This window comes from Bradyrhizobium sp. WSM3983 (assembly GCF_000473045.1).
Taxonomy (GTDB): Bacteria; Pseudomonadota; Alphaproteobacteria; order Rhizobiales; family Xanthobacteraceae; genus Bradyrhizobium.
Map to the genome: position 1 here is coordinate 113,478 of NZ_AXAY01000015.1, position 100,245 is coordinate 213,722.

Below are 100,245 nucleotides of genomic sequence, written 5' to 3' on the forward strand. Positions count from 1 at the left end.
CTCAAAACTTCGTTGGCGATTTTCAAGCGGTGCTCAATCGAAGTGGTATTCCATGCGCCTAGATATTTCTCGTATATCTTCCAAGCTTCGTGATTAGTCATAACTAATGTGCCTCTTAAGCCGGATCCGGAGCTGCTGGTGCATAAGCCGAGATCGATGACGGGCACCTAGTACCCGGAATCATAGCCGGGTGATACGGCGGCCCTTGAAGGGGCGCTGGCGGACCTTTTTCTTGGTCCAGACGAATGGCTCGGCTTTGTCGTTGTAGGCATCGATGTGCTGCTCGAGCTGTTTGAGACTTGTGAATGAGGCGCCGGTCAACGACTGCCCCTGCAAGATCGAAAACCACACCTCGACCTGATTGAGCCAGGACGCGCTGGTGGGCGTGAAATGAAATTTCACGTTGGGATGTGCCTTGAGCCATTCCTCGTTCTTTTTATGGGTGCTGAGATTGTCGAGAACGACGTGAAGCTGGCGGTTCGGAAATGCTGCGGTGACGCGATCCATGAAGTCGAGAAACTCGACCCGGCGACGTCGTTTCGAATGCGTCGCAAGGATCTTCCCGGTGGCGACTTCCAGCGCTGCAAACAGCGTGGTCGTGCCGTGCCGCTTGTAGTCGTGACTTTGCCCGGTCAGGGATCTGCCGTTGGGCAGTTTCAGATAGCCCTGCGCTCGTTCCAGGGCCTGGATCGAGGGCTTTTCGTCCACGCATAGGACGATGGCCTTCTTGGGCGGGGCGACGTAGAGGCCAACCACGTCGGCGGCTTTGGCCGTAAACTGCGGGTCGTTGCTCTCGCACCAGGACTTGCGAGCCGCCAGATCGATCTTGTTGCTGCGCAAGAACCGCCAGACATATTGCACGTCGACATCGCCAAGTTCCTCAGCCAGCAGAGGCCCAGTCCAGCGCGCGTATCCCGCGGGAGGCGGCTTATCGAGCAATTTTAAAATCCGCTTGTCGGTGGCCTTCGTATAGATCGGCTGCTTGCCCGGCAGCGGCTTGCTTTGCAGACCTTCAAGACCATGATCCGCATAGCGATGCCGCCAAAGGCTGACAATCCGCGGCTGGACCCCAACCTCCTTGGCAATCGATCGGGTGCTGCGCCCATCCGCCGCCAAAAGAACGATCCGCGCCCGCTTCAAATCGCGCTGCAACGTCACCGGTGAGCGGCAACGTTCCTCAAGCACCTTGCGATCTTTCCTCGAAAGGTGGACTTCTCTTGCTTCGGGTATCATCCCGATGTTGAATCATGACTCACTTCCCAGGGAAAGTGGGTACTAGTGTGCCCAGAGAGCTGAAACACCATGGCGTCCCGAAAGGGAGGGACGGCGGGGTTTTCGAGGGCGGGGCGAGAGTTGGCAAATGTGCTGGTATATCTTCTCGCATTTACCAAATTGCGGTTGTGATCAAGTGGCGGACCCATCGATTAGATCGCCGAAGCGCACCCAATGCGTGCCGCTCCACCTTTGAAGCTGCATTTGCCGTATCGGGCGGAAATTTTTCGAATCGGTGTTGATGGTAATGCCAGGGAGCAAGCACGAAAGCGCCAGATCGCGGATGTTCGTCGCCTGCTTCATGATGTTCTCGCGCGAAAAATCGCCATTACACTGTTCGAGAACATGCAGCGCGGTCTCGGCGACGCTGTAAGCGAAAACATAGTTCGAGTCGCCCAGATCCGCATTCGGCATATATTGCTTCATGAACTTGCGAAACGCGTTCATGCCGGGATCGTTGTTCCAGGCCGGATCGCCATTATCTTTCAGATAGCCGGTGGAAACGACGCCCACCGCCTTCTCCGGTCCAACGGGATTGATCACCGCTGCAACGGAAATCCCCGTGTTGGTGATCAAGGTCAACGGTTTCCAGTTCAGCTCATAGATCTTCCTGATCGCCTGGGCCACATATTTGGGCGTTGCCGTAATCACCAGAACGTCGGCTCCGGAGTCGTGCAATGAGACGATCTGACTCTCGATGGTGGGGTCGCTCGTTTCGTACGTTGCCATGCGGGCGACCTTCTTGTCGAAGTTGCCACTCCATACCGATTTCAGTCCCGCAACGTAATCCTTGCCGGCATCTTCCGACGAGTACAGCATGGCGACCCGACCATTCGGCTTCTCGGCATCGATATACCGGGCGTAGATCGATGCCTCGGTTCGAAAAGTAGGCTGCCATCCGATCGACCACGGAAGAGCATCCGGTTGGCTCCATCTGTCGACGCCTGCCCCCACGAACAATTGCGGCACTTTCCGTAGGTTCATGTAGCGCTGAACGGCCAGCTGCGGCGCGCTGCCGATCCCGTTAAGAATGAACGTGACCTCATCGCTCTCGACGAGCCGCCGCGTTTGCTCGACCGTTTTGGCCGGGCTGTAGGCATCATCAAGCGAGATGAAGTTTATCTTGCGCCCTGAAATGCCGCCGTTGTCGTTGACTTGTTTGAAGTAGGCGCTCAGCGCCTGGCCGATCACGCCGAACGCAGATGCGGGACCGCTGTAGGGCGCGGTGTTGCCGATCTTGATTTCGGTCTGGCTAACGCCGGGCGTTTCCGAAGCCGACGCTCTGTTGACTCCGAGAGCAGCGGCCGCCCCAAGCAAGAGAAGAGTGCGTCGATCCATGGCGTTTCTCCCTTTCGATTCGTTATTTTTCAACTTGCGTCGAGGTGCGATTGTCCGTCTCACGCACTACCGTGATAACTCAACAGCCGACGTATCGGAAAGACTCGATCCGTCGGTCCGAACTGTCCCGTTGCGTCTGTGGGCGTCTCGGCCGACCTGAAGCCGCTCCGCGGCCGAGAGATATTCGTGCTCGGTTCGCTCGACCAACTCGGCAACCGTCGGAATGTCGTCGATCGAGCCGACGCCCTGTCCGGCGCTCAGAATATCTCGCCAACGCTTATGGTCGGTCAGCAGCTCCGCAAGACTGGCGCCCGGATTGTCGCTGCCAACCGGCCTATCCGGAAGTGTTTGCCTCAGCCAGTTGGCCCCGAGACCATCGATTTCGGAGGAATAGACGACGTCCCGGATGTCGGAATCGATCACCAGCTGCTTCATCCGCTCAGATGCGATGCTCTCCCTGGTGTTGATGAAGCGGGTGCCGATATATCCGAGGTCCGCGCCGGCAGCGATCGCTCCGGCAAGGGAATGACCGTTGCCGATGCAGCCGGACAGGATGAGCGCCTTGTCGCCCAGGAGGGGTTTCAACTCGCCGATGAATGCGAACGGATTATACGTACCCGAATGCCCGCCGGCGCCCGCGCACACGGCTATGATTCCATCCACATTTGCTTCGAGCGCCTTCTTTGCATGGCGTACGTTGATCGCATCGTGAAAGACAAGACCGCCGTAGGAGTGCACGGCGTCCGTCGCCTCCCGTGTTATTCCGATGGCGCTGATCAAGATAGGCACTTGGTACTTGACGGTTAGCGCGATGTCTTCCGTCATGCGCTTGTGCGTGTGATGAACCGCGAACTGTATCGCCCAGGGCGCATCGGCGTCGGTAAGGCGCGAGCGGATATCCTTCAGCCATGCCTCGCATCCCTCTGCGGTGCGCTGATTGAGACTGGGAAAGCTTCCTACCAATCCGGCCTGACTGGTCGCCACCACTAGGTCGACGCCCGAGACCAGGAACATCGGCGAAGCTATGGCCGGGAGTCGCAAACGACCTTTCAAGGCGGGGGGCAGCATCCAGAACCTTCTCTGCTCGTTGCAAGTCAAACAATAACTACGCAATACAATAAATTGACTATTGCGTCAATCGGGTCGTATCGTAGCCTGTGTCGCTGGCTTCTCGATCGTCCGATCACGACGGAAGTTGGAGAGCCGCGTCTGACAACTTGCATTCCCCGACAGCGAGGCCGGCGTGTTGAACTTGCTACCATCGAACGTCATCGCGCCCCGGCCGGGACGGCTGCAGGGGCGCCGCGTCCTCGTCGTCGAAGGGCGGCGCGACGCCGCTCTTGCGGCTGCTGCCACGGAAGCGACAATGAGTCTTCTGTTTGCTCGCGAAGGCGCGCGGATCGCGATTGCCGGTCCCGACGGGCAAGTCGCCATGGAGATCGTCGATCGGATCCAGAGCGATGGAGGAGATGCGTGCGCCATCGCAGCCGATCTCGCCTTTGAGGCCGACATAGGCTGGATAGTGCGCGAAGCGTGCCGGGCGTTCGGAGGCGGCCTTGATGGGCTGGTCTTGAATGCGGCGGGCGGAGGTAACCTCGAGCATCAATTCGATGCGCGGGAATGGTCCCGCGTTTTCGATCTGAATTTAGGTGGCTTGATGTTGTGTTGCCGCGAAGCGCTAGCCCATTTCAGCGAGGGCGGCTCGATCGTCTTCACCACCGCGCTAAATCCTGCTGGTACGGGCCGGATGGTGTGCGATCCTGTCGGAGCAGCCATAGCGGCACTGATGCAAAACATCGCCGACGAAGTGGCCTCACGCACCATTCGAGCAAATCTCGTCTTTTGCGACCCTCGATGCGCGCCGCCGAGCCTTGGTCGGGATGGGGACGCTCGCTTCGACCAGGTTCGCAGGGCGCTTGCAGGCCGAACCGCAGCCGCGGCCATGGCCAACGCGGCGCTGTTCTTTCTTTCCTATGAAAGCGCCGGCATCAGCGCGCAGACACTCTCGGTCATGTGCGGGCATGATGGCTGAGGTACGGATGGGCGAAACACATCACCGCCGTAAACTGCAGGAGTAGCAAAAAGATGCCGCAGCCAGGCCGTACCAACGCACATGTCGTGCTCGCCAAGCGTCCGACGGGATGGATTGATGAATCCTGCTTCCGGATCGAAGATCGTGAGGAACCGTCCTGCGGGGCCGAAGACGTGCTGGTCCAAGCGATCTGGCTGTCGCTGGATCCTTATCTGCGCGGTCGGATGAACGAGGAGGCCTCGTATGCGCCGAGTTTCGAAATCGGCAAGCCTCTCGTCTCGCGCGTTGTCGGTCGCGTCCTTCAGTCGAGAAACGCGCGTTTGAACGAGGGAGATTACGTGTGGGGCTTCCTGGACTGGGCCGAACGCAGCGTGCAGCCGCGCGGGGAGGGCCTCCATCTGATCGACCCGGCACTGGGCCGCCCAACCCTGGCGATTTCCGCTCTGGGCATGCCGGGCCTCACCGCCTGGGTAGGCGCGATTGAGTTGGGCCGACCTCAACCCGGTGACACCGTGTTCATCTCATCAGCGGCAGGCGCGGTCGGCCAGTTGGCAGGGCAGTTCGCCAGGCGCGCCGGCGCGCGCGTGGTCGGCTCGGCCGGCAGCGGCGAAAAGGTTTCTTTTGTCCAGACGAAATGCCGGTTCGATGCGGCGTTCAACTACAGGACGCAGGCAATAGATGAAGCGCTGCACGAACTGTGCCCGAACGGTATTGACGTCTACTTCGACAATGTAGGCGGTAGTACGCTCGAGGCCGCATTGCGTAACGCGAACGTGGGAGCGCGCTTTCCGATATGCGGAATGATATCCGAGTACAACGCGGTCAACGAAATCGGAATCAAGGGAATGCAGGCAATGTTCGCCAAGCGCATCGCTATGACGGGATTCATGGTTTCTGACCATGTACACAAGCTTGCCGCGTATCAAACTCGCGTAGCGCCGTGGTTGCGGGCCGGCGAGATATATTTTCATGAGGACATCGTTCACGGGCTGGAGCAGGCGCCTTCTGCGCTGATCGGAATGATGCGTGGGACTGCGATCGGCAAAAGGCTGGTCCAGATCGTTTCGCAATAGGGCTTCACAAGCGGGGCACTGGCTCGCGCGCCACCGGTTTGCGCGTTCTCCTGTCCGCGAGATCCGGGTCTAGATGGCCCCGGACGATCTCAGTTCCCTGATACCGTTTTCCTCATAGCCGGTCTCGCGGAGGATGGTTTCCGTATCCTCGCCGATACGCGGCACGCCTCGTCGCCAATCGGTTGGGGCGTCCTCGGAAAATCGCGGGGCCGGCGCGGCCTGCAACACGCCGTCAACTTCGGAAAATACCTGTCGCGCGGCCATATGCGGGTGGCGCGCCGCCTCCACGGGATCGTTGACCGGGGCGAAGCAGGCGTCGGTTCCTTCGAGGATCGTGCACCATTCGGCGCGCGTCCGACTGGCGAAGATCTCCGATAATACGGCCCGCTGTCGAGGCCAATCCCCGGCGACGGTCCGGCTCTCGAAGACGGGATCTCCGGCAAGTCCGATGCGATCGAGCAGTTCGTCGTAGAATTGGGTCTCGAGAGGCGACACGACGATCCAGCCGCCATCCGAGCAACGGTAGGTATTGACCGAGGGACCACAATCAAAATGATGGACACCTCGTTCATAGCCCCCATCGTTGGCGGCCAGTACGCTGAGCAGCAAGTTCAACATATGCGCAGAGCCGTCCACGATGGCTGCGTCGACGACCTGTCCACGACCGCTCTGCCTTGCCTTGAGAACGCCGGCCAACAAGCCAATCGCGAGGTAGAGCGCGCCGCCTCCGACATCTCCGATCAGGGTCGGAGGGGCTACGGGCGCCATACCCGGAGGACTTGCGTACCAGAGAGCGCCCGATAAGGCGGTATAGTTGCCGTCGTGCCCTGGCGAGTGAGACAGCGGGCCATGCTGTCCCCACCCCGTCATGCGGCCATAGATGAGTGAAGGGCGACGTTCCAGACAGATCGAGGGAGCGAGGCCCAATCTCTCCATGACCCCGGGCCGCATGCCTTCGATCAACACATCGGCGCGTTCGACGAGCCGCAACACCACCTCGACGGCTTGGGACTGCTTCAGATCCAGGGCGATCGAGCGTTTCCCCCGGTTCACGATGTAGTCCGGACGCGGCGGTGGCGCCCTCGTATTCTTGCGTTCCACGACGATCACGTCCGCGCCCAAATCCGCAAGAAGCATGCCGCAGAACGGACCCGGGCCCAAGCCGGCTATCTCGATGATGCGTAGACCTTGCAGGATAGACATATCGTCAACCCATCGCGAAAGCTGACTGGCTCTCAACCAAGCCTGCGCAAAGAGTTCCCTGTTGGCTGCTCGATTCCAATCGATCGGACTTCGAAAGCGATCCGTCTCTTCTCGAAGCGGATCGAAGTAGAGCTGACTATAAGGTTACGTGACCGCAAATCAGGTGCGGCTTTTCTTTCCCGAGATTCTCGGCCGGGGTCCGTTGGCTTGAGGCGCGCGACGACGCCTCGCTTTTTCCGGCGAGCCCATATCGGCGCTCTTGGATGCCACAAGAGCGGCAGGCGCGTCGGTCGGCTGTCTGGCGCTTTCGGCGCCGAAGACGTCAAGAGGGACATCGGCAGGGATTTCCACCCGCATATCGTCGGGATTTGCGCCGGTCCCCAATCCGTTCGTCAACAGATCGACCATCCCGTCTGCGATCTTGTCCAATCCGAGCCGGCCGTACGGCGAATACCAACTCTGAACATTCGTCACCGCTCCCATCATCGTGAAAACGGCGAGTTTCGGATCGACACGCCGGATCGAGCCGTCTTTCATGCCTTCCTCGATGAACGAGACCAGGCGATCCTCGATCTCGTCGCGCCTGGCGATGACCTTTCGTCGATCCGCCGGGCGCAGCGCGGTCACGTCCGACGTCACGCCGCCGGCGCCGAGGGCCTGGTTCTGCCAGCGGATATAGGCACGCAGGTTCAGCCGGAGCTTCGAATACCCCGTGGTTCCAAACTTTTCCGCGAAGGCGGCGGCCTGCAACCCCATGTCGAGGGACATAATATGGCACTCGAAAAGGATTTCGAGCTTGTCGGTTACGTAGTTGTAGAGTGTGCCTTTCGAGACCTGAAGGGCCTCGGCGACGTCGTCGAGAGACGTGTTGTGAAAGCCTCTTCTTGAGATGATGCGCGTTGCCTCCCGGAGCACCGCGTTCCGCTTGACGCGATAGACCTCGTCGCTGGTTTGAAGGACATTCTTCCATCGTGGCACGTCGTTCTCAGCTCCTCGTAATGGGCAGTGCGGCCTCGTGTCAAAGCTTCCGCTACTCGATCGGACGGCGATTCGACAACAGCAGCGTTCGCGTCAACGATGGCTTGGATTCTGACTTTGAAGTAATCCATTTATATCCTTGAGTAAAGCAAGTTGGCGGCCCGGTAAGCGGCCGCATCGCAATGGCTCGATCAGGGGTAGGCAGGCGCGCCGCTTTGGTCGCCAACCGATGTGCTATCCGCAAATTGTATCAGAAGACAAAAAATTGACTTAATAGTCAGTTCTGCTTTAACACAGCGCCGGAAATCGATAGAGCGCGGGTCAGTACCGGCTCTGGGAGTTTCCAGAAGGAGATATCGATGGGCATTCTTGATCTGAATGAAAAGGCGGCAGTCGTCACCGGCGCCGGGCAGGGAGTTGGTCGTCAACTAGCGCTGACGCTGGCGGCTAATGGCGCCAAGGTCGTCGTCAACGATTATTTCCTCGAACGCGCCACGTGCGTCGCTCAGGAGATCGTCGATGCGGGCGGCGAGGCGATCGCCGTCCAGGCGGATGTGACCGACTTCGACGGGGTCAGGGCCATGATGCGTCGCGCGGTCGACGAATTCGGCTCGCTGGATGTACTGGTGAACAATGCCGGCAACGAGGGGGCAAATCCGTCGAGCGCTGCGCCGAAGCCATTCTGGGAGACGTCGCCGGAAGATTGGCAGCGCTGGCTTGGAGTCAATCTGTTCGGCGTGATCGCCTGCGTGACCGCCGCAACACCCTTTATGGTCAAGCAGCAAAGCGGCAGGTTGATCAGCATCATCTCCGACGCGGGACGGGTTGGAGAGTCCGGGATCGAGGTCTATTCGGGCGGCAAGGCTGGCGCCGCCGGCTTCATGCGGGCGGTGGCGCGCACCCTGGGACGCTATAATATAACTGCGAATTGCGTCGCGATCGCCGCGACGCTGACCCCGACCATCGCGCCGATCATCGAGGCGCAGCCTCCCGAGAAGACGAAACGCCAGCTTGAACGCTATGTCATCCGCCGCTTCGGACGTCCCGAAGACATCTCGGGCCTGGTGACGCTGCTCGCCAGCGACTCCAGCGCGTGGATCACCGGCCAGACCTACCCGGTCAATGGCGGTTTCTCGTTCGCCATGTGAGTGGGCCGGACCAAGTCCTGCCTCGGTCCGACCGACAGAACGCGGCGCTGCAGCGCCGGTCAGACGGATATCAGCGCCCCTTCCATTGCGGTTTGCGCTTTTCGGCAAAGGCGCGCAGGCCTTCCTTTGCGTCCTCGCTGTCGAGCGCAACCCGGGCAATCTTCCACTGCTCGTTCCAAGCCGCTTCATCCGTCCAGTTGTTGGATTGGAACATGATTTCACGGCTTGCCAGCACGGCGGTCGGTCCATTGGCCAAGACTTCTTCGGCAAATGAAAGCGCAACGGATAAGGCCTGGCCTTCTTCGGCCAGCCGATTGACGAAGCCGAGCGCGTGAAGGTCCTCGGCGCTTCTAAACAGCCCGGTAATCGCCATCTCCATCGCAATATTGTAGGGAAGACGCTTAGGGAGCCGAAACAAGGCGCCTCCGACCGCCACCACGTTGTGGCGCACCTCGGGTAGTCCGAATCTTGCGCTTCGCGCCGCAACGACGAGATCGCAGGATAGACAAAGCTCGAACCCGCCTCCGACCGCGAAACCTTCGACCGCCGCAATCACAGGCTTTAGCGAAGGACGGGCGAAGGCCCCAAAACCGCCGCGGCGTTCGGTGATCGAGCTTTCTCCTTTGGCGACGGCTTTCAGGTCGGCGCCTGCCGAGAAGATCTTGGTCGATCCCGTAATGATGCCGACGCGAAGTTCGGGATCGGCATCGAGCGCATCCAGGGCGGCTTCCATCTGCAGCGACGTCTCGTGGTCCACCGCATTGCGGGCTTCAGGGCGGTCGATGGTGATGATGAGGATGTGACCGCGACGCTCGCAAATCACCTTCTGTGTCCGACGATCCATGCTTTTTCTCCTGCTTCGAGAGGTCACAATTGCGATTGACTTTTAAGTCAGAAATTGAGACGATCAAGTAATAAATGGGACTCCGGCAAAAACGGCGTGCCTCGTCTGGGAGAGAAGAGTGCGGGTATCGGACTATTTCGAGAAGGCGGCGATCGCCAATCCCGACATCGAGTTTGCGGTTTTCGGGGATCTGCGCGTGACCTACGCGGAGGCGCGCAGGACGGTGCATGCGATTGCGACCGCTCTGAGCCGCGAGTCCGGCTTGACGGCGGGCGCGGTGATCGGGATCTACAGCTCGAACGATCCCCGTATCTCCATGCTGCAGATGGGGATCAACCGGGCCGATTTCACCTGGGTCGGCGTGCACGATCGTAACGCCGTCGAAACCAATGCCGAAGTGCTCGACTTCATGGATGGCGAGCTGGTCTTCTTCAACAGCCGTTACGAAAGGGAAGTGCGGCAGCTGAAGGCTGACTGCAGCAAGGTCCGCAAATGGATCTGCATCGATGCCGAGTCCCCTGAGGGGGAAAGCCTTGCGAGTTGGCTGCAAGGAAAGTTCGTGGAGTTTCCATACTCCAAGCCCGATATGATGCGGCGGGCATGTCTCGTGCCGACGGGAGGTACTACCGGCCCTTCCAAGGGTGTCGTGCACACCCATTATACGCTCGAGCAAGGATTGATCGCTCAAGAAAAAGGCTTCAGGATTCAGGCACGCTCGCGTGTCCTGACCACGGCGCCGCTGTCACACGCCGCCGGAATGTTTGCCATGGCGTTCTATCCGTCTGCTGGAACCAACGTGATCATGTCGAGATTCGACGCCGAAAAAGTCCTTGATTTGATCGAGCAGGAAGGGATCACGCACCTGTTCATGCCGCCGACCATGATCGGCGCGCTCCTGATGCATCCAAAGGCCAAGAGCACCGACTTCTCATCCGTGAAGATGTGCCTGACCGGGGCCGCTCCGATCTCGCCGGAAAAATTCAAGGAGATTGTCGGCCTGCTGGGACCCGTTGTCTGGGAATCCTATGCGCAGTCGGAAACGCATATGCCGGTAACGGTCAAGGCGCCCGAGGACTACATCCTGAAGGACGGCTCATTCAACGAGCCGGTACTGCGCTCGGCGGGGCGGGCGGCGGAGTACGTCCGCATCGAAATCATGGATGATGAAGGCAATATCCTCCCGCGTGGGGAGCGGGGAGAGATTGTGGTCAGGATACCGTCCCTGATGAAATGCTACTACAAGAACCCCGAAGCGACAGAAGAAGTCAGCGCGTTCGGCTTCCATCACACCGGCGATGTCGGGATCATGGATGACGAGGGATTTGTCACGATCGTGGATCGCAAGAAGGACATGATCGTCAGCGGCGCGTTCAATATCTTCCCCTCGGAGGTCGAAAAGATCATCTACGAGATCCCGGCCGTCCTGGACTGTATCGTCGTCGGTACGCCGCATGAGAAGTGGGGCGAGGCCGTCACTGCGGTAATCCAGCTCAAGCCGGGACACGCGTTGACCGAAGACGAGGTATTGGCGCGGTGTCGCGAACGCCTCGGCGGAATGAAGACGCCTAAGCGCGTGGAGATCTGGAGCGAGTTGCCGCGCAGCCCCGTCGGCAAGCTGTTGCGGCGCGTGGTTCGCGAAAAATTCTGGCAAGGCCACTGGCGTTCGATTTAGTTCGGAGGAATTCACATGGAAGACGTCTACATCATCGGTGTGGGGATGACGCCGTTCGGCCGGCATCTTGACAAGAGCCTGAAGCAACTCGTCGCGTGGGCCTTGAATGATGCGTTGAGAGATGCGGGCATCGACAAATCCGAGATCCGGGCTGCATTCTTCGGAAACGCCGTGCAGGGCTTCATGGAGGGACAGACCTGCATCCGCGGGCAGGTCGCGCTGCTGCCCGAAGGCCTTCATGGAATCCCTATCTTCAATGTGGAAAACGCCTGCGCGACGGCGTCGTCTGCATTCAATCTCGCGGTGAACCATCTGCGCGCCGGAGCCGGCGAGGTCGCCCTCGCGATAGGCGCCGAGAAAATGTACGACGAGGACAAAGCGAAGATGTTCTCCATCTTCGATTCGGGTTGGGATGTCCATACTCCGAAGGAAAATGCTGATCGGCTGATAGCTCTCGGCCAAGGTATCGATCCGCCTCCCGGAACCGTGTCCGATCGGCCCTACAGTGTCTTCATGGATGTCTACGCGGCTCTCGGTCGACAGTTGATGCGTTTGCACGAGATCACCCAGGAACAGATGGCGTTCGTCGCCGCCAAGAACCACACCCACGCGGTCCACAACGAACGAGCGCAGTATCGCCAATCGATGACGGCCGATGAAGTCCTGGCGGGGCGCGCCATCAGCTACCCGTTGACGCTGCCGATGTGTGCGCCGATCTCCGATGGCGCTGCGGCTGCCATCGTCTGCACCGGCGCGGCTCTCAAGCGCTTCGGCGTTAAGGCGTCTCGTGCCATCAAGGTGCGGGCGAGTGTGATCCGCTCCGCCACGGCGCGCGGCGGTGACGATCTCGAGCGTCACATTACCCGGCTCACAGCGAAATCGGCCTATGAACAGGCGGGCGTAGCGCCTCAGGACGTCGACGTGGTGGAGGTCCATGACGCCACCGCGATCGGTGAACTCATCCAGAGCGCCAATCTCGGGCTGTGCGAGCTCGGAGCCGCCGGCAAGTTTGCGCAGAGCGGTGCCACGACGCTGGGCGGCCGCGTGCCCATTAACCCGTCGGGCGGGCTCGAGTCCAAGGGCCATCCGATCGGGGCGACCGGCATCGGACAGATCTTCGAGCTCGTAGCGCAGTTGCGAGGGGAGGCGGGGTCGCGACAAGTCAATAATGCGCGGATCGCCGTCCAGGAAAATGGTGGAGGGCTTTGGGGGTTCGAGGAAGCCGTCGCCCACATTGCCGTGTTGGAACGCGGCGTCGCCTGACCCTCGGAATTTATGACGAAAGGGCCGCTCATTATGGACAATGTGGTAACCGAAATCGGTGATCGAATTCTAACCATCCGCCTGAACCGGCCGGACAAGCGAAACGCGCTAACTCGCCCGATGTATTCAGGCCTTGCAGATGCTCTTGAATGGGCCGAGGCCGACGCGTCCATCCGGGTCGTCGTCCTAGCGGGGAACGCCAATTGCTTCACGGCCGGCAACGATTTGTCCGACGGCATGATCGAGGGGCCCGAGGGCCCGCATGGCCGGTTCATGCGTGCTTTGACGGAATGCGGCAAGCCGATTGTTGCCGCGCCGTCCGGCATTGCCGTTGGCATCGGCGTGACGATGCTTCTGCACTGCGATCTCGTCTATTGTGGATCGCATACAAGCTTCCGGATTCCGTTCGTGCCGTTGGCGGTTTGTCCGGAGTGCGCGTCGTCTTACATGCTGCCCAGGCTGGTCGGACATCATCGCGCCAGCGAAATCCTGCTCACAGGAGCAGCGTTCGACGCGATCACGGCGCTCGAGCTTGGAATCGTGAATGGCGTGTTTCCCAACGACCAGGTTGAAGAGATTGCCAACGCGAAGGCGGTGCTCATCGCGACTCAGCCGCCCACATCAGTTCGAACGACGAAAATGCTGATGAAGAGATCGATAGCGGCGGACGTTCGCGAGGCGATAAACGTCGAAATAGAGCATCTGGTTCGTCTCCAGCATGGAGCTGAAGCCATGGAAGCGGTCAGCGCATTCAAGGAAAAGCGCCGCGCCGACTTCTCGCAATTCAGCTGACTGTAAAAGGCAATCAAATGAGAAAATATGGCGATCCAAAAGTGACGGCCCGGCTCAGGGCCCGGCTCAGTTTGCCACTCATTGTCGCGCCGATGTTTCTCGTTTCCGGTCGGAACCTTGTCGTTGCGTCGTCGTCAAATGGCCTTGTGGGCTCCATTCCGGCTCTCAACGCGAGAACCACCGAGATACTCGACTCATGGATCGGCGATATCGTCGTGAGCCTCGAAACCGCAGGCGCGACGGCTCCATTCGCGGTGAATCTCATCGCCCACGCGAGCAATACCAGACTCGATGCTGACGTCGACCTGATGGTCAAACATAAAGTGCCGATCGCGATATCCAGCGTCGGTGCCCCGGATCGGCTGATAGACAGCATTCATGGCTATGGTGGCCTCGTCTTCTCCGACGCAGCGACGGTTCGCCACGCCAAGCGCGCTGCGTCCGCAGGAGTTGACGGATTGGTGCTTCTCAGCGCCGGCGCCGGCGGCAACACCGGATGGCTCAGTCCATTCGCGTTCCTTGCGGAAGTCCGGAGCTTTTTCGACGGTCCGATCGCGCTTGCGGGAGGTATTTCGTCGGGACGGCAGATCGCCGCCGCCGAAATGATGGGAGCGGATTTTGTGCTGATGGGCACGACCTTCATCGCAACCCGCGAAAGCGACGCTGATCAAGCCTATCGAGATATGCTGATCGAAAGCGGCGCCGACGACGTCGTGACGACCGAAAAGCTGACCGGAATCCCCGCCAACATCCTGCGCGCCAGCTTGGAAAGGTCGGGCTTCAGCGAAGGTGGAAATCACAAGGGTTTCAGCGTCAATCGCGATGCCGAACTGATGAAGATGTGGCGCGATATCTGGAGCGCCGGCCACGGCGTTGGCGGCGTAACGAGAATTGCGAGTGTGCGCGATGAAGTCGAAAGGCTGACGCACGAGCGGGCGGCCACCTTCAGGAGAAATCAGTTAATCGCGGAGGCGTATTAAGCGTTGGGACAATCCGTCGAGAGCGATTCCGCTTATGTGTTCGGCCTGGAGGTTGGGTTTATCCGCAGTGCTCGGGCCCTTGTTTATCGCATTTGGCGGCTAGAGAACGATAGCGAGTAGCCGTTTTCCCGACCTCTGACGGTATTTGAAGCGGCGCCACACCGGTGCGGGCGAGGCAATCTTGGCTAGGCAGATAGCCCTGATTAGTCGATTGACTCCGATAGGTGGCGGAATGGCCAACATTGAGGACGGCGCGAATTTTTCTGTGGATTCAAGGCTTAAAAATTGAGGCGGATGTACCGTCGGCATTTGTCCGTCAGATTTGAAAAATTGTTCTTCCAAATCAACGGCGAAGCGTCGCTCGAAACGATAGAGTGGGAGTAGGGCATTCGGCTGGTTATGCACGGTTTAGCGTAGCTTTGGCGTTGTGGGTCTCACTCACATGCAAAGAGAGCTGGTGGTCTCGACTTAACTCGAACGAGCTCGGCGCTCCAGGACGTTTTGGCTGGCGGAGTATCTCGTCGAACCACAGCGTGCAGAAGGGCTGGAGCTGCTAGAGCCGAGGCGTTCATTTGAGGCCGCCCGCCATGGCATCGCGCTTACGGCCGCCGATTGTCCTGAAAAGTGCGCATTAGATCTCATCGAGTGCGGACATTGACGCCGACTGATCGGGATTTGTATTGTGGATTTTCAAGGCTTCATTATTCGTGATATCAATGCTGGAGCGTCATGAACCTAAGATCTGTCGATCTCAATCTTCTGGTCGCTCTGAACGCTCTTCTCACAGACCTTCACGTCACCCGTGCTGCCGACAGGATTGGCCTCAGTCAACCCGCAATGAGCAATGCGCTCTCCAGGCTGCGTCACATCTTCAAGGACGAGCTTCTTGTACGGACGGCCAACGGCATGCAAGCCACGCCGCGTGCGATCGAGCTGGCGGAGCCGGTGAAGCGGCTTTTGCGGCAGGTGGAGCGCCTTCTGGATAGCGAATCCGCTTTCGATCCGACCATCACGACACGTAGCTTTTCCGTGAGGTTGTCCGATCTTCTCAGCCGTCTTCTTCTTCCCGCCGTCGGCAAAACGTTGGAGACGACGGCGCCCTTCGCGCAGCTCGACGTCGTGCACTATTCGCCGACGCAAACGGTAGAGGCCCTGGAGAAGGACGAAATCGATCTCGCGATCTCGATGGGTCTCGCGCATTCGAATTCAATCAAGTCGGTCGTCCTGATGAAGGATCGGATGGTGTACGTGATGCGCGAAGGTCACCCTTTGGCGCAGCGCCCCCTTACAATGGAAACGTTTCTGCAGGCGGCGCATCTCAAGGTCTCGATGTCGCCGACAGATCTGCGTTTCGTCGACGACGTGCTCGCCGGGCAAGGGCTGTCCCGCCGGGTCGCGGTCAACGTTCCCCATTGGCTGCTGGTCCCGCATGTGCTGCGGAATTCCGATCTGTTGTCGGTCATGCCCCGGCGCTTGGCCTTCGCGATGGTCTCGGAAGATCTTGCGATCAGAGACCTGCCGTTCGCGTCCGATCCCTTCGAGTGGTCCATGTATTGGCACCGAAGGCACGATGCCAGTCAGGATCTGAACTGGTTGCGTTCGATCTTCGTCGATGCCACGCGAACCCTTCCCGACAACGACTGAGAGGGCAGCTCACCGACCATATTTCGATAACCCGCAGCAACAGCTGGATTATTGGTCTGCCAAATAATGGAATAGCGGATTCCGATTAGACGTCGCCATCCCGATCGCCATCCTGCTCCCAAACAATTTCGGTCGATCTCTGTCGACCCTTGGGAGGGATGAATGCAGGTGATTTCGGACGTACAGGTGGCATCGGTCAACGCAGGCGCTCGCCTCGACCGGCTGCCGATTTGCGGCTTTCATTGGCGGATCCTGGCGCTGATCGGCGCGGGCATGTTCCTCGACGCCTTCGACATCTACCTCGCCGGCGGCGTGCTCGGAGCCGTGCTGAAGGAGGGGTGGTCGACACTCGAGCTCAACGCGGCGTTTGTCACCGCGACCTTCATCGGCATGACTCTGGGTGCCTGGTTCTCGGGCATTCTGGGCGATCGCTACGGTCGCCGTTTCTCCTATCAGATCAATCTGGCCATCTTCGGCCTTGCTTCGCTGGCGGCGGCGCTTGCTCCGTCCATGCAAGCGCTGATCGCCGCGCGCTTCGTCATCGGGATCGGACTTGGCGCCGAAATTGTCGTCGGTTACGCAACGCTGACCGAATTCGTCCCTGCATCGTCCCGCGGCCGATGGATCGGTATTCTGGCTGTCATCACCAACTTTTCACTTTTCGTCTCGTCGATGGTCGGCTTGTGGGTCATTCCGAGCCTCGGGTGGCGCTATATGTTCGGCCTCGTCGGCGTGCTGGCGATGATCGTCTGGTTCCTCCGGAAGTCGATGCCCGAGTCGCCCCGGTGGCTGGCCGCTAACGGCCGCGGGGACGAAGCCGAGGCGATTCTCGCTCGCATCGAAGCGGAAGCTGCCAGGAAGGGGCCGCTGCCGCCGGTTTCGACTGCGCAGCGTGTGGAAGACGAGGGCGGATCCGTCTGGCGCCTGTTCGCACCTCCTTACCTCGGTCGGACCTTGCTCGGCAGTCTCCTGCACATCGTCGTCGGCTTCAGCCTCTACGGCTTCATCGGCTGGTTGCCGACGTTCATGGTCAAGGGCGGCCACAGCGTGGTGTCGTCGCTCGGCTACACGACCCTGATGTCGCTAGGCGGCCCGATCGGCTCGCTGATCGGTTTGGCGCTGGCGGATGCGATCGGCCGCAAGCCGTCGATCATCGGATCGTCGATCGCCGCGGCGGCCTGCGGTCTGGCGTATCCGTTCATGCCAGACGGCGCTCCGCTCGTCGCGGCCGGCTTCATGCTCGTCACCGCGATCTACGTGATGTTGGCCACCGGGTTCGCAATGCACGTTCCGGAGCTCTTTCCGACCCGCTACAGGCTCCGTGGCACCGCCATCTGCGCGACCGCTGGGCGCGTGACGACGGCGTTGGTCCAATTCGCCGTCATCGCGATCTTCGCGTGGAAGGGGCTCGTCGGCGTGCTGGTGACGCTCGCGGGCATTCTTCTCTTCCAGGCGGTGGCCTTCATGATCTTCGGCTTCGAGACCAAGGGTCGTGCACTCGAGGAAGTCTCGGGCGGGCCGACCGGAACGGAAGCCTCGGCCTCGAGAGAGAAGGTCGTCGGCATCGGAGCCTAGCGGACACGGACCACAAGTAGCAGTGGGCCCGAAGATTCCCTTCGGGCTCCTTGCCGTCCAGCCGTTTGCAGAAGCTGTAGAGCCACGACGATAGTGATGACATTCACGTCGCGAATGTGCGCAGAAGAACAATCCATTTCAAAAATGGCGGTGGATGCGGTCAAATCCGGATCATCCACTCAGTCAACGAGCAAAGGGAAGACGCAATGACCGACATCCAGAAGATCAAGGACACCGTGAAGGTGTGCATGTTCGACCAGTACGGCACGGTCGTCGACATGCAGGGCGGCCTCGTCAAGATCGCAACGCCGTTCCTCAAGGAGAAGGGCTGGACCGGTAATCCGAACTCCTTCGTCACTTGGTGGCGCCGCACCCACTTCGAGAATTCGATGATCGACGCGCTGCTCCATCGCGAGCACACGCCGTATCGCGAGATCGGCCACCGTGCAGTCTCCGCGGTCATGGCCCGGGCCGGCATCAAGTACACCAAGGACGAGGTGAAGTACCTTGTCGGCGAGATCGAGAAGCTCGAATGCTTCCCGGAGGTGCCGGCGGCTCTCGCCAATCTGCAAACCAGGTACAAGCTGGTCGTGCTCTCGAACGGCGACCGCGATATGCTCGAAACCGCCAAGAAATATCACAAGGTCCCGTTCGACAACGTCATCTCCGTCGCCGAGGCGAACTCCTTCAAGCCGCACGTCGCGACTTATACGAAAGCCGCCGAGATCCTCGGTCTCAAGATGGATCAGGTCCTCTTCGTCGCGAACCACGCCTTCGACGTGATCGGCGCCAAGTCGGCCGGCATGCGCACGGCGATGATCAACCGGCGCAACCGGCCGTTCGAAGAGACGCCGCACAAGCCCGACATCACGGTCGAGACCATGAAGGATCTGGCGGATGCGATCGTCTAGTACGGAAGCTCTCTCCGGCATCAAAGTCCTGGACCTCTGCCGCGTCGTCTCCGGTCCCTTCGCCACGATGCATCTCGGCGACCTCGGGGCGGACGTCGTGAAGATCGAAGATCCCCGTGTCGGCGACGAAAGTCGCCGCTACGGCCCACCGTTCGTGAACGGGGAGAGCTCGTACTTTCTGTCGGTCAACCGCAATAAGCGCAGCTGCGCGATCGACCTGAAGTCGCCGGCGGGGCGGGACGCGGTGATCGCGCTCGCCAGGGCCGCCGACGTCGTGATCGACAACTTCCGGCCCGGGACCCTCGACAAGTGGGGCCTGTCCTACGCTGCGATGAGTGCCCACAACCCCAAGCTCATCCAGTGCAGCATCTCCGGCTTCGGTCGGACCGGTCCGGATGCGAGCCGGCCCGGCTACGACCTGATCCTGCAAGGCGAGTCCGGCGTCATGGACATCACCGGCGACCCGGATGGGCCGCCCATGAAGGTCGGCACCTCGATCGCCGACCTGGTCACCGGGCTCTACGCATCGCAGGCGGTGCTCGCTGCGCTCATGAAGCGGGAAAGGAGCGGCGGCGTCGGCGGGCGGGTGGACGTCTCGATGCTGGACGCCATGGCGTCGCTGCTGACGTTCAACGCCGGCATGTACTTCGCGTCCGGTGAAAGCCCGAAGCGTCGCGGCAACGTTCACCCGACGATCAGTCCGTACGAAACCTTCGAGGCGAACGACGGCTGGTTCAACCTCGGCGTCGCGAACGACAAGTTCTGGTCGCTGTTCTGCGCCGCTGTCGACCGGAAGGACCTCGAAGCCGATCCGCGCTTCGACACGGCGCCGAAGAGGGCGGCGAACCGCGCCGAGCTGGGCTCGATTCTGCGTCCGATCTTCAAATCGGAGCCGCGCGACCGCTGGATCGAGATCTTCGCCGGCGCAGGCATTCCGTGCGGAGCGATCAGGACGGTCGGCGAGGTCTGCGAGGCGCCGCAGCTCGTCCTGCGGGATATGGTCCAAACCGTGGCGCACAGGGTCGCCGGCGAGGTCAAGTTCATCGCCCGGCCGCTGCGCTTCGGGGACAGCCCCCCAGCGCCGTCGACGCCGCCGCCGACGCTCGGCGAGCATACCGTCGAGGTGTTCGAGGACTGGCTCGGATGGAAGCGTGCGGAAGTATTAGACTTCGCTTCCAAGGGAGCGTTCGGCGATGTCGCGCTGGCGCAGTCGACCGTATAAGGAGCAGAATGGATGGACGAAGCGCAGGTTCGAAAGCTGGTCGAGGCGGCTATGGGCGACGGCCGCCACGAATTCGGATCGTTTTTCCTGTCGCGCTTCTTCGGAATGACGGTCTCCTACGAGGCGGACGCCTGCATCGTGTCCCTCGACGTGAAGCCTTACATGTTCAATCCGCAGGGATCGCTCCACGGCGGCGTACTCGCGACGGCGCTCGACATCTCCATGGGGCACCTTCTCAAGCATCAGTTTGGTGCCGGTGCGACGCTCGAAATGAAGATTCAGTATTTCGCGCCGGTCCTCAGCGGCCTCGTCACCTGTCGCGCGAGCTTTCTGAAGAAAGGGCGCAAGACCTTCTTCCTGCAGTCGTCGGCTCAGGACCGCGCCGGCGAGACCATCGCGCATGCGACCTCCACGTGGAAGCAATTGTGAACGACGTCGTCACTAGGCTCCGGGAGCTTCTGCGCTCCGATTGCATCACCGATCCGGCGCTGGCGGACGGATATCTGTCCGATTGGCGTAGTCTGCTTCGCGGCAATGCCGCGTGCGTGCTGCGTCCCAGGTCGACTGACCTGCTCTCGCAAAGCGTTCGAATTTGTCATGAGGCCGGCGTCGTCATTGTTCCTCAGGGCGGCAATACCGGGCTCGTCGGGGGCGCGACGCCGGACGACACTGGCCTGCAGGTCGTGATCAGCACCGGCGGCATGAAGAAAATCAGGACGGTCGACCCGGTCGACATGTCGGTCGTCGCGGAAGCGGGGGTTACCGTCGCCGAGCTCCAGAACGCCGCGGCGGATGCCGGCGCGCTGTTTCCCCTGTCTTTCGCCTCGGAAGGCAGCGCCACTCTCGGCGGGGCCCTTGCGACCAACGCTGGTGGCATCTCGGCCGTGCGTTACGGAAGCGCGCGGGATCTCCTGCTCGGGATGGAGGTCGTGCTGCCCGACGGACGCGTCTGGAACGGCTTGCGGACGCTGCGGAAGGACAACACCGGCTATGCCCTCAAGCACCTCTTCTCCGGTTCGGAAGGAACGCTCGGCATTATCACGGCCGCGGCGATGAAGCTCGCTCCCCTGCCGGTCGGTCGCGAGGTCGCCTTCTGCGCGGTCGAGACCGAGGACCAGGTGCTGGATTTCTGGATGAAGCTGCGCGCGGCTGCGGACGGGAATGTGCGTGCCATCGAGTACCTCTCGGGCTCGTGCGTCGAGCTGGCGAAGCGCGAAGGGCTTCGTTCGCCCGTCGAGAAGGCGGACCATTACGTCCTTGTCGAACTGGCTTCGAGCCGTCCGGAAGCCGGTCTGAAGGACATGCTGGAAGCGTTCCTCGCCGAACGGCTCGAAGACGGTACTATCGTCGATGCGGCGCTCGCCCAGAGCGGCGAACAGCAGAAGCAGATCTGGCGCCTGCGCGAGGATCAGACCGAGCTTCAGAAGAAGGCGGGCCACGACTTCAAGCACGACGTCGCGGTGCCGGTTGCGCAGGTGCCCGAGCTACTGCGAGGAAGCCGCGCCGACATCGGAAACGGCTTTCCCGAAGCCACGGTCGTTCCGTTCGGGCACGTTGGCGACGGCAATATCCACTTGAACGTCGTCCTTCCGACGGCGCTCGGCGCCGAGCGGGCCGCCGAACAGGGCAAGCAGATCGGCCAGACGATCTACGATATCGTGCTCTCCCTGGGTGGGACGTTTTCGGCCGAACACGGTATCGGTCGGGCCAAGGTCGGCCTGCTTGAAAGCAAAAGAGATCCTGTCGAGCTCGATCTTATGCGTCGGATCAAGGCGGCGCTCGACGAGGACGGCTCGTTCAATCCCGGCAACATATTCCGACCATCGCAAAGCGAACCCGCAGAATGACCGCTGACGGTATCGGCTGGAAGTCGGCGAAAGCCCTTGAGGAGGCCGTTTGAGGGAGTAGGGCGTTGCCGCCTCACTGCGGTCTGATGTTGGGACCATCTATGCTGGCAGAAGACCCGCGGCGCGATAGTTGTCGATCGTCGAGTCGTAGAGCGAAATATCGGAGCGGCTTCTGGCGATGAGCTGGGCGCCGGCGATGGCGGCGAAAATGGCGCGGGCCCGCTGTTCGCTCTTTCTCGAACTGACCAGGCCCGCAGCCACCAACAGCTTGCTGAGCCACGCCACGTTGACGTCGGCAAATGTCTGGACCTCCTTCTTTACTGCGCCCGGCAGGTCCTCGACTTCCGCGGACATGAAGCTGCAGAGGCACATGCGATTGTCGCTCTCGAGCGCTTTGCGAAACACATCGGGATATCGACGCAGGCAGCGGACAGGATCGGCGGTTTCTGCCAGCATCGCCTCGAGTTGGGCGGAGGTGTCTTCCCAGTAGCGGCGTGCGACTGCCACGCCGAGATCGGCCTTGCTTGGGAAATGGTGGTAGATGCTGGCGGCCTTGATCCCGACTTCGTTCGCGAGATCGCGGAAATTCAGGCCGCCATAGCCGTGCGCCTGCGCGGTCCGCTTTGCTGCCGCCAAGATGGCCTCCCGAGCGCTTGGACTCACTTCGTCGCCTCACCGCTTCGTTATCTACCAAGTGACAGGTAGGGCTTGACCAGCCGAATTGGAAGTCTTCATATCGGGCCTACCAAGTGACAGGTAGACAAATGGGAGTCGTGATGAAGATTTACGATTGGCCAACTGGTCCATATCCGGCCCGCGTTCGCATCGCCTTGGCCGAAAAGAACCTGCCGTCGCGCGTGCAGTTCGTATTGGTCGATCTCTACAAGGGCGAGCACAAGAAGCCCGAATTCCTCGCCAAGAACTACTCCGGCACCCTGCCGGTACTCGAACTCGACGACGGGACCTTCATTGGCGAGTGCACGGCGATTACCGAGTACCTTGATGCGCTCGATGGCGCTCCGACGCTGACCGGCAGGACCCCGCGCGAAAAGGGCGTGATTCACATGATGAGCAAGCGCGCAGAACTGGAAGTGCTCGATGCCATCAGTGTCTATTTCCACCACGCCACGCCGGGTCTTGGGCCTCATGTCGAGATCTATCAGAACCCCGAATGGGGACTCCGCCAGCGCGACAAGGCACTAAGGGGGATGCACTATTTTGACGGCATTCTGAAAGAACAGCCGTTCGTCGCCGGCGAGGCGTTCACGATGGCCGATATCACCCTCATAGGCGGCTTGATCTTCGCGGGACTCGTGAGCGTGCCGGTGCCGGTGGAGTGCGAGGCTCTTTTGGCATGGTATGCAAGGATGCAGCAGCGTCCTAGCGTCAAGAACCGGATAACAATGTCCGAGCCGACCAAGGCATCTTGATTGAGATCGTCTTGCGCAAGGGCGGATCGGCAAGCATAGCCCGGATGTAGCGCAGCGACATCTGGGGGCTTCCGATCAGCACGTCGTGTGGTGCCCCGCATATCGCTGTGCTCATGCGAGCTACTCGCTCCTCGGGCCAATCACGCGGTCGTGGATCAATCACTGCTGCTTCTTAAATCCAGACATCCTAGGCAAAAAGTCGCAAACTATCCTGACATTCGCGAAGTTCTGTCCGGTTAGGAGCTACGAACCGATCTGACAGCGAGGGGGCGGCATTTTGAATGCGGATGGACTGTATCGCTGATGCGCAGCAGGGGGTGGAGCGACGCCGGGACCAAAGCTGCCTTCCTGATCTCTGACGGTATCTGAAGCTTGGGCCGGTGCGAGCTGCGTCAGTCTTGATTATGCAAGCGGTGCGCGATGCAGTCGATAGACTCCGATAGGTAGCGGAATTGCCAGTTCTTCTTGAGGAGCAATTTTTTCTGTGAATTCAAGACCAAAAAATTGCGGCGGGTATACCTCCGGCATTTGTCCGTCAGATTTGAAAATTTGTGCTTGCAAATCAACGACGAAACGTCGTTTGAAATGATTGAGTGGGGAGTAGTGCGGCCTGCTGCTATCGCGCAGTTTTTTCGTGTTTTGGTGAAGTTGTTCTCACTTCCTTTCGCATCGAGGACGCTGACCGAAGTCGTGAGCTTGGCTTATCCCGATCGAGGTCGGCATTCCACCGCGTTTTCGCTGGTGGAATATTGCAGCGCAATTAATCGTAGAGAAGGCGATGGTCCAAGCCTCAGCTTGGAGCGGCGTAAGCTATTGGCGCAAAGCGACTACTCTTGCTCCATCCTGAGAGTAAACAACTCATGTGGTGTGGATTGGTAGCGCTCCCCCGCTACCAAACTGGCGATACCAAACTACGATTTTCTGCGATTTCCTGCGCTTGATGGCTTTGCGCGGGAAACATGTCGTTTCTCAAGAGGTCCTCGCGTAATGAGCGACCCAGGCGAAAGGTGGAACGCTCGGCAGCGGGCTATTGATATTGAGAATCGCAGCCCGAAGTCAGCAGCCGCCACTGCACCAATTGAAGAAATGCGGCGTGGTCATGATCGCGCCTCGGCACGGTCGGTTGCCGCAGCAGAGGATGAGGCCGTCCCGACATCAAGAGTTTCCCGCAGGTAGGACAAGCTTTGGACTATCGCGGCCTCTTCGCCGGCATAAGACGGATGCAGATAGTCGATTTCGAGCGCGAGGAGTCCGGTGTAATTGGCGCGTCGCAGCAGCGCTAAAGCCTTCGGAATGTCGACGAGGCCCCGGCCCAGCGGAACGCTCGGCCAGAAGCCGAAGTCGCGGGGACTGCCGCGAAACGCAGTGATGTCCTTGAGGTGAACGGCTTTGGCGTAGGGCGTAAGCTTCTCGATCGCGACCATCGCGTCTTCGAACATGCGCAGATTGTTAGCGGTATCGAGGCAGACGCCGAGTGCGGGATGGTCCAGCGTGGTCAACAACTCGACGAGCTCGTCCGCAAGGAGATCGATGTGGTTCTCGATCGCGAGCACGACGTTTTTGGTTGCCGCAAAGTCTGCGGCCTCCCTCAGCAGGGGCACCAGCAGCGCCTTGTGCTCCTCCCATGATAGCGTGCGGGTGCGGCGGCCGCCGGCGCAGATCCGCATCACGGTTGCCCCGAGCGCCTGCGCGACGTCGACATGGCGCTTGAGGTCGTCGAGTGCATGCGGTGCCGTACCGGACTCGAGGCCGCGCGGGTGACCCCACGCCCAAACGCGCTCGAACGCAGCCTGGTCGAGGGTGCGGCGCAGCGCCGTCACACGTTGAGGGCTCAAGTCATCGAGCATGAACGATTCGATCGACACGCCTTCGACATTGTGCGCGCGGGCGCAGCCGATGAAATCGTCGAGCGTCATCCGTTGGCCAGGATCGGTCTCGAGCTGCGGATAGACTTCGCCGAAAAAGCGATGGTAGCAATAGGAGTCGATCGCGGGTTTCATGACGTCCTGTTCTTCGTCATAGCGACGATGTCAGCTTGTGGTCAGCTTGTTCAGAGATCGCACTCTCGGAACTTGGAATGGGCGATCATCGGTTCAATACGTCGCTCGCCCACCAGATAGGTCGAAAGTCGCGCCGGTCGAGAACGAGCATTCGTCGGAGGCAAGCCAGGCGACCAAGGCGGCGACCTCGTCGGGACGGCCGGCGCGACCGAGCGGAATCTTCGCCAGCACGCCCCGATAGGCTTCGTCGGACATCTGCTTGACGAGGTCGGTGGCGATCACGGCGGGTGCAATCGCGTTGACGCGAATGTCGGTGCTTGCGAGTTCCTTGCCTAGCGATTTCGTGAGTGCGATCACGGCGGCTTTGGCTGCGGAATAGCCGGTCATGCCGGCATTGCCTTCTTTGCCCGCGATGGAGGCCAGGTTGACGATGCGTCCCGCGTTTCGTTGCCGCATCGGCGGGACCGCGGCCTTACAACAGAGGAATGTGCTGGTAAGATTAACATCGAGCACACGCCGCCAGTCAGCAAGGCTGTAGTTCTCAATGTTAACCGTCGGTCCGGTGATGCCCGCGGCATTGACCAGCACGTCGATGCGGCCGAAGTGATCTATCAGACGCACCATTGCCTCGTTGACGGCGATTTCGCTGGTGAGATCGATCCGCGAGTCCGCGCCTTCGGACACGTCCCAAACGATGACGGTTGCTCCGGCGGAGGTCAGCCGCGCGCGTACCGCCTGGCCAATGCCACCGCAGCCGCCTGCGATCACGGCGACACGTCCTGAGAGATCAAGGCCGCTCATACGGAAAGCCCTCCTTCCGCGGCTGCGGCCACAACGCGGCGGGCCGCCGCAAGCGCGCGGCGCCCCCATTCCTCGGCCCCAAGCCTGGGCAGCCATTCATCGTTCGGGATTTCGAGGCTGAGCGGCAGATCGTCCGGCAGCGCGGAGACGATGCCGGCGAGATCGATGCCGCCCTCACCAGGGACGAGTCGGGCGCAACGAGCGGTGTGAATCAGTTCGTCGTTCGTCGTCGGAATGCGCGCTGGCGCGTCGCAAAGTTGGGCGTAGCTGAGCAGGTGACGGGGCAGAGCTGCGATATCGTTCAGAGTGGTGGCCGAGCGCGCCGCGTGCAGCGCGTCGACTAATACCCGGCCATTCGGTTCGCCAGCCTTCGTCACGATGCGCAGGGCGGCCTCGGCGTTCTTCACGGCGGTCCATGGCATGAATTCAAGATCGGCTGTCAATCCGTAGGACGTCGCTGCCCTACAGAACTGCGCAAACGAATCGGTCAGTCGCGCCTCGTCCGGATCATCGCCGGCGACCAGAACGGCACGCGCCTTCAGCTTGCCCGCCGCTTCGAGGAACGCGGCGAACTGATCGACTTCGAAATCCGCACGGAGCCGGGCAATTTCGACGTCGAACACGGGAATTCCGGTGTCATCGATGCGGCGGATGGTTTCGCGCAGCAAGCCCGGGTCGGTTGCCAGCGGAGAGAAGTCGCCGCCAGGCGCCGCCGGCGCGATCCGCACGCCGATTGCCTGGTAGCCGAGCTTTTGGGCGAGCAGAAGCGCGTCCGGAGGCGCCATCGGCGCCGAGGTGAGATACGCGAGGGAATAGATGTGGGACATGACGATCGCCTTCGCAATCAGGCCAGGGGCGAGATTGCCGTTGGCAAGGCGACGATCGAGCGCATGTCGCCGGTCAGCCAGTCCGGTCCGCCCCGTGGCGGCCAGACGCCCTTTGCGACGGAGTCGGCGCGCACCGCGGCGCGGGCATCCAGGCTCGCGAACGGCCAGATATGGGTGAAACGCGGCGGTCCATCCAGCGCATACATCGCGATCGACAGCGGCGACAGCTTGCCGCGTTCGGGCATCGCTGCTTCCCACGCGGCGATCGTATGGGGAACGCCGCCATGCTTGAGGCGGTAGGTACGGATCTCGTAGACGCTGCCGTATTTGCCGGGCGCGACCGGCGGCAGGAACGGGAAGGGTGCATAGGTGTCGAAACTCATCTGCGTGATGGCCTCGCCTGCGCTGAAGGGATTGGTCGTGCGCAACGCCCGTTCCCGCTCGGCGCGCCATTCCTTGTCATCCGCAAAGGAGCGCAACACCAGGAGCTGGTTGAGATCGCCGATCTCGCTGGCCCAGCAGCCGAGCAGCGTGCCCTTAGCCTCTGCCGCGCCGACATATTCGCCTATCCCGGTCACGGCCTTGGCCGCGGTGCCGAGCTTCACTGTCAACGTTGCGATCTCGTACAGCATGTCGTCTCTCCTTGTGGTCATGCAGCTGCCGACCGGTTGTTCTCGAGCGGAATTCCGCCGGCGTGATGGGCGGCGATGTAGCCGAACGTCATGGCTGGACCGAGGGTGATGCCGCCGGCTGGATAGCGGCCGGCCATGATGCTCGACATGTCGTTGCCGACGGCATAGAGGCCCTCGATCGGCTTGCTCTCGGCATCGAGCACGCGCGCATGCTCGTCCGTGTCGAGCCCTGCGAAAGTGCCGAGACTGCCGGCGACGATCTTCACCGCGTAGAACGGACCGGCCTCGATCGGGGCGACGCAGGGATTCGGCTGATGCGCGGCTTCGCCCTGCACGCGATTGTACGGCGTGTCGCCGCGGCCGAAGGCGGGGTCCTCGCCGCGCGCGGCAAATCCGTTGTAGTCCGCGATCGTCGTTTCGAGGGCGGCCGCGGCGATGCCACAGGCGCGCGCGAGCGCCGAGATGCTTTTCCCCCGCTTGAGATAGTCGTTGCGAAGCCATGGGCGGATCGGGAAGGGCGAAGGGCGAACCCGGCCCAGTCCGTAACGCTTGATGAAGGTCGTATCGCAGATCGCCCACGCCTCCGCCGGCTCGCCTGTGGGCGTCGCGGCGAACAGTGCCTTCATCACGTCGTGGTAGGAAGCGGCCTCGTTGGTGAAGCGCCGTCCGTCCTTGCGCACCATGATCAGGCCCGGCTTGGCGCGCTCGATCAGATGCGGGAAGCAGCCGACGGTGCCGCCCTGATACGGTACCAGCGACACGGGCGCCCAGGCGCCGTTGTCGGAAAGATCGGTGCGCATTCTTCCGCCCGCGGTCTCGCCGAGGCGGATGCCGTCGCCGGTATTGCTCTCCGGCGCAGCGGACCAGTGCTCGCGGCCGCTCGGCGCGTGCGCGAACAGCGCAGCCTTCCGTGCCACGTCGTGCGGAAAGCCGCCGCAGGCGAGCACGACGCCGCGCCGCGCACGGATATCGAATGCGTTGCCGTCCTGTCCGACACGAGCGCCGACCACGCGCGATCCCTGCGTCGACAGCGACCGCGCCGGCGTCGCCGTCATGATCCGCACGCCGAGCTCATCGGCCGATTTCAGAAGCCGCGCCACCAGCGCGTTGCCGTTGGCCAGGTGCATGCCGCGGCCGAAGCGCAGCAGGTCGTAGAAGTGCCGCGCCAGCCGTCGCGCGACGTGCAGGAAGGAGCCGAGCGACGAACTGGCGTTCAGAAAGTGCCGAAGATCGGCGCCCGAGGCGATCCCCATGCCGAAGGGCGACACTTCCTTGAGCGGCGGCCTGAGATCGCGGATGCGCGGGCCAAGCTCGCGGCCGTCCAACGGCGCCGCGCAGACCGATCGCCCGCCCGTTACCGCGCCCGGGCTGTTGCCGTGGAAATCGGGAATCTGGTTGCCGTCGATGAAGGCGAGGCGGGTCTCGCGCTGGAAGAAGTCGATCATGCGCGGGCCCTGATCGAGAAACATCTCGATGCGAGCAGGGTCGTAACCCTCGGCAAGCTCGTGCTGCAGATAGCGCCTGGGCTGCTCCGGATCTTCGACGATGCCGGCCGCCTGCGCGAGCGGATTGCGCGGGATCCACATCCAGCCGCCGGACCACGCCGTGGTGCCGCCGAGCTGCGTGTCCTTCTCGATCAGCAGGACGTCGAGGCCGAATGAGGCGCCGGTGACGGCCGCCGCCAGTCCTCCCGCGCCCGAACCAATCACGAGCAGGTCACAGTCGACGATGTCAGTCTTGGCCATGGGTCGAGCTCATGCGGCGCGCTGCGCCTGTGTTCCGCCGAGCGCATGACGGATCGCGCGGTAGGCGAACGTGATGGCCGGACCGATTGTGATGCCCGGACCTGGATAGGTGCCGCCCATAATTGAATTGGCCTCGTTGCCGCAGGCATAAAGGCCGGCGATCGGGCTGTTGTCGGCCCGCGTCACCTGCGCCCATTCGTTGATGACGAGACCGGTCGCAGCGCCGATGTCGCCGGGATAGAGCCGCACGGCGTAGTAGGGCGCCGTCGCGATCGGGCCGAGGGTCGGATTGGGGCCAACCGAAACGTCGCCGTTGACACGGTGATATGGGGTGGTGCCGCGGCCGAACTCGGTGTCGGTGCCGCTTGCCGCATAGCGGTTCATCGCTGTGACCGTGGCTTCGAGATTGGCCGCCGGCACGCCGATCTTGCCGGCGAGCTCGCTGATCGTCGCACCCGCTGTCAGATAGCCGTCGGCGAGATAGGGCGCGAGGCCGCGCGTGCCCATGCGCACCATGCCGAGGCCGTATTTAGTTAAGCCCACTGCGTCGGTGATGATGAAGCAGGGAATGCAGGGCTCGTTCTTGTTGCGCTCGAACATCGCCCGCGCGAACAGATGATAGGAAACGGACTCGTTGACGAAGCGGCGGCCGGTCTGGTCGACGCAGACGGTGCCAGGCTTGCTGCGGTCCATGACGAAATGCGGGAAGCTCGCCGTGCTGCCGTCGGCGCGCCGCCGGATCGAGACCGGTGCCCAGAACGCGCTGTCGAGATTGCCTTCGCCGAGGCGCGCGCCCAGCCGGAGGGCGATATCCTGCATCGCGCCGGTGTGCCCCGGAGCCGACGGGCTGCAAGCCTCGCCCTCGGGCAGCAATTCACTGCGCCGCTGCGGATGCCTGTTGAAGCCGCCGGCGGCGAGAACGATGCCCTGCGTGGCGGTCACCTGCCGCGTGGTCGTACCCGATCTCAGCACTGCGCCGGTGACAGCGCCGTTCTCCGTGACGAGATCCTGCACCTCGGTACGGACCAGGATGTCGACGGCGCGCGCGTTGAGCGACGCCAGGAAGCGACCGATCAGCGCGTTCCCCATGACAAGGCGCGAGCCCCGGCGGCCCTTCAATCGGTCGCCGGCATAGTGTGCCATAATCTTCACGGCATGGGCGAAGGAGCGTGCCGACTTCTTGATGCCGAGCAGGTGGCCGATGTCGGTCCGATCGACCATCATGCCGCCGAAGATCGTGAACTCCGGAATCGGCGGGCGTATCTTTTCGAGATCGGCGCCGAGGCTGCGGCCATCGAACGGCACGGGCTCCAGCGCGCGGCCGCGCATGGTCGCGCCTTCGAATTGCTGCTCGTAGTCCGGATGGGTCGCGTAGGGGCGGAACTTGACTTCGCTGCTCGCCTCGAGCGTCGCCACCGCGTCGGGCGCGCTTTCAAGGAAGGCCTCCCGCATCGCGGGCGCGGAGTGGTTACCGACAACTCCGTCGAGGAACTTGCGGACCTTCTCGCGGCTGTCGTCGGGGTTGATGTTCTTGGAATGATGCGAGTTCGGCATCCACGTCGTGGCAGCCGACAATGCGCTGGTGCCGCCGACATATTCGGTGCGTTCGACCACGAGCACCTTGCGGCCCTCGATGGCCGCAAATAGCGCCGCGGCCATGCCGGCGGCGCCCGAGCCGATCACGACGACGTGGTAGCAGGCGCCATCCGAAATTGCGTCGATGGTCCTGAACATGACCTTACCTCGCGCCGTCGCGTGCAAGCAGGAAGTCGATCATCGAGCTCTGCAGCGCATTGTACATGTCGGTGCCGGTCGAGGTCCGGCATCCCAGGCGCCGGGCGGACTCGACGAGTGGTGAGACCGCCGGGCTGGTGACGACGCAGCCGACGAAGGTGCCGGCATTGAGCTTCGAGACGTCGACCGGATAGGGATCGCCCGCCCTCATGCCCAGCGGAGTCGCGTTGGCGACCAGCTCGAAGCCGGAAGGGTCCGCCGAGCCCGCATGGATATCGGCCCGGCCGAGCGTCTTGAGCTTGGCAATCAACTGCTCTCGGCGGGCGGTTTCGCTGTCGTGGACCGCGAGCGAGCGCACGCCGGCCTCGACCAGCGCCATGCCGATCGCCGAACCTGCGCCGCCGGCGCCGACCAGCAGTGCGCGCTTGCCGGCGGGTTCGCCGCCATTGGCGCGCACCGCGCCGACGAAGCCGAGCCCGTCGACGATGTCGCCGTGCCAGCCGCCTTCCGGCCGCCGCCGCAGGATGTTGACCGAGCAGAGCAGGCGCGACCGCTTGGTCGCGCTGGCGCAGAACGCGAAGCAGGCAAATTTGTGCGGAACCGTGACGATGATGCCGTCGAGATTGCGAACCTCCGTCAACGCGGTGAGCAACGCTTCCAGATGGGCACCATGGACCTGCACGGGCACCAGGATGCCGTCATAGCCGCGATCGACGAAAGCCTTCGTGACGCCGCCAGGCGATTTCACCTGCGCGATGGGGTCGCCGACGATCACGTTGAGGCGCGTCGCGCCGGTCAGATTCAGGCTGATCATTCTTGTTGTTCTCTTGTTATGCCGCTCCGCGGGCTTCTGCCGGCTCGGCCTGCACGACGCCGAGCAGGCGGGCCTGCAGTTCATGGTCTTGCTCCAGGATCACCGCGTCGCCGGTGAATGCGATCTGGCCGTTCACCAGCACATAGGCGCGATCGACGATGGGCAGGACGAGTTCGGCATGATGCTCGACGATGACCATGGCGACTTTGCCACGCAGCTTGATGAGCGCGTCCATGACTTCCTTGACTACGGCCGGTGCGAGGCCTTCGAAGGGCTCGTCGAGCAGGATCAGTTTGCTCGGTACCATCAGGGCGCGAGCGATCGCGACCATCTGGCGCTCGCCGCCCGACAGGCTCTCGGCCTTGGCGCCGCGGCGCTCACGCAGGCGAGGGAACAGCTCGAACGCCCCGTCGAGCCCGATGCCGCCCGGGCGGGCCGCAAGCTGCAGATTTTCGGTGACCGTCAGATTAGGGAACAGCCGGCGTCCCTCGGGTACCAGGGACACGCCAAGCCGGTTGATCTCGTAGGGCTTCAGATGGGTGAGCGGCTTGCCCTCGAACAGGATGTCGCCGCTGCTCGCGGTCAGCGTCCCGCTAAGGCTGCGCAGCAGGGTCGTCTTGCCGACACCGTTGCGGCCGAGCAGCGCGACGGCTTCGCCCGCGTGCACGATAAGATCGACGGACTCCAGGACCGTGCTCCCGCCATAGCCTGCGGAGACGCGGCTCGCGACAAGCACAGCCGCTGCCTGTGCATGCGCGACGCGCTCGATCGCCGGCGGCGGGGCCTGCGCGCCGTCCTTGGCGGCGCCGAGATAGGCCGCGATCACGTCGGGATTGGCCGCGACTTCCGAGGGCTTGCCGTCGGCAATCATGCGTCCCTGGTGGAGCACCGAGATCCGGTCGGAGATCGCCAGCACGCGGTCGATGTCGTGTTCGATCAGCAGCACGCCCTGGCACTGTGCGAGCTTCCGGATCAGCTCGGCGACGACGACGCGGTCGGCTTCGGCGAGGCCCGCCAGCGGCTCGTCGAGCAGCAGCAGCTTGGAGTCAATCGCAAGCGTGATCCCAATCTCGAGCAGGCGCTTGGCGCCATGTGGGAGATTGACGCATTGCTCGGCCGCGACATCGGCAAGGCCGACGGCGTTGAGGATCGACCAGGTCCGCGCGTTATCCGTGTCCACGGCATAGGCGTCGGCGAGCAGCCGGCCCGATCCCGCGCCCTGGGCCTGCACCGCCACGCGGACGTTCTCGAACACGGTGAGGTTCGGGAAGATCGAGAGGATCTGGAACGAGCGCCCGATGCCGAAGCGAGCTCGTATATGCATCGGCGCCCGCGTCACGTCGGTGCCGTCGAACACGATGCGCCCGCCGCTGGGCTTCAGCGCTCCGGACAGCATGTTGAAGAACGTCGTCTTGCCGGCGCCGTTCGGCCCGATGATGCTGTGAAGCACGCCGCTGCGGACTTCGAGGTCGATGCTCTTGGCCGTCACCAGGCTGCCGAAATTCTTGCTCAGGGCGAAAGTCTGCAACAATAGCTTGCCGCGCACGAACCCTGCGGCGCTGCTCGTGAACGGGGCGATGACGTCGGGCCGCGGCGGGATGTCGGGGCGCACCAAGGTCCAGCGCTGCCGACCGTAGAGCCGTTGCCACAGTCCCTGCATGCCTTCCGGAGATGTCAGCGCAAACAGCATCAGGATCGGCGCGAAGATCAGCCACCAGTTCTCGGTGACGGCCGAGAGCCGGTCCTCGAGCAGGATGAAGGCGATCGCGCCCCACAACGGTCCGAGCACGTGATGCACGCCTCCGAGCACCGTCATCAGCAGGGAATCGCCGGCATGCTGCCAGCTCAGATTGTTGGCATAGACGCCCTCCAGCATGAGGGTGAGCAGGCCGCCGCCGAAACCAACGAACGTGCCGGTGAGGATCAGCGCGCCATGCCGGAAGCGATGGACATTGTAGCCGAGACTGCTCGCGCGCTGCTCGTTGTCGCGCACCGCCTGCAGCACGCGGCCGAACGGCGAATGGGCGATCCGCCACATCAGCCAGATGCAGACAACGACGGCGGCGACCACGAAGGCGTGGAACGACCAGGGGCTGCTGAAGCTCGTGCGATAGACGCCCTGCAGCCCGTTCTCACCACCGGTGACGGCAGTCCATTTGAAGGCGATCTCGAAGGCGATCTGGGAAAATGCCAGCGTGAGCAGCGAGAAATACAGTCCCCTGCGGCGCAGGATGATCGCGCCGATCACGAGCGCAAGCAGGGCGGAGAACACTGTCGCAAGCAACAGTGAGACGAGATCGTTGCCGTAGCGGCCGAGCATGAAGAAGGCGACCGCGTAGCTCGCGCAGCCGAAGAACACCGAGGCGCCGAACGGGACAAGGCCGGTATAGCCGACCAGGAGATTCACGCCGGCGCCGTAGAGGGTGTAGATCGCGATCTGGGTGATCAGCGAGATCGGCGCGCCGAGCAGCGACCAGACCGCGGTGAGGGCCGCGAGGACGATGGCGGTGACGAACGCCGGATGGCGTAGTGCGGCAAGTTTGTTCACTCGAATCTCTCCCAGCGTTCGCCAAACAGTCCGCGCGGACGGATCAGCAGGATGGCAGCCATCAGGATGTACATCGCCGCGCCGGACCACTCCGGCTGGAACTGGATGGTCATGGCGGTGGTGATGCCGACCAGGAGGCCGGCCACGATGGCGCCGAGGAAGGAGCCGAGACCGCCGATGGTCACGATCACGAAGGCTGGCATGATGGCGCCGGCGGCCATCGACGGCGAGATGGTCCAAAGCGGTGCGGCCAGCAACCCGCCGAGGCCGGCGAGCAGGCAGCCCATGCCGAACACGCCGGAAAAGACGACAGGCAGGTTGATGCCGAGCAGGCCGACCATCTCCGGATCGCGCGATCCGGCGCGAATGATTCGGCCGTAAGGCGTGTAAGCAAGGAACGCCCAGAACAGCACGAGCACGAGCGCGGTCGTGACCAGCACGAACAACCGGTACTTGGTGATCAGGATCGGGCCGTATTCGACGAAGCCGGCCAGGAATTTTGGTGCGGCAAAGGGAACTGGCGCGCCGCCGAAGATCAGCCGCAACACCGCCTCAGCCAGTAGCGCGAGCGCGAAAGTGAGAATTAGTCCGAGCAGCGGCTCCTTGCCGTAGAGATGCCGGATCAGGACCATCTCAACGACGACGCCGATGGCGCCGGTTAGCAGGGGCGCCGCGAGTGCCGCCCACCAACCGAATTCCTTACCGAGCACATAAGCGAGGTAGGCGCCCACCGCGAAGAAGGCGCCGTGCGCGAAATTGACGATGCCGAGCATCCCGAAAATGATCGAGAGCCCGATCGCAATCAGGACGTAGAGAAAGCCCAGCACGAGGCCGTTGACGGCCTGCGACAAGATCATATCGAGCATGGCGTCATCCATTGTTGGGTGACGACGCGCGATGCAAAGGCCATTGGCCGTGAAACCGCGCGTCACCTTTAAGCGACGTCAGAGCGTGTCCATCTTGCAGGCGCTGTCGGCCTGCGAGCCAAAGGCTTTGGCAATGTCGTCCGCCGTCTTCGGCAGCTCCGCCTTGATGTCGAAATAGTCCCACTTGTCGGTGATCTTTGGATGGATGCCTGCGACCAGCACGCGATTGATCATTTGGTGATCGAAAGAGCGATAGCCCACATCCAGATCGCCGCGACGATATTTCCAATCCTCGAGAGCGTGAACAATGGCGGCCGGTTCGGTCGACTTCGCCATCTCGATTGCTTCGAGCAGGCTCTTCATGCCGAGCCAGCCCATCCAGACCTTGTCCGCCGCCGGGCGGTTGTATTTCTTCTCGTAGGCCGCGGCCATCGCCTGCTCTTCAGGCGGATTGTTTGGATTCTTGTACCACCAAGTGATGGTGTAGAGGCCATCGGCGGCTTCGGGGCCGACGCCCCACAGGTCGGTGTTACCGACCGAGATCTCGGCGAAGGGGATTTTGCCCTTCATGCCGAGCTCGTTCCATTGCTTCAGGAAGGTGGTGAGGTCACTGGCGGAGATGCCGCCGATCACCACGTCAGGCTTGGCGGCGCGGATCTTCAGGATGAACGACGAATAATCCGGCGTGCCGACCGGCACTTCGTCGGCGCCGACCACCGTGCCACCATTGCTGGTGATGTAGTCGGTGAAGGCGCGCTTGATGTCCTGGCCGAAGGCGTAGGATGCCGTCAGCAGGTACCACTTCTTGCCGATCGACGCGCAATAGGGCGCAAGGATGCGGGCATGGACATCGACCGGCGGCTGCAGGCGGAAGGTGTACTTGTTGCACGACTTGCCGGTCAGATCGCCGGTGGCTGCATTGGCGGCGACGTAGGGGATCTTGGCTTTCTTGGCCACCGACGAGATCGCCAGCGCGAAGGACGAGAGCGCGCCACCGACCATGCCGACGACCTTCTGCTCGCCCACCAGACGCTCGGCGCTCTGCTGCGCGCCTTGCGGATTGGGTTCGTCCAGCCAAACGATCTCCGCGGGCCGCCCGAGCAGCATGTTGCCTCGCTGCTCCAGTGCCAGCATGCCGCCCTGGGCAAGATACTCTGCCTGATCGACGATGTTTCCGGTCTTGGCCCAGATCATTCCGATCTTGATCGACTCGGCCGCGGCAGCGTTGCCGATATAGGGCATGCCGAGCCGCGAGGCCGCGAGCGAGCTCGCGCCCAAGAGCAGGCTGCGCCGGCCGATGCGCAGTCCGGTGGTCGCAAGCGTCTTCATCTGTTCCGTCATTTCGTTCCTCCCTCCTGACATGGACCGGTCTTTGCCGGCGGGCCTTTCTGTGCGGCGCTTGAGGTTGCCTGTAGCACGACTGGAATTGCATTCCAATACCAAAATAAAAGAAAGTGGAATTCAATTCCAATTTAGATCGCCGCATGCTATAGGCGATCAGGGAACAACGCCAAGGCATGAAGGGGCGGAAATGAATGACGTCGCCGTAGCGGTAATCGGAACGGGTGCAATCGGACGGGCTCACGTCGAGACGATCCGTCGATCGGACAGCTGCAGGCTCGCTGCAATCGCCGAACCTGCGGCTGCAGGAAAGGCTTACGCGGAAAATCTCGGCGTGCGCTGGTATTCCGACCCGCGAGACCTGTTGGCTGAGGTGAAGCCGGCCGCGGCGATCATCGCCACCCCGAATGCGACCCATCGCGAGCTCGCGATCGCTTGCATCGAGCGCGGCATTGTGGCGCTGGTCGAGAAGCCGATCGCAAGCACGCTCGCCGACGCAGCTGCGATCGCGGCTGCTTCGGAGCGCGCCGGCGTGCCCGTTCTGGTCGGGCACCATCGGCGGCACAATCCGATCGTTCGGCGGGCTCGGGCGATGATTGCCGAAGGCGCGCTCGGCCGCCTGACCAACGCATCCGTGCTCTACACCTTCTTCAAGCCCGCCGACTATTTCGAGATGGCCTGGCGGCGCGAGCCCGGCGGCGGGCCGGTGCTGATCAACCTCATTCACGAGATCGATCTGATCCGCCATCTCTGCGGCGAGATCGCTTCGGTTCAGGCGGTCGCCTCGAATGCCGTGCGTGGATTTGCGGTCGAGGACAGCGCGGCCGTTCTGCTCCGTCTCGTCAATGGCGCCCTGGTGACCTTGAACCTCAGCGACACCGCGGTCACGCCATGGAGTTGGGATCTTGCCAGCGGCGAGAGCCCGAACTATCCGCCCCAACCTGTCGCGGTGCAGACGCACTTCATCAGTGGAACCGAAGGCTCGCTCGGCCTGCCGACACTCGAGTACTGGCACTATGCGTCCGCGAAGAGCTGGTTTGCGCCGATTGCGCGCGAGAGCGTCGGTATTGAGCGGGGCGATCCCTACCGCGCGCAGCTCGATCATCTCGTGCGGGTTGCGCGCGGGCAGGAATCGCCGCTGATCACCGCGCGCGACGGAATGCTGACATTGCAGGCCACAATGGCTGTTCACAAAGCCGCCGAAACCGGCCAGATAGTGAGGCCTGATCAGGAGACGGAATCGTGAACCAGGATGCCCTCGTGCTGAAGAATTCGGAGCCCGTCGAGGCGCCGAGCGGCCTTTTGGAGCGGACTCTCGGTGTGCTTGAGCTGCTCGCCACCAATGCCCGTGGCATGCTGTTGTTCGAGATCGCCGAATCACTGCACATCCCGCGCAGCGCCACGCATCGTGTGCTCGCCAGCCTAATCGAGCATGGTTACGTCAAGCAGGAGCGCGAGCAGGGCGCTTACCAGCTCACCGCCAGGATCGCCTCGCTCGCCTTCACCTTCCTTGCTGGCAGCGGAATCACCGACTTCGCCCAGCCGCTTCTTGATCGGCTAGCGCTGGAAAGTGGCGAGCTGGTGCGCCTCGCGATGATCGATGGGCGCGAACTCGTGTGGGTCGCCAAGGCGCAGGGCTCGCCTTCCGGTCTACGCTATGATCCCGACATGGGCCAGGTGGCACGGCTATCCTGCTCCGCCAGTGGACACGCCTGGTTGTCCTGCCTCACCGACGAGGAAGCGCGCGCACTCGTTGAGAAGCAGGGCTATGGACTGCGCAAGGACTATGGCCCACGCGCGCCGGAGAGTTGGCCGGCCTTGCAGAAGTATCTGCGTCAGACCCGCAAGCGTGGCGTCAGCGTCTGCATGCAGACCTACACACCCTGGATGAGTGCGACCGCAGCGCCGATACGTCACCCCAAGACCAAGGAAGTGACCGGCGTGGTCGTGATTGCAGGTCCCCATATCCGGTTGACGGAACAGCGGATGCTCGAACTGGCGCCGGCGCTGGTGCAGACAGCGCAGGAGCTCTCGATGGCAACGCTCGCCTCGCCGGGTCTGCAAAGTGGCCGGCCCGTTGGCAGCTTCTTCGGCACCAGTGCATCCTGAACAGCGCGTGTTGTGAGTCGAACGCGAGTCCTCGTCACGAGCGGCGGCGGTTTCATCGGTGCTGGTTGGCGCGGCGTCTCGCCGAAAAGGGCGATCGGCTTCGTGTGTTTGAACCGATCCCGCGCGGCGCGCAGTTCGACCAGATTGTCGGAGCCGCGGCAGCGTCGGTAGAGTGGCACCTCGGTGATATCGCCGATGGGCCTTCGGTGCGGGCCGCTGCCGAAGACTGCGACGCGATCGTCCATCTGGCGGGCATCCTGACGCCGGCGTGCAAGGACGACCCGGTCCGCGGCGCGATGATCAATCTGGTCGGAACGCTGAATGTCTTCAACGCCGCGCGGGCGCTGAGCATCCGCCGTATCGTCTTCACCAGCAGTGCCGGCGTCTACGGCCCCGACGACGAGACGACGCCGCGTCCGATGACCCATTACGGTACGTTCAAGCTCGCCTGCGAGGGCAGTGCACGGGCCTATTGGGCGGATCACGGCATGGCCAGCGTCGGTTTCCGCCCTTACATCGTCTACGGCTATGGCCGGGAGAGCGGATCGACCGCGGGTCCTTCGCTGGCCTGCCGCGCGGCGGCGCGCGGCAAAGCCTACGTTATTCCTTACATCGCGACTGCCGGCCTCGTGTTTGTCGATGACGTAGTCGCAGCCTACGAAGCCGCGCTTCGCCGCGAGCCTCATGGTGCGCATGTCTTCAACCTGCCGGGCGAAGTGGTGTCGAATGAGGATGTGGTCGCAGCGGTCCGGGCCGTTGTCCCCAACGCCAGGATCGCCATCGACGGACCCGTACTCCCATTCGCGGCGGACATCGGCGAAGGAGATTTGCGTCGCGTATTTCCTAATCTGCCCGCCACCTCGCTCCGGGATGGCATCCGCCGCACCATCGAGCTTTATCGGCGCGATGATGACGCTTCACTAAAGCGGCGGGGGCTCGCCTTCACGTTGGCGAATTGACGGCAGCGCGCGGTCAGTTGCGGTTGCGGCCGGGCAGCAGGCTGTCCCGGAAGCGGCCGGGCGGCACGCCGACATTGCGCGAGAAGAACCGGTTGAGATAGGCCGCGTCGTCATAGCCGAGTGCGGCGCCGATTTCGTTCACGGTCATGTCAGAATAGAGCAGGTTGCGCTTGGCTTAAGTGAGCAGACGGTCGTTGATCAGCGCCAGTGAGGGCCGGCCTGTCGCGACACCGCAACAGGCATTGAGGCGCGCGGTCGTCACGCCCAGCTTGCGTGCGTAGAAATCGAGCGGGGGGTGATTGCGATAGTGCTGCTCGACGAGTTCGCGAAAGCGCATCACGGTGTTTGCATCGCGCGCGAAGGCGACGGGGCGAGCACGCTCCTGCTCCAGTAGCCTCCGCGCAGCGACCGCAAGCAATTGCAGATAGGCCTTGATCGCGATGCGCCGTCCGGGCGCCGACCAGACGAACTCATGTTCGAGCGAGGCGAACAGGCCGATCAGGTCGATGTCGTCCCCGATCTGCTACGGGAGAAAGCGGGCAGGCACATGAAAGCTACCGACGAGCTCGGGATCGTCGTCGAGGGCCGATTGCAGGAAAGGCGGTGCGACCGTGATGACATAGCCGTCGGTGCCGGGCGTGAAGCGGATGGCGTGAATGGTGAGCGCGGGAATGATCACCAGCGACGGCGGAGTCAGCTCCCAGAGTTCGCCTTCGACTTCGATGGTGCCGCCACCTTCGCTGATCGCCAGGATCTGGTGATGGTCAGGGTGTGTGTGGGTTTGAATTGTCCAATTGTGGCGTCCGCTGCGCACCGGGATCGGTTCGATGTGGAGGAATGCGGGTTCAACCTTCGCATCGTCCTCTTCGTACAAAAAGTAGTGTGGGATCATGCCCGCGGTTCCAGGTCGGCGCGTTTGGTCATTGCGGTTCGCTGCGCCGCACTTACGAAAAGTACAATAAGAAAGGAGGTTCGTCGCGGGCGATCAGGTTCGGTGCGATCGGCAGGTCGTGACGGCTGTCGGTGGTGCGCACACGGCGGGGCCGTGCCATGGATGGCGCGGATACCGTGCCGGTGCATCAGCCGTTCGATCCGGCCACGGCTGGCGCCACGACCCTGTCTGCGCAGGACAGCATGGACGCGGGGACTGCCGTAGCGTCCGCTGCTGTCTTGATGGACTTGCCGGATCGCGACCAGGAGCGCGGCATTGGAGGTTGCACGGTCGCTCACCGGGCGATCACGCCAGGCGTAATAGCCGGCCGGCGAGACCTCGAGCACGGCGCACATCAGTCGCACTGGATAGGCGTCGCGGTGGTCCTCAATGAAGCGGAAGCTCATGTCCGGGTTCCGGCAAAGATCGCGATCGACTTTTTTAAAATGTCGCGCTCCATGCGCAACCGTTCGTTCTCCTGGCGCAACCGGGCGATCTCCGAAGCCTGGTCCGCCGGCATCGGCGTCGCCTGCGTGGTGGGGCGCCACGCCGCCGATGCCGGCTGCTGGCGGAGCTTGTCAACCCAGCGCCGCAGCACCGAGTCGCGCAGACCGAGTTCCTTGGCAACAGACCCAATGGAGCGCCCGCTCGACGATACCAGCTCGACGGCTTGGCGCTTGTACTCTTCGGCAAATGACCGACGTTGACGTTCCATTCGACACCTCCAGGCTCAATGAGCCTACTACAGGTGTCCACTCATTCGGAGGAGGTTCATGCGCCAACGGAGTACCGCAGCGTGGTTTTTAGTGCAGAAGGGTAGGGCCCAATGCTAGAGTTTCGAGCAACGATAGATTTTAGCTAAGTGGACATCGGCGGGACGCGAATGTCGCAGAACAGCCAAAAGCCGACGACAGCTCGGAGTGATACTATGTCCGGGATACTTCAGCGCGGAAATTGCTCCACTGGCCAAGCTGCGTCCCAAGCTTGTGCTAGGCCTTCTTGTCGGTCTGCGCGAGCTCAGACGTGATCCAGTCCACGAAGGTTCGCAAGGCGCGGCGCTGACGGCCCGCGCGAGGGAAGACGAGGTGATGGCCAACATAGCGGATGTCGGTGGAGCGACCGGCCAGCGGCGCGATCAGGCGCCGCGATTCTATTTCGCGTTCGGCCAAGCGAGTTGATTCCAAAGTCACGCCAACGCCGCCACATGCCATAGCTATTGCGAGGAAGCTGCGGTCAAATCTCATTCCATGGATCGCGGGAGGCTCAAGTCCGTTTGCAGTGAACCATTGATGCCACTGAACTTGCTTTACGTCCGAGCGGATTAGCACCTGGCTCAACAGATCCTTTGGCTGGCGAATTCTCTTCGCGATCTGAGGAACGCACAGCGGGGTGACGGTCTCTTCTCCGAGTGGGACCACCTCGAGGCCCTCGCCACGAGGCGAACCGTAGACGATGTCCAGATCGAAATCGTCATTAGTAAAGCGGGCGTACTCTGTATTGGCGGCGAGGCGAACTTCCAGTTTCGGTTCGGCAGCAAGAAACTTGGTCAAGCGCGGGGCCAGCCATTGCGCTGCGAAGCTTGGCGCGCAATGCACTCTCAAGAGCTGCGGCCCGCGACCAGCTACCTCTTCGATACCACGTCGCAGATTGTCAAAAGCCGCGCCGGCGTGGCGCATCAGATTTTCGCCCGCCGGTGTTAGACGGACGGAACGTGCACTCCGCTCGAACAGCGTAGTGCTCATCGTGCTTTCGAGCTTGCGGATAGCGTGGCTGACTGCGCTCGGTGTCAAATGCAGTTCGTCGGCCGCGTCGCTGAAGGAGCCAGTGCGCGCAGCCGCTTCGAAGGCTCGGATAGCCGAGATCGGGATGCTCGACAGCAGCATACCCATGAGTGAACCAGATTCACATATCCAAGACAATAGCGCGTTTGTCCCTGAAGCGCCTCGGATCTAGGACTGAGATCAAGAGGACCGGCTGCCTACCGCAGCGTCTGGAAAAATAGACACAGGGAGGATCGAATGCTGCTTCGCGGCAAAACAGCAATTATTACAGGTGCGGCTTCGCCCCGCGGGATTGGCCTCGCGACCGCCAGGCGGTTTGCGGAAGAAGGCGCTCGGGTAGCCATCCTCGATATCGATGGGCCCGCTGCGCAAGCGGCTGCGAACGGCCTGGGCGACGCTCATATCGGAGTGGCCTGCAACGTAGCCGACCAAGCCGCTTGCTTGAAAGCAGTCGAAGCCGTCGCCGGTGCCTTCGGTCAGATCGATATCTTGATCAACAACGCCGGCATTACCCAGCCGGCGAAGTTCCTCGACATCAAGCCGGGCGACTGGGACCGGATTCAGGACGTCAACCTCAAGGGCATACTGTTCGTGTCTCAGGCGGTCATTCCGCACATGCAGAAGCGCAGGTCCGGATCGATTGCCTGCATGTCGTCGGTATCGGCTCAGCGCGGTGGGGGCATTTTTGGTGGTCCGCACTACTCGGCAGCGAAGGCGGGCGTACTTGGGCTTGCCAAGGCGATGGCGAGGGAGTTTGGCGCGGACGGAATTCGCGTCAACTGCGTCACGCCGGGTTTGATCGGCACCGACATCACGTCCGGCAAGCTCACAGACGAAATGAGGACAAAGATCTTGGAAGGCATTCCGCTCGGAAGGCTTGGCGAAGCGCAGGATGTCGCGGGAATCTACACTTTCCTGGCTTCCGACCTTTCGGCCTACGTCACCGGCGCCGTGATCGACGTCAATGGCGGGATGCTCATTCACTAAGGGCAGCGATGGAGAGAATCATGTCCACGAATACGCTTGTTAACGCTCCGACCCTTGCGCAGCGCGCGCGCAACATTCGCCGTAACGCCCTGCGCATGGGCGAAGTTCAAGGCCAGGGTTACATCGCGCAGGCGCTCGACATCTCCGACGTGCTGGCGGTCGCATACTTTCACGCGATGCGCTACCGGCCCGAGGAGCCCACCTGGGAAGATCGCGACCGTTTCCTTCTTTCCAACGGCCACTACGCCATCGCCCTTTATGCCGCACTGATCGAGGCCGGCATCATCCCCGAAGCCGAACTCGAGACGTACGGCTTCGACGAAAGCCGCCTGCCGATGTCAGGCATGGCCTCCTACACGCCCGGCATGGAAATGTCCGGCGGGTCCCTGGGGCTCGGACTGAGCATCGCGGTCGGCATGGGCCTCGGGTTGAAGCGGAAGGGCTCCAAAAGCCGCGTCTTCACGTTGTTCTCTGACGGAGAGCTCGACGAGGGTTCGAAGTGGGAGGCGATGATGTCGGCTGCACACCACAAGCTCGACAATCTGATCGCGATCATCGACGTGAACAACCAGCAGGCCGACGGCCCCTCGAAGCAGATGATGGGATTCGAGCCGCTGGTCGACAAGCTTGAGGCATTCGGCTGGTTCGTGCGCCGGGTCGACGGCAACGATCTTGGTGCCGTCTTGGCAGCCTTTGACGCAGCAATCTCGCACTCCGAACCGCAGCCGCGCGTAATCGTCGCTGACACCCTTATGGGAAAAGGCGTTCCGTTTCTGGAGCGGCGCGAAAAAAATCATTTCATCCGAGTCGAGCCGCACGAGTGGCAGCTCGCGCTGGCAGAACTCGATGCAGGAGACAGGTCATGAAGTCGCCAATGTCAGCTACGCCCGGGAAGCCGCGGCTCACCACCTCTGCGATGATCGCGTCGATTGCGGCAGAAGGTCAAAAGACGAAGCCGGCCCCGTTCGGTAACGCACTCGTCGAGCTAGCCCGGAGCCGTCCGGAGGTCGTGGGGCTAACAGCCGACCTCGGCAAGTATACAGATTTGCATATTTTCGCGAGGGCATTCCCTGATCGCTACTATCAAATGGGTATGGCGGAACAGCTGCTTTACGGTGCAGCTTCGGGCATGGCGGCCGAAGGATTCATGCCCTTTGCTACTACTTACGCGGTGTTCGCTTCGCGCCGCGCCTACGATTTCATTCATCAGACCATCGCGGAAGAAGACCGCAACGTTAAGATCGTCTGCGCCTTGCCCGGCCTCACCTCCGGCTACGGCCCGAGCCACCAGGCGGCGGAAGACCTCGCCCTGTTCCGCGCAATGCCAAACATGACTGTGATCGATCCCTGCGACGCTCATGAAATCGAACAGATCGTTCCGGCCATCGCGGCACATCATGGGCCGGTGTACATGCGGCTGTTGCGTGGTCAGGTGCCGCTTGTACTGGACGAGTACAACTATCAGTTCCAGCTCGGCAAGGCATCTCTACTTCGCGATGGTCGGGAAGTCCTGATCATCTCCTCTGGGATCATGACCATGCGCGCGCTCGAAGCCGCAAAGGAGCTCGCTGGCGACAGCGTGGATGCGGCCGTGTTGCATGTGCCGACGATCAAGCCGCTCGACCACGAAGCTATCTTGCGCGAAGCCGGCAAGCCCGGTCGTCTCGTCGTTGTCGCGGAAAACCATACCATCATCGGTGGCCTTGGAGAGGCGGTTGCCGCGTTGCTGATGCGCTCCGGCGTCCACGCGACCTTCCGCCAGATCGCACTGCCCGATGAGTTTCTTGCCGCTGGGGCGCTTCCCACGCTGCATGATCGTTATGGCATTTCTACTGCCGAAGTTACACGGCAGATCAAAGGGTGGCTGCGCTAAGCGCGCAGCGCCATTCGTCAAGTTCGACCGAGAACATCGCCTGCGCGGCGTCGCCGCGGAGATCGATGGCCCTTGCCTGACGGCCGGCGCCAGAACCGGCCGAAGCTGCAAACAAAGTGCCGCTGCCGATGAACATACCAATACGTCTCAACAAGGAGGAAGCAATGGCCCAACGCAAATCGATTGCCATTACTCGTCGTAAGTTGCTCCTGGCCGGCGCGGCCGTTCCGTTGTGCGCCGGCCTCAGCCGCCCCGCTGCGGCGGCGGAATTTACTTACAAGCTCGCGACCGGGCAGGACCCGACGCATCCGGTGAATATTCGAGCTAAAGAGGCTGCTGATCGCATCAAGGAAGCGACGAGCGGGCGCCTGGAAATCAATCTCTTTCCAGCCAATCAGCTCGGCTCGGATACGGATCTGCTGACGCAGGTCCGCAACGGTAGCGTGGAGTTCTTCAACCTGTCCTCTCTGATCCTCGCCACGCTTGTGCCGGCCGCCGGCATCGTCAATCTGGGGTTCGTCTTTCCGAACTACGAAGCGGTCTGGAAAGCCATGGATGGCGAACTCGGCGCGTACATCCGGGCACAGATTGCCAAGACACCGATCATGACGGTCTCCAAGCCCTGGGACAACGGCTTTCGCCACATCACGTCTTCGGGTCGGGAAATTAAGTCGCCGGAAGACCTCAAGGGCTTCAAGCTCCGGGTACCGGCCGCGCCGAATTTGACTTCTTTGTTCCTCGCGCTGGGAGCAGGCCCGGCACCGATCAACTTCAACGAGGTCTATTCCGCGTTACAGACCAAGGTTGTCGACGGCCAGGAAAATCCCCTTCCGATCATTGCGACGGCACGCCTGTATGAAGTGCAGAAGACCTGCAGCCTGACGGGCCACGTCTGGGACAACTACTGGATCCTCGGCAACAAGCGCGCCTTCCAGAAGCTTCCTCAGGACGTTCAGGCGATTGTGACCCGCGAATTCGATCGGTCGGCCAACGACGAGCGGGGTGACATCGCAAAGCTCAGCGAATCGCTACGCACTGATCTGACCGCAAAGGGGATGCAGTTCCTCGAGGTGGACCGATCGGTCTTCCGCCAGGCTCTGGCGAAAACGAGCTTCTATGCCGACTGGAAAGCCAAGTTCGGTGAGGAGGCTTGGAGTCAACTCGAGAAAGCCGCCGGCAAGCTGGGGTGAGCGCCATGGAACACGGACATATAGAAGGGGCGACCCTCGCCCTCCCGGAACCGGCCTCCGGATGGCGAAAGGTTGTCGTGAGCTTGAACCAAGCGCTCAAGCCTGTCGTCGCCATTCCTGCCGCACTACTCGTTGTTGCCGAGGTGATCGTCCTCTTTGTTGGCATCATCTCCCGCTACGTGCTCCACGCACCGATCGTCTGGTCGGACGAACTCGCCGGCATTTTGTTCCTGTGGCTTGCGATGCTGGGATCGGTCGTCGCCTTCCAGCGAGCCGAACATATGCGGATGACGGCGATCATCGGCATGATCCGCCCGGAAGCGAGGCTGTTTCTTGACGTCTTCGCGACGGCAGCGTCGTTGGCATTTCTGCTTTTGGTCATTCATCCGGCCTATGAGTTCGCGGCAGACGAAGTGTTTGTTACCACTCCCGCTCTCGGAATAGTCAACACTTGGCGCGCCGCAGCGCTACCTGTCGGCATCGGATTGATGCTGATCGTCGCAACCTTGAGGCTGGCAGCTACGGCCAACGTCAAGCAGCTCGCGGCGGCCATCGCTGCCGTGGCAGCGCTGATTGCGGTTCTCGCATTACTGGCGCCCGTGCTGAAACCTCTCGGCAATTTCAACTTGCTGATCTTCTTCGTATTCATCGTCGGCGCTATGGTCTTTGCGGCGGTGCCGATCGCGTTCGCGTTCGGTCTTGCGACAATCGGCTACATTTCGCTGACGACGAGCACGCCCGATGTGGTCGTTATCGGCCGCATGGACGAAGGCATGAGCCATCTTATCCTGCTTGCGGTGCCGCTGTTCGTGTTCCTCGGCTTGTTGATCGAAATGACTGGCATGGCCCGCGCCATGGTCGGATTCCTTGCCAGCCTGCTCGGCCACGTCCGGGGTGGCCTCCAGTATGTGCTGGTCGGTGCGATGTACTTGGTCTCGGGTATTTCGGGATCGAAGGCGGCCGACATGGCGGCAATAGCGCCCGTGCTTTTCCCCGAAATGACCAAGCGCGGCGCAAAGCGCGGTGACCTCGTCGCACTCTTGGCGGCCACTGGCGCCCAGACTGAGACAATCCCACCGTCGTTGGTGCTGATCACGATCGGATCGGTGACCGGCGTGTCGATCGCGGCCCTGTTTACCGGCGGATTACTACCAGCCATCGTGCTCGCGATCGGCCTGTGTGCGGTCGTGTGGTGGCGATACCGTAAGGAGGACTTATCGCATGTTCAGCGAGCGACGGGCCGAGAAATTGGTCGTGCGTTCCTGATTGCGATTCCCGCTATCGCTCTTCCTTTTGTGATCCGCGCCGCGGTTGTCGAAGGGGTCGCGACTGCCACCGAGGTCTCGACGATAGGCATCGTCTATTCCATATTGGCTGGGCTTCTCATCTATCGCCAGTTTGACTGGCGGCGCCTCTATCCGATGTTAGTTGAGACCGCGGCTCTCTCCGGCGCGATCCTCTTCATCATCGGTGCGGCGACGGGAATGGCCTGGGCTTTGACCCAGTCGGGCTTCTCGGCATCGCTTGCGAAGTTCATGACTTCTTTGCCTGGCGGTGTGCCGGTGTTTCTGATCGTCACTATCATTGCATTCGTCATCCTGGGGAGCGTGCTCGAAGGAATTCCTGCCATCGTGCTCTTTGGGCCCCTACTTTTCCCCATTGCGCGGCAGGTCGGCGTCCACGAGGTCCACTATGCGATGGTCGTCGTTCTTGCGATGGGAATCGGTCTTTTCGCTCCGCCCTTCGGGGTTGGCTATTACGCGGCTTGCGCCATCAGTCGGATTCATCCCGACGAAGGTATGGGTCCGATCGTCGCGTACATAGTGGCCTTGCTCCTCGGCACACTTGTAGTGGCTGCAGTGCCATGGATTTCCATCGGGTTCTTGTAAACCGCCGAAGAATATGAGGTGCGGAGATCGTCCGCACCTTAGTCCGTTTCCCGCAGCTTAAGAAGGATAGAAGGTGAGCAATGGCGAGCTAGACCGCCTGTTCGAGCAGTTCTTTGCTCTAGTCGAGGCAACGGTTCGCCTTCCTCCGGGTAGGGACCGACGCAGCGCCTTCAGAGACATCGGCGACTACGGATCACGCATCGATCAGATCGTCACGCGACTTTTGGAACAAAGACCTGACTTGAATTCGGAGCACCTTAACTGAATCCCCGGCAGGCAATGGACGGCAAGTATGACTAGCTTCCAGGTGTTAGTCGACCTAGGCCAAAACCTGTGTCATGTCCGCTTGTGGGGCAGACGGCGATGGGCAAGAAAGGGCCTCTTGTGGCGCTAAGCGGGTCATCAACGGCCCGTCCAACTCGCCATTGACGGTATCGGATTGAAATCGGCCGAAAGGCTATGAGGAAGCCGTTCCAACTTGATACGTCAACAGAGGCGATTGATTCCGATACTTGCTGAAGGTGCCATTCCTGAAAGCCCTTCAAATTTTCCTGTGAATTGAAGACCGAAAGATTAGGGCGGGTATACCGTCGGCATTTGTCCGTCAGTTGCAAGAATTTGTGCTTGGAAATCAAGGCGGAAACATCTTCATAGACGATTGAGTGGAATAATTCGGATCGGTCCGGGACTATCCCGCTCTGTCCAATTGCAACGATCTAAATCGTCATCTGCATTCGAGAACTATCGGGGCGCATAAAACCGGACAGACGGAGCGCCTGACGGTGTCGCCGTCCATTGAAACCATCGATCCCGATCAATACCGTCATACGCGATGCTGCGTCTGACGGTATTTTTCTTTGTTCAAGTGAATGTAAAACGAGGAAATCTCCGTTCAAACACAGCTCAAAAGTGGCCGACGGTATTTACCTGGAGGGGAAGTTCTTGCTGACAGACGCTGCGCTTAAAGCGCTGAGACCAAAGGAAAAATCGTACAAGGTCACCGACCGCGACGGCATGTACGTGGTCGTATCGCCCGCCGGGACGCTGTCGTTCCGGCTCGACTACCGTTTGCATGGTCGACGCGAGACAGTGGTTCTCGGAAAGTACGGCCCGACGGGATTGTCGCTCGCACGCGCTCGCGAGAAGTGCATCGATGCAAAGCGCGCAGTAGGCGAGGGGCGGTCCCCCGCTATCGAGAAGCAGCGCGAGAAACGACGTCTCCTTGAAGCCAGGAGTTTCGGTGAGCTCGGAGAAAAGTGGCTCGTCGCGGCACTTATGGCCGATAGCACCCGGGCAATGCGGCGATCGATCTTCGAACGCGAGCTGCTTCCAGTTTGGCGCAAGCTTGGTCAGACCGGCAAAACAGCGCTCTTGTTGGGCGCGGGCGGTCGTCTCGGCTCCGCAATAGCGGCTAGCCTCGCACGAGAAGGCGCGCATGTAGCTGCGGCCGACCTGAACATTGGTGCGGCGGGAGCTTACCGCAAAAAGGGTCCGGGAAGCGGGTCGCGACGGGCTGGCCCTCGCCTGGGACCTAGCCGACCTCGACGTTATTGATTGTCATATCGGTCGGATCGAGCGCGACTTGGGCGATATCGATATCCTTATCAACAATACCGGTGGGCCGGCGCCTTCGCCCGCGGCAGGCAGGATTCCGCGACTTGGAGCACGAGCTTCCCAGTCGATGGTGCTGTCTGTCATCGCAATTACCGATCGCGTGCTGCCCGGCATGCGCAAGCGTGGTTGGGGCCGGATCATCACTTCGGCTTCGTCCGGAGTGGTGGCGCCCATTCCCAATTTGGCAGTGTCAAATGCCTTGAGACTTTCGCTCGTTGGCTGGTCCAAGACCCTGGCCAGGGAAGTGGGTCGAGACGGAGTGACGGTCAATGTCACCGTGCCGGGCAGGATCGCGACGCCTCGCATCACCTTCCTTGATGAACAGAGAGCGAAGCGGGAAGGCCGCGAGCCAACCGAAGTGGCGACCGAGAGCGCAGCTTCCATACCGGTGGGCCGCTACGGCGATCCGCGAGAGTATGCAGACGTCGTAACATTTCTGTCGAGCCCGCTTGCATCCTACGTCACTGGATCGCTCATCCGGATCGACGGTGGTCTCATCCAGAGCGTCTAGCCCGAATAGGCTCAAGAACATTCCGCGAAAACTAGAAGACTTGGAAACCCCGAGAGGCATTAGGCGGCTCCTAAGCGTAATTCCGCTGAACCGCTTGCGCCGCTGCCGGCATCATCCGCATAACTCTATTGGTACAGTGCGAAATGGGAATTTTCGGCGGCACAGTCTCGACGAGCCGTAGTTGGTTCGACGCGAGCAGGTGGTCGATCGGGCAGATGGCTAGTGCTAGGCACTCAGCGACACTTGCGCAGCGAGGCTGCTCGTCGACTGCGAGCTGACGAGGTTGAAGTTCTACAGCTAAGTCTCGACCATGTCACTGAGACTAACTCCATGCCGTTCAGGAGAACGTGTGAATACGCAGCCTGCTCAGCGGAAGTTGTGACGGTCCGACGTAGGTGCGACTGTGTAGCCAGTGGCAAGCGCGACCGTTCGACATGCATCGTGAAATGAGCCCGGCCGGACCGATCAATATCTCCGCTTCGCGGCTTCTCAGTCGGCCGAAAGCTTGCGTCCACAGCGGCTCAATGGTCGCCGAAGAATGTCCGTTGCGGATACGGCGTCTCGACAGGCCAACGGGTGAAAATCGCGGACCGCGTAGCATTTAGCCGATCAGCAGCTGCCTCCAACTGCGTAAGCGTGATCACAGCCTGGGCTGGCTCAGCTTCCCGCCGACACCCGAGACGGAGCCTCTTTCCAATCATATGTACGCTGTCTTCCGCGGAATCACATTCCATGTTGGAAACTCACTCACGAACTTAAATCGTTTTTTTCCAAGCCGACCCGAGAGTCCATGCGGGCTCCAAGATAGGCCGGACCTGCGGGCCCACAATAACGACATCGATTATGAAGTGTTGCTTCATAAGGAATGCGCGAATGCGCCCTTCAGTCCGGCCCGTCCACCCTGTACCTGTTGATCCGAGGTGTGGACTGCTCGTCCGACACATAACGTTCAATCTGATGAGAGGCGAACGATGACCGAGAAAGATACGGATTCATCACCCGAAACCGGTAGCGATGCGGCAATCTCGCGCCGTGACGTGCTAATTGTCACTGGCGCGTCGATTGCGTCGGCAGGGATCGGCGGTCACGGGGCTAACGCGGCGTCATCGGTCGCGAATATTGAAGCGCCGACCGCGCAATCGGCCAAGGTCCGCCTGAGCGTGAATGGTGTGTCTCACCTGCTCGAGATTGACAACCGTCAGTCCATTCTGGACGTCCTGCGTGAACGCCTACAACTAACTGGCACCAAAAAGGGCTGCAACCAGGGAGCGTGCGGCGCCTGCACGGTCCATCTCGATGGCAAGCGCGTGAACAGCTGTCTGACGCTTGCGGTCATGCATGACGGCGCCGCCATCACGACCATCGAGGGTCTGAAACAGGGCGACACGCTGCATCCGTTGCAGGCCGCTTTCGTGGAGCACGAGGGCTTCCAGTGCGGTTATTGCACTTCGGGCCAGATCATGTCGGGCTTGGCCTGTATCACCGAGGAACATGCCCAAAGCGTCGACGACATCCGGTTCTGGATGAGCGGCAACATCTGCCGCTGCGGCGCATATCCCGGTATCTGTGCCGCCGTCCGTGCAACTGCTCAGGATGCTTGAGTCATGATGCCCTTTACTGTTGCCCAGGTGGCGTCTGAACGCGAAGCCATTACGAGCGCCGGCGGCGGCGGCCGCTATATTGCGGGTGGAACAACCCTCATTGATCTGATGCGTGAAGAGGTTGAGCGCCCATCGTCACTCGTTGACATCAACCGTCTCTCGCTGAGGCATATTCGCCTTGAGCGCAATGCTCTCGTGATCGGTGCCTTGGCGCGTATGGCGGAGGTAGCCGCCCATCCTGAGGTTCGTCGGGTTCATCCATTAATTGCAGAAGCTCTCGAAGAGGGCGCCTCGCCGCAATTGCGAAACATGGCTTCTATTGGCGGCAATCTGATGCAGCGTGTGCGTTGCCCTTACTTTCGGATGCTTGACGCTGCGTGTAACAAGCGCAGCCCTGGCTCGGGCTGCGCGGCAATCGAAGGGGTAAATGGTGGGCACGCAATTCTGGGTACCAGTGAGAGCTGCGCGGCCACGCATCCGTCAGATCTCGCCGTTGCTCTCGTTGCCCTCGACGCAACTATGCGCGTCCGTGGTCCGCAAGGTGAACGTCGCTTTCCCATTATCGATCTGTATAGACTTCCGGAAGATAAACCGCACCTAGAGCACACGTTACGTCCAGCCGAGCTTATCCTCGATGTGCATGTTCCGGTTCAGCCATTTGCGGTTTCCGGACGCTATTTGAAGGTACGTGACCGTTCGTCTTACGAGTTTGCGCTCGTCTCAGCTGCCGCGGTGCTCGATGTGCGAAATGGTGTTGTCCGTGCCGCGCGGGTTGCCTGCGGCGGCGTTGGAACGCGACCGTGGAGGATGCCCGCGGTGGAGGCGGCCCTGATCGGGCAGCGGCCGACACGCGCCAACTTCGAGACGGCGGCTGCGCACGCAACACAAGGCGCCCGCGCGTTGTCCGGCAACGGCTACAAGATCGCACTCTTGCCTCGCACAATCACCCGCGCCCTCGAAATGGCAGGAGAGAAGGTATGAGCACCTCTGTTTTTGGGCAGTCGATCCCGCGTGTCGATGGGCCGCTAAAGGTTTCCGGTGGTGCCCGGTACGCGTTCGAGTTTAACCAATCCGGCCAGCTTTATGCTGTGATCGTCAACGCGACCATTGGTATCGGCCGAATCGTATCGATCGAGGCTACCGGCGTCGAGCAAATGCCGGGCGTAAGGGCGGTCATCAGTCACCTCAATGCACCAAAACTGACGTATAGCCCGCATAAAGGCGTTATCGACCCCGCCGTGGGGGAGCGATTGCGTGTCTTTCAGGACGAGCAAATCCGCTTTTTCGGGCAGCCCGTGGCCGTTATAGTCGCGGACACCCTCGATCAGGCTGAGCACGCCGCAACTGCGCTCCGACTTCGATACGATGCGCAGGCGCCGCTAACGGAGATCGACGACCCTCGTGCGCAGCCCATAGTCGCGCAGCAGACTGCGGCTGCCAATGCCCGCGTTGCCGCAGATCGTGAACGCGGCAGCGCTGACCAGGCCTTTGCGGATACTGACGTGAAGGTCGATGCGATCTTTCGTATGGCACGCGAGAACCACTCACCGATGGAGCCCCATGCGACGGTCGCTTCCTGGGAGGGTGACAGCCTTACGGTCTGGAGCAAGAGTCAGTACGTCCTAAATGAGCGAGCTGAGTTAGCGGCCATCTTCGGTATTCCACCGGAAAATGTGCTCGTCATCTGTCCTTTTGTTGGCGGTGCATTCGGCACGAGTTTACGGACCTGGTCGCATGTCGGCATCGCCGCCCTCGCAGCGCGTGTTGTCGGTCGACCGGTCAAGCTTGCTTTGACGCGTAAGCAGATGTTTCTCGACACCGGGCATCGGCCTCGAACTGATCAGCGTATTGCAATCGCCGCAACGAACCAGGGGAAACTCACGGCCATCATTCACGAAGCAACCGCCGAGACCAGTCGGTATGAGGAGTTCATTGAGGGTATCACCAACCAGACTGAGTTCCTCTATTCCTGTCCAAACGTGCGAACACGTTATCGGCTTGTCCCTACGGACACGTCGACACCGACCTACATGAGGGCGCCGGGCGAATGCACGGGTATGCACGCCCTGGAATGTGGATTAGATGAACTGGCCGCCGCCCTCGACCTTGACCCAATCGAATTGCGTCGACGCAACGAGCCGACTGTTGACGAGAGCAACGGACGACCGTTCTCCAGCCGCTCTCTTCTGCAGTGTCTCGAAACCGGCGCTGAGCGTTTCGGCTGGTCGCAGCGCAATCCAAGGCCAGGTTCGATGAGGGACGGCCGCTGGCAAATCGGGTGGGGAGTTGCAGGCTCTACCCGCGGAGCACCGCAGGCACCCGCCGATGCGTCGGTACGGCTACTGCCCGACGGTCGCGTCGAGGTCGCGTCTGCGACGTCTGACATGGGACCAGGGACGTACACGTCGATGGCTCAGGTCGCCGCCGCCACTCTCGGCGTGCCGGTAGAACGCATAAAATTTGAACTCGGACGCTCCGACATGCCAACGGCACCATCGCACGGTGGGTCTTGGACGATGGCTTCGGTTGGTAACGCCGTCCGAAGCGCTTGCCTGGCAGCGCAAGACGCTGCGGTTCGGCGAGCTGTAGAGGACCCGGCTTCTATCTTCCACGGGCTGACAGCTGATGTGCTGCACTGGAAAGACGGTACGCTGGGACGAAAGAATGGGGAGGGTCCGCGGCTCGATCAGGTGGCTCTTCTGAGGGGCGGAATGCCAATTGATGTGCGCACCACTGCCTCGCGATCTACTGACATTGCCAACCGCTACTCCATGTACGGATATGCTGCGTTCTTCACCGAAGTAGCAGTCGACGCCGATCTTGGCATTGTCCGCATCCGTCGTATGCTTGGCGTCTACGGTATCGGCAAAGTCGTCAATCCGCGGCTGGCACGCAGCCAGTGTATCGGAGGTATGGTTGGCGGTATTGGTATGGCGCTGATGGAGCGTACGGTGCTCGACCAGCGCGATGGCCGCCCCGTCAATGCTCATATGGCCGACTACCTCGTGCCCGTAAATCTCGATGTCCCCACTCTCGAAACCCAGTTCCTGGATGAACAGGATGATGCCGTAAACCCACTCGGCATCAAGGGTATCGGCGAATTGTGTATCATCGGCGTCGCGCCGGCGATCGCAAATGCGGTTTATCACGCGACCGGCAAGCGTGTACGAGAACTACCGATCCGTATCGAAAACCTACTCGGGGCATGACACTGTATGCCCTGAACAGTTAGCCGAACGTTCGGTTGAGGCCAAAGCAAGCGTTCTCAAAAATATAAGAAAGGGAGAAAAAGAGATGCCAGTTTCAAAGCTGTTCTTTATCACCAGTGTCAGTCCCGGTTTGGGGCGCGGTTTCGCCACGGCTGCCATAAGGGCGGGCCATCGAGTCGTCGGTACGCTTCGTAAGCGCGAGGATATTGCTGCTTTTGGGCGTTGGGATCCGGAACGGCGGTGGGCGTCGTTCTCGACGTCACCGACGTAGCGGCCATTGTCCCGATTGTTGCGAGGATCGAGAAAGAGGTTGGTCCGATCGACGTGCTGATCAACAACGCTGGCTATGGCCATGAAGGGGTAGTCGAGGAGACCACGCCAGAAGAGCTGCGACGTCAGTTCGAGGTCAACGTTTTCGGGCCCGTCGCAATCACTCAGGCGGTCCTCCCCTATATGCGCAAGAGACGGGCCGGCCATATTGTCAATGTGACATCTGGGAGGCTTTATCACCATGCCTGTCCTCGGCATATATATCACGGAAGCAAATTCGCGCTCGAGGGGATTTCGGAGGCGCTGGGGAAGGAGGTCTCGGATCTCGGCATAAAGGTCACTGCGGTCGAGCCGGGCGGATTCCGCACGGACTGGGCGGGCCGCTCGATGGTTCGCGTTGAAGGGCTTCTGCGTAGCTATGCGACGATCCAGTCGGCTGCTCCACCGGCCGACTCTCGCCTTCGGACAAAGTCGATCAGAGCCCTCAGCTTGAGGGGTACTCGTCGACGGTCCGCGTAGTAGAGAGTGAGGCCAGGCAGGGCCGGACTCCAATCGGCAAGCAAGCGCACGAGCCTGCCGCTCTGGACGAACCGCTCGATATAACCGCTGATCATGTAGGCGACGCCAAGCCCATCGATCGCGGCTTGGACGAGTGTGGCAGAGTCGTTTAGTATCATGCGTCCTGACACTGCGAGTTTCAAGCGATCCTGGCCACGCGCGAATTCCCAACGTTCGATCTGCCCTGTTGTGACATGTCGGACGCAGATGCAGGCATGCCGGAGCAGGTCGTGTGGGTGCTCAGGCACGCCATGACGCTCGAGATACTGCGGTGAGGCGACAACGTAAGCCGAGATCGGCGGCCCAATCTTGACGGCAATCATATCCTTCTCAACAAGATCCCCGAAGCGTATTCCGGCATCAAAGCCTGCCGCCACGATGTCGACCAAGCGGTTGTCGAGTGAGAGCTCGACATTCACTTTCGGGTACAAATCGAGAAATTCTCTCAAAAGCGGCTGGAGGGCAATCATGTAGCCGGAGCGTGGTACGTTCAGACGTAGTAAACCGCTCGGCTCTTGACCGACCTCTTGGATCTCCTCTGCGGCAGCCAGAAGGTCGAGAAGGGAAGGGCCAATTCTCTCAAGATATTGAGCGCCGACCTCCGTCAAGCTTACGCTTCGCGTTGTCCGATTGAACAAAACAGTGTGAAGTCTGTGCTCAAGCGAGCGGATAGACTGGCTGACGGCTGAAGGAGAAACGCCAAGCTTCACCGCCGCCGCCGAGAAGCTTTGTTGTTCTGCCACCGCAAAAAATGTAGTGAGACCTTCGAGTTGATCTTGTGGCACTGTCGAATTTCCTGTGCTACGCATCACACGTAAATGCGGCTGTTGATAAAGAGAGCTCCAGGGTTATTGTCGTAGGCCCCGTGAACTTTGGGGATTTTGCCTGGAGTGTGCCAAGCTCAAGGCAGCAGATTCAATCGCTACTCGGCTCCGTTGCTAGATGATCATCCTGTTAGCTTTGATAGTCCCGAAGATCCGCACCGAACTGTGGCGACAGGAGCAGCTTGATTAGCCCATCCCTGGCACTAGTGTTCGAGGATCCCCACTACCCGACTTTTAGAAACGATGGTGAGACTCTCATAGAGCGCCAGTTGCGCAATGTGCCTTCGCTGATCTGGCCGAGATAACGTTCGTTAACCTCAGCGTCACCGACATCGAGTCCGATATTGCAACAATGCTAGGGACGGCTCGGCACGACGGCACCCGCCAAAGGAGCGTATTCCTTTAGACCGTCTCTCACCTGCATGAGTAGTAGAATGCTAACAGACAACATCCCCGCGGCGAACAACAGACCGGCACCAAAATTACCGGTAAGATCGCGCAAGAAGCCAATCATGACAGGACTGAGGATTGCACCCGCCGAGCCAAACGCATGAATCATCGCAATGCCCGCTGGGCGATGCCGCTCTGGTATGACTTGCGCAACCAGTGACCAGAACACACCATAGCCGCCGTAAGCGCCTATCGAGCACATGATAAGACCGGCTAACTTGATCCCGGGGACTTCCACCGACATTGTTAGGAGAAGGCCGACCACGGCCAACGCCGAAGGAATAATGATGTGCCACTTGCGCTCGCGGCGTTTGTCGGACCTCTTGCTCCAAAGCGGCATTGTGATGGCGGCCGCGAGCGCGGGCAGCGCCGCAAGCCAGCCCAGCAGCGTAAACTTATCGCCCGGAACGAGCGCTCGTACGATCTGCGGCGTCCATGTGGTCAATATGCTCAGGGCAACGAATACGCCAAGGTTTGCGATTGCCAGAAAGATGACGTCGCGGCTCAAGAGCGCCGCGACCCAACCTGCTGTTGCTTGGGTAGGCTGCTGGGCCTGCGAGTGTGAGGGTTTATCAGTTAGCAGCGTCGCGAGGACCAACCTCTCAGCTGCCGAAAGCCAGACTGCATCCCTAGGACGATCAGTGAGGAGGATAAGGGCCAGGATACCGAGAATGATCGGAGGTACTCCAAGCAGCAAAAACAACCACTGCCAACCGGCCAGCCCGTATTTGCCATTCAGGTCCAGAATGGTGCCGGACAAAATCGAAGCCAGCATTCCAGCAATGGGCATGGCGACCAGAAACCACGCATTGGCACGAGCCCGGTATGACGGGGGAAACCAATAGGTGAAGTAGAGAAGAAGGCCAGGGATCATCCCGGATTCCGCCATTCCAAGGACAAATCGAATCACAAGTAAACTCTTGAAGCCGACGGCAAACATGGTGGTGGCGGATGCCAAGCCCAAGGTGATGGAGATCCGAGCCAACCAGAACCGCGGGCCAACTCGTGCCATGATGAGATTGCTCGGTATCTCGCACAAGATATAGCCAACATAAAATATCGATACGCACACGCCGAACATGGTCGCTGTGAGTCCGAGGTCGCGGCTCATGGTCAGCCCGGCATAGGCAATATTGTGCTTGTCAACCTGAGCGAACAGAAGAAGCAAGAATCCCAAGAACAGGATACGCTTCCACACCTTGCCCATAACCACTTGTTCAGTAGGAGTAATTGCTTCTCCGAGCGAGGCTGTTTCGGTTTGTTTGCTGTTCATATCACCACCTTTGAAATCATTGCTCACTTGATGACATTTTTTTCATGTGGACCCATTGCCACCACCGTAGCAGCGCCGATGATTAGGAGAGCCGCGATGAAGTACTGACCCGCAGCGAGCGTCTTGGTGTACTCGTTAAGCCACCCGATCAATATCGGGCTGATAAGTCCTCCCACTCCAGCCAACGTGCTGATGAGTGCGATGCCTCCCGCAGCCGCCTGCTTGCTGAGATACAGGCTTGGCATCGACCAGAACGGGCCCATCGTTGCGTACGTGCCTCCTGCCGTTACAGTAAGCGCCACCAGTGACAGGGTCGGACTGTTCAGGACGAGGGGCAGCGCACACCAGCCAACTGCTGAAGTAGCTGCGCAAACCGCGGCATGCCAGCGGCGTTCATTTCGTATGTCTGAGTTGCGAGCTACGAGTTGCTGGGCAATGACGCCTACAACATAGGGTGCCATCCCCATAAGCCCGATGGTCCAGACGTTGTTCACGCCGGAGCGCTGGATAATGGTTGGAAGCCAGAACGACACATTCGAGGTGCTGGCTAAAAGCGCTACGCCCATTCCGACCAGAAGATAGAACCGTGGCGTGCGCAGAACGTCAAGAAAGGACTCGTGATCACCCGTCTTGGATCTGGTGCGGTCGGCTTCCAGGTCGCGTTCGATCAATTCTCGTTCCGCGGGACTCAACCATGGAGCAGATGCCGGTCGGTCCTTCATTGCAAAGAAGACGACGATAGCAAACAAAAGCGCTGGTACTCCCTCGATCAGGAACATCCACTGCCAGCCGCTCAGTCCATATAAGCCCTCCATGTTTTGCATGATAAAGCCGGACAACGGCGCTCCGAGCACGCCGGACATCGGGATGGCAGCCATGAAAGCCGCGGTAAAACGGGTTCTCCGGGACACCGGTACCCAGTATGTGAGGTACAGCAACACGCCAGGAAACAGTCCGGCCTCTGAGGCGCCGAGCAGAAATCGCGCAAAGTAATAGGTGTTCGGGCCGGTCATCACGGCCAGTAGTCCCGAGCACAACGCCCACAGCAACATGATGCGCAGCAACGTCTTCCTAAAGCCGATCCGAGCCAGCATCAGGTTGCTAGGAATCTCAAAGATCATATATCCCGCATAGAATACTCCCGCGCCGATCCCGAATACGGTGTCGGAGAAATGCAGGTCACGCATAAATCCCAGCTTGGCAAAGCCAACGTTGGAGCGGTCGATGTACGCAATGATATAAACGATGAGCAGCATCGGTAGCAGGCGCAGCAGCACCTTTCGGTATAGCAAACTGGGATCTACGCCTGTTAGCTCCGCCGGGATTCGGCGACCACGAACCGAATCCCTGGTAATTGTGCCCATCTGACTCTGCACGTTGCCTCCGATATGATCGCAATGATCGCCTCATTGAAGCCGCTTGGGCGCCCGTTCAGCCGGGTCTTGGCAACTGCCGGGATTAGTGCGAGCAACGACCCCGAGCCAGACACTTGGGACGTAAACCTGCTATTCCCCGCAACGCACATCTGGTAGGAATCCTCCTTGTTCAGGTTCGTGGAATGCTCGGCATGCCCAGCCCGTTATGGACACATCGACAGATGCAAGCCCCTAAAGCCACCAATTTCAGTCTGGGCATCGCCTCTGACCTGCATAGGTGGCGTACCTTTGTCGCGATCGCCGAACTTGGCAGCCTGACAAGGGCAGCCTTGTTTCTTGACAGCAATCAGTCGCTGTTGAGCCGACAGATCAACGCGCTTGAGCGCGAATGCGGCGCGCGCCTCTTCAATCGCACCGGGCGGGGAGTTGAGCTTTCCGATGTCGGCCAGCGCCTCTTCGAACAGGTCAGGGCATTGCTCGAATCTGCCGAACAGCTTGAAGTCGAAATCCGAGGCGAAGTGCGCGAGCCGGCGGGCCGCGTCACCGTCGGCTCGTTGCCATCGATCAGCAATCCACTGGTCGGGCGGTTGTTCAGGGAAATTCGTGAGCGTCACCCAACCGTTTCGTTGAAGATCCTGGAAGGGTCGAGCGGGCAGGTGGAGGAGTGGCTATCCGATGCACGCGTCGATATAGCGATTCTCTACCGCTATGGTCCGACGCTGTCGGAATCCGAGCAGGTTCTCGCAACGGTAGACAGTTATCTGATTGGCGCCAAGGGAGATCGGATTACGATGGCGCCGGAAATTTCGTTCAGCGCGCTGGACGGTTTGCCCTTCATTTTGCCAAGCGCACCCAACGGCCTTCGGACCGCGCTGGATGCGTTGGCACGCAACCAGCACATCACACTTTCACCTGCGATCGAGGCCGACTCGCTGCCATTGCAGAAGTCGCTGGTAGCACAGGAGCACCTGTATACGGTGTTGCCCCTGCACGCGGTTTGGAATGAAGTCGCGGAGGGCCACGTGCAAGCTTCGCGGATCATAAACCCCCCGCTGCAGCGCACCGTTGCGATGGCGATAGCCAAATCCAAAGGGCCCGCTCGGGCCGTGTTGGCCGTTGCATCGCGCATCGACCATATCGTGGCGGAGATGGCCAGGAAAGGCATGTGGCGATCGGACGTCAAGCCGAGAAGTACGGCACATAACAGAAATGCCTCGAGCGGCGTAGATGAGCGACGGTCATCCAAATAAGCTTCGAAACGAAAATCGGAGTTGTGGATGCCTCGCATTTCGTTCCCTACCCCAGAAAACATGTCTCCCGAGCAGCGCCGTGTCTACGACAAGGTGGTTTCCGGGCCGCGCGGCAAGATCGTCGGACCGCTGCGGGTGGCCCTTCATAGCCCGGAGTTAGCTGACCGCTGGCAGGCCTTGGGCGAATTCTTGCGTTACAACACGGGGCTACAGCCCCGGCTTTCCGAACTGGCGATCCTTGTTACCGGCCGCGCTTGTTGTGCGCCGTTTGAGTGGTTCGCCCATTGTGTGGAGGCATTGAAGGCGGGAGTGGAACAATCGACCATCGATGCGCTGCTGGATCGCCGCATGCCGGTCGGCCTTTCCGATGACGACACCACCATCATCCAGTTCGCGACTGAGTTGAACGGGTTCAACTCCGTCTCTGACGCTACCTATGCGAGGGCGCTAAAGCGCTTCGGGGAACGCACGGTCGTCGAACTGACCGCGCTGATCGGCTACTATACGATGGTGGCGATGATGCTCAACACCCACGAAATACCCCTGCCGGACGGGGTAGAAGCCGCGTTCCCGCTGCCGCAACGAGATATGCCGTGAATGTGGGATGGGACTGCCACGCACACCTGTTCGGGCCGTACGAGCGGTTTCCATTGGCGCCCGACAGGGACTACACGCCACCGGAAGCGCTTGAAGGCCAATACATCGAGCTACTCGCCAAGCTAGGTCTGTCGCACGGCGTTCTGATCCACCCGAGCGCCTATGATGGCGACTTCAGTTTGCTATTTGAAGCGCTTGCGTCACGCCCCAACTTGAGGGGGGTGATAGTGGCGAACGCCGGTAATCCCATGACGTTCAGCGGGCTGCGGGACAAGGGAGTCCGTGCAGCCCGGTTCAGTCATCGCAGCGGCGCCGGAGCAAATTTCGCCGGCAGTGCCTCGTTTGAAGACTTGCTGTCGATGGCCGCGCGCCTGGCCGATGCGGGCATGCATGCTGAGCTATGGACGGATTGCAAGGCATTGCCGGACATCGCCGACCAGTTGCGGGCGCTTCCAGTGCCAGTGGTGATTGATCACATGGGCGGCTTTGACATCACAGCGGGGATCGACGACCCAGGGTTCCGCTGCTTGCTGTCCCTGATTGCGGACGGCAAGGCTTGGCTCAAGCTTTGCGTTTACCGCAATCTCCTCACAGGCCACGATTTCGAGGAAGGAGCCCAGTTTCATCGGGCCCTGCTGGCGGCCAATCCCGAAGTACTGCTTTGGGGGTCGGATTGGCCGCATTTGCGCGTGGTGCCGCCACCTGACACGGCGAAACTGTTGGCGAAATTCAAGAGATGGACCGGTAGCGAAAGATTGGTCAGAAAGATTCTCGTCACCAATCCGAGTGTTCTCTACGGCTGAGTTTGAGGACGAGAGTCGACGCCTCGATCGCAGCCACGCCGCTCAGCCATCGACGGGTTCGGTGGCGGCGAATGACGGGCGCTTGCTAAGGTCGGTATACCACTCAGCGAGCCGAGGCGCCGATTTGCGCCAAGCGAGCGTACCAAAGCGATAGTCGAGATATCCGAGCGCACAACCGACAGTTATGTGCCCGATCGAAAACGGCAATTCGATGAGCGCTTGTGCTTCGTCGTCGAGTTGGTTTAGTGAAGCCCTTGTCTTCAGTTCAAAGGCGGAGGTAAGGGGTTGCATCGGCGCCTCCCGCTCCCGTTCATTGCGCCACAGGATTAGTGCATCCAGCAGTCCGTCACCAAACGCCTGCCATCGCAAGGCTTGCCATCTGTCCGAGCCCGTTTTTGGAAACAGGGAACCCTGCGCAACGTCGTCGAGATATTCGCAGATTACAGCCGAGTCGAATAGAACGAAGCCGTTGTCTAGTTTCAATGTCGGTATTTTCGATAACGGGTTATCTTCCATCAGTCGTTCGTTAGGACTGAGCATTGCGGCGACTGAACGTACGAGTTCAAGCTTCGGCAATAATCCAAGTTCGTGGATACAAACGGTGACTTTGCGAACATACGGTGAGCGAGGTGACCAGTGAAGCTTCATCATCAAATAACTCCTGCCGTTCGGAGTGACGAGATGTCGCCCTTGCCATAGCCAAGCTCAGTTAAAATCTCTTCGTTGTGCTGTCCGAGCAGTGGCGGCGGTGAGAGCGTCGGTAAGGGTGCATCTGAGAATTTCATAGGGCTGGAGACCTGAGGAACGTCAACGCCGCTCGGATGCGGAACGTGCTGTAACATTTGCCGCGCCTTGACCTGCGGATCTTTGAAGACATCGGCTACGGAGTTGATCGCGCCGCACGGGACGCCTGCCGCATCGAGCTCCGCGACCAATTTTTCGCGCTCCCATTGCGCGAATAAGCCGCGCAGCAATTCCGATAATTCGCTGATGTTGCGAACACGTTGAGCGTTGCTGGCGAAACGTTCATCCTTTGGCCAGTCTGGCTGTCCGAGCACGTCGCACAATTTGACAAATTGCCCGTCGTTGCCGACCACCAGAATGACATCACCGTCCGAGCATCTATAAACGTCCTGTGGTTGGATGTTCGGATGGGCATTGCCATTGCGCTTCGGCACTTTACCCGAAACCAAATAGTTCATTGCCTGATTCGAAAGCGTTGCGACCTGGACGTCGAGCATCCCGATATCGATATAGTCGCCCTTGCCCGTTTCGTTCCGGCGGGCTAGTGCGGCCAGCACCGACACAGCCGTGTACATGCCGGTCATCAAGTCAACGATCGGAATTCCGACCTTCTGCGGACCTCCACCTGGTCTGCCGTCTCGCTCGCCGGTTACGCTCATCAAGCCACCCATAGCCTGGATGAGAAAATCGTAAGCGGGCTGGTCGCGGCGAGGGCCAGTCTGGCCAAATCCAGTGACCGAGCAATAGATGAGTCGAGAATTGATTTTGCGCAGCGATGCTTCGTCTAGTCCATATCGCGCCAGTGTTCCGGCTTTGTAATTCTCCAGAACGATATCGGCCTTCATTGCGAGTTCACGCACGATGCGTTGCCCCTCGGGCTTTTCGAGGCTGACTGTGATCGAACGTTTGCCGCGATTAACGGCGAGGTAGTAGCCGGCTTCCTTGGTGGGTTGCGCTTTGGCATCTTTGAGAAAGGGCGGACCCCAAGACCGCGTATCGTCGCCTGCGCCCGGCCTTTCCACTTTGATGACGTCAGCACCGAGATCGGCCAGAACCTGCCCTGCCCAAGGGGCAGCCAGGATCCTGCTGAGGTCGAGGACCTTGACATGCGACAGCGGTGCTGCGGAAAGATTCATAATCATCTTGCCTTCGAATGTAATGCCGATCGCGCGAACTCTAAGTGGCGGCGCCAGTCCTGCCTATGGACCAGGCGTCAATTCAGAGATGCGAATGGGCGCATGACAGATCGCTTGTGTATCCGTCAGGCTCTCGAAGGGCCGCGCGGGGCGACCACAAATCAACAATTCAGCCTTTACTCAATGCAGATAGCTCTCGGTCCATTAGGAACTTTGCGGTGGTCGGGACGACATTAGCTGAACGCATTCATCTCCCTATATTTGTAGGACTCTTGCAGTGACCTGTTTCGTCGCTCAACGATTTGCCGCGGGTCGAACAACCATCATACCCCTTGCCCGCTTTGAAGACTGAGTTCCTTGACATCAGGTACAAAGGAGCTTGCCTTCAACGCGATACACCGACAATAGTCGCGGCACGCGTATGACGCGCCACGCCCGATATGACGCGCTCGGTGTCAGAATCGCCCGGTCACACAGGAGACGACATGCACGATTTGACCCAACTAAAAGTCGTTGTCGCCGACCACGTCGCAACGCTCACAATGGATGCCCCGCCGGTGAATGCTCTGACTCGCGTTCTAAACGACGAGCTGACGTTGGCGCTGGATCGCATTTCGGAGATGGATGAAGTGCGCGCGGTCGTATTGACGGGCGAAGGAAAAGTGTTTTGTGCAGGCGCCGATTTGAAAGGGCGAGCCGAAGTAATCAAGCATCCAGGTGACTTCCTCGTGCATTCTCGACGGACGCGGGAGTGTTTTCATTCAATTCGAGAGTGCGCGAAGCCGGTTGTCGTGGCCATCAATGGCGCTGCTTTGGGATCGGGCGTGGCCATGGTGGCATCCTCCGACATTCTGGTCGCGTCGGAGAAGGCGTCGCTCGGCTTGCCCGAGGTCGATGTAGGGCTGTTGGGTGGTTGCCGGCATGCGATGCGCCTTTTCAGTCATTCTCGACTGCGGCGTATGGCGTTGACCGGCCACCGGGTCAGTGGTCCCGAATTGTATCGTTTGGGGATCGTGGAGGCTTGCGTCCCTCCTGAAGATCTATTGCCGACGGCACTGGATATCGCCAAGACGGTCGCGTCGAAGAGCCCCTTGTCGACTCGGCTTTGCAAACACACGCTAAACGTAATCGAGGACATGAGCTTGCGCGACGGATACCGCTATGAGCAAGATCAAACAGCCATTATCGGCAAGACAGACGATGCTAAAGAAGCGCAGCTTGCATTCAAAGAAAAGCGTGCACCGATTTTCAAGGGTAGATGAGAGGGGCTGTGCGGCCGACATTCCATAACATTCGATACCCGAATCTCGGATGATTCTGTCCGACGGCAGACGCCTTCGTGAAATGCGTCGCTCCCAACAGCTGGCGCATTGAGATGGAGTATGTCGCAACACGGTCCTGATCGCATTAGCGATCGGCTTGGCTATCTGGGCGACGATGGCGCGCCGACCAGGCCAAGCGTCGATCCGGCCGTGCCAAGGGCCCCTTGGGTAAGCAATAGACTGCATCGGTCCACGCCGTAGGTGCCCCGATCCGCCGGCACGCGATCCGCGGGACATCGCAGATAGACGCTTTCTCAAAAGCCGACGAGAGATGCACATAGGGCCGAAAAACACTACCCGGCGGTCCCTGCATGTGAATCAGCGCCGAAGTATGACCCCTTCGGTAGCAAACAAATCAAAGGGTTATCGTGCCTATCGGCGCCGGGACCCCACGCTGATTCACACTCATTCCATTGGTTGTACCGTGGAAGCGACGTTCTAATGGCCGCTGACGTTTCGTTCCCTTCAAATCGACAGCTGAGCGAGATGTTAAGTGCTTTTATCGCAAGTTGAGGGATGAAGTCGACGGCGTGCTGACTCGCTGAGGATTGCAGCGCACCCAATAGTACAGAAGGGCCGGTGCCCAAAGCTATGGCCGAACTGTATCAACGTTCACAACCGGTCGCCACCGTCACATCTTCGGATCACGCGCGCCAACGGCGCCAACCGAAGGCCCGTCGCCGGCACGGTCGGTTCGACGTTCGTTGCGAATGACAGGACGGCTAAGGAGAGTGAGCGGTCGGTAGGCGGGAGCTGGGTCTCCCGCCGCTTCGCGGCGGCGAACCGATCATTCAGCCGACATGGGATCGCCGGTGAGGCTCCAGCTTTCGCCGTCGAAAGCCGCGATCCGGAGGGTCTTGAACGCTCCGTAGTCGTCGGGCTTGGTGCTGATCGAGATGCCCGGGAGCATCATCGGCAGACGTTCGCCGTGGAGGGACGTCGCTTGACGGATCAGGTTTTCCCGCGTGAGGTCGTCGCCGCATTTCCTCAGCACGAGTTCGACGGCATGGACGTTCATGTAGGCCACCAGGACCGAATAATCGTCCGGATTGACTGACGGGGCGTACTTTCTCAGGAATGCCTTGTAGGCCTTGACCTCGTCGTCATTGGCCCAGGCGGGGTCGCCGGGCTGCTTGAGGAACTGCGTGGTCACGAGGCCCTTTGAGGCGTCAAGGCCCGCCGGCTTCAGGATCGTTTCGACGGACGCCGTCGATCCCCCGATGATGTGCAACGGGCTCCAGTTCAATTCATGGACCTTGCGGATCGATTGCGCCGCCGCCTTCGAGGACGACTGATCGACCAGCGTGTCTATGCCGGCGGACTTGAGCTGGACGATCTGCGAATCGATCGTGGGGTCGGCGAGTTCGTAGGATGCCTCGATCACGATCTGCGAGGCCTTGTCTCCGAGACCGGCGCGAAGTCCCTTCAGATAGTCCTTTCCGTAATCGTCGTTCTGGTAGAGGACGCCAATCTTGGCCTGCGGCCTGGTCTTTAGCAGGTACTTGGCGATGACGCGTCCCTCGGTCTCGAAATCGGGATAGAGCGGCACGGTCCAGCGGAAGTTCTTGGGATCGTTGAAGCGACGCCCGCCGGCGGTGATGAACAGCTGTGGGACCTGCTTGGAGTTCAGGTATTTCTGAATGGCGACGTTCGGCGCGGTGCCGATGGTGCCGACTTCGGCGAGCACGCCGACGTCCTCGACGAGCTTGCGCGACTGCTCGACCGCCTTCGGGGCGCTGTAGGCGTTGTCGAGCTGCGTGAAGTTGATCTTGCGTCCGTTGATTCCTCCCTGCTCGTTGAGCATCTCGAAATAGGCTACGACTGCGCGTCCCGCGCCGGCGCCGAACGCCGACGCCGGACCGCTTAGCGGGGTCGACTGCCCGAGCTTGATCTCGGTATCGCTAACCCCCGGTCCGTAGGCTTTTTGCGCGTAGAGTGGTGTCGACGCCAGCATCGCCGATGCGGCCATCACGCCGAAAGCGCGACCGAAATGGCTGTTCAAGGTTAGGTCCTCCCGATTTGCTTGTTTTCCAGGTTCTTATCGCAGAAGTTCGCGGGCGATGACCATTCTTTGGATCTGGTTGGTGCCCTCGAAGATTTGCGTCAGCTTGGCGTCGCGCATCATGCGCTCGACCGGATAGTCCATGGTGTAGCCGTAGCCGCCGAAGATCTGTACGGCATCAGTCGTCACCTTCATGGCCATGTCGCTGCCGATGCACTTGGCCATGCTGGCCAGTACGTTCAGCCGCTTCCAGTCACCGGCATCGCCCGCGCGCGCGCATTCATAGACGAGGGCGCGCGCCGCTTCGATCTGCATGGCCATGTCGGCAAGCATGAACTGCACGCCCTGGAATTCCGAGATCGCCTTCTTGAACTGCTTGCGCTCCTTCGCATAGGCGAGGCTGACATCGAGCGCTCCCTGGGCGAGGCCGACGGACTGCGCGCCGATCGTCGGACGGTTGAGGTCGAGGGCGCGCATCGAAGCGCGAAAACCCTTGCCTTCCTCGCCGACGAGATTTTCCATGGGCACCCGCACGTTGTCGAAGAAGATCGGCGTGTTCGGCGCGCCGCGGAAGCCCATCTTGCGTTCGTGCCGACCGAACGTGATGCCCGGCATGTTCTTGGGCTCGACGATGAAGGCGCTGATGCCGTCCGCGCCAGGGCTGTCGCTTGTGCGTGCCATCACGACGATATAGTCCGCCGCCACGCCGTAGCTGCACCATTGCTTACGACCGTTGAGGACAAAACAATCGCCGTCCTTCTTCGCGCGGGTGTTGATTGCGGTGACGTCCGAGCCCGCCTGCGGCTCCGAGATCGCTATCGCCGTCACGATGCCGCCCTTGGCGATGATCGGCAGGTATTTCTTGCGCTGCTCCTCGGAGCCGAAGTGGAGCAGCGGCATGATGAACATCGTGTTCAGCGCGGCGATCGACGCGCAGGCGGGCGAGAATCGCGAGATCTCCTCGCGGGCGATGCACGCCATGGTGAGGTTGCCGTTGGGCCCGCCGTATTGTTCGGGGACCCAGAGTTGCATCAATCCCATCTCGCCGAACAGCTTCACGAGCTCGAGGGGGAAGCGATCCGTCTCGTCGATTTCGGCTGCGATAGGCGCGACATGTCTGGCAGCCATTTTGCGGATGCTGTCGCGAAAGGCGACCTGCTCTTCGCTGAAGCTCATGAACGTCTCCGTCGTTTTTTTCGTTGGGAGGCCAAAAAGGGGCTTCCATTGAATGGGTGATCCATTTAATAACTCATCCCATGTCGACCAAGTCAAGCCCCCACAAGACCGGCAGCGCGCGCGTCGCGCCATCCCCGCGTCGCGAACGAGCCTCTGATCATCGGATGGCGGGATCGCCGGCCCCTGTGGCGTTTCGCCCGATCCACACGCGGCGCGCGTTCGAGGAAATTTGCGACCGGATTCGCGAGCAGCTTGCGCGCGGAGCTCTCAAGCCGGGCGACAAGCTGCCGCCGGAGCGCGATCTGGCGCAACAGCTGGGCGTGAGCCGCAACGTCCTTCGGGAAGCGCTTCGCAGCCTGGAGATGGCTGGCGTGCTGCGGCTGCAGAAGGGAGTCAAAGGTGGCGCCTTCATCCAGGAGGGCGATACCAGCCGCATGAATGTGGTCATGCGCGACATGCTGAGTCTTGGGACGATCTCGATCCGCGAATTGTCGGAAGCGCGCGTACAGGTGCTCGACCTCGTCGTGCGCCTTGCCTGCGCGAACGCGCAGCAGGCGGATTTCGACGCGTTGCAGGCCAATGTCGAACGGACGGAGCTCTTTACCCGCGAGGGCCGGCTGCTGGAGCGGGTTGAATGCGCGCGGGAGTTCTACAAATTGCTCGGCCTTGCTTGTGGCAACAAGGTCATCGCCATGATCACCGATGCGGTCACCGAAATCCACATGCGGTTCGTCTACGCCAAGGTCGCGTCCAGCGGGGTTGCGATGACGCGGCTGGGCGAGCGGCGCCGGCAGTTCCTGGCGGCGCTGCGGGAGCGGAATGCAGTCGCCGCGGCGCGGTTGATGCGCAGCCACCTGGGTGCGGTTCAGAAGATGCTCGAACAGGATCCCGGTGCCATGTCGCTTCAGATCGCCCTGGCTGAGATCAATTCTGGCATGAAGTGACGGAATTGCAGGCCCCGGCCGAACGTCGGAACTGAATCAAGAAAAACGAATGGAGGAAAGACGTGTCCCAATATGCAAAGTACGAGTGTCTGACCGTAGATGTCGCCGACAAGATCGCGACGGTGACCTTGAACCGGCCGCAGGCCCGCAACGCCATCAATCAGAGGCTGATCCGGGAGCTCCGCACGATCTGGGACGATCTTGCCGACGACCACGCCGTCAATGTCGTGGTGCTGACCGGGGCCGGGGAGTTCTTCAGCGTCGGTGGCGACGTCAAGGCGATGTCGGAGCGGCCGGGCGGCGATGTTCTGGAGGAGGGCGAGGTTCATGACCCCATGATCAGCCGCCGCGGCGTGACGCGCCAGCTCGAGCTCGACAAGCCCATCATCGCCGCGATTAATGGCGATGCCATCGGCCTTGCCGCGACCCACGCGCTGCTCTGTGACATCACTATCATGGCGGAGGATGCGCGCATCGGCGATACCCATGTGTCGCGGGTGGGCTTGGTAGCGGGAGACGGCGGCACCGTGATCTGGCCGTTGCTCGTCGGCATCAACAAAGCCAAGGAATTCCTAATTCGGGGCACCCTGTTGAAGGGTAAAGAGGCCGAGCGGATCGGCCTCGTCAATCACGTCGTACCGAGGGCCGAGGTGCTGGCCAAGGCGCGGGAGATCGCAATCGAGCTCGCGAACGGCCCCACCTGGGCCATTCGCTGGACCAAGCTGTCGATCAATCAGATCGTCAAGGATCGGGTGAACATGCTGCTCGAAGCCTCGATGGCGCTCGAGCAGGTGACATTCGCAACCGCCGACCACAAGGAAGCAACGATGTCTTTTAAGGAGAAGCGCAAGCCGAGGTTTGGCCAGGGCTAGTCTAGCTCCATGGACACCACCGAGCTTCCCAACGACGAGGTCAGGCAGATGCTCCGGGACTCCCTGCGCGGGTTTCTCGGCGAGCAGTGGAATGCCGATTGCTTCAGGCTTGGCGCCGAGCCGAAAGACGTTGCAGCGATATGGGCCAAGCTGGTTGGCCAGGGCGTAGCCAGTCTGGGCTCCGCTCCTGAGGAAGGGGGCTTGCGCGAGATCGCGGTCGTGCTCGCGGAGCTCGGGCGTGCGGCGTGTCCGGCGCCTATGTGGTCGGCTGCGCTTGCCAATTTCGCGCTTTCGACGGCGAGGTCGGAACTGGCCGCTGACTGCCTGGAGAACCTGCACGTCGGGGCGGCGCGGCTCGCCTTCTCGTTTGGGGCGCTCGACCCCGCTCCGGGCGCGGGCGCGATCCGGGTTCGGGACGGCAGGGCAGACGGGGTGCTCCTGCTCGTGGAAGCGGCGGACAGCTGCACCCACTTGCTTGTTGCCATCGACCATGCGCTCCTAGGTCTCGTGGCACTGGATGCCGCCGGCGTCGCAATTGTCCCGACGCGTGCCATGGGCGCCTGGGGGGCTTGCGAAGTACGTCTCAGTTCGGCGCCGATCAGCCTCATCGCGATCGAGGCGGGCGTTCTCGATGATCTCTTGCTTCGCGGAAAGCTGGTGCTGATGGCGCGGGCGCACGGTGCCGCCCTGCGCGGTTTCGAGCTTGCCACCGATTACGCCAAGGAGCGGCATCAATTCGGTCAGCCGATCGGCCGGTTCCAGGCCATTCAGCACAAGCTCGCCAATGGCTTCATCGCCCTGGAAGGGGCGCGGCTGATCGTGGATCATGCGGCCAGGCTTCACGATCACGGGAATCGCGATTGGCGCTACTTCGCTCATGCGGCAATCGCCTTTGCCTGCGATGGGTTGCGGCGCGTCTCGCTGGAAACGCATCACGCGTTCGGCGCGATCGGTTATGCCGATGAGCACGAGGCGCCGCGGCATTTCAAGCGGGTGCATCTCGACACCATCATGCTGGGCGGTGCGGCGCCGGCGAAAAAATGGCTGGCATCCTCATTGCTGGAGCCGGGCAGTTCGGGCCTGCCTGAACATGATCTTGGTCCGGCCGGCAACGCGCTGCGCGAGCAGGTGATGGATTGGCTGGAGCAGCATTGGTCGGGGGACCGGAAGGCCGAATTCGATCGCAAACCCTTCGCCAAACGCGAGTTCGATGCCGAGTTCGCGCGCGAGATCGGCGAGACCGGCTGGATCGGGCTTGGCTGGTCCCGGCAGTTCGGCGGCCAGGCCCGTTCGCCGCTCGAGCAGATCGCGTTCATGGAGACGATGGAGCGCGGCGAAGCGCCGCGCATCGGCGCCGCGATCCAGGCCAATGCCGTGATGATGTTCGGAACGCTCGAGCAGCAGCAACGCTATCTGCCTGAAATCCTGCGCGGCGAGGCCATGTACGGGATGGGCTACAGCGAACCGCAGGCGGGCTCGGATCTCGCAGCGCTGCGGACCAGCGCGGTGCGCGATGGCGATCACTGGGTCATCAACGGCCAGAAGATATGGACCACCACCTGGTGGGGCAAATACATGTTCCTGGCCGCGCGCACCGACAAGGATGCCGAGCCGCCGCACGCCGGCATCAGCATGTTCATCGTACCCATGAACGCCGAGGGGATCACGGTCCGGCCGGCGACTACGATGTATGACGGCTCGTTCGCCAACATCTTCTACGACAATGTCCGTATTCCCCTGGAGAACCTCGTCGGCGAGATCAACGGGGGCTGGAAAGTCCTGACCGGCGCGCTCGCCTTCGAGCGCGGGCTGGTCGGCGGGGGCATCGTCCTGAAGGTCGCTCACGCCTTCGAGCAGCTACGCGGGCACGTCATGCAGAGGGACGCTGCGGGAATGGCGCTCAGCGACGATCCCATCGTGCGCGACAGGATGGCGACGCTGGCCGCCGAGATCGAGATCGGGCGTCAGTTGATGATGCATTGCGCCGAGCTCGCCGCGGACGGCATGACGCCGCCGGAATACGGCGCGATCAGCAAGGTCTTCTCCGGGGAGTTGATGGAGCGTTTCGGCGAGGCGGCGCTCGACATCCTCGGCACGAGGGCGGCACTGTCGGAGCAGATGCCGGGGGCGATCGACAATGGCCGTTTCGAGCAGAACCTGCGTCATTCGCTGATGTGGGTGATCAGCATCGGCACCAACGAGATCCAGCGCAGCCTCATCGCGCAACGTGCGCTTGGGCTTCCAAGATAGGAGTGAGCATGCAGGCGCAGGAGGCCACGAATCTGCCGCTCGAGGGCGTGCGCGTGCTCGATTTCTCGATCATGCTGGCCGGTCCGTATTGTGCGAGGCTGCTCGCCGATGCCGGCGCGGAGGTCATCAAGATCGAGCCGCCCGAGGGTGACGACATGCGTCTGCGGGCCCCGTTGCGGGAGGGGCAGAGTGCTTATTTCGGCCAGCTCAATGCGGGCAAGCGCAGCCTTGCGCTCGATCTGAAAAATTCCGAGGCGATCGAACTGGTGCGCCGGCTGGTCAAGGAGACCGATATCCTGGTCGAGAATTTCCGGCCGGGGGTGATGGACCGGCTGGGCCTCGGCTACGACGCGTTGCGCGCGATCAATCCACGCCTGATCTACTGCTCGATCTCGGGCTACGGCCAAACGGGCCCGGCCGCGGAGCGCGCCGCCTATGCCATGATCGTTCACGCCGAGAGTGGCTTCGACCGTTCGCTGATGCGGTATGCGGGCGATCGCGACCGGCCGGCGGCGGGGGCGGTTTTCGTCGCTGACGTTCTCGGGGGGATCTTCGGCTATTCGGCGATCCAGACCGCCATGGTCCAGCGCGCACGGACGGGGACGGGCCAACGGATTGATGTTGCCCTGATGGACTGCATGCTGAACCTGCTCGTCTACGAATTGCAGGAAGCACAGTTCTCCCCGCAAGCGCCGCGCGCCGCCTATGGTCCGGTCCGGGCTTCCGACGGCGACATCCTGGTTGCGCCGATCACGCCGCGAAATTTCGCTGCGCTGTGCGAGGTGACCGGGCAGGCCGATCTCGCGAACGATCCGCGCTTCAAGACGGTGCCGGGCCGCGCGGCCAATTGGACCGCGATGATGCAGGTCGTCGAAAAATGGTCCGAACAGAATACGGTGCGCGAGTGCATGGCTGCCCTCGACAAGGCCGGCGTTCCCAGTGCCGAATATCGCGATCCGGGAGCTGCGTTGACCGACCCGCATCTCCTTCAGCGCGGCGCATTCGCGACGATTGCGGATAGTGCGGGGGAATTCCTTGGCGTCAATGCGCCCTGGAAGATGTCGGGAGGATCGACCGCCATGCGGCGGGAGATCCCCGCGGTCGGTGCGCACCGGGACGAATTGCTGTCCCGGGTCCTCGGCCTGTCGGGCGAGGCCATCGCCGGCCTCGCTGACGCCGGAGCGTTTGGAAGCGCCAGCGCCCGGTTGAAGGGCTAGTCCACATTAGCGCGCCGGAGGGCACCGTCCATGAAGATCATCGCTGCGATAGCAAATGGGCCGCGCGATCCTTTCGAGATCGCCCCTTGCGAACTCTCGGCCCCACGCGGTGGCGAAGTCCTGGTCAGGGTGCACGCGTGCGGCATCTGTCACACCGATCTGGCGGTGAAGTATGGGCACATTCCGGTGCAGATGCCCAAGGTTCTGGGCCATGAAGGAGCGGGCGTGATCGAACAGGTCGGCCCCGGCGTGACGTCGTTCCGCCCCGGCGTGACGTCGTTCCGCCCCGGCGACCACGTGCTCATGAGCTTCGGTTCCTGCGGTGAGTGCTCGAATTGTAGTGACGGCGCCCTCGGCTATTGCGATCACTTTCGCACCATCAACCTGTTCGGAAACAGGTCGGGCGGCTCGGCGCTGTCACGGGGCGGGAGCGACCTCGGCGGTCATTTTTTCGCGCAATCAGCCTTCGCGAGCCATGCGATCGCCACCACCAGGAACATTGTCAAGGTCGATGCCGATCTGCCGCTGGATCTTGTTGCGCCGCTCGGATGCGGCATCCAGACCGGCATGGGATCGGTCATGAACGTGCTGCGGCCGCGGGCCGGAACCTCGATCGCGGTGTTCGGCGTTGGCGCGGTGGGCCTGTCCGCCATAATCGCCGCGCGGATCGTCGGCTGCTCGACCATCATCGCCGTGGATGTCGTGCCGGAGCGCCTGCGCGTCGCGCGCGAGCTGGGTGCAACGCATGCGATATCCGGCCGTGCCGAGAATTCCGCGGCTGAGATCACCGAGCTCACGCAGGGCGGCGCGCATGTCTCGCTCGACACGACGGGCGTACCGGCGGCGGTGGCAAGCTCGGTCAATTGCCTGCGCGCGCGAGGCGTCAGCGCGCAGGTCGCGGCCCCACCTCGGGGAACGATGTATGCGGCCGAAGCCAGCGTGGTGGTCGGACGGGGAATCTCCATCCGCGGCGTGGTCGAGGGCGATGCAAATCCCCAGCTGTTCATTCCGCGCATGATCGGCTTCTTCCGCGAAGGCCGGTTGCCGCTCGACAAATTCGTCAAGACCTACCCGCTCGCGAGGATCAACGAGGCCGTTGACGACCTCGACAGCGGCCGCGTGGTCAAGCCCGTTCTGACCATGGTGGAGATTGGAAGCGCTTAACAAGACACAAAACAAGCAGGGAGGAGGAACGATGCTCGACATCGCAACGGATAATGCCATCGCCGATCACAGAACCTACGGCAATGTCGGACTGCAGCACCGGCTCTTCGGCGAGTTGCGGCGAGGCGATCCGGTCCATTGGACGCAACCTGAAGGGTACCGTCCGTTCTGGACCATCACGAGACATGCCGACATCATCGAGATCGAGCGCCAGGCCGATCGCTTCATCAATGCGCCGCGGACGAAGCTTCTCAGCATCGAATTCGAGAGCAAGGTGAGGGAGGCGATGAGCGGCAAGCCCATGCTGGTCCGGGCCTTGCCGCAGATGGATAATCCCGATCACGGCAAGTATCAGAAACTGACCCACGCCTGGTTTCAGCCCCGGCACATCCGGACGTTGTCCGAGCGTATGGCGGCGCTGGCGAAGGAGAGCGTCGATCGTCTCGTGGCGATGGGCAACCAGTGCGATTTCTACAACGATATCGCGATCTACTATCCTTTGCGGGTCCTGATGACCATCCTCGGCCTGCCGCGCAGCGACGAGGAACGTCTGCTCAAGATCACCCAAGCCTATTTCGGCGGCGGCGATCCGGAGATGCAGAAGGGCTCCGACCTGATCGACGCCACGATCGCCTATGTCGACTATTTCAAGGACGTCGCGCGGGAGAGACGGAAGAACCCGCAGGACGATGTGGCGACGGTGATCGCAACGTCGGAGATCGATGGCCGGCCGATCGAGGATTTCGAAGCCTATTCGTACTATGTCGCGCTCGCGAGCGCGGGACACGACACGACGAGCGCGACGATCGCCGGCGGTCTGCTTGCCTTGATCGAGAACCCCGAGACCATGGCCCGCCTGCAGCGCGAACCCGAGCTCCTTTCGGACGCCGCGGAGGAGATGGTGCGCTGGGTATCTCCGGTCAAACACTTCTTCCGCACCGCCACGGCCGACTACGACATTCGCGGCAAGACGATCAGGGCCGGCGACAGCATCCTCCTCAGCTATCCGTCGGGCAATCGGGACGAGGACGCCTTCGATCGGCCCTTTCAGTTCATTCCCGATCGGTCGCCCAATCGGCATCTCGGCTACGGATTCGGCATTCACGCCTGCATCGGACGGCATTTCGCCAAGGCCGAGATCGTGGCCTTCTTCCGCGAATTCCTCGGCAGGATCGAGCGGGTCGAGCTCGCGGGCGTGCCGGCGTGGACCGAAACGTCGTTTCTCGGCGGCGTGAAACGCCTGCCGATCCGCTATTCGGAACGCTAAGGGAAGCATTGCGGCGCGTGCGCGTCCTCGAAGGCAGGGACGGGGTCAGGTCTCTGAGGACGAGGGCGCGGCGGCCTTGGCGATCGCGAGCATGCAGTTGAGGAAGTGGACGCGGTCCTCCTTGGTCAAGGGCGCAAGCAGGGTGTTCTGAAGCTCAGCCGCGGCGGGGATGACTCCGAGAAGGGCTTCCTCACCCTTGGCGGTGATCTGGACCTGGATCGACCGCCGGTCTTCCGCGTTGCTTCGTTTCGAGATCAGCTTGCGCCCGGTCATGCGCTTGAGCATCTCGCTGAGCGTGTTGCGGTCGCTGCTGATGCGCACGGCGAGAGCGGACGGGGTGAGGGGACCATCCTGATAGAGCGCGATCAACACGCCGAACTGTCGTGGCGTGATGTCGCTCTGTCCGGTCAGGTCCTGGTAGAGCAGGTCATAGCGGGCCTCGAGCAGTCGAAGCAGAAACCCAACGCCCCCTTCTAGGCGCCAGTTGCGCGCGATCTCCACCGCGCTCGCACTCTTTCCCTTGGGCCCTGACATCGTCGTTGACCTGAAATCTCCGAGAACGGCTCAGGCGTTAGCAGCTTGTCCGGTGGCTCTCAACCCCACGGCGGAATGGGCGCCAGTGAGCGCTGCGTCCAGAAATTCCGGCGAGACCAGATTTGCTATTGCAAGCCATTCGCTCATATAGTACGTATACGTATCAATTAACGGCGCTGAACTGCGCTGCCTGGGAGGGACTGCTTGGATCTGCGCGAGCTGCTGTCGATTCCCTATCTTCTCGAAGCCGAGGCGGTCGAAACCGAGCCCGGTCGATGGCTCGTACGTCTGACCTATCCTGAACTGCCCGGCTGCAGCGCGGAAGGCGCGGTGGTCGAGGACGCCCTGCGAGATATCGAGCGGTGCCGCATCGAGACGATCGTCAGCCTCGTTGAGTCGGGGGCAGTGCCGCCCATACCACGGCAGCCACTGGCTTCGGCGGATCCGCTCTGGACCGCACGTGATCTCGGACTGTCGGCGCGTGTTGCGGCGCTCCTGGGCACTGCACCGGAGCAGGGCGGTGACGGGATCCCATTGAAGGAGAAAGCACATGCTCTCACACGAAGACAATGAACGGCTCGTCCGGGTCGGCAAGGGCACGCCGCTCGGAGACCTGTTCCGCCTCTATTGGATTCCCTTCCTTCCGTCGGCGGATGTGACCAAAGATGGCCAGCCGAAGCGGATCAGGCTCCTCGGAGAGGACCTTGTCGCATTCAGGGATTCGGAGGGACGCGTCGGGCTGGTCGATCAGGCCTGTCCGCATCGCGGCGCGCCGATGGTGTTCGCGAGGAACGAGGATTGCGGCCTGCGATGCGTCTACCACGGCTGGAAGTTCGACGTCACGGGCGCCACGACGGATATGCCGGCCGAGCCGGTCCGCAGCCGCCTTAAGGAGCGCGTGAGGATCAAGGCCTATTCGTGCCGGGAGCGCAACGGGATGATCTGGACCTATATGGGGCCAGATCAGGCTGATCTGCCGCCGCTGCCCAACGTCGAATGGAATCTGGTGCCGCAGGAGCAGGTGCATATCTCGCTGCGCGTGCAGGAGTGCAATTGGCTTCAGGCGGTCGAAGGTGAGATCGATTCCGCCCACGCGCCGCTGCTGCACGGGCGCCTGGATGCACAGGGCTCGACCAGCGCCTGGATCCAGAAACGCGATCTGCGTCCGACGTTCGAATGCATCAAGCAGGATTTCGGCATGAGCATCGCTGCGCGGCGCAACTACGATGCCAATACGCTGTACTGGCGCGTCAACCAGTTCATGCTGCCGTTCTACACGCTGGTCCCGCCATTGATGCCGTTCCCGGATCTCAGTGGCCATGCCTGGGTGCCGATCGACGATAAGAACACGCTCTGCATCATGTTCTCATATCACCCCTCGCACCCCCTGCTGCCGAAAACCCGGCGGGTCTTCTCCGAAGGACACAATGGTCGCGAGAGCGGGCATGCCAGCCGCCATGCGCTGGTCGAGCACCCGATGACGGTGCCTTATGCTGGCTATTGGACGAAATATAATCCGCAGAACGGCTTCCAGTTCGACTACCAGGCGCAGCAGACGACCTGGTTCTCGGGCCTGCCGGGCTTGTGGGTACAGGACGGAGCCTGCCAGAGCGGCGTGTCGCCGATCTTCGACCGGACCAGAGAAAATCTCTGTTCGAGCGACACCGGCATCGCGATGACCCGGCGTTTCATCCTGGAGGCGCTCGGGGCCTATCGCGATCACGGAACCAAGCCGAAAGGCGTGACGGACCCCGACGTGTTCATGGTCCGCGCAGTGTCGATGCGGCTGCCGCCGGAGGATTCGTGGGTCGACGTCGGCACGCCCTTCATGCGTGCCAAGCTCGGCGCCGATTTCGGATACGAGATGTGAGCCCTTCGATGGCAGTCCCGCGGAGGCGCGCGCCATGAGCGATGGCTTGTTCGACGTTCGCGTCAAGCGCATCGGCTACGAGGCGGATGGGATTAATTCCTACGAACTGAACTCGCCGACCGGCCGCGATCTCAATCCCTTCACGGCCGGTGGGCATATCGATGTGCATCTGCCGAACGGCATGGTCCGCAGCTATTCGTTGGTCAACGATCAGCGCGAGCGCCATCGCTATGTGATCGCGATCAACAAGGACCCGGCCGGGCGGGGTGGCTCACGCTTCCTGCATGACAATCTGAGGGCGGGCGACATCGTCAGGGTGTCGCGGCCCCGCAACAACTTTGCGCTCTGCGAACATGCCGAGCATTCGGTCCTCGTCGCAGGCGGAATCGGCATCACGCCGTTGCTGTCCATGGCCCGTCGCCTCGACGCCCTCGGGCGGTCCTGCGAACTGTTCTATGCTGCAAGGGCGCCGCGCGCGGCGGCATTCCTCGACGAGATCGAGGTGCTCGCGGCGAAGGGACGCTTGAAGGTGCGCCTCGACTTCGACAACCAGCGCTCCGGGCGTCTGTTCGATCTTGCGTTCGTCATCGACCGAGCGCCGGCGCAGGCTCATCTCTATTGCTGTGGGCCGCAGCCGATGCTCGAAGCCTTCGAAGCCGCGGCCGCCAGTCGTCCGGCCGATCAAGTGCACCTCGAGTATTTCCAGGCGACCGAAGCTCCCGCGACCGCAGGCGGTTTCGAGGTGAGGCTCGCGCGCAGCAACCGGACGATTGCGATCGAAGCCGGCAAGACGATCCTCGAAGCGCTGCTCGATGCCGGGATTGCGGCCAACCATGCCTGCTCGGAGGGGATCTGCGGCACCTGCGAAACGCGCGTACTCGAAGGCATCCCGGATCATCGCGATCAGTTTCTCAGCAAGGACGAGCAGGCATCCAACAAGACGATGATGATTTGCTGCTCGGGCGCGAGGTCGGGCACGCTGGTGCTGGACCTCTAACAACAAAAAAGTTCGTAACAGGGTGGAAAACATGAAAGTCGCTTTACGCGTTGCCGGAATAGCCTTGCTCCTCGTCGGCCTGGGTTCGCCCGCATGGGCGGCCGCAACGCGCACCATGAAGATCGGCGTCCTCAATGATGCGTCGGGTCCCTATTCCGACAATGCCGGTGAAGGCTCCGTGACGGCGGCGAAGATGGCGGCCGAGGACTTCATGGCGCAGCACCCCGACTTCAAGGTCGAGATCATCTCGGCGGATCACCAGAACAAGGCGGATGTCGGGGCGGCCATCGCCCGTCGCTGGATCGAACAGGAGAAAGTCGACGCCGTCGCCGACGTACCGAACTCCGCGGTCGGCCTTGCCGTCAATGAGGTGGTTCGCGGCGGCAAGGCGGCCCTGATCGCTTCCAGCGCGGCGTCGTCCGATCTGACCGGGAAATACTGCTCGCCCAATACGATCCAGTGGACGTTCGACACCTGGGCTGCGTCGCACGCGATCGGCAACTACCTGGTCCGTCATGGCGGCAAGAAATGGTACTTCATCGCCACCGACAATGCGCTCGGCAAGTCCATGGTGCGGGACGGAACGTCCGTCATCAATGTGGGCGGCGGTGCTGTGCTCGGATCGGTCAACGTTCCCATCAACAATGCCGACTACGCCTCGTTCATCCTGCAGGCAGATGCCTCCGGCGCCGACGTGATCGCTTTCGCTACCGCCGGCGGTGATACCGTCAGCCTGATCAAGCAGTCCGCCGAGTTTGGCTTGAAGCAGAAGGGCCGAACCTTCGCCGCGATGCTGACGACGACGAACGACGTCGAGGCCAGCAGCCTTACGGTCGGGCAGGGACTGATCATCACCCAGCCGTTCTATTGGGACCTCAATGAGGCCAGCCGGGTCTGGTCGGCGAAGTTCAGCGCACGGCAGCATGATCAGTCACCGACCGCGTTTCACGCCGGCGTCTATTCCTCGGTGCTGGCCTATCTGAACGCCGCATTGGCCGCGGAAACCAACGACGCGCAGGCGGTCATCCGCAAGATCAAGGAGCAGCCCATCGACGACGCGCTGTTCGGCCCGGTCGTGGTGCGGGCGGACGGCCGCGCCATCCACAACATGTACATCTTCAAGGTGAAGGAGCCGAGGGCGTCGAAAGGCAAATGGGACCTTCTCGACAATGTCGGCGTCCTGAGCGGACCCGAGGCATTCCGCCCGATCGACCAAGGCGGATGTTCGTTGGTCGAGCAGGCCAGGGGCAATTGACGCCGGTTGCGATCAGGTCGCCAGTGCTGCCGCGCAAACTTGATGGATGCACCATGCTGGACAACATCGAAGCCGACTTCCCCGCCTACACGCCGCGGCCATCCGATGCGCCGAGGGCGCTCGCGGGAATCCGGGTCGTGGATTTCTCTCATTTCATCGCGGGCCCGTTCGCCACGATGATTCTCGCCGATATGGGCGCCGAGGTCATCAAGATCGAAGCGCCCGGCCGCGGCGACGATCTTCGGCGGTATCCGCCGGTGCATCCCGAACTCAAGGCCGGGGCGCCGTTCGTCTGGACCAACCGCAACAAGCGGAGCGTTGCCCTGGACCTCAAGTCGCCGGAGGGTGTGGCGGTGGTGCGTGACCTGATCGCGACGGCGGACGTCGTCGTCGAGAATTTCTCCACCGGGGTCATGGAGCGGTTCGGGCTCGACTATGCGGCATGCCTCGCGATCAAGCCGGACATCATCTACTGCTCGGTGTCGGCCTATGGACGCGAGGGGGCCTTCGCGGACCGGCTCGGCTTCGATCCGATCGCGCAGGTGGAGAGCGGGTTTGTGTCCATGAACGGCTATGCGGACCGCGAGGGCGTGCGGGCGCTGTCGCCGGTGATGGACATCAGCACGGCGATGATGGCCTGCAACGCCATCCTCGGCGCGCTGGTCGCTCGTGAGCGCAGCGGGCTCGGACAGTCGGTCGAGGTGTCGCTGTTCGACAATGCCGTGCTGATGACCGGCTATGCCACGATGCAGCATTTGTTCACCGGCGCGAATCCGCAGCGACACGGCAACACGAGTCCCGACACCTGTCCCTCGGGCGTGTTCCAGGCGCAGGACTGCGCCTTTTATATCAATTGCGGAAACGACAAGATCTTCCGGCGCCTGATGTCGCAGGTGCTCGACCGCGCCGATCTGGCCGCGGCCGAGATCTATGCGACCGGGCCCGACCGCATCCGGCGGCGGGACGGATTGTTCGCGATCCTCGGCGAGGCTTTCGCGCAACGGCCGTGGAGCGATTGGCAGGCGCGGATGCGGGCGGCCGGCGTTCCCTGCGGGCAGGTGCGCGCGGTCGGGGAGGCGATCCGGTCACCCGAAGCGCGGGAGCGCGGTCTCGTCACCCGCATTCCGCATGACACGCTGGGCTGGATTCCGAACGTTAGCCTGCCGATCCGCTATTCCGCGACGCCCATCGTGGATCCCGTGGCCGCCCCCGCGGTCGGCCAGCATACCGGGGCCGTGCTGCAGGAACTGCTGGGATACGACGATGCGCGCCTGGCGCGGCTCGCCGCGGCCGGCGCCTTCGGCGAGACCGGGACAGGGCCGGCGAAAGCGGGGCGGACGTGAGCGCAAAGGCGTCCGCCGATCGCACGCTCAGAGGCCGCGTTGCCGTCGTGGGGATCGGCGAGACCGACTATTACCGACACGGCGCATCGCCCGATCCGGAGTTCAAGCTGGCGCTGAAGGCCATCCTGGCGGCGTGCAGCGATGCCGGAATCGATCCGCGCGACATCGATGGCTTCGCCTCCTACAGCGAGGAGCGGAGCGAGGCGTCCCGGCTTGCTGCCGCGCTCGGCACGCGACGCCTTCGTGCCGCGACCATGCAATGGGGCGGGGGAGGCGGAGGCTGCTGTGCGGCCGTCGCCAATGCGGCGGCCTCGATCGTCGCGGGCCTTGCGGATTGCGTCGTCGTGTTCCGCTCGCTCGCGCAGGGGCAATACGGCCGGTTCGGGCAGACGACGAACATCGACACGATTTCCGGCGAGAAGGCGTACCTGATGCCTTACGGCATTCTGGCGCCGCCGCAGCGCTTCGCCATGCGCGTGCGCCGCTACATGCATGAGCGCGGCGTAAGTCAGGAGGCGCTGCGGGCAATCGCGTTGGCCTCTTATCATCATGCGCAGGCCAACCCGCGGGCCGTCATGTACGGCAAGCCGCTGGACCCGGCCAAGTATGATGCCTCGCGCTGGATCGCGGAGCCGTTTCATCTCTACGATTGCTGCATGGAGAACGACGGCGCCGCCGGGCTCGTGCTGGTGCCAGCCGAGCGTGCTGGAGAATTTCGCAACAAGCCGGCCTATGTGCTGGGGGCCGCCGTCGGATCCGGATATCGCGCGGGCGCGATCCCGCACAATTCGCCGCATTACGCGAGCGCCGGCTTCGAACCCGTCGCGGCCGATCTCTATGCGATGGCTGGGCTCGGTCCATCCGACGTCGGCGTCGTCCAGTGCTACGAGAACTTCACGGGCGGCGTGGTGATGGCGCTCGCGGAACACGGCTTCTTCGCGCCGGAGGAGGCGAACGACTATCTCGCCTTCGACAACCTCGTTGCGCCATCGGGGCGCCTTCCGCTCAACACCAGCGGCGGCAATCTGGCCGAGTGCTACATGCACGGGTTCGAACTCGTGCTGGAGGCCGTGCGCCAGGTGCGCGGAACGTCCACGAGCCAAGCGAGGCGCAATGATGTGGCTATGGTGATCGGCGGACCCATGGTCACGCCGGTCAGCAATCTCCTGCTCGGCTCGGAGGCGACACTGTGAGCGGCGAGGCGACCCAAACCTACCTTCCGCAGGGGCTGCCGATCCCGGTCGCCGAGGCCGACGGTCTGTCGGCGCCCTACTGGCAGGGGTTGCACCAGAACCGTCTCCTGGTGCAGCGTTGCCGCCATTGCGCAACATGGCAGTTCGGCCCCGAATGGATCTGCCATCAGTGCCATGCCCTCGATCCCGACTGGACGGAGATCGAGCCGCACGGGCGGATCTTCAGCTGGGAGCGGGTCTGGCATCCCTCGCACGCCGCGCTGAGGCAGCATGGACCCTATCTCGCCGTGCTCGTGGAAATCCCTCACGCCAGCGGCGTCAGGATGATCGGCAACCTGCTCGGCGATCCCGCGCAAGTAGTTTACATCGGCGCGGCCGTGGAAGGCGTTTTCGAGCACCATCCGCATCCGGAGCGGCCGTATTCGCTGCTGCACTGGCGGCCTTCGTCAGCCCGCTGACGCGAGACGCAGCTTTCAACAGGTCCTAAGGTGTCTGAGCGCGAGAGTCGCATTCGCTGCTCTGACGGTATTTGAAGCGGCGCCGCACTAGTGGGGGCATGGCCCTCTTGGCTACGCAGGCAGCCCTGATTAGTCGATTGACTCCGATAGTTGGCGGAATGGCCAGCATTGAGCGCGGTTCGAATTTTTCTGTGAATTCAAGACCGAAAAATTGAGGCGGTTGTACCGTCGGCATTTGTCCGTCAGACCCGAAAAATTGTGCTTGTAGATCAACGGCGAAGCGATGTTCGAAATGATAGAGTGGGTAGCGCAATCGCGCGCTATTGCGCGTTTTGGCGTAGTTTTGGGTGGGCCACTTACACTTACTCTCGCTCGGCGATCAGGCGAGTTGTGGGTTTAGATCTTACCCGCTTGAGGTCCGCACTCCAACGCGTTTTGGTTGACGGAGTACTGCGGCGAACCAGAGCGTGCAGAAGGGCCTCACCTGCCTTGGCCGTGGCCTCTGGTTTGAGAGCGGCGGCTTTTGGCGCAACGCAGACGAGGTCGGGCTTTGTGTTGGAACGTCATCCCGCGAGGAAGCCGCCATCCACGGCAATTACCGTTCCGGTCGCGTATTGCGAGGCCGGCATGCAGAGAAACGCGACGGTACCGGCAACCTCTGACGGTTGACCCCACCGCTTGAATGCCGTGCGGTCCGCGATGCGCTGATAGTGCGCGCGATCGGCTCGGCCTGCGGCGTTGATCGCCGTTTCGATGTAGCCGGGCGCGACGGCATTGACGCGGATGCCTTCGCCGGCCCACGCTAGGGCCAATGCCTTGGTTAGCATCACGACGCCGCCCTTGCTGGCGCAGTAGGCGGGAATCCGTGGCAGAGCTAGCGTCGCGTTCATCGAGGCAATGTTCACGATTGAGCCCTTCCTTTCCGCCAGCAGGGGGCGGAATGCCATGCAGGTCCGGAACGTGCCGGCGAGATTAATATCGAGCACCTTCATGAAGGTCTCGATCTCGAATTCCTTGTCGCGTGCAAGAATGCCGGCGCAATTGATCAGCGCGTCGACGCGGTTGTGCTGCCGGGCGAATGACGTCACGGCTTCGTCGTCCGTGACATCCAGTTTCGCGAGCTCGAGCCCGGCACGGGCTTTGAGCACAGTGCGTGCGAGATCAGCCTCATTCGCTCCCGTTGCCGTGACCGTCGCACCAAGATCGCAGAATTGATTGCTGATTGCAGCGCCGATGTCGCCGGAGCCACCGATCACGACGGCATGGAAGCCGGCGGCGAGAGAAAAATTGGAAGTCATCGGAGGATCTCACTTCAGGATTGTGGGAGGCGAAGCCGTCGACTCTCGGACCACCAGCGAAAAGTCGATTTCGCGATGCTTGATGGTCTGTTCGCCCGCGAGGCTTCGCACCAGATATTCTCCGGCCAGTTGCCAGGTCTCGTCGGTTGGCACGTGAATGGTCGTCAGGCTCGGCCGCAGATGGCGGCTCCAGTCGAGATCGTCGAAGCCAACGACCGATAGATCACGCGGCACCGAAAAACCGCTGCGTTCCGCCTCGAGCAATACGCCATAAGCGATGACGTCATTGCCGCAGACCACGGCGGTCGGACGATTCTTGAGGTTCAACAGATAACGGGCCGCCTCGCGTGCGTCGTCCAGGGTATAGGGCACCTCGACGTGCCATTCGGAAGGGAGTTCAAGACCGTTCTCCGCAAGCGCGCGACGAAAGCCGGCGACGCGCGCGCTGGCGCGATCGTTGTTGCGCTGGAGAGCCGAGACGATTCCGATCCGGCGATGGCCAAGTTCGATGACATGCGCGGCCGCGCGATAGGCCGCGGCTTCGTTGTTCGTTCCGACGCAAGGGTAGGGCCGGTCCGGTTGATAGATCCCGACATTGATGAACGGCACCGCATTGTCCGCGAGCAGCTTGCGCAGGCCTTCGTGATGACAATCGCCCCGCAGCACCAGGCCATCGACGCCGCGGCCGATCAGATTGCGGGCCTGTTGCAGCTCGATGTCGAGATCATATCCGCTCGTGGTGAGGAATAGCATGTAGCCGACCGAGGAAAGATATCTTTGCAACGAGGCGATGCCGCGCGCGAACATGGTGTTGTCGATCGTTGGCACAATCGCGCCGAGCGTGCGCGAACGTCGCGACGACAGAATGCGGGCCGGCGCATGCGGGATGTAACCGACGGCATCGATTGCCTGCGCGATGCGTGCGCGCAGGGACGGGCTCACCGCATCGGGATTGTTGAGTGCACGCGAGACAGACGCCGTCGACACTCCGGCGCGGGCCGCAACGGCGCGGATGCCCTGCTTCTCGGATCTGGCTGTTGGCAACGACATATGTAACGTTACATTTCCGAAGTGAGCCCCGCCCAGCAGCGGTTACGCTGCAAAATGGCCTATACTATGCGATTTGTCCATCGCTTGACAGGGCAAGGCTAATGCTTAGGATGTAACCGTTTTCAAAGAGATCCGCCGACTCAAGGCGGTCAGCCGGGAGGAGATTTCGATGAAGGCCAGGATGCTCGCGACGTACGTCGCGTTGCCGGTTCTCGCGATTGCCGCCGTCAGTGTGGAGGCGCACGCCGCCGATTTCGACTGGATGAAATTCAAGGGCAAGACCGTCACTTTTCTCGCCAACAACAATCCGGTGTCGCAGGCGCTGCTGACCTACAAGGCCGATTTCGAGAAACTGACCGGCATGACCCTGAAGGTCGACAGCTATCAGGAACAGCAGATGCGCCAGCGTCTGGTCACGGTCATGAATGCGAACAGCGACGAAGTCGACGCATTCATGACGCTGCCCTCGCGCGAGGGCGAGCAGTTCGCCGCCTCCGGCTGGTATGCCGATCTCACGGCGATGTCGAAGGGCGCGGTTGCCAAGGAGTACGATCCCGGCGGGTTGAGCCAGGCCCTGCTGAAGGCCGCGACGTTCGGTGGCAAGCTGACAAGCATGCCGATGAACATCGAGGGGCCAATCCTCTATTACCGTACCGATATCTTCAAGAAGTGCGGTCTCGAAGCTCCGAAGACCATCAAGGAGGTCGAGGCGGCAGCGGAAAAGATCAAGAGCTGCGACAGCGCGGTGACGCCGTTCGTCTCGCGCGGCCTGAAGCCCGCGGTCGCCTACACCTTCAGCAACATGCTCCACAATATCGGCGGCAGCTACATCGCGAATGGCAAATCGAGCCTCTGCTCGGCCAAGAGTAAGGAAGCGCTCGACACTTATAGTCGCCTGCTGCGCGACTTCGGACCGCCCGGTGTTGTCAATTACAGCTTCCAGCAGATATCCGCACTCTATCGCAGCGGCCGCGCCGCGATGGCGTTCGAATCGTCCAACGAGCTGAGGACCGTGATGGACGGCGGCGCGCGCCTCAAGGACACCGGCCTCTTGCCATTCCCGGCGGGCGAGGCCGGCCAGGTGCCGACCACGATCGGCTGGGGCATGGCTGTGTCCTCGCACAGCAAGCAGCCGGATGCGGCATGGTACTTCGTGCAGTGGGCAACCAGCCCCGAAGTGCAGAAGAAGATGGCGCTGCAGGGAATTGCCCCGCCGCGGCCGTCCGTCGCCAACGACCCCGAGTACCGCAAGTGGATCGACGAGGAGCCGGTCCGGAAGGAATGGCAGGCGGCGCTCGACGTGCTGGCCACGAAGGGATCCTCCGAGGTCGGCTATCCCATCGTCGCCAACCCGCAATCGCGCGAGTTCATCGGGCAGGCGGTGCAGGATCTGATCCTGAAACAGAAGAGCCTCGATCAGGCTTGCGCCGATGCCGACAGGGAGCTCGACGCCCTGATCGCGCAGAAATAACGCCCTGGCGCCGGCTGGCTTCGCGCCGGCCGGCACATGATTCAAGGACACGGACGCATGTCGGATACGGCTGCGACATTGACGCAGGACCGGCAGAAGCTGGAAATGTCGGCGCTCTCGGCGCCGGCCGTGATCTTCACGGTCGGGATGATCGCGTTTCCGGTCGTCTACACGATCTGGCTCGGCTTCCAGAATTTTTCCTCGACTGGCAAGCAGTCCTTCGCGGGCCTCGCCAATTATTCGAAGCTGGTGTCCGACGTCGAGTTCTGGCACGGGCTGTGGGTCACGATCGCGCTTTACGTTTTGTCGCTGGTGCTGCAGCTCGTCTTCGGCGTCTGGCTTGCGCTGGTGCTGTTTCACGCCAAGCGCCTGCCGGGCATCGTGCGCTCGCTGTTCATCTCGCCCTTTATGATGCCGCCGGTGGTGGCCGGCATGATGTGGCTCGTGATCCTCGATCCCTCGCTTGGCGCCGCCAATTACATCCTGCAGTCGTTGGGCCTGCCGCCATCGGACTGGCTGGCATCGCCGACCTGGGTCATTCCGACGGTGGCGCTGATCGATAGCTGGCAGTGGACTCCGTACGTCGCATTGATCGTGCTGGGCGGACTGCAATCGTTGCCCTCCAGCGTCTACGAGGCCGCTCAGATCGACGGCGCGTCCGCATTCAAGACCTTCCAGCGCATCACGCTGCCGCTGCTGCTGCCGACCATCGTCACCGCGGCGATCCTGCGCAGCGTCGATCTCCTTCGCTTCTTCGACATCATCTACATCACCACCCAGGGCGGCCCGGGCAACGCCTCGAACACGCTCAACATCTATGGCTTCCGGGTCGGCTTCGAATTCTTCAACATCGGTTATGCCAGCGCCCTGATGCTGACGCTGACGGCGATCGTGTTCGGCGCGGTGCTCGCTTTCAACCGCCTGCGCGGCGCGGTGGCGTGGTGATGTCATGACCGATGCAATAACCACCGACCGCTGGATACGCCGGCTCAATCTGGTGCAGCTCGTGCTGGCCGGTGTGATCATCATGGCGCCGACGGTCTGGATGGTGCTGTCCTCGTTCAAGCCATCCTTCGAAGTCACCGCCTATCCGCCGACGCTGATCTTCACGCCGACGCTGGACAACTACGTCGAGCTGACCAAGACGACGCCGTTTCTGAGCTACGCACTTAACAGTCTGATCGTCACCGTCGGTTCAACCGCGCTCGGACTGCTGTTTGGAATTCCCGCCGCCTTCGCCGTGTCCTGGACGCGTATCTCGTGGCCGGCGATCCTGACTCTTGCCGCGCGCATGGCGCCTGGCACGCTGTTCCTGCTGCCGTGGTACGTCATGTTCCGGCAAGTCGGACTGATCGGGTCCTACACCGCGCTGATCCTCAGCCATGCCGTGATCACGTTGCCGATCGTGATCTGGGTGTTGCTGCCGTCGTTCGACGGCATTCCGCGCAGCGTGTTCGAAGCGGCGCAGGTCGACGGCTGCAGCGTCACGCGCATCCTCTGGCGCATTGCGCTGCCGCTGGTGGCATCAGGCGTCGCCGTCTCGGCGATCCTGGCGTTCGTTTTCTCGTGGAACTACTTCCTGTTTGCGCTGGTGCTCTCCAATGGCGAGACCAAGACGCTGATCGCAGCGGCCTTCAACTTCATCGGCGAAGGCTCGACGCAATGGGGCGCCCTCATGGCCGCTGCATCGCTGATCGCATTGCCGCCGCTGGTGCTGGCGGCCCTGGTCCAGCGCTGGCTGGTCTCCGGACTGACGCTTGGCGCGGTGAAAGGCTAAGGTATCCGATGAACGTATCCCCCCGTCCGAATTCGATCATGCAGGCCGCGGTTTTCCACGGCAACGATCGCATCACCATCGAGCGTGTGGCAATGCCCGAAATCAGCACCGGCGAGGTGCTCGTGCGGGTCTCACGCACGGCGCTGTGCGGCTCGGACTTCAAGCTCTGGCACAAAGGCGCCGAGTTCACCGCCGGCCATGAGATTTTTGGCGTGGTCGAGCAGCCCGGTTACCCACTGCATGGCCGGCGCTGCGCCGTCTACATTCCCCTGCATTGCGACCACTGCGCTGCCTGCAGGCGCGGCGATACCCAGATGTGCCTGGAAGTCTCCTGCCTGATCGGCTGGAACCGGCCGGGCGGCTATGCCGAATACGTGCCGGTGCCGGAGAACTGCCTGCTGCCGGTGCCTGATGATATCGAGGACAGCCTGGCGCCGCTGCTGCTCGACACCATCGGCACATCTGCCCACGCCGTGCGCTTCGTCAGCCGCGTGGTCCCGCCGGCCGAGTCGGAGCCGGTTCTCGTCACGGGGGCCGGGCCTGTCGGCCTCGGCGTCGTGCTGGCGCTCCGCGCGCTCGGCTACGACGACGTCCATGTCGCCGATCCCAACGCCGCCCGCCTCAGAATCGCGCAGTCCTTCGGCGCGAAGGCGCACCCCGTCGGCGACACCTCCAAGCGCTTCGCGCTCATCATGGAATGCTCCGGCGCCCATGCGGCGCGCAATCTCGGCATCGAACTGGTGCTGCCCCGCGGGGCGCTGGTGCTGGTCGGCGAGAACGCCGCGCCCTGGACCATCGAGGAAGGCAAGGTGTTCCGCCGCAAGGATTTTTACATGATCCGGACCTTCTATTTTCCGGTCGCGGATTTCGAGCCGAACGTCGAGTTGCTGCGCAAGTACAAGGATGAATACCGCGTCCTCGTCGATGGTGAGTTCGGCCTGTCGGCGCTGCCCGAAAATTTCGCCCGCTTCGCCAAGGGTGAGCTGATCAAGCCCGTTCTAGCGTTGGATTAAACGATTATGGCTTCGATCTCGATCCGCAATCTCGTCAAACGCTACGGCAATTTCACCGTGATCCCGGACCTCAATCTGGAGATCGCGGACCATGAGTTCGTCGTGTTTGTCGGCCCGTCCGGCTGCGGCAAGTCGACCCTGCTGCGTATCATCGCCGGCCTCGAGCCGATCTCGTCGGGAGACCTCTATATCGGCGACAAGCGCGTCAACGGCGTGCAGGCCGCCCAACGCGATATCGCGATGGTGTTCCAGGACTACGCGCTCTATCCGCACATGAAGGTCTACGACAACATGTCGTTTGCGCTGGAGCTGCGTGGAGTGCCGAAGGCGGAGATCGACGCCCGCGTGAAGCGCGCCGCCGCGCTCTTGCACATCGAATCTTACCTCGACCGCAAGCCGAAGGAGCTGTCCGGCGGGCAGCGGCAGCGTGTCGCCATGGGTCGCGCCATCGTGCGCAATCCCAAGGCATTCCTGTTCGACGAGCCGCTGTCCAATCTCGACGCCAAGCTGCGCGGGCAGGTGCGGGCCGAGATCAAGGCACTGTCGCAGCAGCTCAAGACTACCATGGTCTTCGTGACCCACGACCAGATCGAGGCCATGACCATGGCCGACCGGATCGTGGTGCTCCAGAGCGGCACGATTCAGCAGTACGACACGCCGGAGACCGTCTACGAGCGGCCCGCCAACCAGTTCGTTGCCGGCTTCATCGGATCGCCCGCCATGAATTTCTTCCAGGTCGAATGGCATGGTGATCGCTCAATCCTGCCGCAAGGCGGGACGGTGGTGCCGCTCGACAGCGAAACTGCAGGTCGCCTGCGGCAGGTTGGCAATGCCGTGCTTGGCATTCGTCCCGAACATTTTGCCGTGGCAGCGGATGCCGTCGACGGCATCGCCATCAACGTCAGGCTGGTCGAGCCGCTCGGCTCGGATACGCTGATCCACTTCGATCTTGCTGACGCGTCTGCCATTGCGCGCGTCGATCCGGCGCTGCGGCCGAAGGTCGGCGATCGCCTCAGCTTGCGTCCACAGCCCGGCAAGATGCATTTGTTCGATGCGTCCAACGGGCAGGTCTTGCGGTGAGCGCGTCGGGCAACATCGCCGATCTTTCGGCGCTGGCGGACGTCAAGGCGAAGCCTGTGCATGTGATTTGCCTCGGCCTGTCCGCGCTCGACCAGGTCTGGCGTGTCGATCATCTGTTCGCGGGTCAAAGCGAGAAGATCAAGGCCACCGGCTACGGCACACTCGGTGGCGGCATGGCGGCCAATGCGAGCGTCGCGGTGGCAAAGCTTGGCGCATCCGTCGCGTTCTGGGGGCGGGCAGGGGCTGATGCCGCCGGTCACGAGATGAAGTCGGCTTTCACCGCTGAAGGTGTCGATGTCGAGAACTTCCGGCTGTTTGCCGACGGCCGCTCGTCGGTCTCCGGGATCATCGTCGACAGCTCTGGCGAACGCCAGATAGTCAACTTTCGCGGCCTCTATCCTGAAGCCGCAGACTGGCTTCCGCTCGAAGCGGTTGCGCGCGCATCTGCTGTGCTGGCGGATCCGCGCTGGGTCGAGGGTGCCGCGACGCTGTTCAGCGAAGGGCGCAGGCGCGGCATTCCCACGGTGTTCGATGGTGATATGGCCGATGCCGAGGTGTTCGAGCGGCTGCTGCCGCTGACCGATCATGCGATCTTCTCCGAGCCCGCGCTCGCGGCCTTTGCCGGCTCAGCCAGTGATGACTCTCTGGCAGCGCTCGTGCGCTTCGGTTGCCGCGTTGTCGCCGTTTCGCGCGGCGAGGGCGGCGTCAGCTGGTGCGAGAACGGCCGGTTACACCGGCAGGCCGCCTATGCCGTCGACGTGGTCGACACGACGGGCGCGGGCGACGTCTTCCACGGCGCCTATGCGCTGGCAATCGGTGCCGGCCTCGATGTGCGGGCCGCCATGGCGTTTTCGGCGGCGGCAGCCGCGATGAAATGCCGTCACGCCGGCGGCCGCAACGGAATCCCTGAAATCAACGAGTGTCTTGCATTCATGAGGACGAAGCCATGAGAACGATTGGAAAGAACCGCGGCCTGGCACGGCTTGCTGACGCGGATGGCCACTTTCGCATGGTCGCGCTGGATCAGCGGCCGCCACTGTTCGATGCCATCGCCAAGGCCAAAGGCATCACGCGGGAGCAGGTCGAATATTCGGACGTCACGGCGGCCAAGCGTCTGCTCGTCGAGAATCTCGCACCGCATTGCAGCTCGATGCTGTTCGATCCGAATTTCGCCGTGCCCGCCGCGATCGATCTGCTGCCGCCCCGCTGCGGCCTGATCATGACATTGGAAGAACATCGCGTCGAGGAGACCGCCGGCGGCCGCAAGTCGCGCGCGATCACCAATTGGAGCGTGGAGAAGATCCGCGCCATGAGCGGCGACGCTGTCAAAGTGCTGGCCTGGTACCGGCCGGATGCCGATGCTGCGGTCAATGAGCACCAGAAGACGTTCGTGCGCGAGATCGGCGAGGACTGCGCCCGCCACGACATTCCATATGTGCTCGAGCTGCTGGTCTATCCGTTCCTGGGCAGCGCCAATCACACCGCCGACTACGTGGAATCGCCCGGTAAGCTCCCCGCTCTCGTCGTCGAGAGCGTGCGGGAATTTGCCAAGCCCGACTACGGCGTCGATCTGCTCAAGCTGGAGAGCCCGCTTGCGGCCAACAGCCTGCCAGCTCGCGACGGCAGCGCGGAAGCGAAGGCCGCACAGAAGGAGTTCGACGCGATCGGCGATATTTGTCGCGAACGCGGCATCCCTTGGGTGCTGCTGTCGGGCGGTGCCGCGCCCGAGGAGTTCGAGCGAGTGCTCGACTATTCCTATGCAGCAGGCGCGAGCGGCTTCCTTGCCGGCCGCACGATCTGGCTCGACGCCGTCCTGAAGAACTTTCCGGACCGCGCCGCAGTTTCGGCAAGCCTGCGCAAGGATGGTCTCGGCGTGCTGGGGCGGCTCAACGAGCTCACTACCGGCAAGGGCAGGCCGTGGAAGCCGCGCTTTCCAGTGTTCAACGACATCAAGCAAGAAGGTGACTTCGCGCGCGCTTATTGAGGTGATGGCGACCTCGCATGTTACGAGTTTAGTTGCTGGATCTCGAAAATGACGTCTGACACCTTCACCATCCGCTCGATCGAGGCATTCTGCTATCGTTATCCTCTCGCGACGCCGGTGGTGACGTCGTTCGGGAAGATGCTGAACCGTCCGGCCGTGTTCATCCGCGCGGTCGATGAGGACGGTGTCGAAGGGTGGGGCGAAGCCTGGTCCAACTTCCCCGCACCGGGCGCGGAGCATCGCACTCGCCTCGTTAATGAGGTGCTTGCCCCCGGTCTTGTGGGGCGCAAATTCGACGGTCCTGGGCAAGCCTTCGAGATCCTGACAAAGGGCACCGCGGTTCTGGCGCTTCAATGCGGCGAACCTGGCCCCTTCGCGCAGGCAATCGCAGGGATCGATCTCGCCCTATGGGATCTCTGTGCGCGCCGACGGCGCTTGCCTCTGTGGCGCCTGCTCGGCGGGCACGCCAGCGCGATTAAGGTCTATGCCAGCGGTATCAATCCCGGCGGAGCCGCGCAAACAGCCGAAGCGGCTCTCAAGCGGGGACATCGGGCGCTAAAACTGAAAGTCGGGTTCGGCGGCGAAACCGACCTCGCGAACCTCGCGGCCCTGCGCGCGATCGTTGGTACGGGCATGCTCGCCGCGGATGCCAATCAAGGCTGGTCGATGGAGCAGGCGTTGGAAATTCTGCCGCGTCTTGGCCGGTTCGATCTGCGCTGGCTCGAGGAGCCGATCCGTGCGGATCGGCCGCGTGAGGAGTGGCGAAGTGTGCGCGCAAGCGCGGGCATGCCGATTGCAGCGGGCGAAAATATTTCCAGCGTCGACGATTTCAGGGAAGTTCTGGCGGAAGTCGTGCTCGGCGTGGTCCAGCCCGACATCGCCAAATGGGGCGGCCTTAGCAAATGTGCCGACCTCGCACGCGAGATTCTGGCATCAGACAAGACTTTCTGTCCGCACTATCTCGGCGGCGGCATAGGGCTGCTTGCTTCGGCGCATCTGCTTGCTGGTATCGGCGGCGACGGCTGGCTGGAGGTCGATGCCAATGACAATCCCTTGCGCGATTTGTTTTGCGGTCCGGTCGCCAATGTGAGGGAAGGCACGATTCAACTGAACCACAATCCCGGGCTCGGAATAGTGCCTGATCTCTCCAATATCGAGCGCTATCGCAGCATCTAGACCAGAAAGTGAGACCTGTTGGCTTCCGGCCACAATGCCTCTCGCCTGATCGGCCTCGATCTCCTTGGCCATGACTTGCTCAAATTGGCTCATGATGGACTGGACCGATTCATGGGCAGAATAGCAGCGTCGAGATTTTCAACGCGCCAAGCTCCAGATTGATCCCTCTTCAAATTGAATCGCCGGGCGGACTTGTTTTCCATCGGAAGCCGCCGGATTCGTTGCACGTCGGCTGCTACCTCTTCCGAGCCAATCCTGCAGCGCACCCTCTTTGCTCGTCGATGCGCCCAACGCATGAAACACGGCACTGCTGATCGCCTGCTGCTGGCTGCGTAGATGATCTTCAAGAAGCTTGTGCCGCGTAATGTAGCCGGCGTTTACGCCGGGTATGGCATGGTTCATCAGGAGCTTGGCGTCGACCTCCGAGACTCCTGCTGCTGTCGCAATCGTACGGAAGGTTTGGCGGAGGTCATTACCCCACTTCGAAAGCATTTCCCGGTCCTCTTTTGTCTCCGCCAAATGTCCCGACGCGCTGTCGGCCGGAAACACCCACTCTTCTGCCTGCAGAGGATACATCTGTCTGCCGAAACGGACTGCGCGGATAAGGCAAAGTATCATCTGACGCGACAGCGGAATATCGAAGGCTTTCTTCTTGCCGCCCTTCGGTCTGGGCATGTGCAGCGTACGGCGCCTAAAATCGATTTGTTCCGGTTTGGCTTCCTGGAGCGCAGCAGGCCGAGAACCGCAAAGGAGGGTGAAGAGGTGGAATTCTCTGCGGACCGGGTTATCGAGGATGGCGAGCTGCGCGAACCAGTCCTTCAGGTCGGCCGATCCCATCCCGGTGTCCCTGCGCTCCTCCACGTTCCAGTCGACCGCGTCGGCCGGATTATCTGACGGCAGCGACCTGTTCGTCTTCCGAGCATGATTATAAATGGCCCGCAGAGTCCGCATGCTGCCATTGGCCATGTATGGCCCGTTCTCACTTGTGACTTTATCATGCTTCTTAGCCACCCGAGCTGGGTCGGTTGCGAGGTCATGGAGGGTAGTGTCGAGCCATTCCGCAAAAACTCGTTCGACGTGATCGCGGTAGCCCTCGATGGTCTTTTGGCTGCGGTTCTTGCGTATCAGATGCGCCTCGAGATATCGATCCCAAGCGAGCCTGAGAGTGATGCTCGCGACCGTCCCGCGAGTTTCCAACGCCGGAGCGAGACTCGTCCGTTCGGCTTGCTTCTCATCCTTCGGATGCTGTCCGCGGCTAATCTGAGCCAAGTACTCCTTAGCAGTGGCGCGCGCCGCTCGGGTGGATATCTCGCTGACGTCGCCGATGGAAACTCTAATGGATGAAGCCCGCTTGCCGTCTCGCCTGAGGTCACCTTGGACGGTAAAGGTCCTTTTTCGCTTTCCAATGACCACGAAAAATCCCTTCAATTCTGTATCACGCGCTAGGTACCAGCCTTCCTTCGGAGCGGGTAATTGAGCGATCGTCTTATCGGTGAGAGATATTCGGATATCGGTCATGGCGAGAGTCCACGGCTGCCAAAACGGTTATCAAACGGTGTTGGCGGATTGAGCAGTTGGAAGGTCTGAGTTCGACGTAGCGCGAAACTATGCGAGAAACCCCTACAAACAAAGGGGTTCTCGAAGGCTGGTCGTAGCGCGGCGTGCGTTTGGAAACTGCGGCGAAGGGATGGTGTTGAACTCTTAATCAGCGGGTCCCAGGTTCGAGCCCTGGTGCGCCCACCATCGCGAAATCAAGTACTTATAGAAGATTGTTAGTCCGTCATTCCGACAAGCTGAGTCAGCGGCTGTCACAACAAAATTATGGTACACGCGGCGCGATGCTCGATGCGTGCATGATGGGAAGGCGATCTGAATCGTGGGTTTGACTCCCACTCTCTCCGCCACGCTGCCTCCGCTCTGGCCAGCTTCCTGAAGAGGGCTCCGGTCGCCAACTCAAAGGACGACAAAGAGGAGCGCCGATTGGCTGCCTAGGTGCCGCGCCCGGCCTGTCATGTAATCTCAAACGGCACAGATGTCTTTCATGAGATGCGCGCATTGTTGGGGCGCTGCGCCTTTGATGGCGATGCTGAACGCCCTATACTGGCTGGTGATTCACGAGGGTAACTCGTCGGAAAATGGCGAAATCATCTAAACTGGTGACCATAAGGAAGGGACGAGTGCTTTTGGTCAGACGCAGGCGTGATAGGCTCTGGATGTTTCCAGGAGGCCGCAGGCGAGCGGGCGAGAGTGAAAGGAGCTGCCTCCGTCGAGAGATCGAAGAGGAGTTGCCTGAACTGAAACTTGGACGCCTGAAACTCTGGAAGGAAGTGAAGGGGAAGAACCGCCGGTCCGGCCGAAAAATGAGCGACGCAATTTTTCTTGCAACAAAAGCGGCCGGCCGCTTGAAAATCGGCGATAAGAAGGAGATCGATAGAGCAGTTTGGCGCAAGCCGCGCGGCATCAGATTGACCCCGACTTCGCGCTACATTCGCGATAAGCTATTTCCAAGCTGAAGGCGCCGTTAGCTTTTTCGAACCGATCAGGTTTACATCGAGCGCGAGACGGTGCTCAGCCATGATCCACATGCAATCTGCACGGCTGAGCTGGACGTGGCGCGGCAAGAGCATCGATCTTGGCTTCGATACCTGCGGGCAAGGACCCACAGTGCTGCTTCTGCCCGCGTTGAGTTCGATCTCGACCCGGCATGAAATGTGGCCCTTGCAGGAGCGCCTGAGTTCGCATTATCGAACGGTGTCTGTCGATTGGCCGGGGTTCGGAGATCAGCCGCGCCCCGCGATCGACTGGACACCTGACGCCTATTCGGCGTTCCTGGAGCATGTTCTAGACACGGTCGCTCCTCATCCCCACGCCGTCATTGCCGCGGGTCACGGCGCGACCTACGCGCTTGCCCATGCTTGCAGCCGAACCGGCTCGTTCGCACGGCTTGTGCTGCTGGCGCCGACTTGGCGCGGACCTCTGCCGACCATGATGAACGGACGCCGGCCTTTCTTGGATCGGCTTTGCAAGGCTGTCGACCTGCCGGTGGTCGGACCCGTGCTCTACAAGCTGAATGTCAATCGCCTCGTCGTTCGCTTCATGGCCGCCGGTCATGTCTATGCCGATCCGGCATGGCTGACCGGCGAGCGGCTGCGCGATAAGCTGGCGGTCACTCGGGCCGCCGGCGCTCGATATGCGTCGATCAGGTTCGTGACCGGGAAGCTCGATCCGCTGGAGACACGCGAGCAGTTCCTGGCATTGGCGCGACGGGCGGGGATCCTGATGCTGATGGTCTACGGCAATCAAACGCCCCCGCGATCGCGTGCCGAGATGGAGGCGATCGCTAAGGTCGACACGATCCAGAGCAGCTGTCTTCCTGAGGGCAAACTCTCTCTACATGAGGAGTTCGCCGCTGAGGTCGCGGACGTTGTCGCGCCATTTCTTGCGGCAGACCCGTAGCTCGCTGCTGGCCGGATCGGAGCCGGCCGCGGTCACTTGGCGGCTGATGAATGCTCCTTTCCGCCCATTTGAGCGCGTGGCCCCTTCGCCGTGTCGACGGTCTCCTATAGTACAAGAGGCAGTGGATCCTCCGACCTGTCAGTGGTGACCATGTTCGTCTCGTTCTTTCCCTGACCCAAGCTGTTCTTTCTCTCGGCCATCGTCTGGACCGCATTGGCGATGCTGGTCTGGTATGGCTTCGCAAATAACTTGTTCGAAGCAACTCAAAGGCCGATCGGAGTGACGACGTTCTGGTCGGCGCCGGCTCTTTGGTTCGACCTCTATTTTGCTGGGTGTGCCGTGGTCTTTGCGGCCATCTGGATGCTGTTCGCGCCGCATCCCTGGGCGAACTGGTCTATTCTCGGCTCCGCGCTGATCCTGTTCACGTCCTACTTTCAGGTCCAGGTCAGCGTGGCCATCAACAGCTGGTATGGGCCGTTCTACGACCTCATCCAGGCCGCGCTTTCGAAGTCGGCGCCGGTCACGGTCGAACGGTTTTACGCCGAATTATCGACCTTTGCTGGCATCGCCTTTGTGGCAGTCGTGGTCGGCGTGCTGACGCGGTTCTTTGTCAGCCACTACATCTTCCGCTGGCGGACGGCGATGAACGACTTCTACGTCGCAAACTGGTCGCGGCTGCGCACCATAGAAGGCGCCTCGCAGCGGGTGCAGGAAGACACCATGCGCTTCGCGAGCACCATGGAAGGTCTGGGCGTCAATCTCATCAGTGCCGTGCTTACTCTCCTGGCCTTCCTGCCCGTTCTCGTAAAGCTGTCCGGGAGCGTCACGGAGTTGCCCGTGATCGGCTCAATCCCGTATCCGTTGGTGTTTGCTGCGGTGATCTGGTCGGTATTTGGCACCGGCATTCTGGCTCTGATCGGTATTCGCCTGCCTGCGATCGAGTTTTTCAACCAGCGGGTCGAAGCCGCCTATCGCAAGGAACTGGTGCTCGGTGAGGATGATCCGGCCCGCGCCGATCCACCGACCCTGAGCGTGCTGTTCGGCGATATTCGCAGGAACTATTTTCGCCTCTATTTGAACTTCATGTATTTCAACATTGGCCGCATTGTCTACCTGCAGACCGACGTCATCTTTCCCTACGTCCTGCTCGCACCGACGATCATTGCCGGCAAGATCACGCTGGGAGCGATGAACCAGATTTTGAACGCGTTCACGCAGGTCCGAACCTCGTTTCAGTATCTCGTCAACGCCTGGAGCACGATCGTCGAGCTGATCTCGATCTATCAACGGCTTCGGAGTTTCGAGGCCAAGCTCCATGGCGAGCCGCTGCCTTCAATTGAGACAGAGACGGAGCCATTGTCGTTGGGATGATGCGAAATCCCAGCCCAGCTCTAACGAACTGGNACAGGTCTCTCATCTTGCCGGCTTCCGCGCCCAAGCGCAGAACACCAATTCCCACAGACAGGTGGCATTGTTTTGCTTGCGCTCAGCCAGAAGGCGCTCGTCGAGCGTATCGACGTCGGCGTCCGTCTCCGTCACGATGCCGTGCTTGAGCAGACGCGGGAGCACCGCGCGTATGATCGAAGCCACCGGATATTCTGCCGTCGGC

At 61.5% G+C, this 100,245-nt stretch carries 91 protein-coding genes and 3 pseudogenes (1 of these 94 cut by a window edge); 57 read left to right on the top strand and 37 right to left on the bottom strand.

The annotated features are described in order from the left end of the window. From YUA_RS48525 to YUA_RS44665, 4 genes are all read right to left on the bottom strand, one after another. Positions 1 to 101: the beginning of a nuclear transport factor 2 family protein gene (locus tag YUA_RS48525; protein WP_084292772.1), read on the bottom strand. The gene continues 274 nt to the left of window position 1, outside the view; the window shows 101 of its 375 coding nt (coding positions 1-101); the start codon lies at positions 99 to 101; its stop codon lies beyond the left edge, outside the window. Between the two features lie 79 nt (positions 102 to 180). Further along, entirely contained in the window at positions 181 to 1,233 is a 1,053-nt protein-coding gene (locus YUA_RS0122155) for an IS630 family transposase (protein WP_027532677.1), read from the bottom strand. A 171-nt stretch (positions 1,234 to 1,404) separates the two neighbouring features. Beyond that, on the bottom strand, positions 1,405 to 2,610 hold the full coding sequence (locus tag YUA_RS0122160; protein ID WP_027532678.1) for an ABC transporter substrate-binding protein: 1,206 nt from the start codon (positions 2,608 to 2,610) through the stop codon (positions 1,405 to 1,407). Positions 2,611 to 2,676: 66 nt separating this feature from the next. Next, positions 2,677 to 3,678, bottom strand: coding sequence for a nitronate monooxygenase family protein (locus YUA_RS44665; RefSeq protein WP_084292788.1), 1,002 nt, complete (start codon positions 3,676 to 3,678; stop codon positions 2,677 to 2,679). 175 nt (positions 3,679 to 3,853) lie between these two features. On the opposite strand from YUA_RS44665, the gene YUA_RS47510 reads away from it, so the two are divergent. Together YUA_RS47510 and YUA_RS0122175 are read left to right on the top strand one after the other, a co-directional pair. Further along, a complete protein-coding gene (locus YUA_RS47510) occupies positions 3,854 to 4,642 on the top strand; it encodes an SDR family NAD(P)-dependent oxidoreductase (protein WP_063627806.1) in 789 nt (262 codons plus the stop codon). Positions 4,643 to 4,695: 53 nt separating this feature from the next. After that, positions 4,696 to 5,715 carry an NADP-dependent oxidoreductase gene (locus tag YUA_RS0122175; RefSeq protein ID WP_027532679.1) on the top strand — a complete coding sequence of 340 codons (1,020 nt, stop codon included), beginning with the start codon at positions 4,696 to 4,698 and terminating at the stop codon, positions 5,713 to 5,715. 69 nt (positions 5,716 to 5,784) lie between these two features. Here the strand turns inward: YUA_RS0122175 and YUA_RS0122180 are convergent, their stop codons facing one another. Together YUA_RS0122180 and YUA_RS47010 are read right to left on the bottom strand one after the other, a co-directional pair. Further along, complete coding sequence (locus YUA_RS0122180) at positions 5,785 to 6,918, bottom strand: CaiB/BaiF CoA-transferase family protein (RefSeq protein ID WP_027532680.1); 1,134 nt, start codon at positions 6,916 to 6,918, stop codon at positions 5,785 to 5,787. A 159-nt stretch (positions 6,919 to 7,077) separates the two neighbouring features. Continuing rightward, a complete protein-coding gene (locus tag YUA_RS47010) occupies positions 7,078 to 7,833 on the bottom strand; it encodes a TetR/AcrR family transcriptional regulator (protein WP_198029479.1) in 756 nt (251 codons plus the stop codon). A 422-nt stretch (positions 7,834 to 8,255) separates the two neighbouring features. On the opposite strand from YUA_RS47010, the gene YUA_RS0122190 reads away from it, so the two are divergent. Next, a complete protein-coding gene (locus YUA_RS0122190) occupies positions 8,256 to 9,044 on the top strand; it encodes an SDR family NAD(P)-dependent oxidoreductase (protein ID WP_027532681.1) in 789 nt (262 codons plus the stop codon). Between the two features lie 70 nt (positions 9,045 to 9,114). Here YUA_RS0122190 and YUA_RS0122195 read toward each other — a convergent pair whose 3' ends face one another. Further along, on the bottom strand, positions 9,115 to 9,888 hold the full coding sequence (locus YUA_RS0122195) for a crotonase/enoyl-CoA hydratase family protein (protein ID WP_027532682.1): 774 nt from the start codon (positions 9,886 to 9,888) through the stop codon (positions 9,115 to 9,117). A 118-nt stretch (positions 9,889 to 10,006) separates the two neighbouring features. Between YUA_RS0122195 and YUA_RS0122200 the strand changes: the two genes are divergently transcribed. The 10 genes from YUA_RS0122200 to YUA_RS0122250 all read left to right on the top strand — a co-directional run bounded on the left by YUA_RS0122200 (position 10,007) and on the right by YUA_RS0122250 (position 21,794). Further along, positions 10,007 to 11,560 carry a class I adenylate-forming enzyme family protein gene (locus YUA_RS0122200; RefSeq protein WP_027532683.1) on the top strand — a complete coding sequence of 518 codons (1,554 nt, stop codon included), beginning with the start codon at positions 10,007 to 10,009 and terminating at the stop codon, positions 11,558 to 11,560. A gap of 15 nt (positions 11,561 to 11,575) precedes the next feature. Beyond that, on the top strand, positions 11,576 to 12,823 hold the full coding sequence (locus tag YUA_RS0122205) for a thiolase family protein (RefSeq protein WP_027532684.1): 1,248 nt from the start codon (positions 11,576 to 11,578) through the stop codon (positions 12,821 to 12,823). Between the two features lie 12 nt (positions 12,824 to 12,835). Beyond that, the gene (locus YUA_RS0122210) at positions 12,836 to 13,615 is read left to right on the top strand and encodes an enoyl-CoA hydratase (RefSeq protein ID WP_084292774.1); all 780 of its coding nucleotides are present in this window, start codon (positions 12,836 to 12,838) and stop codon (positions 13,613 to 13,615) included. 17 nt (positions 13,616 to 13,632) lie between these two features. Beyond that, positions 13,633 to 14,595 carry a nitronate monooxygenase family protein gene (locus YUA_RS44680; RefSeq protein WP_035971397.1) on the top strand — a complete coding sequence of 321 codons (963 nt, stop codon included), beginning with the start codon at positions 13,633 to 13,635 and terminating at the stop codon, positions 14,593 to 14,595. 729 nt (positions 14,596 to 15,324) lie between these two features. Continuing rightward, a complete protein-coding gene (locus YUA_RS0122225) occupies positions 15,325 to 16,239 on the top strand; it encodes a LysR family transcriptional regulator (RefSeq protein WP_027532686.1) in 915 nt (304 codons plus the stop codon). A gap of 162 nt (positions 16,240 to 16,401) precedes the next feature. Then, entirely contained in the window at positions 16,402 to 17,814 is a 1,413-nt protein-coding gene (locus YUA_RS0122230; protein ID WP_027532687.1) for an MFS transporter, read from the top strand. Between the two features lie 206 nt (positions 17,815 to 18,020). Continuing rightward, a complete protein-coding gene (locus YUA_RS0122235) occupies positions 18,021 to 18,725 on the top strand; it encodes a haloacid dehalogenase type II (RefSeq protein WP_027532688.1) in 705 nt (234 codons plus the stop codon). Next, positions 18,712 to 19,947 carry a CaiB/BaiF CoA-transferase family protein gene (locus tag YUA_RS0122240; protein WP_027532689.1) on the top strand — a complete coding sequence of 412 codons (1,236 nt, stop codon included), beginning with the start codon at positions 18,712 to 18,714 and terminating at the stop codon, positions 19,945 to 19,947. The genes YUA_RS0122235 and YUA_RS0122240 overlap by 14 nt, the downstream gene beginning before the upstream one ends. 12 nt (positions 19,948 to 19,959) lie before the next feature. Continuing rightward, a complete protein-coding gene (locus YUA_RS0122245) occupies positions 19,960 to 20,376 on the top strand; it encodes a PaaI family thioesterase (RefSeq protein WP_027532690.1) in 417 nt (138 codons plus the stop codon). Beyond that, positions 20,373 to 21,794, top strand: a complete 1,422-nt coding sequence (locus YUA_RS0122250; RefSeq protein ID WP_198029480.1) for an FAD-binding oxidoreductase — start codon at positions 20,373 to 20,375, stop codon at positions 21,792 to 21,794. The genes YUA_RS0122245 and YUA_RS0122250 overlap by 4 nt, the downstream gene beginning before the upstream one ends. Positions 21,795 to 21,893: 99 nt before the next feature. Here YUA_RS0122250 and YUA_RS0122255 read toward each other — a convergent pair whose 3' ends face one another. Then, positions 21,894 to 22,457 (bottom strand): TetR/AcrR family transcriptional regulator, encoded by a 564-nt coding sequence (locus tag YUA_RS0122255; protein ID WP_027532692.1) that lies wholly within the window; start codon positions 22,455 to 22,457, stop codon positions 21,894 to 21,896. Positions 22,458 to 22,570: 113 nt separating this feature from the next. On the opposite strand from YUA_RS0122255, the gene YUA_RS0122260 reads away from it, so the two are divergent. Together YUA_RS0122260 and YUA_RS50095 are read left to right on the top strand one after the other, a co-directional pair. After that, a complete protein-coding gene (locus YUA_RS0122260; RefSeq protein WP_035971399.1) occupies positions 22,571 to 23,224 on the top strand; it encodes a glutathione S-transferase in 654 nt (217 codons plus the stop codon). Positions 23,225 to 23,779: 555 nt separating this feature from the next. Further along, the gene (locus tag YUA_RS50095; protein WP_156947191.1) at positions 23,780 to 24,103 is read left to right on the top strand and encodes a hypothetical protein; all 324 of its coding nucleotides are present in this window, start codon (positions 23,780 to 23,782) and stop codon (positions 24,101 to 24,103) included. Between the two features lie 218 nt (positions 24,104 to 24,321). Here the strand turns inward: YUA_RS50095 and YUA_RS44685 are convergent, their stop codons facing one another. The 10 genes from YUA_RS44685 to YUA_RS0122310 form a co-directional block, all read right to left on the bottom strand. Then, positions 24,322 to 25,224, bottom strand: a complete 903-nt coding sequence (locus YUA_RS44685) for a sugar phosphate isomerase/epimerase (RefSeq protein ID WP_051383323.1) — start codon at positions 25,222 to 25,224, stop codon at positions 24,322 to 24,324. A 93-nt stretch (positions 25,225 to 25,317) separates the two neighbouring features. Next, positions 25,318 to 26,025, bottom strand: coding sequence for an SDR family NAD(P)-dependent oxidoreductase (locus YUA_RS0122270; RefSeq protein WP_027532694.1), 708 nt, complete (start codon positions 26,023 to 26,025; stop codon positions 25,318 to 25,320). Then, a complete protein-coding gene (locus tag YUA_RS0122275) occupies positions 26,022 to 26,810 on the bottom strand; it encodes a sugar phosphate isomerase/epimerase (protein ID WP_245285223.1) in 789 nt (262 codons plus the stop codon). The genes YUA_RS0122270 and YUA_RS0122275 overlap by 4 nt, the downstream gene beginning before the upstream one ends. 59 nt (positions 26,811 to 26,869) lie before the next feature. Next, positions 26,870 to 27,484, bottom strand: a complete 615-nt coding sequence (locus YUA_RS0122280) for an NIPSNAP family protein (protein ID WP_027532696.1) — start codon at positions 27,482 to 27,484, stop codon at positions 26,870 to 26,872. 17 nt (positions 27,485 to 27,501) lie between these two features. After that, positions 27,502 to 29,229: an FAD-dependent oxidoreductase gene (locus YUA_RS0122285; RefSeq protein WP_027532697.1), complete on the bottom strand. Its 1,728-nt coding sequence runs from the start codon at positions 29,227 to 29,229 to the stop codon at positions 27,502 to 27,504. A gap of 9 nt (positions 29,230 to 29,238) precedes the next feature. Next, positions 29,239 to 30,963 (bottom strand): FAD-dependent oxidoreductase, encoded by a 1,725-nt coding sequence (locus YUA_RS0122290; RefSeq protein WP_027532698.1) that lies wholly within the window; start codon positions 30,961 to 30,963, stop codon positions 29,239 to 29,241. A gap of 4 nt (positions 30,964 to 30,967) precedes the next feature. Next, the gene (locus YUA_RS0122295; RefSeq protein WP_027532699.1) at positions 30,968 to 31,777 is read right to left on the bottom strand and encodes a shikimate dehydrogenase; all 810 of its coding nucleotides are present in this window, start codon (positions 31,775 to 31,777) and stop codon (positions 30,968 to 30,970) included. A 16-nt stretch (positions 31,778 to 31,793) separates the two neighbouring features. After that, the gene (locus YUA_RS0122300) at positions 31,794 to 34,325 is read right to left on the bottom strand and encodes a branched-chain amino acid ABC transporter ATP-binding protein/permease (RefSeq protein ID WP_035971401.1); all 2,532 of its coding nucleotides are present in this window, start codon (positions 34,323 to 34,325) and stop codon (positions 31,794 to 31,796) included. Further along, a complete protein-coding gene (locus YUA_RS0122305; protein ID WP_027532701.1) occupies positions 34,322 to 35,191 on the bottom strand; it encodes a branched-chain amino acid ABC transporter permease in 870 nt (289 codons plus the stop codon). Before YUA_RS0122305 ends, YUA_RS0122300 begins: the two co-directional genes overlap by 4 nt. A gap of 78 nt (positions 35,192 to 35,269) precedes the next feature. Continuing rightward, positions 35,270 to 36,532 carry an ABC transporter substrate-binding protein gene (locus YUA_RS0122310; RefSeq protein ID WP_027532702.1) on the bottom strand — a complete coding sequence of 421 codons (1,263 nt, stop codon included), beginning with the start codon at positions 36,530 to 36,532 and terminating at the stop codon, positions 35,270 to 35,272. A 190-nt stretch (positions 36,533 to 36,722) separates the two neighbouring features. Here YUA_RS0122310 and YUA_RS0122315 point away from each other — a divergent pair, with 190 nt between their 5' ends. From YUA_RS0122315 to YUA_RS44695, 3 genes are all read left to right on the top strand, one after another. Next, complete coding sequence (locus YUA_RS0122315; RefSeq protein ID WP_035971411.1) at positions 36,723 to 37,778, top strand: Gfo/Idh/MocA family protein; 1,056 nt, start codon at positions 36,723 to 36,725, stop codon at positions 37,776 to 37,778. Beyond that, entirely contained in the window at positions 37,775 to 38,641 is an 867-nt protein-coding gene (locus YUA_RS44690) for an IclR family transcriptional regulator (RefSeq protein WP_084292777.1), read from the top strand. The genes YUA_RS0122315 and YUA_RS44690 overlap by 4 nt, the downstream gene beginning before the upstream one ends. Before the next feature lie 104 nt (positions 38,642 to 38,745). Further along, positions 38,746 to 39,600, top strand: a complete 855-nt coding sequence (locus YUA_RS44695) for an NAD(P)-dependent oxidoreductase (RefSeq protein WP_245285224.1) — start codon at positions 38,746 to 38,748, stop codon at positions 39,598 to 39,600. Between the two features lie 13 nt (positions 39,601 to 39,613). Here YUA_RS44695 and YUA_RS51110 read toward each other — a convergent pair whose 3' ends face one another. From YUA_RS51110 to YUA_RS0122345, 6 genes are all read right to left on the bottom strand, one after another. Next, positions 39,614 to 39,763 carry an AraC family transcriptional regulator gene (locus YUA_RS51110; RefSeq protein ID WP_256375380.1) on the bottom strand — a complete coding sequence of 50 codons (150 nt, stop codon included), beginning with the start codon at positions 39,761 to 39,763 and terminating at the stop codon, positions 39,614 to 39,616. 12 nt (positions 39,764 to 39,775) lie between these two features. Further along, positions 39,776 to 39,937 (bottom strand): hypothetical protein, encoded by a 162-nt coding sequence (locus tag YUA_RS51115; protein WP_198029482.1) that lies wholly within the window; start codon positions 39,935 to 39,937, stop codon positions 39,776 to 39,778. Between the two features lie 186 nt (positions 39,938 to 40,123). Then, a complete protein-coding gene (locus YUA_RS51120; protein ID WP_198029483.1) occupies positions 40,124 to 40,492 on the bottom strand; it encodes an AraC family ligand binding domain-containing protein in 369 nt (122 codons plus the stop codon). Further along, complete coding sequence (locus YUA_RS44710; protein ID WP_084292778.1) at positions 40,489 to 40,938, bottom strand: IS3 family transposase; 450 nt, start codon at positions 40,936 to 40,938, stop codon at positions 40,489 to 40,491. Before YUA_RS44710 ends, YUA_RS51120 begins: the two co-directional genes overlap by 4 nt. Continuing rightward, positions 40,935 to 41,246 carry an IS3 family transposase gene (locus YUA_RS0122340; RefSeq protein WP_027532704.1) on the bottom strand — a complete coding sequence of 104 codons (312 nt, stop codon included), beginning with the start codon at positions 41,244 to 41,246 and terminating at the stop codon, positions 40,935 to 40,937. The genes YUA_RS44710 and YUA_RS0122340 overlap by 4 nt, the downstream gene beginning before the upstream one ends. A gap of 274 nt (positions 41,247 to 41,520) precedes the next feature. Next, on the bottom strand, positions 41,521 to 42,411 hold the full coding sequence (locus tag YUA_RS0122345) for a LysR substrate-binding domain-containing protein (protein ID WP_027532705.1): 891 nt from the start codon (positions 42,409 to 42,411) through the stop codon (positions 41,521 to 41,523). A 138-nt stretch (positions 42,412 to 42,549) separates the two neighbouring features. On the opposite strand from YUA_RS0122345, the gene YUA_RS0122350 reads away from it, so the two are divergent. The 3 genes from YUA_RS0122350 to YUA_RS0122360 are packed head-to-tail and all read left to right on the top strand — an operon-like array spanning position 42,550 to position 45,172. Next, positions 42,550 to 43,299: an SDR family NAD(P)-dependent oxidoreductase gene (locus YUA_RS0122350; protein ID WP_027532706.1), complete on the top strand. Its 750-nt coding sequence runs from the start codon at positions 42,550 to 42,552 to the stop codon at positions 43,297 to 43,299. Positions 43,300 to 43,319: 20 nt separating this feature from the next. Continuing rightward, positions 43,320 to 44,165, top strand: a complete 846-nt coding sequence (locus YUA_RS0122355; protein WP_027532707.1) for a thiamine pyrophosphate-dependent enzyme — start codon at positions 43,320 to 43,322, stop codon at positions 44,163 to 44,165. Beyond that, complete coding sequence (locus tag YUA_RS0122360) at positions 44,162 to 45,172, top strand: transketolase family protein (RefSeq protein ID WP_027532708.1); 1,011 nt, start codon at positions 44,162 to 44,164, stop codon at positions 45,170 to 45,172. Before YUA_RS0122355 ends, YUA_RS0122360 begins: the two co-directional genes overlap by 4 nt. On the opposite strand, the gene YUA_RS51125 is transcribed toward YUA_RS0122360, so the two are convergent. Then, positions 45,153 to 45,362: a hypothetical protein gene (locus tag YUA_RS51125; RefSeq protein WP_198029484.1), complete on the bottom strand. Its 210-nt coding sequence runs from the start codon at positions 45,360 to 45,362 to the stop codon at positions 45,153 to 45,155. The genes YUA_RS0122360 and YUA_RS51125 overlap by 20 nt on opposite strands. Between YUA_RS51125 and YUA_RS0122370 the strand changes: the two genes are divergently transcribed. The 8 genes and pseudogenes from YUA_RS0122370 (at position 45,337) to YUA_RS48530 (ending at position 55,975) form a co-directional block, all read left to right on the top strand. After that, positions 45,337 to 46,362, top strand: a complete 1,026-nt coding sequence (locus tag YUA_RS0122370) for a TRAP transporter substrate-binding protein (protein WP_027532709.1) — start codon at positions 45,337 to 45,339, stop codon at positions 46,360 to 46,362. The two genes, YUA_RS51125 and YUA_RS0122370, sit on opposite strands and share 26 nt — an antisense overlap. 5 nt (positions 46,363 to 46,367) lie before the next feature. Further along, on the top strand, positions 46,368 to 48,251 hold the full coding sequence (locus YUA_RS0122375) for a TRAP transporter large permease subunit (protein WP_027532710.1): 1,884 nt from the start codon (positions 46,368 to 46,370) through the stop codon (positions 48,249 to 48,251). Positions 48,252 to 49,193: 942 nt separating this feature from the next. Further along, a pseudogene (locus YUA_RS51130) lies at positions 49,194 to 49,592 on the top strand (Arm DNA-binding domain-containing protein); the annotation flags it as partial. 33 nt (positions 49,593 to 49,625) lie between these two features. Further along, positions 49,626 to 50,376, top strand: a pseudogene (locus YUA_RS44715) (SDR family oxidoreductase). Positions 50,377 to 51,347: 971 nt separating this feature from the next. Beyond that, positions 51,348 to 51,977: a (2Fe-2S)-binding protein gene (locus YUA_RS0122385; protein WP_027532711.1), complete on the top strand. Its 630-nt coding sequence runs from the start codon at positions 51,348 to 51,350 to the stop codon at positions 51,975 to 51,977. Positions 51,978 to 51,980: 3 nt separating this feature from the next. Further along, positions 51,981 to 52,958, top strand: a complete 978-nt coding sequence (locus tag YUA_RS0122390; protein WP_027532712.1) for a xanthine dehydrogenase family protein subunit M — start codon at positions 51,981 to 51,983, stop codon at positions 52,956 to 52,958. Further along, positions 52,955 to 55,186: a xanthine dehydrogenase family protein molybdopterin-binding subunit gene (locus YUA_RS0122395; RefSeq protein ID WP_027532713.1), complete on the top strand. Its 2,232-nt coding sequence runs from the start codon at positions 52,955 to 52,957 to the stop codon at positions 55,184 to 55,186. The genes YUA_RS0122390 and YUA_RS0122395 overlap by 4 nt, the downstream gene beginning before the upstream one ends. Positions 55,187 to 55,426: 240 nt before the next feature. Beyond that, positions 55,427 to 55,975 carry an SDR family NAD(P)-dependent oxidoreductase gene (locus tag YUA_RS48530; protein ID WP_245285225.1) on the top strand — a complete coding sequence of 183 codons (549 nt, stop codon included), beginning with the start codon at positions 55,427 to 55,429 and terminating at the stop codon, positions 55,973 to 55,975. Here YUA_RS48530 and YUA_RS0122400 read toward each other — a convergent pair. The 3 genes from YUA_RS0122400 to YUA_RS0122410 all read right to left on the bottom strand — a co-directional run bounded on the left by YUA_RS0122400 (position 55,873) and on the right by YUA_RS0122410 (position 59,925). Further along, positions 55,873 to 56,799 (bottom strand): LysR family transcriptional regulator, encoded by a 927-nt coding sequence (locus tag YUA_RS0122400; protein WP_027532714.1) that lies wholly within the window; start codon positions 56,797 to 56,799, stop codon positions 55,873 to 55,875. The two genes, YUA_RS48530 and YUA_RS0122400, sit on opposite strands and share 103 nt — an antisense overlap. A gap of 394 nt (positions 56,800 to 57,193) precedes the next feature. Further along, positions 57,194 to 58,588, bottom strand: coding sequence for an MFS transporter (locus YUA_RS44720; protein ID WP_156947192.1), 1,395 nt, complete (start codon positions 58,586 to 58,588; stop codon positions 57,194 to 57,196). Next, complete coding sequence (locus YUA_RS0122410; RefSeq protein ID WP_035971447.1) at positions 58,585 to 59,925, bottom strand: MFS transporter; 1,341 nt, start codon at positions 59,923 to 59,925, stop codon at positions 58,585 to 58,587. Before YUA_RS0122410 ends, YUA_RS44720 begins: the two co-directional genes overlap by 4 nt. A 233-nt stretch (positions 59,926 to 60,158) precedes the next feature. Between YUA_RS0122410 and YUA_RS44725 the strand changes: the two genes are divergently transcribed. Genes YUA_RS44725 through YUA_RS44735 form a run of 3 tightly spaced genes read left to right on the top strand, consistent with a single transcriptional unit; the run spans position 60,159 to position 62,587 of the window. Beyond that, positions 60,159 to 61,187: a LysR family transcriptional regulator gene (locus YUA_RS44725; RefSeq protein ID WP_084292780.1), complete on the top strand. Its 1,029-nt coding sequence runs from the start codon at positions 60,159 to 60,161 to the stop codon at positions 61,185 to 61,187. A 27-nt stretch (positions 61,188 to 61,214) separates the two neighbouring features. After that, positions 61,215 to 61,784: a carboxymuconolactone decarboxylase family protein gene (locus YUA_RS44730; protein WP_035971450.1), complete on the top strand. Its 570-nt coding sequence runs from the start codon at positions 61,215 to 61,217 to the stop codon at positions 61,782 to 61,784. Then, on the top strand, positions 61,781 to 62,587 hold the full coding sequence (locus tag YUA_RS44735) for an amidohydrolase family protein (protein ID WP_084292781.1): 807 nt from the start codon (positions 61,781 to 61,783) through the stop codon (positions 62,585 to 62,587). Before YUA_RS44730 ends, YUA_RS44735 begins: the two co-directional genes overlap by 4 nt. Positions 62,588 to 62,629: 42 nt before the next feature. Here the strand turns inward: YUA_RS44735 and YUA_RS0122435 are convergent, their stop codons facing one another. Both YUA_RS0122435 and YUA_RS0122440 read right to left on the bottom strand, forming a co-directional pair. Continuing rightward, positions 62,630 to 63,238 carry a glutathione S-transferase family protein gene (locus YUA_RS0122435; RefSeq protein WP_198029485.1) on the bottom strand — a complete coding sequence of 203 codons (609 nt, stop codon included), beginning with the start codon at positions 63,236 to 63,238 and terminating at the stop codon, positions 62,630 to 62,632. Then, the gene (locus tag YUA_RS0122440; protein ID WP_245285226.1) at positions 63,238 to 64,473 is read right to left on the bottom strand and encodes a CaiB/BaiF CoA-transferase family protein; all 1,236 of its coding nucleotides are present in this window, start codon (positions 64,471 to 64,473) and stop codon (positions 63,238 to 63,240) included. Before YUA_RS0122440 ends, YUA_RS0122435 begins: the two co-directional genes overlap by 1 nt. Positions 64,474 to 64,952: 479 nt before the next feature. Between YUA_RS0122440 and YUA_RS0122445 the strand changes: the two genes are divergently transcribed. Beyond that, positions 64,953 to 65,729 (top strand): enoyl-CoA hydratase/isomerase family protein, encoded by a 777-nt coding sequence (locus tag YUA_RS0122445; RefSeq protein WP_027532718.1) that lies wholly within the window; start codon positions 64,953 to 64,955, stop codon positions 65,727 to 65,729. Between the two features lie 847 nt (positions 65,730 to 66,576). Here the strand turns inward: YUA_RS0122445 and YUA_RS0122450 are convergent. Both YUA_RS0122450 and YUA_RS0122455 read right to left on the bottom strand, forming a co-directional pair. Beyond that, on the bottom strand, positions 66,577 to 67,758 hold the full coding sequence (locus YUA_RS0122450; protein ID WP_035971615.1) for an ABC transporter substrate-binding protein: 1,182 nt from the start codon (positions 67,756 to 67,758) through the stop codon (positions 66,577 to 66,579). Between the two features lie 69 nt (positions 67,759 to 67,827). Beyond that, on the bottom strand, positions 67,828 to 68,967 hold the full coding sequence (locus YUA_RS0122455; protein ID WP_027532720.1) for an acyl-CoA dehydrogenase family protein: 1,140 nt from the start codon (positions 68,965 to 68,967) through the stop codon (positions 67,828 to 67,830). A 23-nt stretch (positions 68,968 to 68,990) separates the two neighbouring features. On the opposite strand from YUA_RS0122455, the gene YUA_RS44740 reads away from it, so the two are divergent. From YUA_RS44740 to YUA_RS0122485, 6 genes are all read left to right on the top strand, one after another. Next, positions 68,991 to 69,911, top strand: coding sequence for a FadR/GntR family transcriptional regulator (locus YUA_RS44740; protein WP_198029486.1), 921 nt, complete (start codon positions 68,991 to 68,993; stop codon positions 69,909 to 69,911). Positions 69,912 to 69,973: 62 nt separating this feature from the next. Further along, positions 69,974 to 70,783, top strand: coding sequence for an enoyl-CoA hydratase/isomerase family protein (locus YUA_RS0122465; protein WP_027532721.1), 810 nt, complete (start codon positions 69,974 to 69,976; stop codon positions 70,781 to 70,783). A gap of 9 nt (positions 70,784 to 70,792) precedes the next feature. Next, the gene (locus tag YUA_RS0122470; RefSeq protein WP_027532722.1) at positions 70,793 to 73,033 is read left to right on the top strand and encodes an acyl-CoA dehydrogenase; all 2,241 of its coding nucleotides are present in this window, start codon (positions 70,793 to 70,795) and stop codon (positions 73,031 to 73,033) included. Between the two features lie 8 nt (positions 73,034 to 73,041). Continuing rightward, a complete protein-coding gene (locus YUA_RS0122475; protein ID WP_027532723.1) occupies positions 73,042 to 74,250 on the top strand; it encodes a CaiB/BaiF CoA-transferase family protein in 1,209 nt (402 codons plus the stop codon). 30 nt (positions 74,251 to 74,280) lie between these two features. After that, a complete protein-coding gene (locus tag YUA_RS0122480) occupies positions 74,281 to 75,414 on the top strand; it encodes an NAD(P)-dependent alcohol dehydrogenase (RefSeq protein ID WP_027532724.1) in 1,134 nt (377 codons plus the stop codon). Positions 75,415 to 75,445: 31 nt separating this feature from the next. Then, positions 75,446 to 76,681 (top strand): cytochrome P450, encoded by a 1,236-nt coding sequence (locus tag YUA_RS0122485; protein ID WP_027532725.1) that lies wholly within the window; start codon positions 75,446 to 75,448, stop codon positions 76,679 to 76,681. Between the two features lie 45 nt (positions 76,682 to 76,726). Here the strand turns inward: YUA_RS0122485 and YUA_RS0122490 are convergent, their stop codons facing one another. Beyond that, complete coding sequence (locus tag YUA_RS0122490; RefSeq protein ID WP_027532726.1) at positions 76,727 to 77,215, bottom strand: MarR family winged helix-turn-helix transcriptional regulator; 489 nt, start codon at positions 77,213 to 77,215, stop codon at positions 76,727 to 76,729. A gap of 204 nt (positions 77,216 to 77,419) precedes the next feature. Between YUA_RS0122490 and YUA_RS48535 the strand changes: the two genes are divergently transcribed. The 7 genes from YUA_RS48535 to YUA_RS0122525 are packed head-to-tail and all read left to right on the top strand — an operon-like array spanning position 77,420 to position 84,331. Further along, complete coding sequence (locus YUA_RS48535; RefSeq protein WP_084292783.1) at positions 77,420 to 77,788, top strand: hypothetical protein; 369 nt, start codon at positions 77,420 to 77,422, stop codon at positions 77,786 to 77,788. Beyond that, positions 77,766 to 79,085 carry a Rieske 2Fe-2S domain-containing protein gene (locus YUA_RS0122500; RefSeq protein WP_027532728.1) on the top strand — a complete coding sequence of 440 codons (1,320 nt, stop codon included), beginning with the start codon at positions 77,766 to 77,768 and terminating at the stop codon, positions 79,083 to 79,085. Before YUA_RS48535 ends, YUA_RS0122500 begins: the two co-directional genes overlap by 23 nt. Positions 79,086 to 79,119: 34 nt before the next feature. Further along, positions 79,120 to 80,082: a PDR/VanB family oxidoreductase gene (locus YUA_RS0122505; RefSeq protein WP_027532729.1), complete on the top strand. Its 963-nt coding sequence runs from the start codon at positions 79,120 to 79,122 to the stop codon at positions 80,080 to 80,082. Positions 80,083 to 80,113: 31 nt separating this feature from the next. After that, positions 80,114 to 81,337, top strand: coding sequence for an ABC transporter substrate-binding protein (locus YUA_RS0122510; RefSeq protein ID WP_027532730.1), 1,224 nt, complete (start codon positions 80,114 to 80,116; stop codon positions 81,335 to 81,337). A gap of 53 nt (positions 81,338 to 81,390) precedes the next feature. Then, entirely contained in the window at positions 81,391 to 82,680 is a 1,290-nt protein-coding gene (locus YUA_RS44745) for a CaiB/BaiF CoA-transferase family protein (protein ID WP_051383335.1), read from the top strand. Next, positions 82,677 to 83,873, top strand: a complete 1,197-nt coding sequence (locus YUA_RS0122520; RefSeq protein ID WP_027532731.1) for an acetyl-CoA acetyltransferase — start codon at positions 82,677 to 82,679, stop codon at positions 83,871 to 83,873. Before YUA_RS44745 ends, YUA_RS0122520 begins: the two co-directional genes overlap by 4 nt. Then, complete coding sequence (locus YUA_RS0122525; RefSeq protein ID WP_027532732.1) at positions 83,870 to 84,331, top strand: Zn-ribbon domain-containing OB-fold protein; 462 nt, start codon at positions 83,870 to 83,872, stop codon at positions 84,329 to 84,331. Before YUA_RS0122520 ends, YUA_RS0122525 begins: the two co-directional genes overlap by 4 nt. Positions 84,332 to 84,894: 563 nt before the next feature. On the opposite strand, the gene YUA_RS0122530 is transcribed toward YUA_RS0122525, so the two are convergent. After that, a complete protein-coding gene (locus YUA_RS0122530; protein WP_027532733.1) occupies positions 84,895 to 85,629 on the bottom strand; it encodes an SDR family NAD(P)-dependent oxidoreductase in 735 nt (244 codons plus the stop codon). A 9-nt stretch (positions 85,630 to 85,638) separates the two neighbouring features. Further along, positions 85,639 to 86,679, bottom strand: a complete 1,041-nt coding sequence (locus YUA_RS0122535; RefSeq protein WP_027532734.1) for a LacI family DNA-binding transcriptional regulator — start codon at positions 86,677 to 86,679, stop codon at positions 85,639 to 85,641. A 169-nt stretch (positions 86,680 to 86,848) separates the two neighbouring features. Here YUA_RS0122535 and YUA_RS0122540 point away from each other — a divergent pair, with 169 nt between their 5' ends. Genes YUA_RS0122540 through YUA_RS0122575 form a run of 8 tightly spaced genes read left to right on the top strand, consistent with a single transcriptional unit; the run spans position 86,849 to position 95,180 of the window. After that, positions 86,849 to 88,150 carry an ABC transporter substrate-binding protein gene (locus tag YUA_RS0122540; protein ID WP_027532735.1) on the top strand — a complete coding sequence of 434 codons (1,302 nt, stop codon included), beginning with the start codon at positions 86,849 to 86,851 and terminating at the stop codon, positions 88,148 to 88,150. Positions 88,151 to 88,207: 57 nt separating this feature from the next. Continuing rightward, entirely contained in the window at positions 88,208 to 89,095 is an 888-nt protein-coding gene (locus YUA_RS0122545) for a carbohydrate ABC transporter permease (RefSeq protein ID WP_035971469.1), read from the top strand. Between the two features lie 4 nt (positions 89,096 to 89,099). Continuing rightward, positions 89,100 to 89,927: a carbohydrate ABC transporter permease gene (locus YUA_RS0122550; protein WP_027532737.1), complete on the top strand. Its 828-nt coding sequence runs from the start codon at positions 89,100 to 89,102 to the stop codon at positions 89,925 to 89,927. A gap of 8 nt (positions 89,928 to 89,935) precedes the next feature. Next, complete coding sequence (locus tag YUA_RS0122555; protein ID WP_027532738.1) at positions 89,936 to 90,940, top strand: zinc-binding dehydrogenase; 1,005 nt, start codon at positions 89,936 to 89,938, stop codon at positions 90,938 to 90,940. A gap of 6 nt (positions 90,941 to 90,946) precedes the next feature. Further along, a complete protein-coding gene (locus tag YUA_RS0122560; protein ID WP_027532739.1) occupies positions 90,947 to 92,020 on the top strand; it encodes an ABC transporter ATP-binding protein in 1,074 nt (357 codons plus the stop codon). Then, on the top strand, positions 92,017 to 92,970 hold the full coding sequence (locus YUA_RS0122565; RefSeq protein WP_027532740.1) for a sugar kinase: 954 nt from the start codon (positions 92,017 to 92,019) through the stop codon (positions 92,968 to 92,970). Before YUA_RS0122560 ends, YUA_RS0122565 begins: the two co-directional genes overlap by 4 nt. Next, positions 92,967 to 94,004: a tagatose 1,6-diphosphate aldolase gene (locus YUA_RS0122570; RefSeq protein WP_027532741.1), complete on the top strand. Its 1,038-nt coding sequence runs from the start codon at positions 92,967 to 92,969 to the stop codon at positions 94,002 to 94,004. Before YUA_RS0122565 ends, YUA_RS0122570 begins: the two co-directional genes overlap by 4 nt. A 48-nt stretch (positions 94,005 to 94,052) precedes the next feature. Continuing rightward, on the top strand, positions 94,053 to 95,180 hold the full coding sequence (locus tag YUA_RS0122575; RefSeq protein WP_027532742.1) for a mandelate racemase/muconate lactonizing enzyme family protein: 1,128 nt from the start codon (positions 94,053 to 94,055) through the stop codon (positions 95,178 to 95,180). Between the two features lie 138 nt (positions 95,181 to 95,318). On the opposite strand, the gene YUA_RS0122580 is transcribed toward YUA_RS0122575, so the two are convergent. After that, entirely contained in the window at positions 95,319 to 96,698 is a 1,380-nt protein-coding gene (locus YUA_RS0122580; protein WP_027532743.1) for an integrase family protein, read from the bottom strand. 617 nt (positions 96,699 to 97,315) lie between these two features. Here YUA_RS0122580 and YUA_RS48540 point away from each other — a divergent pair. The 3 genes from YUA_RS48540 (at position 97,316) to sbmA (ending at position 100,007) form a co-directional block, all read left to right on the top strand. Then, a complete protein-coding gene (locus YUA_RS48540) occupies positions 97,316 to 97,693 on the top strand; it encodes an NUDIX hydrolase (protein WP_084292785.1) in 378 nt (125 codons plus the stop codon). Positions 97,694 to 97,754: 61 nt separating this feature from the next. Next, positions 97,755 to 98,636, top strand: coding sequence for an alpha/beta fold hydrolase (locus YUA_RS0122590; protein ID WP_035971471.1), 882 nt, complete (start codon positions 97,755 to 97,757; stop codon positions 98,634 to 98,636). Positions 98,637 to 98,816: 180 nt separating this feature from the next. Next, positions 98,817 to 100,007, top strand: a complete 1,191-nt coding sequence (sbmA, locus tag YUA_RS44750; RefSeq protein ID WP_245285228.1) for a peptide antibiotic transporter SbmA — start codon at positions 98,817 to 98,819, stop codon at positions 100,005 to 100,007. Positions 100,008 to 100,049: 42 nt separating this feature from the next. Here sbmA and YUA_RS0122600 read toward each other — a convergent pair. Further along, positions 100,050 to 100,245: pseudogene (locus YUA_RS0122600) on the bottom strand (methyltransferase); the annotation flags it as partial.

Bases quoted from the DNA above. Each gene is read 5' to 3' on its own strand.
- YUA_RS0122155 (WP_027532677.1), bottom strand. From the start codon at position 1,233: ATGATACCCGAAGCAAGAGAAGTCCACCTTTCGAGGAAAGATCGCAAG.
- YUA_RS0122160 (WP_027532678.1), bottom strand. From the start codon at position 2,610: ATGGATCGACGCACTCTTCTCTTGCTTGGGGCGGCCGCTGCTCTCGGA.
- YUA_RS44665 (WP_084292788.1), bottom strand. From the start codon at position 3,678: ATGCTGCCCCCCGCCTTGAAAGGTCGTTTGCGACTCCCGGCCATAGCT.
- YUA_RS0122175 (WP_027532679.1), top strand. From the start codon at position 4,696: ATGCCGCAGCCAGGCCGTACCAACGCACATGTCGTGCTCGCCAAGCGT.
- YUA_RS0122180 (WP_027532680.1), bottom strand. From the start codon at position 6,918: ATGTCTATCCTGCAAGGTCTACGCATCATCGAGATAGCCGGCTTGGGC.
- YUA_RS0122190 (WP_027532681.1), top strand. From the start codon at position 8,256: ATGGGCATTCTTGATCTGAATGAAAAGGCGGCAGTCGTCACCGGCGCC.
- YUA_RS0122195 (WP_027532682.1), bottom strand. From the start codon at position 9,888: ATGGATCGTCGGACACAGAAGGTGATTTGCGAGCGTCGCGGTCACATC.
- YUA_RS0122205 (WP_027532684.1), top strand. From the start codon at position 11,576: ATGGAAGACGTCTACATCATCGGTGTGGGGATGACGCCGTTCGGCCGG.
- YUA_RS0122210 (WP_084292774.1), top strand. From the start codon at position 12,836: ATGACGAAAGGGCCGCTCATTATGGACAATGTGGTAACCGAAATCGGT.
- YUA_RS44680 (WP_035971397.1), top strand. From the start codon at position 13,633: ATGAGAAAATATGGCGATCCAAAAGTGACGGCCCGGCTCAGGGCCCGG.
- YUA_RS0122225 (WP_027532686.1), top strand. From the start codon at position 15,325: ATGAACCTAAGATCTGTCGATCTCAATCTTCTGGTCGCTCTGAACGCT.
- YUA_RS0122230 (WP_027532687.1), top strand. From the start codon at position 16,402: ATGCAGGTGATTTCGGACGTACAGGTGGCATCGGTCAACGCAGGCGCT.
- YUA_RS0122235 (WP_027532688.1), top strand. From the start codon at position 18,021: ATGACCGACATCCAGAAGATCAAGGACACCGTGAAGGTGTGCATGTTC.
- YUA_RS0122240 (WP_027532689.1), top strand. From the start codon at position 18,712: ATGCGATCGTCTAGTACGGAAGCTCTCTCCGGCATCAAAGTCCTGGAC.
- YUA_RS0122245 (WP_027532690.1), top strand. From the start codon at position 19,960: ATGGACGAAGCGCAGGTTCGAAAGCTGGTCGAGGCGGCTATGGGCGAC.
- YUA_RS0122260 (WP_035971399.1), top strand. From the start codon at position 22,571: ATGAAGATTTACGATTGGCCAACTGGTCCATATCCGGCCCGCGTTCGC.
- YUA_RS44685 (WP_051383323.1), bottom strand. From the start codon at position 25,224: ATGAAACCCGCGATCGACTCCTATTGCTACCATCGCTTTTTCGGCGAA.
- YUA_RS0122270 (WP_027532694.1), bottom strand. From the start codon at position 26,025: ATGAGCGGCCTTGATCTCTCAGGACGTGTCGCCGTGATCGCAGGCGGC.
- YUA_RS0122275 (WP_245285223.1), bottom strand. From the start codon at position 26,810: ATGGCGCCTCCGGACGCGCTTCTGCTCGCCCAAAAGCTCGGCTACCAG.
- YUA_RS0122280 (WP_027532696.1), bottom strand. From the start codon at position 27,484: ATGCTGTACGAGATCGCAACGTTGACAGTGAAGCTCGGCACCGCGGCC.
- YUA_RS0122285 (WP_027532697.1), bottom strand. From the start codon at position 29,229: ATGGCCAAGACTGACATCGTCGACTGTGACCTGCTCGTGATTGGTTCG.
- YUA_RS0122290 (WP_027532698.1), bottom strand. From the start codon at position 30,963: ATGTTCAGGACCATCGACGCAATTTCGGATGGCGCCTGCTACCACGTC.
- YUA_RS0122295 (WP_027532699.1), bottom strand. From the start codon at position 31,777: ATGATCAGCCTGAATCTGACCGGCGCGACGCGCCTCAACGTGATCGTC.
- YUA_RS0122305 (WP_027532701.1), bottom strand. From the start codon at position 35,191: ATGCTCGATATGATCTTGTCGCAGGCCGTCAACGGCCTCGTGCTGGGC.
- YUA_RS0122310 (WP_027532702.1), bottom strand. From the start codon at position 36,532: ATGACGGAACAGATGAAGACGCTTGCGACCACCGGACTGCGCATCGGC.
- YUA_RS0122315 (WP_035971411.1), top strand. From the start codon at position 36,723: ATGAATGACGTCGCCGTAGCGGTAATCGGAACGGGTGCAATCGGACGG.
- YUA_RS51115 (WP_198029482.1), bottom strand. From the start codon at position 39,937: ATGCGCTTTCGCGAACTCGTCGAGCAGCACTATCGCAATCACCCCCCG.
- YUA_RS51120 (WP_198029483.1), bottom strand. From the start codon at position 40,492: ATGATCCCACACTACTTTTTGTACGAAGAGGACGATGCGAAGGTTGAA.
- YUA_RS44710 (WP_084292778.1), bottom strand. From the start codon at position 40,938: ATGAGCTTCCGCTTCATTGAGGACCACCGCGACGCCTATCCAGTGCGA.
- YUA_RS0122340 (WP_027532704.1), bottom strand. From the start codon at position 41,246: ATGGAACGTCAACGTCGGTCATTTGCCGAAGAGTACAAGCGCCAAGCC.
- YUA_RS0122350 (WP_027532706.1), top strand. From the start codon at position 42,550: ATGCTGCTTCGCGGCAAAACAGCAATTATTACAGGTGCGGCTTCGCCC.
- YUA_RS0122355 (WP_027532707.1), top strand. From the start codon at position 43,320: ATGTCCACGAATACGCTTGTTAACGCTCCGACCCTTGCGCAGCGCGCG.
- YUA_RS0122360 (WP_027532708.1), top strand. From the start codon at position 44,162: ATGAAGTCGCCAATGTCAGCTACGCCCGGGAAGCCGCGGCTCACCACC.
- YUA_RS0122370 (WP_027532709.1), top strand. From the start codon at position 45,337: ATGGCCCAACGCAAATCGATTGCCATTACTCGTCGTAAGTTGCTCCTG.
- YUA_RS51125 (WP_198029484.1), bottom strand. From the start codon at position 45,362: ATGGCAATCGATTTGCGTTGGGCCATTGCTTCCTCCTTGTTGAGACGT.
- YUA_RS0122375 (WP_027532710.1), top strand. From the start codon at position 46,368: ATGGAACACGGACATATAGAAGGGGCGACCCTCGCCCTCCCGGAACCG.
- YUA_RS0122385 (WP_027532711.1), top strand. From the start codon at position 51,348: ATGACCGAGAAAGATACGGATTCATCACCCGAAACCGGTAGCGATGCG.
- YUA_RS0122390 (WP_027532712.1), top strand. From the start codon at position 51,981: ATGATGCCCTTTACTGTTGCCCAGGTGGCGTCTGAACGCGAAGCCATT.
- YUA_RS0122395 (WP_027532713.1), top strand. From the start codon at position 52,955: ATGAGCACCTCTGTTTTTGGGCAGTCGATCCCGCGTGTCGATGGGCCG.
- YUA_RS0122410 (WP_035971447.1), bottom strand. From the start codon at position 59,925: ATGGGCACAATTACCAGGGATTCGGTTCGTGGTCGCCGAATCCCGGCG.
- YUA_RS44725 (WP_084292780.1), top strand. From the start codon at position 60,159: ATGCAAGCCCCTAAAGCCACCAATTTCAGTCTGGGCATCGCCTCTGAC.
- YUA_RS44730 (WP_035971450.1), top strand. From the start codon at position 61,215: ATGCCTCGCATTTCGTTCCCTACCCCAGAAAACATGTCTCCCGAGCAG.
- YUA_RS0122435 (WP_198029485.1), bottom strand. From the start codon at position 63,238: ATGATGAAGCTTCACTGGTCACCTCGCTCACCGTATGTTCGCAAAGTC.
- YUA_RS0122440 (WP_245285226.1), bottom strand. From the start codon at position 64,473: ATGATTATGAATCTTTCCGCAGCACCGCTGTCGCATGTCAAGGTCCTC.
- YUA_RS0122445 (WP_027532718.1), top strand. From the start codon at position 64,953: ATGCACGATTTGACCCAACTAAAAGTCGTTGTCGCCGACCACGTCGCA.
- YUA_RS0122450 (WP_035971615.1), bottom strand. From the start codon at position 67,758: ATGGCCGCATCGGCGATGCTGGCGTCGACACCACTCTACGCGCAAAAA.
- YUA_RS0122455 (WP_027532720.1), bottom strand. From the start codon at position 68,967: ATGAGCTTCAGCGAAGAGCAGGTCGCCTTTCGCGACAGCATCCGCAAA.
- YUA_RS0122470 (WP_027532722.1), top strand. From the start codon at position 70,793: ATGGACACCACCGAGCTTCCCAACGACGAGGTCAGGCAGATGCTCCGG.
- YUA_RS0122475 (WP_027532723.1), top strand. From the start codon at position 73,042: ATGCAGGCGCAGGAGGCCACGAATCTGCCGCTCGAGGGCGTGCGCGTG.
- YUA_RS0122480 (WP_027532724.1), top strand. From the start codon at position 74,281: ATGAAGATCATCGCTGCGATAGCAAATGGGCCGCGCGATCCTTTCGAG.
- YUA_RS0122485 (WP_027532725.1), top strand. From the start codon at position 75,446: ATGCTCGACATCGCAACGGATAATGCCATCGCCGATCACAGAACCTAC.
- YUA_RS0122490 (WP_027532726.1), bottom strand. From the start codon at position 77,215: ATGTCAGGGCCCAAGGGAAAGAGTGCGAGCGCGGTGGAGATCGCGCGC.
- YUA_RS0122500 (WP_027532728.1), top strand. From the start codon at position 77,766: ATGCTCTCACACGAAGACAATGAACGGCTCGTCCGGGTCGGCAAGGGC.
- YUA_RS0122505 (WP_027532729.1), top strand. From the start codon at position 79,120: ATGAGCGATGGCTTGTTCGACGTTCGCGTCAAGCGCATCGGCTACGAG.
- YUA_RS0122510 (WP_027532730.1), top strand. From the start codon at position 80,114: ATGAAAGTCGCTTTACGCGTTGCCGGAATAGCCTTGCTCCTCGTCGGC.
- YUA_RS44745 (WP_051383335.1), top strand. From the start codon at position 81,391: ATGCTGGACAACATCGAAGCCGACTTCCCCGCCTACACGCCGCGGCCA.
- YUA_RS0122530 (WP_027532733.1), bottom strand. From the start codon at position 85,629: ATGACTTCCAATTTTTCTCTCGCCGCCGGCTTCCATGCCGTCGTGATC.
- YUA_RS0122535 (WP_027532734.1), bottom strand. From the start codon at position 86,679: ATGTCGTTGCCAACAGCCAGATCCGAGAAGCAGGGCATCCGCGCCGTT.
- YUA_RS0122540 (WP_027532735.1), top strand. From the start codon at position 86,849: ATGAAGGCCAGGATGCTCGCGACGTACGTCGCGTTGCCGGTTCTCGCG.
- YUA_RS0122545 (WP_035971469.1), top strand. From the start codon at position 88,208: ATGTCGGATACGGCTGCGACATTGACGCAGGACCGGCAGAAGCTGGAA.
- YUA_RS0122550 (WP_027532737.1), top strand. From the start codon at position 89,100: ATGACCGATGCAATAACCACCGACCGCTGGATACGCCGGCTCAATCTG.
- YUA_RS0122555 (WP_027532738.1), top strand. From the start codon at position 89,936: ATGAACGTATCCCCCCGTCCGAATTCGATCATGCAGGCCGCGGTTTTC.
- YUA_RS0122560 (WP_027532739.1), top strand. From the start codon at position 90,947: ATGGCTTCGATCTCGATCCGCAATCTCGTCAAACGCTACGGCAATTTC.
- YUA_RS0122570 (WP_027532741.1), top strand. From the start codon at position 92,967: ATGAGAACGATTGGAAAGAACCGCGGCCTGGCACGGCTTGCTGACGCG.
- YUA_RS0122575 (WP_027532742.1), top strand. From the start codon at position 94,053: ATGACGTCTGACACCTTCACCATCCGCTCGATCGAGGCATTCTGCTAT.
- YUA_RS0122580 (WP_027532743.1), bottom strand. From the start codon at position 96,698: ATGACCGATATCCGAATATCTCTCACCGATAAGACGATCGCTCAATTA.
- YUA_RS48540 (WP_084292785.1), top strand. From the start codon at position 97,316: ATGGCGAAATCATCTAAACTGGTGACCATAAGGAAGGGACGAGTGCTT.
- YUA_RS0122590 (WP_035971471.1), top strand. From the start codon at position 97,755: ATGATCCACATGCAATCTGCACGGCTGAGCTGGACGTGGCGCGGCAAG.